Origin of the sequence: Fibrobacter sp. (assembly GCF_045601785.1) — a bacterium.
In the GTDB taxonomy this organism is placed as follows: Bacteria; Fibrobacterota; Fibrobacteria; order Fibrobacterales; family Fibrobacteraceae; genus Fibrobacter.
The window spans coordinates 115343-226525 of the sequence record NZ_JAZSAF010000086.1 but is presented as its reverse complement, the minus strand read 5'-3'; the positions used below and the strand labels follow the sequence as shown (position 1 = coordinate 226525).

General features: G+C 50.6%; 95 protein-coding genes and 1 other RNA gene (1 of these 96 running past the window's edge). 35 read left to right on the top strand and 61 right to left on the bottom strand.

The annotated features are described in order from the left end of the window. Positions 1 to 337, top strand: a transfer-messenger RNA (tmRNA) gene (gene ssrA, locus ACKI61_RS14955); the annotation flags it as partial. Positions 338 to 376: 39 nt separating this feature from the next. Here ssrA and ACKI61_RS14950 read toward each other — a convergent pair. Next, positions 377 to 2029: a hypothetical protein gene (locus tag ACKI61_RS14950; protein WP_407458456.1), complete on the bottom strand. Its 1653-nt coding sequence runs from the start codon at positions 2027 to 2029 to the stop codon at positions 377 to 379. 176 nt (positions 2030 to 2205) lie between these two features. Between ACKI61_RS14950 and lexA the strand changes: the two genes are divergently transcribed. Beyond that, complete coding sequence (lexA, locus tag ACKI61_RS14945; RefSeq protein WP_407458455.1) at positions 2206 to 2889, top strand: transcriptional repressor LexA; 684 nt, start codon at positions 2206 to 2208, stop codon at positions 2887 to 2889. Between the two features lie 95 nt (positions 2890 to 2984). Here lexA and ACKI61_RS14940 read toward each other — a convergent pair whose 3' ends face one another. The 6 genes from ACKI61_RS14940 to ACKI61_RS14915 all read right to left on the bottom strand — a co-directional run bounded on the left by ACKI61_RS14940 (position 2985) and on the right by ACKI61_RS14915 (position 11797). Next, a complete protein-coding gene (locus ACKI61_RS14940; RefSeq protein WP_407458454.1) occupies positions 2985 to 3671 on the bottom strand; it encodes a hypothetical protein in 687 nt (228 codons plus the stop codon). Between the two features lie 36 nt (positions 3672 to 3707). Next, the gene (locus tag ACKI61_RS14935; RefSeq protein WP_407458453.1) at positions 3708 to 4811 is read right to left on the bottom strand and encodes a glycosyltransferase; all 1104 of its coding nucleotides are present in this window, start codon (positions 4809 to 4811) and stop codon (positions 3708 to 3710) included. Continuing rightward, on the bottom strand, positions 4808 to 7297 hold the full coding sequence (locus ACKI61_RS14930) for an NPCBM/NEW2 domain-containing protein (protein ID WP_407458452.1): 2490 nt from the start codon (positions 7295 to 7297) through the stop codon (positions 4808 to 4810). Before ACKI61_RS14930 ends, ACKI61_RS14935 begins: the two co-directional genes overlap by 4 nt. Positions 7298 to 7328: 31 nt before the next feature. Next, positions 7329 to 8987: an EAL domain-containing protein gene (locus ACKI61_RS14925; RefSeq protein WP_407458451.1), complete on the bottom strand. Its 1659-nt coding sequence runs from the start codon at positions 8985 to 8987 to the stop codon at positions 7329 to 7331. Between the two features lie 11 nt (positions 8988 to 8998). Continuing rightward, a complete protein-coding gene (locus ACKI61_RS14920) occupies positions 8999 to 10852 on the bottom strand; it encodes a diguanylate cyclase (RefSeq protein WP_407458450.1) in 1854 nt (617 codons plus the stop codon). A gap of 117 nt (positions 10853 to 10969) precedes the next feature. Beyond that, positions 10970 to 11797 (bottom strand): HAD family hydrolase, encoded by an 828-nt coding sequence (locus ACKI61_RS14915; RefSeq protein WP_407458449.1) that lies wholly within the window; start codon positions 11795 to 11797, stop codon positions 10970 to 10972. A gap of 37 nt (positions 11798 to 11834) precedes the next feature. Between ACKI61_RS14915 and ACKI61_RS14910 the strand changes: the two genes are divergently transcribed. Continuing rightward, a complete protein-coding gene (locus ACKI61_RS14910; RefSeq protein WP_407458448.1) occupies positions 11835 to 12794 on the top strand; it encodes a DHH family phosphoesterase in 960 nt (319 codons plus the stop codon). Here ACKI61_RS14910 and ACKI61_RS14905 read toward each other — a convergent pair. Both ACKI61_RS14905 and ACKI61_RS14900 read right to left on the bottom strand, forming a co-directional pair. After that, complete coding sequence (locus ACKI61_RS14905) at positions 12791 to 13453, bottom strand: LysE family translocator (protein ID WP_407458447.1); 663 nt, start codon at positions 13451 to 13453, stop codon at positions 12791 to 12793. The genes ACKI61_RS14910 and ACKI61_RS14905 overlap by 4 nt on opposite strands. Before the next feature lie 55 nt (positions 13454 to 13508). Beyond that, complete coding sequence (locus ACKI61_RS14900) at positions 13509 to 13997, bottom strand: hypothetical protein (protein WP_407458446.1); 489 nt, start codon at positions 13995 to 13997, stop codon at positions 13509 to 13511. Between the two features lie 67 nt (positions 13998 to 14064). Here ACKI61_RS14900 and ACKI61_RS14895 point away from each other — a divergent pair, with 67 nt between their 5' ends. Next, complete coding sequence (locus ACKI61_RS14895) at positions 14065 to 15213, top strand: phospho-N-acetylmuramoyl-pentapeptide-transferase (RefSeq protein ID WP_407458445.1); 1149 nt, start codon at positions 14065 to 14067, stop codon at positions 15211 to 15213. Between the two features lie 8 nt (positions 15214 to 15221). Here the strand turns inward: ACKI61_RS14895 and ACKI61_RS14890 are convergent, their stop codons facing one another. Continuing rightward, positions 15222 to 15734, bottom strand: coding sequence for a hypothetical protein (locus ACKI61_RS14890; protein ID WP_407458444.1), 513 nt, complete (start codon positions 15732 to 15734; stop codon positions 15222 to 15224). Positions 15735 to 15796: 62 nt separating this feature from the next. Between ACKI61_RS14890 and ACKI61_RS14885 the strand changes: the two genes are divergently transcribed. Then, complete coding sequence (locus ACKI61_RS14885) at positions 15797 to 16150, top strand: hypothetical protein (protein ID WP_407458443.1); 354 nt, start codon at positions 15797 to 15799, stop codon at positions 16148 to 16150. Here ACKI61_RS14885 and ACKI61_RS14880 read toward each other — a convergent pair. Further along, positions 16147 to 16917, bottom strand: a complete 771-nt coding sequence (locus ACKI61_RS14880) for a thioredoxin-like domain-containing protein (RefSeq protein ID WP_407458442.1) — start codon at positions 16915 to 16917, stop codon at positions 16147 to 16149. The two genes, ACKI61_RS14885 and ACKI61_RS14880, sit on opposite strands and share 4 nt — an antisense overlap. Positions 16918 to 16962: 45 nt before the next feature. Beyond that, complete coding sequence (locus tag ACKI61_RS14875; RefSeq protein WP_407458441.1) at positions 16963 to 18150, bottom strand: dihydroorotate oxidase; 1188 nt, start codon at positions 18148 to 18150, stop codon at positions 16963 to 16965. Between the two features lie 113 nt (positions 18151 to 18263). On the opposite strand from ACKI61_RS14875, the gene ACKI61_RS14870 reads away from it, so the two are divergent. Both ACKI61_RS14870 and ACKI61_RS14865 read left to right on the top strand, forming a co-directional pair. Continuing rightward, positions 18264 to 19649 (top strand): M20/M25/M40 family metallo-hydrolase, encoded by a 1386-nt coding sequence (locus ACKI61_RS14870; RefSeq protein ID WP_407458440.1) that lies wholly within the window; start codon positions 18264 to 18266, stop codon positions 19647 to 19649. Further along, positions 19649 to 20350, top strand: coding sequence for an SIR2 family NAD-dependent protein deacylase (locus ACKI61_RS14865; protein WP_407458439.1), 702 nt, complete (start codon positions 19649 to 19651; stop codon positions 20348 to 20350). The genes ACKI61_RS14870 and ACKI61_RS14865 overlap by 1 nt, the downstream gene beginning before the upstream one ends. 108 nt (positions 20351 to 20458) lie before the next feature. Here ACKI61_RS14865 and ACKI61_RS14860 read toward each other — a convergent pair whose 3' ends face one another. The 4 genes from ACKI61_RS14860 to ACKI61_RS14845 all read right to left on the bottom strand — a co-directional run bounded on the left by ACKI61_RS14860 (position 20459) and on the right by ACKI61_RS14845 (position 26170). Beyond that, positions 20459 to 21472, bottom strand: coding sequence for an ABC transporter ATP-binding protein (locus ACKI61_RS14860; RefSeq protein ID WP_407458438.1), 1014 nt, complete (start codon positions 21470 to 21472; stop codon positions 20459 to 20461). Then, on the bottom strand, positions 21469 to 22371 hold the full coding sequence (locus tag ACKI61_RS14855) for a patatin family protein (RefSeq protein ID WP_407458437.1): 903 nt from the start codon (positions 22369 to 22371) through the stop codon (positions 21469 to 21471). The genes ACKI61_RS14860 and ACKI61_RS14855 overlap by 4 nt, the downstream gene beginning before the upstream one ends. 143 nt (positions 22372 to 22514) lie before the next feature. Beyond that, positions 22515 to 23594, bottom strand: a complete 1080-nt coding sequence (locus tag ACKI61_RS14850; protein ID WP_407458436.1) for an ABC transporter permease — start codon at positions 23592 to 23594, stop codon at positions 22515 to 22517. Continuing rightward, complete coding sequence (locus tag ACKI61_RS14845) at positions 23591 to 26170, bottom strand: ATP-binding protein (protein WP_407458435.1); 2580 nt, start codon at positions 26168 to 26170, stop codon at positions 23591 to 23593. Before ACKI61_RS14845 ends, ACKI61_RS14850 begins: the two co-directional genes overlap by 4 nt. 53 nt (positions 26171 to 26223) lie before the next feature. Between ACKI61_RS14845 and hflX the strand changes: the two genes are divergently transcribed. Then, a complete protein-coding gene (gene hflX / locus ACKI61_RS14840) occupies positions 26224 to 27393 on the top strand; it encodes a GTPase HflX (protein WP_407458434.1) in 1170 nt (389 codons plus the stop codon). A 67-nt stretch (positions 27394 to 27460) separates the two neighbouring features. Here the strand turns inward: hflX and ACKI61_RS14835 are convergent, their stop codons facing one another. Together ACKI61_RS14835 and ACKI61_RS14830 are read right to left on the bottom strand one after the other, a co-directional pair. Beyond that, complete coding sequence (locus ACKI61_RS14835) at positions 27461 to 28102, bottom strand: hypothetical protein (RefSeq protein WP_407458433.1); 642 nt, start codon at positions 28100 to 28102, stop codon at positions 27461 to 27463. A gap of 2 nt (positions 28103 to 28104) precedes the next feature. Continuing rightward, the gene (locus tag ACKI61_RS14830; protein WP_321134051.1) at positions 28105 to 28260 is read right to left on the bottom strand and encodes a hypothetical protein; all 156 of its coding nucleotides are present in this window, start codon (positions 28258 to 28260) and stop codon (positions 28105 to 28107) included. 489 nt (positions 28261 to 28749) lie between these two features. On the opposite strand from ACKI61_RS14830, the gene ACKI61_RS14825 reads away from it, so the two are divergent. The 3 genes from ACKI61_RS14825 (at position 28750) to ACKI61_RS14815 (ending at position 32391) form a co-directional block, all read left to right on the top strand. Continuing rightward, positions 28750 to 31953: an MBG domain-containing protein gene (locus ACKI61_RS14825; RefSeq protein ID WP_407458432.1), complete on the top strand. Its 3204-nt coding sequence runs from the start codon at positions 28750 to 28752 to the stop codon at positions 31951 to 31953. A gap of 119 nt (positions 31954 to 32072) precedes the next feature. Continuing rightward, positions 32073 to 32216, top strand: a complete 144-nt coding sequence (locus tag ACKI61_RS14820) for a hypothetical protein (protein WP_407458431.1) — start codon at positions 32073 to 32075, stop codon at positions 32214 to 32216. Positions 32217 to 32247: 31 nt separating this feature from the next. Continuing rightward, entirely contained in the window at positions 32248 to 32391 is a 144-nt protein-coding gene (locus tag ACKI61_RS14815) for a hypothetical protein (RefSeq protein ID WP_298770059.1), read from the top strand. Positions 32392 to 32394: 3 nt separating this feature from the next. Here ACKI61_RS14815 and ACKI61_RS14810 read toward each other — a convergent pair whose 3' ends face one another. Further along, the gene (locus ACKI61_RS14810; RefSeq protein ID WP_407458430.1) at positions 32395 to 34716 is read right to left on the bottom strand and encodes an ATP-dependent helicase; all 2322 of its coding nucleotides are present in this window, start codon (positions 34714 to 34716) and stop codon (positions 32395 to 32397) included. A gap of 78 nt (positions 34717 to 34794) precedes the next feature. Here ACKI61_RS14810 and ACKI61_RS14805 point away from each other — a divergent pair, with 78 nt between their 5' ends. The 8 genes from ACKI61_RS14805 to ACKI61_RS14770 all read left to right on the top strand — a co-directional run bounded on the left by ACKI61_RS14805 (position 34795) and on the right by ACKI61_RS14770 (position 45012). Then, positions 34795 to 35859: an ABC transporter permease gene (locus ACKI61_RS14805; protein ID WP_407458429.1), complete on the top strand. Its 1065-nt coding sequence runs from the start codon at positions 34795 to 34797 to the stop codon at positions 35857 to 35859. A gap of 7 nt (positions 35860 to 35866) precedes the next feature. Then, positions 35867 to 36652, top strand: a complete 786-nt coding sequence (locus ACKI61_RS14800; RefSeq protein ID WP_407458428.1) for an ABC transporter ATP-binding protein — start codon at positions 35867 to 35869, stop codon at positions 36650 to 36652. 12 nt (positions 36653 to 36664) lie between these two features. After that, positions 36665 to 37591 carry an MlaD family protein gene (locus tag ACKI61_RS14795; RefSeq protein ID WP_407458427.1) on the top strand — a complete coding sequence of 309 codons (927 nt, stop codon included), beginning with the start codon at positions 36665 to 36667 and terminating at the stop codon, positions 37589 to 37591. 49 nt (positions 37592 to 37640) lie between these two features. After that, complete coding sequence (locus ACKI61_RS14790) at positions 37641 to 38234, top strand: ABC-type transport auxiliary lipoprotein family protein (protein ID WP_407458426.1); 594 nt, start codon at positions 37641 to 37643, stop codon at positions 38232 to 38234. A 194-nt stretch (positions 38235 to 38428) separates the two neighbouring features. Further along, complete coding sequence (locus tag ACKI61_RS14785; RefSeq protein WP_407458425.1) at positions 38429 to 40000, top strand: hypothetical protein; 1572 nt, start codon at positions 38429 to 38431, stop codon at positions 39998 to 40000. 97 nt (positions 40001 to 40097) lie between these two features. Then, positions 40098 to 41513, top strand: a complete 1416-nt coding sequence (locus ACKI61_RS14780; RefSeq protein WP_407458424.1) for a hypothetical protein — start codon at positions 40098 to 40100, stop codon at positions 41511 to 41513. Between the two features lie 154 nt (positions 41514 to 41667). Next, positions 41668 to 44214 (top strand): DNA gyrase/topoisomerase IV subunit A, encoded by a 2547-nt coding sequence (locus ACKI61_RS14775; protein ID WP_407458423.1) that lies wholly within the window; start codon positions 41668 to 41670, stop codon positions 44212 to 44214. 261 nt (positions 44215 to 44475) lie between these two features. After that, a complete protein-coding gene (locus ACKI61_RS14770; protein WP_407458422.1) occupies positions 44476 to 45012 on the top strand; it encodes a hypothetical protein in 537 nt (178 codons plus the stop codon). A 51-nt stretch (positions 45013 to 45063) separates the two neighbouring features. Here ACKI61_RS14770 and ACKI61_RS14765 read toward each other — a convergent pair whose 3' ends face one another. From ACKI61_RS14765 to dapF, 4 genes are read right to left on the bottom strand one after another with little or no spacing between them, the layout of a single operon-like run. Beyond that, positions 45064 to 47046 (bottom strand): NAD(+) synthase, encoded by a 1983-nt coding sequence (locus ACKI61_RS14765; RefSeq protein ID WP_407458421.1) that lies wholly within the window; start codon positions 47044 to 47046, stop codon positions 45064 to 45066. 29 nt (positions 47047 to 47075) lie between these two features. Next, positions 47076 to 48596 (bottom strand): sigma 54-interacting transcriptional regulator, encoded by a 1521-nt coding sequence (locus tag ACKI61_RS14760; RefSeq protein WP_407458420.1) that lies wholly within the window; start codon positions 48594 to 48596, stop codon positions 47076 to 47078. Positions 48597 to 48625: 29 nt separating this feature from the next. Next, positions 48626 to 49834, bottom strand: a complete 1209-nt coding sequence (locus ACKI61_RS14755) for an LL-diaminopimelate aminotransferase (RefSeq protein ID WP_407458419.1) — start codon at positions 49832 to 49834, stop codon at positions 48626 to 48628. Further along, positions 49834 to 50706: a diaminopimelate epimerase gene (gene dapF / locus ACKI61_RS14750; protein ID WP_407458418.1), complete on the bottom strand. Its 873-nt coding sequence runs from the start codon at positions 50704 to 50706 to the stop codon at positions 49834 to 49836. Before dapF ends, ACKI61_RS14755 begins: the two co-directional genes overlap by 1 nt. A 303-nt stretch (positions 50707 to 51009) precedes the next feature. Between dapF and ACKI61_RS14745 the strand changes: the two genes are divergently transcribed. From ACKI61_RS14745 to ACKI61_RS14725, 5 genes are all read left to right on the top strand, one after another. Further along, a complete protein-coding gene (locus tag ACKI61_RS14745; protein WP_407458417.1) occupies positions 51010 to 51258 on the top strand; it encodes a DUF4160 domain-containing protein in 249 nt (82 codons plus the stop codon). Beyond that, complete coding sequence (locus tag ACKI61_RS14740) at positions 51259 to 51660, top strand: DUF2442 domain-containing protein (protein WP_407458416.1); 402 nt, start codon at positions 51259 to 51261, stop codon at positions 51658 to 51660. An 83-nt stretch (positions 51661 to 51743) separates the two neighbouring features. Then, positions 51744 to 53528, top strand: a complete 1785-nt coding sequence (aspS, locus tag ACKI61_RS14735) for an aspartate--tRNA ligase (RefSeq protein WP_407458415.1) — start codon at positions 51744 to 51746, stop codon at positions 53526 to 53528. Between the two features lie 288 nt (positions 53529 to 53816). Then, entirely contained in the window at positions 53817 to 54548 is a 732-nt protein-coding gene (gene aqpZ / locus ACKI61_RS14730; protein WP_407458414.1) for an aquaporin Z, read from the top strand. A 330-nt stretch (positions 54549 to 54878) separates the two neighbouring features. Then, positions 54879 to 57086, top strand: coding sequence for a CotH kinase family protein (locus ACKI61_RS14725; RefSeq protein ID WP_407458413.1), 2208 nt, complete (start codon positions 54879 to 54881; stop codon positions 57084 to 57086). Here the strand turns inward: ACKI61_RS14725 and ACKI61_RS14720 are convergent. From ACKI61_RS14720 to ACKI61_RS14655, 14 genes are all read right to left on the bottom strand, one after another. Then, the gene (locus ACKI61_RS14720; RefSeq protein ID WP_407458457.1) at positions 57067 to 58134 is read right to left on the bottom strand and encodes a nucleotidyltransferase family protein; all 1068 of its coding nucleotides are present in this window, start codon (positions 58132 to 58134) and stop codon (positions 57067 to 57069) included. The two genes, ACKI61_RS14725 and ACKI61_RS14720, sit on opposite strands and share 20 nt — an antisense overlap. Positions 58135 to 58201: 67 nt before the next feature. Further along, positions 58202 to 58369 (bottom strand): hypothetical protein, encoded by a 168-nt coding sequence (locus ACKI61_RS14715; RefSeq protein ID WP_407458412.1) that lies wholly within the window; start codon positions 58367 to 58369, stop codon positions 58202 to 58204. An 8-nt stretch (positions 58370 to 58377) separates the two neighbouring features. Further along, positions 58378 to 59370 (bottom strand): hypothetical protein, encoded by a 993-nt coding sequence (locus ACKI61_RS14710; protein ID WP_407458411.1) that lies wholly within the window; start codon positions 59368 to 59370, stop codon positions 58378 to 58380. A gap of 137 nt (positions 59371 to 59507) precedes the next feature. Then, complete coding sequence (locus ACKI61_RS14705; RefSeq protein WP_407458410.1) at positions 59508 to 60095, bottom strand: hypothetical protein; 588 nt, start codon at positions 60093 to 60095, stop codon at positions 59508 to 59510. Between the two features lie 152 nt (positions 60096 to 60247). Then, positions 60248 to 62377 carry a polysaccharide biosynthesis tyrosine autokinase gene (locus tag ACKI61_RS14700; RefSeq protein ID WP_407458409.1) on the bottom strand — a complete coding sequence of 710 codons (2130 nt, stop codon included), beginning with the start codon at positions 62375 to 62377 and terminating at the stop codon, positions 60248 to 60250. Between the two features lie 63 nt (positions 62378 to 62440). Beyond that, complete coding sequence (locus tag ACKI61_RS14695) at positions 62441 to 63610, bottom strand: Coenzyme F420 hydrogenase/dehydrogenase, beta subunit C-terminal domain (protein WP_407458408.1); 1170 nt, start codon at positions 63608 to 63610, stop codon at positions 62441 to 62443. Further along, complete coding sequence (locus ACKI61_RS14690) at positions 63611 to 65128, bottom strand: oligosaccharide flippase family protein (RefSeq protein WP_407458407.1); 1518 nt, start codon at positions 65126 to 65128, stop codon at positions 63611 to 63613. Beyond that, complete coding sequence (locus ACKI61_RS14685) at positions 65129 to 66139, bottom strand: polysaccharide pyruvyl transferase family protein (protein WP_407458406.1); 1011 nt, start codon at positions 66137 to 66139, stop codon at positions 65129 to 65131. Further along, on the bottom strand, positions 66139 to 67092 hold the full coding sequence (locus ACKI61_RS14680; RefSeq protein WP_407458405.1) for a glycosyltransferase family 2 protein: 954 nt from the start codon (positions 67090 to 67092) through the stop codon (positions 66139 to 66141). The genes ACKI61_RS14685 and ACKI61_RS14680 overlap by 1 nt, the downstream gene beginning before the upstream one ends. A 4-nt stretch (positions 67093 to 67096) precedes the next feature. Next, positions 67097 to 68053: a glycosyltransferase family 2 protein gene (locus tag ACKI61_RS14675; RefSeq protein ID WP_407458404.1), complete on the bottom strand. Its 957-nt coding sequence runs from the start codon at positions 68051 to 68053 to the stop codon at positions 67097 to 67099. Positions 68054 to 68071: 18 nt separating this feature from the next. Continuing rightward, positions 68072 to 69214 (bottom strand): hypothetical protein, encoded by a 1143-nt coding sequence (locus ACKI61_RS14670; RefSeq protein ID WP_407458403.1) that lies wholly within the window; start codon positions 69212 to 69214, stop codon positions 68072 to 68074. A gap of 86 nt (positions 69215 to 69300) precedes the next feature. Next, positions 69301 to 70104, bottom strand: coding sequence for a glycosyltransferase (locus tag ACKI61_RS14665; RefSeq protein WP_407458402.1), 804 nt, complete (start codon positions 70102 to 70104; stop codon positions 69301 to 69303). A gap of 39 nt (positions 70105 to 70143) precedes the next feature. Then, positions 70144 to 71325 carry a glycosyltransferase family 4 protein gene (locus tag ACKI61_RS14660; protein WP_407458401.1) on the bottom strand — a complete coding sequence of 394 codons (1182 nt, stop codon included), beginning with the start codon at positions 71323 to 71325 and terminating at the stop codon, positions 70144 to 70146. Between the two features lie 10 nt (positions 71326 to 71335). Further along, on the bottom strand, positions 71336 to 71932 hold the full coding sequence (locus ACKI61_RS14655; protein WP_407458400.1) for a GNAT family N-acetyltransferase: 597 nt from the start codon (positions 71930 to 71932) through the stop codon (positions 71336 to 71338). 134 nt (positions 71933 to 72066) lie between these two features. Between ACKI61_RS14655 and ACKI61_RS14650 the strand changes: the two genes are divergently transcribed. Then, on the top strand, positions 72067 to 72894 hold the full coding sequence (locus ACKI61_RS14650; RefSeq protein ID WP_407458399.1) for an Rpn family recombination-promoting nuclease/putative transposase: 828 nt from the start codon (positions 72067 to 72069) through the stop codon (positions 72892 to 72894). Between the two features lie 52 nt (positions 72895 to 72946). On the opposite strand, the gene ACKI61_RS14645 is transcribed toward ACKI61_RS14650, so the two are convergent. The 4 genes from ACKI61_RS14645 to ACKI61_RS14630 all read right to left on the bottom strand — a co-directional run bounded on the left by ACKI61_RS14645 (position 72947) and on the right by ACKI61_RS14630 (position 78850). Further along, the gene (locus tag ACKI61_RS14645; protein ID WP_407458398.1) at positions 72947 to 73618 is read right to left on the bottom strand and encodes a sugar transferase; all 672 of its coding nucleotides are present in this window, start codon (positions 73616 to 73618) and stop codon (positions 72947 to 72949) included. A 115-nt stretch (positions 73619 to 73733) separates the two neighbouring features. Further along, positions 73734 to 74915 (bottom strand): DegT/DnrJ/EryC1/StrS family aminotransferase, encoded by a 1182-nt coding sequence (locus ACKI61_RS14640; RefSeq protein ID WP_407458397.1) that lies wholly within the window; start codon positions 74913 to 74915, stop codon positions 73734 to 73736. 27 nt (positions 74916 to 74942) lie between these two features. After that, positions 74943 to 76874: an OmpA family protein gene (locus tag ACKI61_RS14635; protein ID WP_407458396.1), complete on the bottom strand. Its 1932-nt coding sequence runs from the start codon at positions 76872 to 76874 to the stop codon at positions 74943 to 74945. Between the two features lie 26 nt (positions 76875 to 76900). Further along, complete coding sequence (locus ACKI61_RS14630; protein WP_407458395.1) at positions 76901 to 78850, bottom strand: polysaccharide biosynthesis protein; 1950 nt, start codon at positions 78848 to 78850, stop codon at positions 76901 to 76903. A 186-nt stretch (positions 78851 to 79036) separates the two neighbouring features. Between ACKI61_RS14630 and ACKI61_RS14625 the strand changes: the two genes are divergently transcribed. After that, positions 79037 to 80701: a diphosphate--fructose-6-phosphate 1-phosphotransferase gene (locus tag ACKI61_RS14625; protein WP_407458394.1), complete on the top strand. Its 1665-nt coding sequence runs from the start codon at positions 79037 to 79039 to the stop codon at positions 80699 to 80701. 126 nt (positions 80702 to 80827) lie between these two features. Beyond that, on the top strand, positions 80828 to 80998 hold the full coding sequence (locus ACKI61_RS14620; RefSeq protein ID WP_407458393.1) for a hypothetical protein: 171 nt from the start codon (positions 80828 to 80830) through the stop codon (positions 80996 to 80998). Between the two features lie 56 nt (positions 80999 to 81054). Here the strand turns inward: ACKI61_RS14620 and prfB are convergent. The 3 genes from prfB to ACKI61_RS14605 form a co-directional block, all read right to left on the bottom strand. Continuing rightward, positions 81055 to 82162 (bottom strand): peptide chain release factor 2 gene (gene prfB, locus ACKI61_RS14615; protein WP_407458392.1). Its coding sequence is split into 2 segments (ribosomal slippage): positions 81055 to 82089 and positions 82091 to 82162, totalling 1107 coding nucleotides; the frame shifts between segments, so codons are not numbered across the junction. Further along, positions 82162 to 83169, bottom strand: coding sequence for a peptidylprolyl isomerase (locus ACKI61_RS14610; protein ID WP_407458391.1), 1008 nt, complete (start codon positions 83167 to 83169; stop codon positions 82162 to 82164). The genes prfB and ACKI61_RS14610 overlap by 1 nt, the downstream gene beginning before the upstream one ends. A 156-nt stretch (positions 83170 to 83325) precedes the next feature. Beyond that, positions 83326 to 83703, bottom strand: a complete 378-nt coding sequence (locus ACKI61_RS14605) for a hypothetical protein (protein WP_407458390.1) — start codon at positions 83701 to 83703, stop codon at positions 83326 to 83328. A gap of 283 nt (positions 83704 to 83986) precedes the next feature. Here ACKI61_RS14605 and ACKI61_RS14600 point away from each other — a divergent pair, with 283 nt between their 5' ends. Next, on the top strand, positions 83987 to 84256 hold the full coding sequence (locus tag ACKI61_RS14600; protein ID WP_349291490.1) for a CopG family antitoxin: 270 nt from the start codon (positions 83987 to 83989) through the stop codon (positions 84254 to 84256). Between the two features lie 353 nt (positions 84257 to 84609). After that, positions 84610 to 84900, top strand: coding sequence for a hypothetical protein (locus ACKI61_RS14595; RefSeq protein ID WP_407458389.1), 291 nt, complete (start codon positions 84610 to 84612; stop codon positions 84898 to 84900). 37 nt (positions 84901 to 84937) lie between these two features. On the opposite strand, the gene ACKI61_RS14590 is transcribed toward ACKI61_RS14595, so the two are convergent. After that, positions 84938 to 85459, bottom strand: coding sequence for a nitroreductase family protein (locus tag ACKI61_RS14590; RefSeq protein ID WP_407458388.1), 522 nt, complete (start codon positions 85457 to 85459; stop codon positions 84938 to 84940). A 102-nt stretch (positions 85460 to 85561) separates the two neighbouring features. Between ACKI61_RS14590 and ACKI61_RS14585 the strand changes: the two genes are divergently transcribed. Further along, complete coding sequence (locus ACKI61_RS14585; protein WP_407458387.1) at positions 85562 to 87925, top strand: sodium-translocating pyrophosphatase; 2364 nt, start codon at positions 85562 to 85564, stop codon at positions 87923 to 87925. Positions 87926 to 87942: 17 nt separating this feature from the next. On the opposite strand, the gene ACKI61_RS14580 is transcribed toward ACKI61_RS14585, so the two are convergent. From ACKI61_RS14580 to ACKI61_RS14560, 5 genes are read right to left on the bottom strand one after another with little or no spacing between them, the layout of a single operon-like run. Further along, positions 87943 to 88209, bottom strand: coding sequence for a hypothetical protein (locus ACKI61_RS14580; RefSeq protein ID WP_407458386.1), 267 nt, complete (start codon positions 88207 to 88209; stop codon positions 87943 to 87945). 15 nt (positions 88210 to 88224) lie between these two features. Further along, positions 88225 to 88365, bottom strand: a complete 141-nt coding sequence (locus tag ACKI61_RS14575; protein ID WP_158212913.1) for a hypothetical protein — start codon at positions 88363 to 88365, stop codon at positions 88225 to 88227. Between the two features lie 3 nt (positions 88366 to 88368). Next, positions 88369 to 89283, bottom strand: coding sequence for a dTDP-4-dehydrorhamnose reductase (gene rfbD, locus ACKI61_RS14570; RefSeq protein WP_407458385.1), 915 nt, complete (start codon positions 89281 to 89283; stop codon positions 88369 to 88371). 46 nt (positions 89284 to 89329) lie between these two features. Then, positions 89330 to 90118 (bottom strand): hypothetical protein, encoded by a 789-nt coding sequence (locus ACKI61_RS14565; protein ID WP_407458384.1) that lies wholly within the window; start codon positions 90116 to 90118, stop codon positions 89330 to 89332. Beyond that, the gene (locus ACKI61_RS14560; RefSeq protein ID WP_407458383.1) at positions 90115 to 90918 is read right to left on the bottom strand and encodes a YkgJ family cysteine cluster protein; all 804 of its coding nucleotides are present in this window, start codon (positions 90916 to 90918) and stop codon (positions 90115 to 90117) included. The genes ACKI61_RS14565 and ACKI61_RS14560 overlap by 4 nt, the downstream gene beginning before the upstream one ends. A gap of 152 nt (positions 90919 to 91070) precedes the next feature. On the opposite strand from ACKI61_RS14560, the gene ACKI61_RS14555 reads away from it, so the two are divergent. The 4 genes from ACKI61_RS14555 to ACKI61_RS14540 all read left to right on the top strand — a co-directional run bounded on the left by ACKI61_RS14555 (position 91071) and on the right by ACKI61_RS14540 (position 97265). After that, complete coding sequence (locus ACKI61_RS14555; protein ID WP_407458382.1) at positions 91071 to 92456, top strand: tetratricopeptide repeat protein; 1386 nt, start codon at positions 91071 to 91073, stop codon at positions 92454 to 92456. 3 nt (positions 92457 to 92459) lie between these two features. Continuing rightward, positions 92460 to 93716, top strand: a complete 1257-nt coding sequence (locus tag ACKI61_RS14550; protein WP_407458381.1) for a hypothetical protein — start codon at positions 92460 to 92462, stop codon at positions 93714 to 93716. An 81-nt stretch (positions 93717 to 93797) separates the two neighbouring features. Beyond that, the gene (gene ligA, locus ACKI61_RS14545; protein WP_407458380.1) at positions 93798 to 95960 is read left to right on the top strand and encodes an NAD-dependent DNA ligase LigA; all 2163 of its coding nucleotides are present in this window, start codon (positions 93798 to 93800) and stop codon (positions 95958 to 95960) included. Positions 95961 to 95975: 15 nt separating this feature from the next. Beyond that, positions 95976 to 97265: a class I SAM-dependent RNA methyltransferase gene (locus ACKI61_RS14540; protein ID WP_407458379.1), complete on the top strand. Its 1290-nt coding sequence runs from the start codon at positions 95976 to 95978 to the stop codon at positions 97263 to 97265. A 44-nt stretch (positions 97266 to 97309) separates the two neighbouring features. Here ACKI61_RS14540 and ACKI61_RS14535 read toward each other — a convergent pair whose 3' ends face one another. From ACKI61_RS14535 to ACKI61_RS14500, 8 genes are all read right to left on the bottom strand, one after another. Continuing rightward, a complete protein-coding gene (locus ACKI61_RS14535; protein ID WP_407458378.1) occupies positions 97310 to 97852 on the bottom strand; it encodes a DUF5662 family protein in 543 nt (180 codons plus the stop codon). Further along, positions 97849 to 99498: an ABC transporter ATP-binding protein gene (locus ACKI61_RS14530; protein WP_407458377.1), complete on the bottom strand. Its 1650-nt coding sequence runs from the start codon at positions 99496 to 99498 to the stop codon at positions 97849 to 97851. The genes ACKI61_RS14535 and ACKI61_RS14530 overlap by 4 nt, the downstream gene beginning before the upstream one ends. Continuing rightward, complete coding sequence (locus ACKI61_RS14525; protein ID WP_407458376.1) at positions 99495 to 99764, bottom strand: PqqD family protein; 270 nt, start codon at positions 99762 to 99764, stop codon at positions 99495 to 99497. The genes ACKI61_RS14530 and ACKI61_RS14525 overlap by 4 nt, the downstream gene beginning before the upstream one ends. Next, on the bottom strand, positions 99761 to 100198 hold the full coding sequence (locus tag ACKI61_RS14520; RefSeq protein ID WP_407458375.1) for a S24/S26 family peptidase: 438 nt from the start codon (positions 100196 to 100198) through the stop codon (positions 99761 to 99763). The genes ACKI61_RS14525 and ACKI61_RS14520 overlap by 4 nt, the downstream gene beginning before the upstream one ends. Before the next feature lies 1 nt (position 100199). Next, positions 100200 to 101090 (bottom strand): hypothetical protein, encoded by an 891-nt coding sequence (locus ACKI61_RS14515; RefSeq protein WP_407458374.1) that lies wholly within the window; start codon positions 101088 to 101090, stop codon positions 100200 to 100202. After that, positions 101091 to 102218 carry a nucleotidyltransferase family protein gene (locus ACKI61_RS14510; protein ID WP_407458373.1) on the bottom strand — a complete coding sequence of 376 codons (1128 nt, stop codon included), beginning with the start codon at positions 102216 to 102218 and terminating at the stop codon, positions 101091 to 101093. Positions 102219 to 102257: 39 nt separating this feature from the next. Beyond that, on the bottom strand, positions 102258 to 102398 hold the full coding sequence (locus ACKI61_RS14505) for a hypothetical protein (RefSeq protein ID WP_407458372.1): 141 nt from the start codon (positions 102396 to 102398) through the stop codon (positions 102258 to 102260). A gap of 136 nt (positions 102399 to 102534) precedes the next feature. Next, a complete protein-coding gene (locus ACKI61_RS14500; protein ID WP_407458371.1) occupies positions 102535 to 106131 on the bottom strand; it encodes an InlB B-repeat-containing protein in 3597 nt (1198 codons plus the stop codon). A gap of 263 nt (positions 106132 to 106394) precedes the next feature. Here ACKI61_RS14500 and ilvD point away from each other — a divergent pair, with 263 nt between their 5' ends. Next, positions 106395 to 108254, top strand: a complete 1860-nt coding sequence (gene ilvD / locus ACKI61_RS14495; protein WP_407458370.1) for a dihydroxy-acid dehydratase — start codon at positions 106395 to 106397, stop codon at positions 108252 to 108254. A 126-nt stretch (positions 108255 to 108380) separates the two neighbouring features. Here ilvD and ACKI61_RS14490 read toward each other — a convergent pair whose 3' ends face one another. The 3 genes in view from ACKI61_RS14490 to ACKI61_RS14480 are tightly spaced (at most 39 nt apart) and all read right to left on the bottom strand, a layout consistent with a single transcriptional unit that may run on beyond the window. Beyond that, positions 108381 to 108836, bottom strand: coding sequence for a V-type ATP synthase subunit K (locus ACKI61_RS14490; protein ID WP_072799628.1), 456 nt, complete (start codon positions 108834 to 108836; stop codon positions 108381 to 108383). An 18-nt stretch (positions 108837 to 108854) separates the two neighbouring features. After that, complete coding sequence (locus ACKI61_RS14485) at positions 108855 to 109310, bottom strand: V-type ATP synthase subunit K (protein WP_083532182.1); 456 nt, start codon at positions 109308 to 109310, stop codon at positions 108855 to 108857. A gap of 39 nt (positions 109311 to 109349) precedes the next feature. After that, positions 109350 to 111183: the 3' portion of a V-type ATP synthase subunit I gene (locus tag ACKI61_RS14480; protein ID WP_407458369.1), read on the bottom strand. Its footprint extends 95 nt past the window's final position; 1834 of the gene's 1929 nt are visible here — the last part of the coding sequence; its start codon lies beyond the right edge, outside the window; its stop codon occupies positions 109350 to 109352.

Genomic DNA, 111183 nt, shown 5'->3' with positions numbered 1-111183 from the left:
GTTACCGAAGTGTTAGTTGCAAGCCGAGGTCTCAGACGAGGGCACTCGTAAAAAAGTCTGAAAAAAAATAAGTGCTGACGAAAACTACGCACTCGCTGCCTAATTAGCGGCAACGCCGGGCCTCATTCCGCTCCCATCGGGGTGAAAGTTCGGACGCAATATGGGATAGGATTCTCGCATGCCTGGGGCTAGAGTCCGAGATTCACTAGGCTGGTCAAAGTCCGCGCCGACCTTCTTGGGCGTAGATCAGACGAGACCTTAAATACGAAGGGAAAGCTTGTAGGAACGTGCATGGACGTGATTTTGGACAGGGGTTCGACTCCCCTCACCTCCATTGACCCGTAGGGGTCCGCTCGGCGGGCCCCTACTTGCTTTTTTAAAGTGCGCTCCAGTTGAATATCCAGCTTGTCATTTCGACTGTTCCCTTGAATTCACTCGGGAAAGTTTCTCCATCCTTCGTGGCAATCCAGGTCATCTGCTTATCGCCGGTCACGCCGTAACCGGCGTCAAAATCACTGGCGATGGTCCTACCGTCAGTAGAGACGTTCATTTCGCCTTCTGCATTGGATGTCGTCAACAAGGCCCCGTTCGGAAATGAAATCGTAAACCCGGCACCCCCCAAGGAAGGACTCGAGGGATTTGCCTCCCCAGAGGGAAGAATCGCAGCAGAAGCTTCTTGCGGCGTACAGCCCATTGTGCACCCGAAGAACGGGTCGTTCGACTGGGCCCAGACAATTTTCAATGTTGTCATGCCCAACATGTCTGCGACACACTCCATGGCTATATTCACCGTAAAGCTGTTTGCGGTCCAGTTTTCGGAGTCTTCGGGCTTGGTCCTGTATTCAAAGCGACCCATATACGACCCCGCATACGGAGTCGTCTTGTACGAACCCGTTTCGGTCATACAACTGTTCGAAACTTTCGGCGGCGATACGGAAGATTCCTGCTCCTTTTCTTTCGATACCGATTCAAATTCCTGAAGATCGAGGTAAAAGATGGCGTTACTTTTTTCAAGCCAGAAAAAATGTCCTTCCATCGCGACCAGGCTCCCAGACTGGGAAAGCAACGAAGCCATGGCCGTACCGCTATATTTCGTCAACTGCGTCTGGCGACCATCATCCAACGAATAGCGGTAGAAATATCCGTCGGGCGACTGGAAAAACAGTTGATTGCCATAAGAAGCCAGCCTGTAGTTGTTCAGGGCAAACAAAGACGACGACTGGATCACCTTTTTCTCTCCCGTTCTCTTGGATACGCAAGAAATGCTTGTACCGTTGATGCACACGTAATCATCGGTCGCCTGAAGGTCGGTCGGAGACCCCAGTCCGTCGGCAAAAGTTCTCAATTCCGGACGTTCTCCATGCTTCCAGTCAATGCCGTTTAGGTCTACACTCACGACGGTGCCATTGGGAGAGTCCCAGGCAACGGATGCATAAAGCACGTTATCGGATACAATAAGGTCCGAAAAAGCAGAATAGGCGTTATCCTGGTTATAGACCCTGTCGACAAGCTCTATCGGGGCTGCAGACATGTCGACATAACCCTTTTCCAAGGGGAACACCTTAATGGAACTACCGTCCTTATAGTAAACACCATCGGCATTCACGGCAACTGCAGATCGCCCGCCCAAAGAACTGATCCATTGGACAAGCGTATCTACCTTAATGAGCGGATTTTCTTCACTATCCTTGTTCCAAAGATTGGCGACCATCAACTTATCACCCACAATAAAGGCTACAACGCCTCCGTCATAGGCTGCGATAGCCGTCAGCGTATCGTTCGTTGCAAGGCTGAACGAATTTTTCTCAAAATCATAGGTACCAAACCAGCCTATCGTAACATTATCTTCGCCTTGAATCGTATAGACAACATCCCCTCCCATGGGAACTGCATATACCAAGTCCCCGTCAGAGATTATCTGCCTGGTTCCTTCTGGAGAAACGCTCGATGCGCTATTCGCATCGTCAGAACAAGCAGCAAGCCCCAGAAGGGCGACCGAGCAAGCCAAAACACCGATTATCTTATGCATATCATGCTCCTATCGATACCTTCTGAAATCTATACTAAAAATTTAAACAATTCCCCCAAAAAGGCCCTTTTTTCGTTTTAATGTAAAATAATGAAATTTTGTGCAGTGAACCTATTGACAATTGCCCAATTGTGCATTATATTTGTATATGTAAATTGCAAAAAGCGAGGCTACACATGGACAATCTCAAAAAATTCGACGGATTTGACGGCGCTGACAACTCCAAGCGCAAGGAACTGACCAGCCGCCAAGAAGAAATCCTGGAATACATCAAGAAATATTCCAAAGAAAACCGCATGCCGCCCACGGTGCGCGAAATCGGCAACCATTTCGAGATTACATCGACAAACGGCGTTCGTTCCATCCTCGCCGCTCTCATCAAGAAGGGCTACATCATCCGCTCCCCCAGGCTCAGCCGCGGTATCGAGGTGATCGACAGCAATAACGAAAATGCCGCCGAAGCCCCGAGCAATACCATCGAAATTCCCATTGTCGGCCGCGTGGCCGCCGGCACGCCGATTCTTGCCGTGCAGAACCTCGAAGGCACCGTTACGATCGACCGCGACTTCCTCGCCTGCCGCTCCGACGTCTTCGCGCTCCGCGTCAAGGGCGATTCCATGATCAACGCCGGCATCCTCGACGGAGACCTGATCTTCGCCCGTCAGCAGAAAACCGCCGACCGCGGCGAAATCATCGTGGCACAGGTCGACAACGAAGCGACGGTCAAGTACTATCACCCCGCCGCAGACCACATCGAGCTGCGACCGGCAAACCCGCGCTACCGCCCCATCATCGTCAAGAAAGACAAGAACTTCTCGATTGCCGGTAAGCTCATCGGCGTGATGCGCAAAGTAAACTAGCCTCTAGCAGGGCTTATTATTCCATTTCAACGCAAAACCGCTGCGGTTTTCTAATGAAGGACCGCAATCGATTTTATGCTCGAAAACCTTGCTTTTTATTTCTTAACAAGGCGCATAACGCCTTGTTTATTGTATTCAGGGGCATCCTTCGGGAATGGGCTCTTGGCTTCTTGGCGCAGCACGTATCGCTCGCCTTCTCCACAATTGATCTCGGAGCCTGACTTCGCAGGAACTCCGTCGCCAAACAAGCTATCCGCAGAAAGCAGCAATGCCTGCTGCGGGTTTTCGACAGTCGTCGCAACGCACAGGTCCGGCAGCATGAATGTAGCAAGGCCAAGCGTGTAGAGCGTCTCGCCCGCTTCTACAAAGTTGATCCACGGGTCCATCGGATACTCTCCGTCGTCGAGTTCTTCGCGGAAACCGTCGGCAGTCCAGGCGGCACCGCTCTGCTGCATGTAAACGCCAAGCGCCCCTGCGCAGAACAGCTTGAGGATCGCCATGTTCACCTGCGAGACTTCGTCGATATTCTTGACTTCGCCAACCAAGAACAGCAACGACTTGTGCGCATCGATGGCAGCCGCCAATTCCGCAGGGATATCCTGATGTTCCTTGAAGATTTCGGCAAGTCCGTCCACATGTTCCTTGCGGACAACCTTGAAAGAGACGCTACAGCCAGGGACAATGACCGACGCGGCATCCGCGGCAAGCGTGACGGTCTCGGAGATGGCGATAGGTTCGCCGACTTCCTTATTCAACGGGAACGCAAGAATGAATTGTGGCATATGGATTATGGGTAATGGATGGTGGATGATGGATAATTAAGAATCAGAGAGCAAGTGACTTACAGCGTTTTTTAGAAGCTCATTGTCTTTCGGTTTCGGCAAAGCAACATTCCCCCTTTCGCTAATCGTAGCAAGCAGGGTTTCTGTCGTAAATTTAGATTCATCAATCGTCGCTGCATAACCTTCGAAGGCAAGATCGCGTCCCAGAATCACCTGTTCGTACTGTCCCGGCGTCGGCACAAAGATGCACTTCGCCCCGAGCACCGCCATGTCCATCACGGAGCTGTAGCCGCCACGGGACACGACCCACTGGGCACTCTTCACGACTGCAGCAAAGCGCGCGTCGTCGAGATGCGTATAAAAGTCGATGTTTTTCTCGGTCCATGACTTGATGCCCTGCAAGGGCTTTCCCAGAATAACCGCATGGTGTCCAGGAATCTTTTCAAGGGTAGAGCGCAACAGCGCTTCAAAGCGGCTACGGGCTGGTTCCACCCCAGAAATCACCGCCACGAAACGATACGGTCCGCAGTCATCTGCAGCGGTACCAGACAGTGGCCGCACGGATTCTACTTCGAATCGCGACAGGGCTCCGACAAACCGGAGTGGCACAGGCGACTTATTGACATGAGAAAGCGAGCCCGCATATCCGGGAGACTCGGGCATGTCCGGCACCCAGACCTCGTCGAAGTGCTTCATCACCGAGGCGTGCCACAGCATTCCTAGCGGTTCAAAAGCTGACAATAGCGGCGGGAACGCGATGCGGCGCTGGTGGGTCATGTAGGCAGACTTCGCCTTGCGGCTATAGAAACCGAAGCGGTTGTCCGACACCAGTACATCGTAATGGAAGCGCGAGACCATTTCCTCGGCGAAACGATGCTCGAACTTGATGACGCGATTCAGGTGCGCCCCGTTTTTCAAGAGCCACAGCCCCATGTTGTAGCCGTGCTTGGGGTAGACGATGTTGTAGGACGGCGCCAGGTGCTGCCGAAGTTCCGGGAAAAATCCACGCAGAAGCCCCGCATTCGAGCGCACCACGGCTAGTTCCACTTCGGCCCCCTGATTCAGGAACTCGCGGATGACGGGCACGCAACGAGTTGCATGCCCTAGTCCCCAGTCAAGTGGTGCGACCAGGACTTTCAACGAGAAGCCTCCAGCCAGGCGTTCGCCCAGTCGCCATGGTCACAGTCCTTGTCCTTCTTGTCGCCTTCGTCGAGTCGAAGTTCAAGTTCTCTTACTCCAGAGACATCTATGTCAAGCAATTGTTTTTCGGTCGGGTACATCCGCTTACTGCGGAAAAGTTCGCGGCCATCGCCTTTCACGATGAACGCAGCGCCATCGCCGCAGGCACTTTCGTCGTCAAGACCAATGGTCACGTGCAGTTTCGCAAAATTGCGCGGAAGGTTGTAGCGCACAAACGACGGGGCATGGGATCCTATTCCGTACCGGAACACTTCCTTGTCCAAGGTGAGCTTGCGGTGTTCCACAGTTTCGTCCTTCTGTGGGTTTCCCCACGCCTGATCGAAGGCCACCATTTCCATCTTAGATAGCAACTGAACTTCGGGTGTTTCCACAAAGAAATCCTTCACCAAGCGAAGCGTGTCGGCATCGGGCATCAGGCATTCAAACGCAGCTCGGTTCATACCCGCAAGGATTTTTGACGAATCCAGCGACAGCGTATCGGATTCCTGCGAAAGCATCAGTTCTTCCTGCAATTCGCCATTCAGCATGTAATTACAAGTGATCGTTTCCGGGAAACGCTTGTTCACCACAATGGAGCTGTCGGCCACGTCGCCCACAAAGAAATTCTGCAGGTAGGTCGACACCCCCTTCTTCGCCGTAATCTTGTAGATAGCAAGGGGGTAACCGAACAGCTTGGGCTCTATCAGCACGCGCTCGCTCTTGTAGTCCTTCAGAATTTCGTCAACCTGATCTGTCGTCTTGAAGCCCACCACGCGGGACTTGCGGTTCAGTTCTCCGTAGCCGTCCTGGCCGCGGACCATGTAAATGTTGCCACCGGAGAGGTGCTGCCACTTGGCAAAGGTCTCATTGTCCCAGCCCATAAAGGTGCGCTCGCTAAAGGAGCTGTGCCTCGACGCAAGCATCTGCCAAGGTCTTGCGTAGATGAAAATGGAATTCTCGGGATAATTTTCGAGAGCCTTGTCCAGGTAGTCCTCTTCGCCAAGCAGCTTGTTCCTGTAATAAAGCATGTTGTGCCGATAGCTGTCGCCATGGTAGACCATGAGTCCCACTGACAGTGCCGCAGACAAGGCAAGAACGATCATCCCCGCCGCTTCGTACTTCATCTTGGTCGCAAATGTAAGCGCATCGGTTAGCCCTAGCGCCATGATCAAAGCAAACAGCGGGAGCGCCACCAACACATAGCGCTGGTTGATATCGATGGTGAATGTTCCCGACACATTCAACAGAATCACAAAAATCTGCACGCAGAAGGTGATACCCAGAAGGGCTCCACGCCAGTAGCGTCTAGAATAAATCAGGCGGAACAGGAGCCAAGCCGTAGAAACCAGAAGGATAACGGTGAACGTCGTATAGAACGGGTTCTGCATGATGCCGCCGAAGGACGAATCGCCCTCCAGATTCAACATAATCTCGATGTTGGTTTTCAGGTTGAACCAGAGATTTTCGAGCGAATGAGCCGCATGCTCGCCGCCCTGGAAATCGTAGCCGCGGTAGGCGGCCATCGTGTTCACCGACGGCCAACTCACGGCGATGACCGAGGCCACGAACAACGGAAGCCTATGCGGCTTTTCCAGGAAATACTTGTAGTAGTAAAGCGCGAACGGAATGAACGCAAAGACGGTCTCCTGACGCGTCTGGGCAAAGAAGCCGAGCAAAGGCACAGTCAAGAGGAAATGTTTCCAGTTCACCTTGCTTGCCGGCACAAACGCATACCACGCCATGAGTACAGAGAGCAAGAAGACATAAAGGACTTCAGTCGATGCCGACCGCGCCTGCATCAGGTAGATGGGCATCCCCCCCAGGAACGCCGTCGCCGCAAGCGCCGCCCATTCATTCTTGAACCACTTGGAAAGGGCAAAGAAGAAGAACAGCAGGCTAAGCAGGTAGAACGGGTAGTTGACCAAGAGCGCCGTGTCGCGCCCCGGTTCCATAAAGTTGAACACAAGTGAATAGACGAACCCGAGCGCTTTGCCCTTGAAGTTGTTCACTTCGGTCTTGCAATCGAGCACCCCGTCCTTCCAGATGCCTTCGTTGCAGATGCCGCCCGTATGTTCGTAATACATCTGGAGTCCCATGGACTCCCAGCTGGTCTCGTCACTCAGGACGCGGTGCGTATTGCTGATATTTCCGAACATGAAAATCGAAAACACAAGCGCAATCCCCGCAAAAGCGCAAATGCTTTTGCCCGAAGGCCTGAAATCCTTCATATTCCGCAAAATCACCGGCAGGTTTACTGCGAAACCGACAATCAAAAGAACAAACGTTGAAAGGATGGCGTAGTAGCCCCAGTCAATATCCCACCGCCTGGCGTACGAGACCGTCAGATTGTTGAAAATTAGGAAGGCACCCACCAGAACGGCAAGCGTAATACCCAAAACAGTCAAAAGCCTGCGCCAATCGCCCAGGCGTTCAAGAACCTTCTTCATGCCGTCAAATGTAGTTAATCGCTACGAATCGCTAGAGGATGTCGATATATTTTTCCACGAATTCATCGAAGGGAAGCGGCTTGGAGTAATAAAATCCCTGCAGATTCTTCACCTTGAAACGCAGCAGGAATTCGCGCATTTCGGGAGTTTCGATACCTTCTGCCGTCACCGACGAAGAGAACGAATCCGCAAGTTCCGAGATAAACCGCACCGTCTTCTGGTCGGAACTGTTCTGTTCGATGTTCATCACAAAGCTGCGGTCGATTTTCACCGTCGTCACCGGAAGTTCGCGAAGGACTCCAATCGAGCTGAAACCCGTGCCGAAATCATCCAGTGCGATTTTGATGCCATGACTGCGGAGTTTCGTAAAAATTTCCTTAAGGAGATCCATGTCCAAAAGGCGGCAGCGTTCCGTGATTTCCAGACACAGGTTCTGCGGCGGATAGTTGACTTCGTCAAGAATCGAAAGGACATCGTGTACAAAGTCGCTTTTCTCGAGCTGCGTATAGGACAAATTAACATTCACGACAAAGCCAGGATAACGCTGCAAGAACTTCTTGCTATCCAAGAGAGCCTTTCGGAGGATCCACTTGCCAAGTTCTGGGAACAGGTTGTCCTGCTCCAGCACATCCACAAACTGTACCGGAGATACAACACCATATTCATCGTTCTTCCAGCGGATAAGCGCCTCTGCGCCGATAACATATTCGCTATTAGCGTCGACAATCGGCTGGTAGCACAAGAAGAACCCTTCGCAGTCCTTCACGATACTGTTGCGAATGACATTCACCCTTTCAATGGCAAAGCGTTTGTCGTCGCTCACATTGTTCTTGAGTACAAACAGTTCGCCCAAGTGGCTGTTCTTGGACTCGTAGTAGGCAAAGCGCAGGCATGAGTACACCGTTTCTGCCGGGACATCGAGCCGATCCAAGTTGATGGCTCCTGCCACAAACGAAAGCACAACACGGTGGCCCTCAACCACAAAGTCATGAATAGCATTGTACTGGATGCGCTTGTAAAGATTCTTGAAATCGCCCATGGTTGCCTTGTTACATACAATGGCAAACTTGGTGCCGTCCATACGATACCAGGTTCCCATGCCATAGGCTTCCGTCTTGATCATGGCTGCAAATTCCTGCAACACGCGGTTTCCAAAAGTATAGCCGTAGATTTCGTTCAGGTGCGAAAAATCGTTGATTCCCAGAAGCATAATCTGGATGCTTTCGCCTTTCCACCGCGCAGAGCGCAGGTCTTCCAAGAAACCGTACAGACTTCTCAAGTTAGAAACATCATCAAAGTAGCTCAAGGAATCGTTGTTCTTTACGGTGCCGCCAAAATAGTCGGGATTTCCGTTTTCATCGCGAACGAGAACGCCGCGGCAAGTGCACACGATATAGGAGCCGTCCTTCGTTTTCATACGATACTGCAGGTTGTGTTCAGCTTTCTTGCCACTAAAAACATCCGTGATATCAGCCAAATAGGCGGCGCGGTCATCCGGATGGACGCGTTCCATCCAGTGATCCTTTGTATTTTCCAGGTACTCCGATGGAAGCCCAAAATATTCAACAGCCTCTTTGGACCATCGAGTCACATCGGACTTAGCATCGGTCACATAGGTATAGGCCCCATTCGACAAAATGGAAAACGCATCGAATAAAGAATCCAATTTCTGTTTATTAAACTGTTCCATAGACACGCCTCTTATAGAACAACCACACGGTTTTTGCCTTCATCCTTGGCCCTATACAAGGCCTGGTCAACCCTTACGCAGGCTTCATCAGAAGATTCTCCCGCCCTGATCTCGGTAACACCGACACTCATCGAACGGTTGCCAGCCTTTTCAAAGGACAGTTCGTTAAAAGCCCTGCAGACTTTGTTGGCAAAATCAATGGCCGACTCAATTGGCACTCCCTGCAGAAGCACCATAAATTCCTCGCCACCCCAACGGCCAACCGGCGTTTTCACGTTAAGAAGGTCCTGAGTCAAATTGGCATCGACCCCACAGGAAGACAGGGTTTCACTTGTTTCGAACACTTCAGAAGCTCTTACATCGCTCACGGATATGCCAGAAAGTCCAGTTTCATCGAGAACCTTGCGTATCACATAAGAAACGCCCTTGATGACATTGTCGCCTTCCTTATGCCCATAGTTGTCGTTAATTTGTTTAAAATTGTCGATGTCAATCATCGCAAGGCAACCAGGAATCTTTTCCGCAACGCTCTTGTTGATTCTACGCTGAATCTCACCGCGGTTGAACAAGCTGGACAGCGGATCGGTAATGGCCATCAGTGCGAGCTTTTCATTCGCCTCGGCAAGTTCCTGGGTCGCAGCATCAATGAAAGTCGCGAGTCGGTTGATCATCGAGACCTTGCCCGAAAAAGACTCCTGCGCCATTTCAAGTTCAAAGGAGTCCCCTCCCCGGCCTTCGCGCATCGAGGCTATCACCAGCGTCACATTGTGCTGGTTCACAAATCCACCCGTTCTCAAGAACTCGCTCGATGTGTAAAAGCCCGAAGTAGACGCAAGGCTCTGTAGCGGGAGCGTCTCGTTGCTGATTTCGTCCTTGCCCCAGAAGGTTCTTCTCGCAGCACAGGAGAACACCTTGATGATTTCGGGATTGAATTCACCGATCTTTCGGCCTACCTGACGCACACTCGCAAGGATTGTCCACGGATCGCCATAGGCAAGGCGCGCCTTCACGTTCTCGTCGATGTCGGACGTCATCACCAGGGAGCCGTCATCATTGCAAGAAATGGGTGCACGCAAGATATTGATGCCGTTATGCTTGTAGAAGAACGGGAACTCCAGTGTGTTGTAGAAGAAGTCTTCGTCCTTCATGATGTTCAGATAGCGGAAGTAGGCATCGTAAGCGGGCTTTCCGTCCAGCTCATAGAGCAGCGCCCCTTTAGCACGAGTCACCAGGAACTCGCGGCCCAGCGGCTTCCAGCCGGCGACATGCGTGGTATAGATGTTAAAGTCTTCGCCGCCAATCAGAAGGAAGATGACGCCCTGTTCCGAATAGCCCTTGACATTGGAAAACACACAGGCGTCGTTGCGCATCAGATCGGGATTGAACGCTCCCCCGCCAAAGATGGCAATCGACGGGTCGACATCCGTAAACGCCTCGCAGAACGGAGTCATCGACATTCCACGAATCGTAAGCTGTATTTCGACTGCCTTGACCCACGGATTTGCCTTGACTTCCTTTTTCACTTCTTCGACGACATCCAATGCCGTCTCGGAATTCAGGGTGTACTGCAACAATTTGATTTTTGTGGTCGGGTACTCAAATATCGTGCAGACAATTGAAATGGACGCACTGGACAGGCGTCCTTCGATGATGTTTCCATTCGTAGAGCAGCCCATGCAAATGGCATCCGGAAAGCTCTGAGACACGACATCACAGACTAGGTCGATTTGCCCACGATCCAGGGAATCAGAATAAATCTGGAACACCACATGCGAAATAACCTTGGAGCGACACCAAAGATTGATCTTGTCGAGATCCCTTTTCAGCGACGTAATACTGTGATAATCGAACTGGAACTGTTTCATTGCTATGGCATCTCTACATTTAACACTATATAGTCAAGATACCATAAAGTTCCCCCTATTGTATAAAAAAAATGACGCAGGATATTCCAACTTGGAATATTGGCGCACAAAACGCAGTTAAATCACGAATTTTTGGATAATTTCGGCAATTCCGCCGTGGTTGTTGTCCGCTTTTGTGACATAGTCGGCCACCGATTTAGCCACATCGGAAGCGTTCGCCATGGCAATTCCTACACCTGCGGCCTCGATCATGGGGCAGTCGTTTTCTTCGTCGCCCACGGCGATGGTATCCGAAAGCGGGACCTTGTAAAAATCGGCCATAAAGCGCACCGCGTCTCCCTTGTTGGACTGCATGTGCGAAAATTCGAGCATTTCGGGCTTGCTGAACACGTCAAAGAGCTTGCCCGCGGTGGTCTTGCGCATCTCGGCGCGGAAATTGAGCAGGCTATCGTGATTAAACGGCGTAATGATATTCACCTTGATGGGAGGCTTTACCACCACATTGATGAAATCACCGTAGTAGTCGCGAATATCCTTGACAACCACGTAGTCCATCTTCATCAGCCGGCAATATGTCTTGAGCTGTTCGGTTTCGTATTCCGAGACAACGAGGTCGCCCGAGTACGTGTGCGCGTGCATGCCCGCCTTGTGGGCCGCATCCATAATGAATTTGACCGATTCTACCGGAATGTAGCGAGTCAAAATGGACTGTTCGGTGGCGTAATCGTAAATAAGCCCGCCGTTGAAACTCACCAGGAAAAAGCCCGGCTTGTCGAAGCCGTACTTTTGCGCCAATTGCTTTGCGCTCGTAAGCGGACGCCCAGTGCAGAGCACCAGCTTGTGCCCGCGTGCAAGCAGCCCCTCGATAGCCTTCATGTCTACATCGAGGATGGTCTTGTCGTCGGTCAGGAGCGTGCCGTCAAGGTCTGTGAAAAGGAGTTTCATAGCTTGAAATATAGAAATGTTTGCTATATTCCCAACTATGAGAATTGATGAATTTTTGAGCGAAGCAAAGACAGTGGCCATTTTCGGACACGTGCGCCCGGACGGCGACTGTGTGGGGTCTACCACAGGCATTTACAATTACATCAAGGACAACTACCCCGCCATTCAGGCAGAATTGTTCCTTGAAAACTTCCCCGACAGCTACAAGATTCTGCGTGGGGCAAGCGATGCCCGCCCCGCCTGGACTGCCGAATGCAATGGTGGCAAGCCCTACGACCTGGCATTCCTCATGGACACGCCGAGCTTTGAACGCGTAGGTGCAAATGGCGCCGAATGCATCAAGGCCGCCAAGAAAACCATCAACATCGATCACCACATTAGCAACCCGCTGAATCTTTGCACCCTGAACCTGGTGGAGCCCGAAGCGAGCTCCGCAAGCGAAGTGCTTTACGTAAACCTCGACAAGGCTAAAATCAGCCGCGATACAGCCAGTTCCCTTTACCTCGGCATTGTACACGATACAGGAGCCTTCAAGTACAGCTGCACCGGCAAGCGCACCATGCAGGTGGTGGGCGACCTGATTGAAGCTGGCGTCGACTTCGCAAAAATCGTGAATGAGACTTACTACACCCGCACCTACAAGCAGACGCTCATTACGGGCTATGCCATGCAGCAGAGCAAGCTTGGTTTAGGCGGCAAGGTCGTCTACAGCTACGTCACGCCCGAAGACATGGAACGATTCGGAGTCACGCCCGTGGAACTTTCCACCACCATCGACACCATCCGCGAAGTCGGCGGCACCGAAGTGGCTATTTTCCTCTACCCCGTGAACGGCAAGTACAAGATTAGCCTGCGCAGCAACTATGTAGTCGATGTAAACGCCATCGCTCGTGAATTCGGCGGAGGCGGCCACACCCGTGCCGCCGGCGGCGCCACCAGCCTCGCACCCGATGAGACCATCGAGAAAATCCTGAAGCTAATCGAAAAGCAGCTTTAAACCAAGAACAGCGCCACAGCCAAGAGCACGAATACGCAGCCGCTGAACCAGTTGAGGTTGCGGTTCGCCTTCGGGCTATTCAGCAAGAACTTTTTGACGGCACCCGCAAGTAACGCGACGGAGCCGAACACAATGAAGGTCGCTACGATGAATTCAGCACCGAGCAAGGCAATTTGCAGGCTCGGGTGAATCGGGCGCTCCAGGCGAACTGCCGGCGGAATAAACGAAAGCAAAAAGAGAATCACCTTCGGGTTCGAAATGTTCATGAGGATTCCGCGCAGGTAAAGCTTACGACCGGGAAGATGCTCCTGTCCTAGATTCTTCGACTCCGTCACTTCGTGACTCCGCTCAGGACGACACTCGGAAGCCTCGCCAGCAGCAACCGTGCCGGCACGGACCTGAAAGCTCTTGTAGGCCAAATACAGCAAGTACGCCGCCCCCAGGCACTGCATTACAAAGAAAGCCATTGGGCTTGCGGCAATAAGCGCAGACACTCCAGCCACGAGCAAACTTACCTGAATCACAATACCCGTGCAAAGTCCAAGAATCACGCAAAAACCGGCACGGGCACCATGGGTCGCACTTTGCGCCAGGACAAATAAGTTATCTGGACCAGGAGCAATTCCTACCACCAAGGCAGCAATAAAGAATTCTAGCATAGACAGTAGGAAGTAGACAGTAGACGGTAGGAAGTTGGCTGTAGACGGTTGAATTCTACAGCTTATCCAAGAAACTATCGACATCGAGTTCATCGAGGTCTTTCTGCAAAGTCGCAAGGGCGTCGTCGGAAAGAGGCGTCGCTTCGGCTTTTTCAGAAGCTTCCTGCACAGAAGCCGCATCGGCAAATTCCGATGGGGCTGATCCTTCGCGCGGATGCGGCAGGGACTGCGAATGTTCACCCGTCCGTTCGTCGTTTCCGCGTTCATCGGCAAGAGCGTTCGAAGCATCCACCATCTTCTTGAGGGCGGCCGCAACCTGCGCCATGGTACCGTCGTTGGCTGCAACCGCATCAATGGCGCGGCTGAGCTTTTGACGGAGCCCGGCAAATTCGTCGCGGTCGAGCTCAGCCACCTCTCCATGGAAGTACATCAAGGGCGTCTTGCAGCGCACGCAGCAAAACACCATCATGTTGGCACCTTCACCCTGAATCTGGGCATCGAAGGAGGTTCCGCAGTGGGGGCATCCGATATGAATTACACTCATGCCCTATAATGTAGAAAAAATTGAGTATCCGATGCCAAGGAGGACACAATATTTTTATTTTTGCAACATGCTTTGTCAATGGCTCTATCATATTACCAGTATTGATCTTTTTGACGGACGCCTTTTCCGCGCGGGCGTTGCCGCCATGCTCTCCATCGTATTCGTCCTGTTCTTCATGCCCAAGTACATCAGGCTTTTACAGGGTCTCGACGCCACTTCGGACTTCGACAAGGACGGCAAGAGCAAATCTCCCCCGATCATGGGCGGACTTCTCCTGGTAATTGTTGTTGAAATTGTATCACTGCTTGTCTGCAAGATGAACGGATACACCATCTCGACGCTCGTCATCCTTGCGCTATTCTCCGCCGTGGGCGCCATCGACGACATTGCAAAGGTCCGCGCCAAACGGCTCATCAAGCTCGGCAAGCTCAAGGCCGCCGACTACATGGACAAGGCGGACGGCATTTCGAGCAGCCTTAGACTGTTCCTCTACTTCTTATTCAGCCTTGTCGTCGCCATTTTCTGCTACAAGTTCATTCCCGAGCTCAAAGGCGACCTCACCATCCCCTTCTGCCCCATCGATGTGTTCCAGATTCATCTGCCCAACTGGATCTTTGTCGCCTTCATGACGTTTGTGATCGCCGCGGCCGCCAACGGCACCAACTTCACCGACGGTCTCGACAGCCTGGTGTCGGTTCCAATCCTCACCAGCATGGTGTTCGTGGGCCTTGTCGCCTACGTGAGCGGCAACTTCATCTTTAGCCAGTACCTGAGCGTACCTTACCTGCCGGGTTGCGACGAACTGTTTCCGCTCGCCACGTCAATTGCAGGTGCACTGCTTGCCTACCTGTGGTTCAACAGTCCCCCCGCCGAAATCTACATGGGCGACGCCGGCTCCGTGGGCTTTGGCGCTGCCATCGGCATCATGTTTATCCTGGTACAGGCTGGGCTCTTCCTTCCAATCGTCTGCGTGATCATCATTGCCGAAGCATGCTCCGTACTGCTCCAGATTCTCTGGTTCAAGTTTACCAAGAAGACCACCGGTACGGGTAAGCGAATTTTCCTCTGCGCCCCGCTCCACCACCACTACCAGAAGAAGTGGGACGGACGATTCCCGAGCAAACCGCTCATGAACTCGAAGATTGTGTGGCGCATGCACCTGGTGAGCATCTTTGCGCTCATCGTGAGCATGGTGATTTTCTTCGGCGTAAGATAGTTCTAGAATTATTCCTGCACATCGACCAGTTCGACATGCAGGTGCTCCGTTTCGCCCTTTTCCCAGAGCACTCGGAATCGATTTCCCAGCTTTTCCTGGGCCTTTTCAACGATTTCGCGGCGTTTTTCCACGGGGATATACTTTATCCTAAAGTCGATCGCAGCATTCTTGTAATGTTTCGAATTCGGCTTGTGGTACGGGTAGTCGTTTCCACTCGTAATGACAGGCACATAGTCATCGCCCATCACCTGATGAAAGCAATGCACAATCTCTATACCCGCCGTATCCATCGCAGGCAACAGGCTCTCAAGATAAACCCCTTCTTTTTGCCTGGTGCGCTTGAGTAGCAACCGATGGACTTCGCGCTGGTTGAAGGGCTTTACGTTCAAATGACGCATGTACTCTTCGGCAGACCAGGTGTCTTCAACCTGCTTCGGTTCGTAGTGCGGAATAGGCCTTTCGTTCGACTTGATCAGGATATACACGCCGATCAAGACGGCAACGGCAATGACTGGCGCCATTAAATACAAATGTTTAACAAAAAATTGCATTTTTACACGTTCAAAAATACTATTTTAGGGACATGAAGAAAGCAATCCTTATTTCTGCAACTCTCGTTTCTACCATGTTCCTTTTCGGCTGTGGCGAACAGACCAACTACACCGGCTGCTGGAAGGGTGAAGCCAACATGATTTTTGAAGTCCTGAGCGACAACAACCAGGATTTCACTATTCGCAACGTGAACGGCGACCTGCAAGCCACCATCCAAGATGGCAAGCTCTGCGGCAAGAATTCGCTCGACATGCCCTACTGCATGAGTGTCAAGGGCGACTCCGCCTACTATGAATTCGGCGGAATCACGACCGGGTATTCCCGCATCAGCAAGGAAGAATACGAAGACATCTTTGCGACACAGAAAAAGGCTTCTGCAGACTAAAGTAAATCCTTTAAAATCTGCTCAATCATGTATTCGGTGGGAGCGCCGCTCCAGACGCGCTTGATATATCCATCTTTATCAAGCAGCATCAAAGTCGGCACAGCGTGGATTCCATAGCGGATCCACATTTCTTTTTTGGCATCGCGGTACAGCGGATACGGTGAGGCATGCTGATGCGCGTAGAAGTCGTTCAGCACGTCCACGGACTCGTCGGCGATACCTATAACTTCGAGCCCCTTGGAGCTGTACTTGTTGTAGATGTTTGCAAGCACCGGAAGCGTCTTGCGGCAAGGGCCGCACCAGGTCGCCCAGAAGTCGAGAAGCGTCGCCTTGGGAGATTCCTTGCGTTTTTCGCCATTCTTGTAAAAGTTCTCGCCAAACTTTGCAATTTTGCTGCCAATGGCAGAACCGGTAAGGCTGCTGATGTCGTCGGGGCGTTCCGTCAAAGCCACCGTAAGCGTCTTGGACTTGCCCTCGCGTGAAATTTCGATCTTGATCTTCTGCCCAGCCTTGTGGCCAGAAACCGCCGACTGGATCTGCGACATATCCGTGAGCGGACTCCCCTGCACGCCGACGATCAAATCGCCTGCGACCATGCCCGCCGAAAAGCAGCCCGACTCCGGATGGACGCCAATCACATTCAAGGCCAGGTGGTTCTGGTAAGTCGACTTTTTGAAGGTAACGCCGAGCCACGGCACGGCAAAGGAGAATCCGCTAGCAAGCAGAAGCACTAATGCAACAGAACGAAACAGAGCGCAAATATTCATATCAGAACCTGTCCCTAGAACCGTGTCCGAAACGACAAGTTAAGGTTATACGGCCTTGGTCTGCTTCGGATTGTGGTCGTCGTAATCCGAAAGCGTCTTATAGCCCGATTCAAGGAGAGCCGCTTCAAGCTCCTTACGCATGGCGTGTGCCGCCATCCAGCGGAAGGCGACCACCGAGTAGCATTCCACCGCATCGACACCGAGCTTAATCAGGTCAAAAATCTTGAAGCCGTGGTCGATACCGCCGCAGGCAATGACGCTGATTTCAGGGTAATGCGTGCGGATGTAGGTCACGTTCCACATCATATTTTCGTAGAGCGGCCTGCCCGACATGCCGCCGCAGTCGCCATCGGCACGGAGCGGAGTCAGGTTTTCAAACTTGGTGTCAACCGGAAGTTCGCTGATCTTTTTGGAAGGATAAGTGTTGCCGACCACGACACCGTTTACCCCTGTGCGCACGAGCATGTCCATGATGTTCACCAGATGGCGTTCCGAAAGGTCGGGGCTGATCTTTGCATAGACAGCCTTGCGGAGGGCCTGGGCGTTCCTGTACTTCATGATTTCACCGAAAATGCGTTCGGTGAGCGAAAGGTCCATGTCGACGCGGGCTTCGCCGGTATTGGGGCAGCTCACATTGATTTCAATATAATCGCCCGCCTTGTAGGCGATGGCGAAGCTTTCAAGCAAGTCCTTGAGTTTTTCTTCGTTGTCTGTAAGCCCCGGAGTCTCTGCCACAGAAACACCCACGCAAAGGCCCGCCTTGTGAGCCTTGGTCAACTGCTCGTCGGTGCGGCGTGCAATGACTTCGACCCCTTCGTTGTTCAGCCCCATGCTGTTGTGGATGGCGCGGTCGTTTTCGAGAAAACCGATTCGCGGGCGGTGGGTGTTGCCTTCGCGGAAATGGCGGGTCGCCGTCCCGACGGTGATACCGCCAAAGCCCATGTTCGCGTAATCGCAGATTCGCTTTGCGGTCTTGTTTGCACCTGCAGCCAAGATGATGGGGCATCCGAAATACAAGGAGTTGCTGTGGTCCGGGAACGTAATAACGCGCTTGAGCGTCTTGCTCAAATCGGGGCGGCCACCCATAAAGGGAATATAGGGGGCAAGCCTAGCAACATGCTTCAGGGAATCATGACGGAATTCGGGATTGTTGTGAAAAATGCGGCGAATGAGCGCCAAAACGCGGTCGCCGAAGTTCAGGTAATACTCGTGGTTCACGCAGTTAAAAGACATGGAGATTCCTCTAGCCAAAACTTTTCACCCCAAAAAATAGAAAATATCGTCCCCCGACGACCAATTTTGAAATCGTTTTCTATTTTGTTTAACGAAAAACATTGTAATTGACCATGGAACAGAAAAAGATTGATTCTATTGTCGCGGCCATACGCGAAAAGATGCCAGCCTACATTGACACGCTCAGTGACTTGGTGCGCATTCCTTCTATCAGTTTTGACAACTTTGACCAGAAACACGTACTCGAGTCCGCCGAAAAAGTCAAGGAGCTATTCCTACAGGCAGGGCTCACCAACGTGCAGTTTCTGCTTCCGCCCAGCGGACGGCCTTCCGTCTATGGAGAAAGCCTGACGAGCCCAGACAAGCCGACGGTGCTTTTGTACGCCCACCACGATGTGCAGCCACCCATGCGCGAAGCACTCTGGAACACCAAGCCCTTCGAAGCAAGTCTCCAAGGAGACCGTCTTTATGGTCGTGGAACTGCCGACGACAAGGCGGGCATCATCACGCACCTTGCAGCCTTGGAGCAGGTCCGCGCCTGGAAAGGAAGCGAGGGGCCGAATCTCAAGTTCCTGATCGAAGGCGAAGAAGAATCCGGCAGCGCAGGCTTCGAGGCCATACTCAAGAAGAACGCAGACCTTTTGAAATGCGACGCTGTGATTGTCGCAGACCTTGGAAACTTCGCCAAGGGGACGCCCTCTATCACGACAACGCTCCGTGGAATGAGCGCAGTCAACGTGGAAATAAGGGCCGTGAAGGCTCCCCTCCATTCCGGCAGCTGGTCGGGCCCGATTCCCGACCCGGGTCAGGTGCTTTGCCGCATGATTTCCTGCATGACCGACGGCAAGGGAAACATCTTGATTCCTCATTTCGAGGACACGCTGGTGCCGCCGACCGAAGCCGAACTGGAATCTTATAAGAGCCTTGGCATGACCGAGAAGATTTTCCGCAACGACGGCGGAATTTTGGACCGAGTCCAGCTGAAGGTTCCTGAAAACGAAATTCTTCTTTCGCTGTGGCGCAGGCCTTCGATCGTGGTGACCGCCATGGAAGTTGGCAGCCGACTGAACGCCGGAAACGTGTTGCAGGACACCGCCTACGCCCGCATCGGAATCCGCCTTGCCCCGGGAATGGACGCAAACATCGCCACTCAACAGGTGGTCGAGTTCCTGCAGGAAAAGGTGCCCTACGGCCTAGAATGCAACATCACCACCGAAGACGGCGCAAACCCCTTTGTCACGGACACCACGCATCCTTTCTTCAAGAAGATGAGCGAATCAATGTCCATCGCCTACAACGCGGAAACCAAGTTCATCGGCTGTGGGGCAAGTATCCCCGGTGCAGAGCTGTTCCGCAACACCTTTGGCAACATTCCCATTCTCTTGACAGGCCTCGAGGACCCGGAATGTAACGCCCATGGCGAAAACGAAAGCCTTTACCTACCAGACTTTGAACACGGCATCGTCGCCGAAACCCTGTTCTTTGGAGGAATCTGCTAATGAGCACGACCAAGTATCCAAGACTCGTCGTCCTGACCGGGGCTGGAATCAGCGCCGAATCGGGACTTCGCACTTTCCGCGGCAACGATGGCATGTGGGAACACGAAAACATTGATGACGTGTGCACTCCCGAAGGCTACTACCGCGACAAGAAGCGCGTCAAGGACTTCTACAACTTCTTGCGCAAGGGGCTCAAGGAACACGAACCCAACGCAGCCCATATCGCCCTGGCTGAACTTGAAAAGCGCCTTGGCGATGACTTTTTGCTCGTCACGCAGAACGTGGACAACCTGCATGAACGCGCCGGTTCGAAGCGCGTGCTGCACATGCACGGCGACCTGATGCGGCTCACCTGCGAGCACAACCCGAAACACGAATTCATGTTCGATGGCGAAGAAACCCTCGACACCCGCTGTCCCTTCTGCGGTGCGATGAGCCGCCCAGACATCGTCTTCTTTGGAGAGCAGCCGCTTTACATGGAAGAAATCCAGGATGCGCTCAGGCACTGCAAGGAATTTGTCTACATTGGCACAAGCAGCGTGGTCTACCCTGCCGCAGGCTTCAAGAGCTTTGCAAAAAGCTTTGGCGCCAAGGTCACCTGCCTGAACCTCGAAGTGCCCGCCAGCGACCCCTACACCGACGTGTTCATGGAAGGCAAGGCGACAGACATTGTGCCCAAGTGGTGCAAGGAATTTAAGTAATAGCAGGCTACAAGAGGAGACGCCGGGTCAAGCCCGGCATTGACATGTGAAACGTGCGGTAATCACGTCATTGCGAGCCCCGTGGGGCGAAGCAATCCACCAAGAAACTTATATTTCCATAAAACAATTCGCTTCGTGGTTCGTTGAGCCCGGAGCTTTTTGTTTGGGCGGCAGTTCATCGCTGCGGCATTGTTCGGTGCATCTTTCGCAGCGCGCCGCAAAACGGCACCCCTTTGCAAAGTCGCGCGGATGCGGCACGGACCCCGGAATTGACTTCATGGTGCGCATGTCGCTGTGGTTCTCGGGAATGGCTGCCAGGAGCCCCTGCGTATAAGGATGCATCGGATTGTCGATGACATCGCGGACATCACCCGTTTCCACGATGCGGCCTGCATACATGACCGCCACGCGGTCCGCATACTGCGAGACGATTCCCATGTTGTGCGTAATCAGGAGTACAGCCGTTCCCGTGCGGTTCGCCATATCCTTGAGAACGGCGAGCACCTGCGCCTGCACCGTCACATCCAAGGCCGTCGTCGGTTCGTCGGCGATAATCAGCCTAGGCTTGGATAAGAGCGCCATCACAATACACACGCGTTGGAGCATTCCGCCCGAAAGCTCATGCGGATAGGAGTTCAAGACGCGGTCGATGTCCTTGAAGCCTGCAAGAGTCAGCTGTTCGCGGATGACCGTCATAAAGTCGCTCTTGGAACGATTGCAGAATTTGAACACTTCGAGCAGCTGTTTCTTGATGGTGACTACCGGATTCAGGGCCTGCATCGGTTCCTGGAAGATGCAAGCGATTTCGGAACCGCGAATTTTCTGCAAGTCGGCAAGCGGAAGCTTTGCAAGGTCAATCGGCGAAGCATCTTCACCGGCACAATACAGCACGGAGCCTTCCACAATTTTTGCACTCGGCCAAGGCAAAAGCCTTAAAATGCTCATTGCGGTCACGCTCTTGCCGCAGCCGGATTCGCCAACCAGCGCAAAGAACTCGCCCGCAGCGATTTCGAAGCTCACCTTGTCGGTCACCTGCAACGGAGTCTTTCCATCGCGGGGCGTCCCGTTTTTGTCAAAACCGAACGCCACCGAAAGGTTTTCTACTTGCAGAACCGATTTCATTTACCTGGCTCCGTTTCACTGCGTTCAGGCTGGTTCCCACCCAAAAAATTCCGAATTTCTTCGAGGCGAGCGTTCGCAATACGCTTTCCCATGTCATAGACGCGCTGCAATTCGTTCACGTTCTTTTCGATGCGGCTGATACCGAGGGGCGCCTCGGGGCAGAGTACCAATACATTTCCCATCTTTTCCTGTTCGAAGACGTAGCGGGTCTCGGCGTTGTACATCTCGTGGCGGTGCGCTACCGCTTCGATAAATTTCGGATACTTGCGGTAAACCATCCGAATGATAGGCATCAGCTTGTTCGGCGTTTTCACATAGTTTCTGGGCTGCGTCAAGATGACCACGTTGCGGTCGTAGCCCTTCGACTGCAAGAACTGCAGCGGAATCGAATCGGCAATGCCACCATCCATATACTTGCCACCGTCAATTTCGACAATTTTTGCGGCCAAGGGCATCGATGCCGAGGCGCGCATCCACTCCAGTTCGGTTTCGTTGCCTTCGGTAAACTTCGGGAACACAGCCTTTCCCGTCTCGATATCGGTGACGCCCATGTAGAATTCCATCGGATTTTCACGAAGCGTCTTGTAGTCAAACGGATCAAGCTCTTCGGGAATGGTCCTGTAGCAGAATTCGGCGTTGTAGATGTCGCCGGTCTTGATGAGCGAACGGATGCTGCAATAGCGCTTGTCGTTTGCGAAGCGAAGGTTGTAGCGCAAGGCTCGGCCAGGCTGTCTGGACTTGAGGTTGCAACCGAAGCAGGCACCCGCAGAGATTCCTACGGCTCCATCAAACTCGATGCCATTTTCCATGAAGGTGTCAAGAATCCCGCAGGTAAAAAGCCCGCGCATGGCACCACCTTCAAGAACCAAACCTTTCTTTGACTTTGCAATATCAGACATATCGATCTCCCGACTTCGGATCTTCACACGACTCCGCAATCGATCTTTGTCGACTTAAAAAGCTACATTCGATTGCTCCGCGCTCCCACGACTCGTTAATACGAGTCGTTCTCGCTTGGCATGGATCCTTCAGTCGAAAGTTACTAAACATAGCGATCTCCCGACTTCGGATCCATTGCATCCCGCACGCCCTCGCCCACGAAGGTGGTCAAGAGGAGCGTGATAAACAGTGCGGCGACCGTACTCACCGAAATCCACGGGGCATACAAGTTGTTAAGTCCCTGACTCATGAGTTCACCCCAGCTGGGGGTAGGCGGCTGCAAGCCGAACCCCAGAAAGTCAAGAGATGTCAGGCTTCCGATGCCGCCAATCAGCGTAAACGGGAACAATGTCACCACCGGCGTCATCGCGTTCGGCAGGATTTCCTTAAAAAAGATGTGGCGGTGTCCAAGTCCCAACACCTTCGCCGACTGCACATAGGTCATACCGCGCAATTTGAGAAATTCCGCGCGCATGTAGTAGCTGAGCGAAATCCAGTTGAATGCCGCCATGATCAGAATCAGTAGCCAGAAGCTACGACCGTAGATGCTCCCGATCAGAATCACCACGTAAAGCATCGGGAGCGACGACCAAATTTCAATGAATCGCTGCATTCCCGTATCCCAGAACTTGCCGAGATAACCCTGAATGCCGCCAATCACAATTCCTAGGAAGGTTCCTAGAACCGTGAGAAGCAGGCTAAAGCTGATGCAGATGCGAAATCCATGAATCAAGCGTGCAAGCACATCGCGGCCGTTGCTGTCGGTACCGAGCCAATGCCTTGCACTCGGCGCAAACGGCGGCGTTCCCTCTTCGGTCAAATCGGCCTTCAAGGGATCATGGGCTATCGGAGGCATCACCGCCCAAATTTCGGGACAGCCCCCCGCGCGGGTAAAGCCTTCGGCGGCATCTTCTTCGCATTCGCGCACCACGGCAAACAGCTTGCCGTAATCGGCTTCCGTCTGGTAATTTCCGCCAAAGTCCTGTTCACTGTAGCGAACAAAAGCCGGAAAATAGGATTTGCCATTGTACTTCAAGTACAGCGGCTCATCGTTCACCGTCCATGGACTGGTAAGCGATAAAAGATAAGCCGCCACAAGCACAACAAGCGACCAAAAAGCCCGTTTGTTCTTGCGGAAGCGCTTAAGCCTGTTCAAGGATTCTTGTGTTATTTGAAACATCATACAAACGACCGCGAAAGCGTATCGATCAACTCCGCAAAATTAATCGGCTTTGCAATATGTCCATTCATTCCGATATCGAGTGCGGCCTGTTTTTCTTCATCGAAGGCACTTGCCGACAAGCCAAGAATCAAGATGCTTGCCTTGCGGTCATCATCCATCTTGCGAATGCGCGCCGTCGTTTCAAAACCGTTGCCTCTAGGCATCTTCAAATCCATCAGGACAGCGTCAAACGACCCTGCAGGCGACATGTCGATTTTTCGATAACATTCGTTGCCGCTTCCAACACAAACTATTTCTGCGCCAACCGACTTGATCATGTCCGTAACGATTTCGCAGGTCACCGGATCATCGTCAGCCAAAAGAATTCTCTTACCGACAAACTTGTCTCTCGACGAAAGAGGGCTGTCCTTCACCATTGGAACATTTTCATTGACAATCCGGTGCGGAGTCACCACGACCACCCTGGTCCCTTCGCCGACGCGGCTAGTAATGTTGATGGTTCCATGCATCAGGTCTACCAGCTTCTTCACGATGCTGAGGCCAAGGCCCGTACCGCCAATACCGCGGGTCAGCGGAGTCTGTTCGCGTTCAAAGTCATTAAACACGTTTGGCAAGAAATCTTCGGAAATGCCGACACCAGTATCCTCGACCACCATCTCAATATAGCACATGCCGGGCGTTTCATGGGGCAAGTCCCTTAGCGAAATTCGAACCAGGCCCTGCGCCCTAGTATACTTGATGGCGTTCCCTACAATATTCAGAAGGATTTTCTGGATCTTCACCTTATCGCAGTAAATATACCTTGGCCGAATGTTCCTGGAGACCTGCAGCATAATACTCTTCTGCTGAGCCGCAAGCTCAAAGGTCGATACCAGGTTTCCGCTCAGTTCCGCAGTCAAGATCGGCGTCTCTTCGATTTTTTCGTAACCAGATTCAATTCGCGCAAGGTTCAGCACCGAGTTGATCATGTCCAAAAGGAAACTACCTGCCGTCTGAATTCCATCAAAATAATGGTTAAGCACCGAGATTTCGGCATCGGATAAATTTAAGCGGAGCAAGTACTTTTTCGCCAAGGCTTCGTAGCCGAGCACGGCATTCATCGGAGTTCGAATGTCGTGACTAAGGTTGAACATGAAGTTGGACTTCGCCTTATCAGCCTTGCGGGCTCGCTCCAGAGCCTTCGCAAGGGCTGTCCGCTGGTCGTTCAGTTCCTTGCGTTTCTCCAGCTCGGCGTTCATGGATTCATCGACCATCTTGAAACCGATGACAATTTCGTTACGATCCTTGGACGGCTTTACAAAGTGAGCCTGGATGTAGTGGTATTCGTTGCCCCTAAAAACGCGGTAGATGAACTCGAAACGGTTGTGCTTTAAGAATTCATGGCCAAGCCTTTCCAGGGACAGCACCTTATCGAACTGCGGACGGTCTTCCGGAATCACCATCTGGTTCACGTACAAGGGCATCAGCTGGTCGTAGTGGCTGTTCTTGTCAAGTGCATCTTGCATGTGACGGAGCAAAGTGCTATCGATGGCGTAGCTTTCACCGTAGCCCGTATTCATGTCAATGACAAAGGCCGACCCATACGACTCCGTCAAGGCGTTGATGACGTTCAGGTGTTTACCTTCCATTTCATCACGCAAGCGCCGGTTGACTTGGTAAAGGGAACGCATATAAATCAGGAAGAACAAAAGCACCACGAAAATGGCAATGATGGCCTGAATCACCAGCGCACGGGTAACACCTCCCAGCACATGGTAAGGAACCATCAACACGACAAAGCCGTCAATTCCCCCAGCACGGAAAATGCAGGCAACCGATGTACCGTAAGGCGACGAAATCCTGAAGGGAGTCGGTTCATCCAGCACGGCATTCTTCTTGAATTTTTCGTAAATCTCCGGCGGAAAGAAATCTTGGGCACGCATTTCAAAGGACTTGCCGTAATCGTCAGAAATGATGTTTGACGCAATGATATTCATGTGCTTGTCGCACACCAGGCCCACGATGGACTCCCCATAAATCTTGTAGTAGTTCATCAAGGCAGCAATATCGGTATTGCCCCCCAGAATCCCAGAAACAACACCCACAATGGAATCCCTGTAATAGAGCGGCGTGTAGACATTCACCTGCGCTTCAGACGATATCTTTGGATTGTAGTTAACCCATATTCCAGTTTCACCCAACATTCCCCGTTGGAAGGATTCATTATCGGAAGCATCGTAGGGGTCTTCGTCCTGGGAATAATTCACGCCATTTCCATTGGTAAATTCAACCTTCGAAAAAGGCGTCCCGTCAATCTTGGACATCAGGGTCGCATAGGGATTCTTCAGTTCCGTTCCATCCATTTTACCGGATACCGAATTGGCAAGCAGTTTTACGCTGCTTTTTGCATAGAGGATTTTGCTCTCCAATTCCGCCGACACATTCCTTGTGTCCTGAACAATATTCTGTTCCACCTGCTTAAAGAAGTACTCGCGAGCAAAAAAAGCGGACAGGGAAACAAAAACCACAACAGCGACGGCAACCACGACCACAGCCGGGTTGAACGTCATCCATCTTTTCAGCTTAATCTTTTTCATGGGGTCAATAGTTCTAACAATTATAACAAAATTTTTTCTAATATATAGGGCGTATGAAGGATTTGACCATCGAACACAAGGCCGAAAAGGAACGTTGCATTCTCGTAGGGATCTCTACCCCGAAGGTTCGCCCCTGGCTTGCCTCCGAACAACTCGCTGAATTGGGCAGGCTCGCCGAGACCGCAGGCGCCGAGGTGGTGCAGAGTTTTTTGCAGCGGGTACAGAACTTTAGCCCGGCAACGCTCATTGGCGAAGGCAAGGTGAACGAGGTCAAGCGCGCTCTAGAAGAACTGAACGCTAAGATGGTCGTTTTTGACGACGATTTGTCTGGTTCGCAGGTCAGGAACCTGGAACAGAGGCTCCCCGGAATTAAGGTACTTGACCGTACGGGTCTTATCCTGGACATTTTCGCGAAACACGCCGTCACGGCAGAAAGCCGCCTGATGGTCGAAGTGGCACAGCTCCAGTACATGATGCCCCGCCTGACCGGTGCATGGACACACCTTTGCCGCCAACACAACGGAGGCATCGGTACCAAGGGTCCCGGCGAAACTCAGCTCGAAACCGACCGCCGCATGATCCGCAAGCGCATTCAGGAACTTAAAAAGAAGCTTGAAAAAATCGAGGACGCCCGCGAAAGCCAGGCCGAAAACCGTAACGATATTTTCCACATCGGAATCGTGGGCTACACGAACGCGGGCAAGTCTACGCTGACCAACCGCCTGACCGGCGCCGACGTGTATGTCGAAGACAAGTTGTTCGCCACGCTGGACAGCACCACCCGCAAGCTCTACCTCGACGGTGAAAACATCATTCTGTCAGACACCGTGGGCTTTATCCGCAAGCTTCCGCACAACTTAATCGAGACCTTCAAGAGTACGCTGGGTGTGGCCGCTCATGCGGACTGTATTTTGGAAGTCGTGGACGGCTCCGCCCCCGACTACCGGGAGCATCTGGAAGTCACCCACAAGACGCTGGAAGGCATCATCAGTTCCGAGACGCCACGTATCCGCGTATTCAACAAGGCCGAAATCTGCGACGAGGCCCGCCGCACAGAACTCCGCGAAAATTACCCCGAAGCAATCCAGGTGAGCGCCCGCGAAAACATCGGCATGGAACGCCTCCGCGAAACCTTCAAGGAGCAGCTCGCCGTTTGGCACAAAAAGCGCGAAGCCTACGAACAGAAAGAGAAAGAACGCAGCGAAGCCCCGTGGCGGGAGTAGTTCCGCTTTATCTCCCCCTTCCGATTTGTAAAAAGCCAATCCCTATGAACCGACTTTTAAGGGCTTGTCAGTTTATTTGCGAGCCATCCCCCATTTTGTCATCAAGATCTATCAAATCATAATACATCAGACGAGTACGCAAAGGATTTTTCCAAAGCATCTTAACATTTATACCTAGCGCCCTTGCTTCATTTTCATCAGAGCCATACAAAAACTTAAAATTATTTTTTCGATAGTAGTGTATAACATCGGGATTATTGACCGCATCCACAATTATAAATCGGCATCCGGTCTTATTTTCATCACTACGGAACCAAGTCTTGATAAAAGTCATCACGGCAGAGCCAAAACCCTGCTTTGCAAATTCTGAGTTTATCCCCAATCGACCAACCAACACGCCCGGATAACGACGCAAATTTTTCTCCCCATTTTCCGTAATATATTCTATTTTAGCCTTGTCCTCAGGAACAAGCTGTTTAATCCGCACGGAATCATTAGACAGCGTAAAGGCCGCTACAATTTTATCGGGGATTTCTTTCAATCGAAAAACATAGGTCTTACCCAAAAGTTTTTTCCCATACAGGAAAGAGTCCTTGACGAAGAAGTCATCAAGATCCTTATTTCCACATTTAAATGGTTTACAATTTTTTAGAAGTTCCGGAATAAGCCTTGAAAATGAACAACTCGACAAAAATTCAGCAACATTCATTCCTAGAAACCCTGTTCACGTAGAAACTTCTTCACGAGCAGGACTGTTTCGCTAATATCCTGTTTATGCTCATTTTTTTCAGCAATATCGGCAGCTTTGAGAAAACGCTCCGCGTCTTCCCCATAAAGCGTCGGTATTGATCTTATTTCTACAGCCATAGGTTTATCCTCACATTAAAATAGGTTTTAAGTTTTCTATTGTCAATACAGGGATCCTTTCTGATTCCCTATTACTATACACGTATTTTTGAAGCACTCACCCCCCATTTCCCCGAAAAATTTATTTCTTTTTACAAAAAAGTCGATCCCGACGCGGCTTTTCTTTTTGGGGTTCCACTTGAATTCGAACGCCTTGATTTTTGAGCCGCAGACTTCGAGGTAATCGACTTCCATCTGGTCGGTTGTCCGCCAAAAATAAGGGAGCCCATCTGCGCGGTCGGATTACGACTTTGATGTCATTCCTGCCCAAAAATTCAATATTTTGCATTTACAAATGCATAAAAACTAGATATTTTGCATTTACAAGTGCCAAAACACGAAATATTGTCAAAAACATCGATGCAGTTTTTAACATTTGTAAAAAAAAACAGTCACATTAACAGTCACATTTTATCTATTTTTGCGATATCATTTTTCGTTGGAGAGAATATGAATAGTTTCAAATTTCTTGCGATGTTACTCTTTACCGCTCTTGTATCAAGTGCATGGGCAACAGAAATAACCATTGAAGCCAATGGTCAAACAATCTCTGATGCTACAACATGGGAGAATTGTACTGTCAACATTACGGGTGATAGCACGGTAACCTTCGATTCTCGTATCTATATCAATGGTGATGTTGCACTGAACCTCGGTGCAGGTGCAACGCTTATTGCCAACGGGGGTATTGGTGTACATGAAGGCAATAGTCTGACGATTGACGGAGAAGGAAATCTAACAGCTAATAGCAACACTTTTTCTGAAGCTGCTATCGGTGGCAGTTATGGTAGTCCTAATGCGGGTACGATTACTATTTCTGGCGGAACTATTAATGCAAGTAATAATAGCAAAGGTGTCTCTGCCGCGATAGGAGGCGGATATAGTAATTATGGTGGCAATGGCACTATTATCATCAATGGTGGTACGATTACAACAAATATCATACAGGGAGGCGCGGCCTCAATAGGTGGTAGCAAAGGTGCTAATGGCGGTCACATTACTATTGCAGGTGGATCTATAACAGCAAATCGAAGTGGTGCTGTTACTGGTGCTGGTATAGGCGGTGGCGAAAAAGGCAATGCCGGTATAATTATTATTTCCGGGGGTACAGTAACGGTACCAGCCAGTAGTAGCGCCAGGGGAGCTAGAATTGGAAGCGGAGAAAAATCTGACGGAGAAGGCAGTATCACTATCAATGATGGTAATATTACAGCCGTTGGGGGAGCAATTGGCGGTAGTGCTGGCATTGGAGGCGGTTCGAACAGCTCTGCAGGCACAATCACCATCACTGGCGGCGTTGTAAATGCTACAGGTGGATATGAAAGTGCCGGAATCGGTGGAGCTCGTGGCGTAAATGGTAGTGGCGGAACTATCGCTATTAGCGGAGGTCAGGTTACCGCCCGTGGCTCTGATGGCGCCTACGGAATAGGACCGAGTAAAGACGGTGCAGAAGGTACAATCTCCATGTCGTGGACTGACAACACGGACTTCATCGATGCGAGTTATGCCGGTACAATCACTATTCTCAAAGGCAAGCGTTTCTTCTATGACGAAACGGAGATGTTTGCCAAAGCAGAAGGGTTGTATAAACAGGAGAAAAAAATAATTCCCGCTGTTCTTGATAACAGTTTGCTATCAAGTGGTGAGATTCTGATGCAGAGGAATTTTGTCACCACAGAAGGAACAGCAGTCGATATCAGTTATGATGTTTACGACTACAACGGCGACAAGCTGACAGATGGCACTGACTACACTGCAGTCATTAAGAACAGCAACGACCAAATAGTTACAACCTTTGATCAACTGGGCGACTATACGCTGACGGTGACGGGTATGGGCAATTACAGTGGCTCGAACGCATATACGTTCAGCCTTGTGGAATGGGATATGGCTTTGATGCAGGATGGTAGCGAGCATTATGCAAATCTGCCTGAGAATGGAACAAAGACGGTCTATCTCAATGTCGGACAGAGCATCAAGGTCTATGACAGCGAAGGCAAGGATGGAAAATTAGTAGTTTCCGACGGACGCCTATTACTTCACGTTCCTACAGGATACGCTTTGGTGGTTTCAGGCAAAACCGATGCAATGAAATGGAACGAAGCGCAGCACGACACTACAAATTTCCTGTCTGCATACGAAAACGAGAATTTGACTGATGAGATAACCTCGCTGTTTGGCAATAGTAATAACATTTCATTTGCTAGCGCCGGCAATTCAATGCTGATACGCTTGAATGCTCAAAAGATTTACCGATATGATGACCAATACGGACTTGAACTAACGATTTCCGTACAAAAGTCTCTTTCGCATTCTGATATCACCATCGACACCATCCCCGACCAGACTTACTCTGGTTCTGAGATTTGTCCCGAAATTTCCGTGAAAGACGGCGAAACAACGCTCATCCTTGGTACCGATTATACGGTCGAATGCGCGAACAATGTGTCGGCCGGAACCGCCAACATGACCATCACCGGCATGGGCGACTACCCTGGCTCCATTTCGAAGACTTTTGAAATTACCAGGGCTCCCTTGACAATCACCGCCAAGGACAAAACCATTGTCTACGGTGATGAGCCTGCGAATGACGGTGTTGAATACAACGGCTTCTTGGGCTCGGATGATGCATCTGTTTTGGGCGGAACACTGACTTATGGATACAACTACGAAATTTGGAATGATACAGGTGAATACACCATTACGCCAAACGGCTTGACTGCAGACAACTACAACATCACTTTCGTGAACGGAACGCTGACTGTCGAACCCAAGAGAAGAAAATTTGCCGCAGTCACGATTGAAGAAGACCAAGACGGTAGAACGGCTGTTCTCGATTGTTCGTATGACCGAGATGATGAAATTAACCTCCCCGAGTACGAAGATGGAATCGAAGTCAATGCAATCAAAGTTAAAAGGACGTTTGGTATAAACACTCCTGCAACAATCGTCCTCCCTTTCAAACTACCAACTGAAACAAGAACTAACGCAGATTTTTATGATTTGTATTCTGTTGAGCAGGTAGGGAATACATGGAAAGCAAGAATGGAGAAAATACCAGATGGACATATTCAACCGCTTCACCCCTATGCAATCATCGTCTACGAAGAAGAATTGACATTCGATTTGCAAGGAAAGCATGTCACTGTATATATGGACGAAAATGAAATTGACACCGTCAAAAGCCAGGATAAATTATGGTACTTTGTGGGCGTTTATCAGTACAAAACTTGGGGTGGTGATAATGACAAAGAGCTCGGGCTCGCCTACGCCTTCGCAGGCCGCAACGAACATAACATAGCCAAGGGGCAGTTCGGAAAGATTGCTGCAGGGGGATATGCTTACCCATTGCGCGCCTACCTGAGAAAAAAGGACGCCAGCGTGCAGCTAAAGCCCGTACAGAACCGTCCGCTAGCATCGGGCGAACAGCGTGCGGCAAGTATCGCAAATCTTTTCAACGAAGACAACACTCCTGAAACGATTGAGGTCGAATTCTTCGAAAAGGACCAGAACGGCGAAGAACATACAACCTTCATCGGGAGAATGGATACCCGTACGGGAGAATTCAGCAGCATACGTCCAAGCCGAACCTTCGACCTGAAGGGTCGCCATGTCGGAAAGCCGAAAGCTAAAGGGGCTTATTTCAAGAAGTGAGCGGAAAAGGGGATGCCCACCTTCTCCACAAAGAGGATAACTCTACTATGGCAACAAGTTGCCTAGTATCGTATAGCGGGCATGACACGTAGCAATCATCAACTATAAACTATTGACTTATGGAAAAGACTCAAGCAAACCGATCCGAACAGAAAAAAGAATATATCGCCCCAACCGTAAAAATCGTCGAATTTAGGCAGCAGTCCACCCTGCTGCAATGCAGCACCTGCAACGATGACACTATTGAAGTTGAATTCAATTAGCAACAGTACGCTTTTAGTTAGGATAGCCAGAATGAAAAAGGTCTACGAAAAGCCTTGCATCAAGGTCATTACGCTAACGCCACAGTCGACTCTATTGCAATGCAGCACTTGCGAATCGACTCCATCCGTCTATGAAGTCGGAATGGCCGATGTTGACAAGCCGGACAAAATGTAAAAGTCAGGACAATTCTTCCATCACCCGCTTGAGCGGAAAATCGAATTGAATCGCCCGCGGAGTCTCAATTTTATCGAATTTAATCTGGTAGCAGAGGGCCTGTTCATCGACCTTGGCGACTGTCCCAAAGCCCATGATGCGGTGGAAAACACGGTCGCCCACGGCAAATTCCGCAGCAGGGGCCTTTTTCACGAGGCCCAAAGTTTCGTCGCTGAAAAGTTCTCGGTTGCGGTCGGATTCGGCGATGTAGGCGCGAGCCTCCTGCAGCAGTTTTTCTGAAACACCGCGAACCACGTGGAGATCGGCCATATCCATTTCGAGCAGGAACCGCGACGGGTAGCGACTTGATTCTTCGCCGACGCCGTCTTCGGCATCGCTCAGGAACAGCACATTTTCGGCACGGGTAAGCGCCACGTACGCAAGCCGCCGCTCTTCTTCCAGCTGCATCTTGTTCTCGATGCGCTTGACCGGGAAAAAGCCCTCGTTCATTCCACATACGAACACGTAGGGGAATTCCAACCCCTTGGAATTGTGGATGGTCATCAGCTGAACACGGTCACGGTCGCCGTCGTTCTCGTCGGAGTTCGTAAACAGCACAATGTTCTGCAAAAACTCGTCGAGCGTCGCATCTTCTTCGAGAACGTTTTCAAATTCGAGCAGGCCCTGCTTGAGTTCCGCAAGATTGTCGAGGCGGTTTTCGTCGCCATCGAGGCGCAGCATTTCTTCGTAGCGGGATTCGCGCATGAGCCGCGTAAACACCTCGGTAATGGGCATATCGCGGTACTTGAAACGGAACTTTTCAATGAGCGCCACGTACTCCCCCACCTTGCTTTTTGCGAGGAACGCCTTGCACTGTTCCGCACTCAACGGGAAAGGTTTCGCAACCGCGGCATCCTTCGCCTGGGCAAGCGGCAAAGCTCCCGCCACAGAACATATCTGCAGCAAGGTTTCGTACAGCGACATTCCCTGTTCATCGGCAAGAGCCGCAAGTGCCGCCACCTTTTTCGGGCCGAACTGCCGCTTGGGCGTATTCACAGTGCGCAAGAAAGCCATGTCGTCGCCGTACACCAGCATTCGCAAGTAGCAAATGGCATCCTTGATTTCTGCCCGCTGGTAAAAGCCCACGCCGCTATAGACCTTGTACGGGATATCGGCGGTCATCAGCGCCTCTTCGACGGAGCGCGACTGCGCGTGCATGCGGTAAAGCACCGCGATATCCTTTTTCGCCACCCCATTCGCAATCGCCTCCTGGATGTTTTCGACAATCCAGGTCGCCTCGTCGCGGGTATTTTTCGCGTGGCAAAACACGGGCGTCTTGCCGCCGCTACGCATGGGACGCAGCACTTTCTCGATACGGAACTCGTTGTTCCTGATAACCGCATCGGGGAGTTTCAAGATGCTCGGCGTACTGCGGTAATTGTTCTGCAAAAGAATCGTTTTCGCATCCTTGTGCACCTTGTCGAATTCCAAGATGCGATTCACATCGGCGCCACGCCAGCCGTAAATCGTCTGGTCCGGGTCGCCGACCACAAACAAATTATGATGATAGCTCGAAAGGAGTTCGGCGAGCTGGTACTGCTGCAGGTCTATGTCCTGAAACTCATCGACCATCACGTACATCATGCGCTCGCTCCATTTCTTGAGCTTTTCGGGGAAACGTTGCAATATGTACAGGGTCACCAATATCAAGTCATCAAAGTCAAGCGCAAAGTTCTTTTTCTGTTCATAAAGATAGCGGTAATAGACCTTATGCCACTTGTCAGGGGCATTTTCCACCATCTTGAGCAGAGCGTCGTTTGCCGAAACCAAGTCATGCCCTGCAAACCACTGCACATACGAAATGTCGTTCGCCTTGCGTCCGCCGATAAAGTCGATGGCACTGCTGATGCGCAAGTCCTTGAGAGAATAGCCGAGTTCCGTGTAGGCCTTTTTCACGAGCGACTTCTGGTCCTCTTCGTCGAGAACAAGGAACTCCTTTGGGAACTGGAGCACGTGGATATCTTCGCGCAAGAGCCGCACGCAAAAGCTGTGGAAAGTCGAAATATAGCCCGAATCGTCACCTTTCAGCATGGTGCGGATTCGTTTTTTCATCTCGAAGGCAGCCTTGTTCGAAAAAGTCGCACACAAGATGTTCGACGGCGAAATACCCAATTCCTTAGCCAGGTACAGGTAACGGTGTGTGAGCGTCCGGGTCTTGCCAGACCCCGCCCCCGCAATCACGCGGATATAGCCTTCGGTCGTCTCTACAGCGAGCCTCTGCTCGTTATCGAGCCCGTCCGTGATTGCCGAAACCGGTCCGTTTGTCAAGTCAAAATTACCCATCATAACCTATATATCGCCGTTTATCCCAAAATTATAAAATCTATTATGTAAATTTTTCTTCTTTTGCTAAATTTGTGCACAATGGAAGGAAGGACCATTACTCTACCCGCAGCCCTTACCGCCGCAAACAGCAAAGAATTGTTGCGGGAGTGTCGGCGCACGCTCTACAAGGAGCCGCTCAACCTCGACGGTTCTTCCCTCACGCGCATGGACTACAGCGGCGACGCCTTCTTTGCGCTCCTCGCCGACTTAAGCGAAAAGACCGGCAACAAGCTCACGCTCGCCCACTTTAGCGAAGAAATCAAGGCGCAGCTCAGGGCACTCAAGAAAGAGAAAATTCCCGAAAAAGTCAAGACGGGCTACAGCAACTTCCTCGAAGCTCTCGGCGCAAAGACCATCGTCATCGCCAAGGAAGTTGCCGAGGTGTTCATCCTCTTGAACATGAGCATCTACTGGATGATCTGCGGTCCCTTCGACAAGGGGCGCAGCAAGTTCGGCGGCACCGCCAAGCAGGTCTTTATGCTCGGTACCGAAGCCACGGGCATCTGCTTTCTGATGGTCGCCCTCATCTGCTTCACCATGGCGCTCCAGAGTTCGTTCATGCTCAAGGCCGTGGGCGGCGGTTCCTACCTCGCCTCGGGGCTTGGCTACCTGATTTTTGCCGAAATCAGCCCACTTCTTACGACCATTATCTTGGCGGGGCGTTCCGGCAGCTCCATCGCGGCAGAAATTGCAAACATGTCCGTCTGCGAAGAAATCAAGGCTATTAAGACCATGGCGATTTCGCCGGTGCAGTACCTGGTGGTCCCCCGCTTTATCGCGATGACCATCTGCACGCCGATTCTTGCCTTTTGCGCAGGTATCGCGGGCTGCCTCGCCGGCTTCCTAATAGGTTACTTCTTCTTCGACATTTCATTTGCGAACTACTTCCAGTCTATTCGCGACGGGATTCCGCCGATTCTTTTCTTGAAGAGTACAATCAAATCCATCGTGTTCGGTTGGCTGGTTACGCTGATTTCTTGTAACAAGGGCTTAAATGCCGAAGGCGGTGCCGAAGCGGTGGGCCTCGCAACAACCTCCAGCGTCGTGGTTTCGATTTCTGCCATCATCGTCGCAGACTGCGCGTTCAGCTTTATATTCTACTAGGGGCAACATGGAAGACATTACACTCAAAGTAGATCACCTGAAGGCCGGTTACGACGGAAAGACCGTTTTGAACGACATTTCATTCGACGTCAAGAAGGGCGAAATCCGCATGATTCTCGGGAGTTCCGGTTGCGGAAAATCGACGCTCATGAACAACATCCTCAAGCTCTACAAGTCCGAAAACGGAACCATCACCTATTTCGGCAAGACGTTCGGAGCCAAGGAAGGCCTCGACTTTGAGACCCGCCTGCGTACGGGCGTGTTGTTCCAGAACGGAGCGCTCCTTTCGGACTTGACCGTGGCCGAAAACGCCATGCTTCCGCTCATCCGCAGCATGCCCTACATGCCCAAAAAACAGATGGAAGCGATTGTGGCCGACCGTCTCGAAAAAGTCCACCTGTTGCACGCCTTCCACAAGTATCCTTCCGAACTTTCGGGCGGCATGAAACGCCGCGCGGCCCTTGCCCGCGCCATCGCGCTAAAGCCAGAGCTGCTCTTTTGCGACGAACCCTCGACCGGACTCGACCCGGTAACCGCCCGTTCCCTCGATGAACTGCTGCTGGAGCTCCGCGACACGCTCGGGGTCTCGATGGTTATTGTAAGCCACGAACTCGAGAGCATCAAGATCGTCTGCGACCGCTTTATTTACCTGAAAGACGGCTACGTGCTCATGGACGGCACCTTGCAGCAAGGGCTTGACAGCGACGACCCCATCCTGCGGCATTTCTTCAACAGGCAATGTCCCAAGGAAGAAGACCACAATGAATATTACCATTTTAACTTTATCGACTGATTTGGAGTAACCATGGAAACCACACGTGCCGAAAGAATCAAGATTGGCGCCTTCATGCTCCTCTGCGGAATCATGATATGCGTGTTCTTGGGCTATGTGCTCTCGCGTTTCTTGAACAAGGAATTCGACAACTATTATACCATATTCAACGAATCTGTCATCGGCCTTTACAAGGATGCGCAGGTCAAGCTGAACGGTATCGATGTCGGTAACGTGACCGAAATTGCGATCGATTCCTCGAACCTGAACCAGGTGGTCGTCCGTTTCCGCGTGAACAAGGGAACACCCATCAAGCTAGGCACCCGCGCGGGCATGACGCACGGCATCTCGCTCACCGGTGAAAAGCAGATCGTGCTTTCGGGAGGCCGCTTCGACGAACCCGACGTCGCCGAAGGTGGTTATGTCCCTGCCGAAAAGACGGCATTCGATGCGATTGCCAACAAGACGACCGATATCATCGCTCATGTCGACTCGCTGATGACCAACATCAACAGCCTTTTCTCCGAAGAAAATACACAAAGCATCAGCAATTCGCTCAAGAATTTCGAAAATGCTACGCAAAACCTGAACCGGCTGACGCAGAACCTGAACGCGCCCATCAACAACATCTCGAATGCGGCGAACTCGATGAAGAACGTCCTTACTGAAATCGAAGATGCTAAAATCGCGGCAAAGACCAGCGAAAACATGGACGTCCTTAAGGAAAAGCTCGAAGCCATCGATACCAAGGCGATGAACGAGAACCTGACGCAAGCGATGGAATCTATCAGGCAGCTCACGCAGCGGCTTGACCAGGTGGTGTACAAGAACCAGGACCAGGTGGGTGACGCCGTCGTGGAACTCAACGCCGTCCTCGAGAACCTCGAAGAATTTACGCAGAAAATCAAGAACAACCCCTCGGCGCTGATTCATGCCGAAAACAAGAGCCGGAGGAAATAGCCATTGAATTGTCATGCCGGACTTGTTCCGGCATCAAAAAGGGACATTTATGATTCACAAAATCACATTAATTCTTTTCACCTTAGCGCTTGCGTTCTCGCTCACCGCCTGTCTGGGCGGCGGTTCCAGCGAACCAACCAAGTACTACACCATCGCCGTCGAAAAAATCAGCGCCCCCGCAACCGACTCCTACAAGGACAAGCGCCTGCAAGTGCGCAAGTTCACCATCGAGCCTGCCTACCAGCGAGCAAACATCGTCTACCGCGAATCCGCTTACGACTTCATGTTCTACGACCTGGACCTGTGGGCCAGCCGCCCCGAACACATGATGGCGCAAGTCGCAAGCGAATATCTGAACCAGAGCGGCCTTTTCAAGAGCGTCGAGACCAAGGCCAGTGGCAAGCCCGACTACGAGCTCCTCGGAAACATCGTCGCCATCGAAGAAGTGGACGAAGGCTCCTCGCAGTACGCACGCCTCGCCATCCAGCTCACCTTCAAGAAGACGGACAGCGACGAAGTCGTCTGGGAACAGACCTTCGACGAGAAAAGCAGCATGGGCGACCGCGAACCGAGAACCACCGCCGAGACGATTTCCAAGCTGTACGGCCAATACATCGAACAATTCCTGAAATCGCTACAATAATTGTAACAATTTCCATTTTTTGCTATAAAAAAGCGAAATTTTAGGCTAAAAAGAGCCTCAGGCGAGCCTTTTTACTTGGCACGCCTTTTGCAATTGTTAAAATAAACAAAGGTTTAAAGAAACTTTTTAGCCAAATTCAAGGCTGAAAAACTATATTTGTAATGTAAGCTTATCACACTCTAAAGGAGCAAACAATGAAATCGATGAAGCTCTCTGCAATCGTGCTCGGCCTCGCCGCCGCTAGCGCCTTTGCCCAGGCAGCCCCTGCCGCAGCACCTGCTGCAGCACAGCCCGCTCAACCTGCAGCTGAAGCCCCCAAGGCCCAGCCGGCTGCACAGCCTGCCGCCCAGCCCGCCGCTGATTCCGCTGCCGTAGCAGCCGAAGAAGCCAAGAAGGCCGAAGAGGCTAAGGCTGCCGAAGAAGCCAAGAAGGCTGAAGAAGCTAAGGCTGCTGAAGAAGCAAAGAAGGCCGAAGAGGCTAAGGCTGCTGAAGAAGCAAAGAAGGCCGAAGAAGCCAAGAAGGCTGAAGAAGCTAAGAAGGCCGAAGAAGCCAAGAAGGCTGAAGAGGCTAAGGCTGCTGAAGAAGCAAAGAAGGCCGAAGAAGCTAAGGCCGCTGAAAACGGCGAAGGCCCCAAAGAAGGCGAAGTCTCCGCTGCAGCTGGCAACGCTCTCGACATGCTCAAGGCCAGCATGAACGAAGGCACTTCTGCTGCCCAGATGGAAGTCAAGTTCTCTGGCGAAGTGGAATTCGACGCCTACACCGGCGACATCCTGAACGATGACGATGTGAACCATAACTACTGGACCACCTTCGACCTGAATGTGGACGTCAAGTTCAACGAAAAATGGTCTGGACATGTGGGCATCGAAGCCGACGGTCCGATTGACAACCCGGGTCTTGCCTACAATGGCGCCTATATCCAGTACAAGCCGGCAGACTTCTTTGCCGTGAAGCTCGGTGACCTGACCTACTCGGAAGGTGCATTCAAGGCTTACTACGGTTACGACGATCCTGCCTACAATGCCGCCGGCATGAAGGAACACGACATCCGCGGTATCGAAATCGACCTCGCCGGTCTTGAACTCGGACTCGGTTTTGGCCGTGGCGAAAACGATCGCTGCAACTGGGGCGATCCTGCCGAAGATGACGGCTGCAAGGTCTACGATGCTCACGTTGCCTACGAATTCGACTACGCCGGTCAGCACCTGCGTCCGTATTTCGACTACAAGAGCTACCAGCAGACCCAGCACAACGAAATGCATGCCGGTGTCGATGCTGGTGTCTCCATCGGCGGCTTCGCATTCCGCGCCGTGTATGGCTTCCATGCTGACTACCTGATGGACGACGAAGACGTGGTCAACGACCAGGATTGGACCACTGTCGCACACACCATCTTGGCTGAACCGACCTTCAACGTTTCGATGTTCGAAATCAAGACTACCTTCTTCTATGCATTCATTGACGAAGGCGACACTCCGACTTCCGACATCTTCAGCGGTGAAATTCCTGAATACATGTTCGCTTACGGCGAACCGGCATTCAAGTTTGCCGAATTCATCAAGGTCGGTATCCCGGTTGAATACCACACCAACACTCTCGATGACGACGACGACACCCAGGCATCCATCGATGTTGGCGCTCGCATCTACATTTCCCCGGTCGAACACCTCGACATCACTGCTCTCGGCATGGTCGACATTCCGGTGCAGGACAACGAAGGCGATACCAGCCTCGGCTTCGGTGTTGAAACCGTGTTCAGCTTCTAGTCGGACCATTTAGCCCCCTTAAAGCGATTCCCCGAGTCTATCGGGGAATTTTTTTATTTAAATTACAGGCGTTATAACACAAATTAAGGAGTAACCCATGAAATCGATGAAGCTCTCTGCAATCGTGCTCGGCCTCGCCGCCGCAGGCGCCTTTGCCCAGGCAGCCCCTGCCGCAGCTCCTGCTGCAGCACAGCCCGCTCAACCCGCAGCCGAAGCCCCGAAGGCCGCCCCCGCTGCACAGCCTGCCGCTCAGCCTGCTGCACAGCCGGCCGCTGATTCCGCTGCCGTAGCCGCCGAAGAGGCTAAGAAGGCCGAAGAAGCAAAGGCCGCTGAAGAGGCTAAGAAGGCTGAAGAAGCCAAGGCCGCCGAAAACAGCTCCGAATCCGGTGCATCCTTCATTGACCGCCTGAACATCACCAAGGCAGACGAAGCCCCCGAAGCCAAGAAGGCCATGGAATTCAAGGTTTCCGGTGCCGCCGAATTTGACGCTTATGCCAACATGAAAACTGGCGACGACAAGAGACTCTACCATGACTACTGGTCTACCGTTGATGTGGACTTCCAGGTCAAGTTCAACGAACAGTGGTCCGCACAGGTCGAACTCGAAGCCGACGGCCCTAGCGTAGACCCGGCTTCGCTCTACAATGGTGCATTCGTCCAGTACACCAAGAACGAAAACTTCATCGTCAAGTTTGGCGACCTGACCTTCTCGGAAGGCGCATTCAACTACTACGGCTACGATGATCCGTCCATTAACGCTGCTGGCATGGTCGAACACGACATCCGCGGTATGGAACTCGACCTTTACGGTCTGCAGCTCGGTCTCGGCTTCAGCCGTGGCGGAAACGACGTTCAATACTGCCCCGATGGCGACTGCCGTGGTTTCACCTCTTATGACGGTCACGTTGCCTACCAGCTCGACTTCGCTGGTCAGGCTCTGCGTCCGTTCGCCCACTACAAGAGCTGGCAGACCGCCAAGCAGAACGAACTCCACGCCGGTTTGGAAGCCGCTCTCGAATTTGGCCCGTTCGCCATCCACGCCGTCTATGGCCTGCATGCCGACAACCTCTCCGAAGACGAACCGAAGGCCACGCACGCCATCTTGGCTGAACCCTCCTTCAAGGTGTCTAACGTGAACGTGAAGGCAGGCTTCTTCTACGCCATCTTTGAAGACAACCTGGCAGAAGCTACGGTCCATGGCACGGAAATTCCTGAATACATGTTCGCCTATGGTGAAGCAGACATCAAGCTGAGCGACCCGATCACCGTCGGTCTTGTCGGCGAACTGCACACCAACTCCCTGGATGACGACACCGACCTCGGAAGCCTGAACTTCGGTGCACGCCTCTACTTCACCCCGGTCGACGGCCTCGAAGTCACTGGCTTTGCCATGGCAGTCCTCCCCATGGGTGACGACTGGGAAAAGGCAGGCCACGAACAGGCAGTCTCTACCGAAGACTACGGCGAAGACATGAACCTGAAGTTCGGTGTTGAATCCATCTTCAGCTTCTAACAGCCAATCTTTGCCCCTTTGTGCAGTAGTGTCAATTTTTTGACACTACTTTTTTTTATATTGTGTGCGTAAGTTGAAATTTAAACCTTAAACGTCATTGCGAGGAGCCTTAGGCGACGAAGCAATCCATAGAGTTTTAATTAAAGTTTAAAATATGAGCGAAGAAATTAAAGATTCGACCCTTGGACTTTCGAACGTTCACCACCTAGAAAAACTCTACGACGGGTGGTTCCTGGACTACGCGAGCTACGTGATTTTGGACCGCGCCGTTCCTTACTACGAGGACGGACTTAAGCCGGTGCAACGCCGCATTTTGCATTCCCTTTTCGAAAACCACGACGGACGCTACCAGAAGGTGGCCACCATCGTCGGTCGAACCATGGCCTACCACCCCCACGGCGACGCCTCCATTGGCGATGCTCTCGTGGGCCTCGGCCAGAAGAATTTGCTGATTGACACCCAGGGTAACTGGGGTAACCCCTTCACGGGCGACCGCGCCGCAGCACCGCGTTATATCGAAGGCCGCCTCACGCCGTTCGCTGTCGATGTCGTATTCAACCCCGAAACCACCGAATGGATTCCGAGCTACGACGGCCGCAGCCAGGAACCGGTCACACTCCCGGTCAAGTTCCCGCTGCTCTTGGCACAAGGTGTGGACGGCATTGCCGTGGGTCTTTCCACCTCGATCCTCCCCCACAACTTCCGCGAACTCTGCGAAGCTAGCATCGCGATTTTGAAGGGCAAAAAGTTTACGCTGTACCCGGATTTCTTCACGGGCGGCATCATCGATGTGAGCGACTACAACGACGGCCAGCGCGGCGGCAAGGTCCGCGTGCGCGCGAAGATAGAAAAGGTCGACAACAAGACGCTCGCCATCCGCGAAATCCCCTACGGCACCACCACAGTAAGCCTTATCGAAAGCATCGTGAAGGCTAACGACAAGGGTAAAATCAAGATCAAGCACGTCGACGACAACACGAGTAAAGAAGTCGAAATCCTCGTGCACCTGCAGCCGGGCACCGACCCGCAGGTCGCCATCGACGCCCTCTACACCTTTACCGACTGCGAAAAGTCCATTTCTCCGTGCACCTGCGTCATCGTGGACAAGCACCCGAAATTCCTCGGCGTCTCCGATATTCTCCGCATGAACACGGAGCACACGGTCAAGCTCCTGGAATGGGAACTCGCCAACGAGCTCAAGCACCTCGAAGACAAGTGGCACATGACCACCCTCGAAAAGATCTTCATCGAAAAGGAAGTCTACGAGGTCATCAAGAAGGCAAAAGACCGCGAACAGATTATCAACTTCGTGCGCGAAGGCCTTATGCCCTACGTCAAGCGTCTGCACCGCAAGGAAATCACGGACGAAGAAATCGGCAAGCTCATCGAAATTCCGATCCGCCGCATCAGCCATTACGACCGCGAAAAGGCCGACCAGCTTTTGCGCGAACTCGAAGAAAGCATCGCCACCTGCAAGTACAACCAGGAACACATTACCGAATACACCATCGAGCACTTCAAGAACATCTTGAAGAAGTACGGCGAAGGCAAGGAACGCCGCACGCAGATTGCGGAATTCGGCAAGGTGGAAGCCGTGCACGTGGCTCTCGCAAACCAGAAACTCTACGTGAACCGCAAGGAAGGCTTCCTCGGCACCGGCATGAAGAAGGAAGAATACCTCTTCGACGTGTCCGAATACGACGACTTGATCGTGTTCAAGGCCGACGGCAGCTTCAAGGTCGTCAAGGTCAGCGACAAGGACTTCGTGGGCAAGAACATCTTGCTCGTCGAAAAGTTCAAGAAGGACGACGACCGCCACATTTATAACGTGATTCACCAGGACGGCAAGGACGGCGCTTACTACATCAAGCGATTCAACGTGGGTGGCGTTACCCGCGACAAGGATTACTTTATGGGTAAGGGCAAGCCGGGCAGCAAGATTCTGTACATGTCCAGCAACCTGAACGGCGAAGCCGAAGTCGTGGAAGTCACGCTGAAGCCGCGTCCGCGCACCAAGCTCAACTTCGAGGTGGATTTCAGCACCATCGACGTGAAGGGCCGTGGCGCCATGGGTAACATTGTGACCAAGTACCCGGTCAAGAGCATCAAGCGCGTCCGCAAGGGTGTTAGCACCTTGGGCGCCCGCGTTCTCTACTTTGACGCCCTCGCCGGCATCATCAGCACCCAGAAGAAGGGCGACCGCATCGGCGAATTCGGCGAAAAGGACAAGATTCTCATCGTCAAGGAAAACGGTACCGCCCGCGTGCACGACATGGCCGACCCGATTCTCGTGGGTACGGGTATCAAGTACATCCACAAGTTCGATCCGGAACAGGTCTTCACGATCCTCTACTTCGAAGGTGGCAACTTCAACTACATGGTGAAGCGTTTCAACCTGGAAGGCTGCCCCATGACGACCGAATTCAGCCTCGTGTCCGACCACAAGGACACGCAGATGATTGAATTCTTCGCCACCGATGACGCACGCGAACTCATGGAATACCAGGTAGGCCGCGAAGTCCAGAAGGAAGAACTGGACCTCACCGAAGTCGCCGAAGTCAAGGGCTACAAGGCTCTGGGTAGCAAGTTCACCGCCAAGAAGGTGAAGCGCGCTACCCGAATCACTCCGCCCGACAGTTTCGACGACGGAAGCAGCGAAGACGAAAGCTCCGACGAATCCGACCCAGAACTATTTGACTAGGTAAAAAGGGGGAAGAATCCCCCTCGCTCCTGCCGCCTGCGGCATCCGCTACCCTCTCGCCTAGGGGTAACCCCTAAAACCCCTTGATAATGCGGGAGGGGCCCCAGCTCGGAGTTGACGCCTACGGCGTCCGTGGCTGCGTTCGGTCATATAGGCAAGTAAACTAGCCTATGCGACACTCACTTGCACACTTTTGCGAAGGCATCCTTGGCCGACGCTTGAGCATTGAACTGCACCTGAAAAAAACATATATTTGAGAGTATGCAATCAATTCTTTCTAAAATATATCGTGCATTATTCCCTGTTTTGATACTAACAGTTGCAGGATTACTTTTTGGTTGCGCTCCCCAAACACAATTGTCATCACTACAATCATATAATGGTCCACTTTCCACTCATGGAACAAACCAATGCTTTGTAGCAAAAACAGCTTTAAATACAAAGTTTGCAGAGACTATAAACGAATATAAAGATTTTATTCAGGGAGATAGTCATATAGAAACAAGCGGTAACTATGAAATCCAAGAAGCCGCTTTTGATTGTATGTATGTTGGAGCAAAATCCGTTTTGATTTTAGATCGTGGAGTTTCATCAACAATTAGCGGTTCAACGGCTATTACATATCATTATCCTTCAACAAACACATCAATAACACATACTAATTCATCCGCAATTTCGGCATATACTATTGTTTTTTTCAACAAGAAAATTCCTGAATTCGGACAAATGATCACAATGAACGATTACGAATCCTGGAAGAAATCTAATCGTATAAAAAATTGTGTGGGGTGCAAATAGAAAAAGCCAATCTAATGGATTGACTTTTTACATAGCTTTTTTTTCAAAAAATTACATCCAGTCGCTGAAGCTTGAATCGCTGGGCATACGCCAGTCAGCTCGCGGCGACAACGAGATTGTACCGACTTTCGGGCCGTCAGGAATGCAGCTGCGCTTGAACTGTTGCGTAAAGAATCGGCGCACGAATACGGCTAAGGCCTTTTCCAATTCTTCGTCGCTGAACTTGCCCTCAAAGGCGTACTTCGCGAGGAACAGGAGCTTTTGCGGAGCAGCGCCGTACTTTGCGAAGTGATACAGATAGAAATCGTGGATTTCGTAGGCGCCCAAGATGCTTTCGGTCTTCTGCGCAATCTGGCCGTTAGAATCGGCGGGCAAAAGTTCCGGCGACACCGGCGTGTCCAAGATATCACGGAGCACATCGGCAAGTTCTTTTGCCGTCTTCTTGTCGGCGGTAAAGCTTTCGGCATGGTCCGCATACCAGCCCACCACATGGCGCACGAGCGTTTTCGGAATGTCGCAGTTCACCGCATACATGGACATATGGTCAGCGTTATAAGTGCTCCAGCCGAGCGCGATTTCAGAAAGGTCGCCTGTTCCGATAACGATTCCGCCTACACTGTTGGCAATGTCCATCAGAATCTGCGTGCGTTCGCGGGCCTGAACATTCTCGTAAGTCACACTCAGATTCTTGGGATCATGACCGATGTCGGCAAAATGCTGCAGGCAAGCCTTCTGGATATCGACCGTGCGCAGTTCCGTGCCCAAAAGTTCTGCAAGCGTCACCGCATTGCTCTTGGTGCGCTTGGTCGTGCCGAATCCGGGCATCGTGAGCACCAGGATTTCAGAAGCAGGGCGCTTCAATAGCTTGAAGGTTTCTGCGACTACGAGCAAGGCAAGCGTCGAATCAAGCCCGCCGCTAAGGCCAATCACCGCGCGCGCAGAATGCGACGCTTCGAGTCGCTTCGCAAGTCCTGCGCATTGAATATTGAAAATCTCGGTGCAGGACTTGTCGCGAGTTTCGATGTTCCCCGGCACAAACGGCATCGGCGCCACAAAGCGATACTTCAACGAATCAATCGGGCGCAGTCCATCGAAACTCGCCGCGCGCGCATAGAAGCTGCGGCTGTCGAAATCCTGGAACGAACCTTCGCTCAAGCGCTGCATGTTCAGGCGTTCCACATCCACGTCTGCGTAAATAATTTCAGATTCGCGGCTGAACGGCTTGCTTTCGGCAATCATGCTACCGTTTTCGGCAATCATCAAGTGCCCGCTAAAGACCATATCCGTCGTCGATTCATGCACGCCCGCCGACGAATAAACGTAGGCCGCCATGCAGCGAGCGGACTGGTTCATCACCAAGTTACGGCGGTAATCTCGCTTACCCACCAAAGCATCGCTTGCCGACAGGTTCACAATCACGTTCGCACCGGCCAATGCAAGTTCGCCACTCGGCGGCACTGCGGTCCACAAGTCTTCGCAAAGTTCCACGCCCACGCGGACCTCGGAGCCTTCGCCATTCACCGTAAAGAAGTTCGTCACCGACACATCGCCAAAGCCTTCGACACAGCACTTGACAGCGCCCGCAGCATTCCCCGCAGATTCCCCGGCGCAAGCCAAGGTCCCACGCAGCAAATCGCGACCGCTCGAGAAATGGCGTTTTTCATAAAATTCGCGCTGGTTCGGCAAATGAATCTTGGGCGTCACCGCCACCAGCTTACCCTTCTGCAAAAATGCGGCGCAGTTGTACAGGCAACCAAACATTCTAAGCGGAAGCCCCACCGCAATCACCGTATCGCTATCTGCAAAAGCCCTTGCAATCTTCGAAAGCGATTCTACGCTCTTCTTGAGCAACAGCTCCTGATGGAACAAATCGCTGCAGGTATACCCTGTTATGCAAAGCTCCGGGAACACGACGAAGGCGGCTCCCCCGTCAATAGCCTCGGAGGCACAGCGGATAATTTCTTCCGTGTTGTAGGCGGTATCGGCGACTTTCAGCGTCGGGCAAACAGATGCGAATCGGTAAAATCCAAACATAACCTAAATATAGATTAGTTTGGCCCCTGTCAACGGCCGGACTTGATTCCAAGCTTGTTCATGCGGTAATTCATCATGCGCGGAGACACGCCCAAGTCGCGGCCCGCGGCAGAAAGGTTGCCGTTATTGCGCTTGATTGCCTCGGTAATGATTTCGCGTTCGTAATTGTTCATCATCACTTCGAGCGGAGCGGTCTTGGCCGTCACGGCACCTGTAGGCCCTACGCTAAGGCTCGTCTGCAGCGAAGGCGGCAAGTTGTAGCTGTGTATGCAGTCGTCGCTTGCGGTAAGCACCGCACGTTCCATGCAGTTTTCCAGTTCACGCACGTTGCCCGGCCAGTGATAACTCATGAGCAAGTTGATCGCCGTCGTCGAAAGGCGCTGCACCTTCTTGTTGTAGCGCAGGTTCATCTTTTCGATGAAATGTTCCGCCAGCAAGATGATGTCGGACTTGCGCTTTGCCAAGTCGGGCATGGTAATCGGGAAAATGTTCAGGCGGTAGAACAAGTCTTCACGGAACTTGCCCTGAGAAATCAGCTCTTCCAAGTTACGGCTGGTTGCCGCCAGGAATCGCACATCGGAATGGAGTTCCTCGTTGCTGCCCACACGGCTAAATGTACGTTCCTGCAAGAATCGCAACAGTTTCACCTGAGTTTGCATCGTCAGGTCGCCAATTTCATCGAGGAAAAGCGTTCCCCCGTCGGCGGCTTCGGCACGGCCGATACGGCGGTTCACCGCCCCCGTAAAGGCGCCCTTCTCGTGACCGAACAGTTCGCTTTCTACAAGGTTCTCGGGGAGGGCTGCACAGTTCAGCGTAATGAAAGGCTTGTCCTTTCTTGCAGACAAATTCACAATCGCACGGGCGATCATTTCCTTACCCGTACCGCTACCGCCGCGAATCAGAACCGTCGCATCGCTCGGGGCCACCTGACGCACCTGTTCGTATATCTGCTGCATTTCGCGGCAGTTACCCACCAGTTCGCCGGGGTTGTTCGAAAGCATGTCACGAAGCTTGCGGTTTTCTTCGAGCATGGCTTCGTGTTCGTTGTGCAGTTCAATGCATTCATTAGCGGCATCACCCGTGATGTTCGCAATGATTTCAAGCAAAGCCACATCGCGGTCTAAATCAGTAGCGCCGTCCACCGGGCGGTCAATCGAGAGCGTTCCGATGACCTGGCCATCGTGAATCAAAGGCACGCAAATAAACGCCACCTGGGAATCATAATGGCGGCTACCCGTGCGGTTCAAGAAGCGGGAATCCTTGCGCAGGTCCGGAATCACATGACTGATGCCGCGTTCTGCGACATGGCCCGTAATGCCTTCACCCATGCGGTACAAGCCGCGCTGCTTTTCGGATTCATCCAGTCCGCGAGACGCCTCGATTTTAAGCGTATCGCCAAAGAGCAACGCGAACGTTCCGCGCAACATGCCAAGTTCGGATTCCAGAATGCCAAGGACGTTTTCCAGCAACTTTTCCACATTGCGTTCGTGGATAATCGCGACGCTGATCTTCTGGATGACAGAAATTTCGGATCCTATTGGGGACGGCATGGACATAAGATAGTAAAAGAGGTTTGAGGTTAGAGCTTTTCCCTGATTCTCCTAAGGGCTTCGACGGTGCGTTCGTAGTCACCGAAGGCAGTCAAGCGGAAATATCCTTCGCCGCAGGGGCCAAAGCCGCTACCCGGAGTACCCACGACTTCGCAGGTGGCAAGCAGGCGGTCAAAGAAATCGAAGGATTTTTCGCCGTCTGCGATTTTCCACCAAATATAGGGGGCATGTTCGCCGCCGAACACCGTGTAACCTGCAGTGGTCAGTTCCTTGCGGATTACGCCTGCGGTACGCATGTAGCCCGCAATGACTTCTTTTGTCTGTAACCAGCCCACTGGCGAATAGATTGCCTCGGCGGCACGCTGCGTCACATAGCTCACGCCGTTGAACTTGGTGCACTGTCTGCGGTTCCACATGGCGCGGAGTTTCGAAAGTTCGTGCGGAATTACCGTATAGGCGCAGCGCACGCCCGTAAAGCCGGCCGTCTTGCTGAAACTGCGGAATTCAATGGCGCACGTGCGCGCACCCGGAATTTCAAAAATGGAATGCGGCAAGGTTTCGTCCTGGATGTAGCAGTTGTAAGCGCCGTCGAACAGAATCAATGCCCCGTTTTCGTTCGCATAGTTCACGAACTTCTGCAGGGTTTCGCGGCTAAGGACTGTACCGGTCGGGTTGTTCGGGCTGCAAAGGTAAATCAGCTGCACCGGATCCTTGGGCAAATCCGGCTGGAAATTGTTTTCGGCGGTCGAAGCAAGGTAGGTTACCTTAGAAAAATGTCCGTCACTTTGCAACACGCCAGCACGGCCAGCCATCACGTTGGAGTCCAGATAGACCGGATAAACCGGATCCGGAATGGCAATCTTTACATTTTCTGTAAAAAGTTCCTGGATGTTCGCCACATCGCACTTGGAACCGTCGCTCACGAAGATATCGTTCGGGTCCATTTCGATGCCGCGGGCGGTGTATTCGCCACGCACGATTGCCTCGCGAACAAAATCGTAACCCTGCTCGGGGCCATAACCGCGGAAAGTTCCCTTTTCGGCCATTTCGTCCACAGCCTTGTGCATGGCCTTGATGACTTCCGGGATCAAGGGCGTGGTCACGTCGCCAATACCCAGTCGAATGATGTCTGCATCGGGCTTTTTCGCCTGATATTCCTTGATTTTCTGGGCGATAGTCGAGAAAAGGTAGCTGCCAGGCAGCAGGTCATAGTTCGCATTTACAATTGATTCGTTCATTAGATCGTTCCTTTAAATACTTCTTCTGCGGGGCCGGTCATCAGGACGGGGCCACCTTCTTCGTGCTTGATGTGGAGAACGCCGCCATCCAAGATGATGTCGGCTTCGACGCCCACGCGGCCCGTGCGCTGGGCCGCAACGAGGGTTGCGCAACTGCCTGTGCCGCAGGCCATGGTTACGCCGCAACCCCGTTCCCAAACCCGCATGCGGATTTGGGTGGGCGTTACCACCTGGGCAAATTCAATGTTGCAACGGTCGGGGAACTGTTTGTCCACTTCTAGAATGCTCCCCCACTTTTCCAGCTGAATCTTTTCGATATCATCCACGAAAATCACCGCATGCGGATTTCCCATCGAGACCGTCTCGGCGGTAAAGTCGAAGCTGTCGGCAGTGAGCTTGATCGAGCCCAAGAAGTTTCTCGGAAGACCCATGTCCACGCACACGCGACCGTCATCTAAAAGCGCGGGCTTCACCAGGCCGCTCTTGGTATGCAGATTAAAAACCTTCGTGCTATCGTTTTTGGCAAGACCGCGGCTGCGGATGTACTTCGCCACACAGCGAGTGGCGTTGCCGCACATGGCCGCTTCGCTCCCATCGGCATTAAAGATGCGCATTTCAAAATCGACACCATTCGGCACGGATTTCGCAGCAGGCCCCACGCTAGCTCCGACGCCCGTATCGCCGAGCACCAGGCAACCGTCCTTATCCATTGGCGTTACAATCACCACACCATCGGCACCGATACCGAAGCGACGGTCGCAAAGCTTAATTACCCTTTCTGTAAAAGCGGCGCCATATTCCGGCGTCTGCCCCGGTTCATAAAGCACGAAATCGTTGCCCAACCCGGTCCATTTTGAAAAATTAATTGGCATAATTCACTTCTCTTTATAATTTTCCACGCCTCATCCGCAAAAAATATGCCAACTTTACAAAAATTGTTAAATCGCACTAAAAACGCCAATTTTACTCAATTTTCAAGAAAAACAAAATTTTGAAATATTACAGATTATGTAAAACAAACAACATTCTTTTACATTTTATGTAAAATATAACAGCAAAAATAAAAGTCTCAAAAAATCACATTTATCGGCATTCTGGCGTATACAGAATAGATACACCCTCAACAAATCAATTGACGGATATAATTTTATATCCTAAATTGTAAAGGAGCCCAAATGCCCAACCTACTCACAATCTTCGGTCTCAGATTCTTCTTTTACTCTCGAGAACACGAACCGGTACATGTTCATGTCGAAAGCAAGGAAGGACTTGCGAAATTCGAGATACAAGGCGGAATCGTTAAACTTGTAGAATCAAAAGGAATGAAACACAACGATTTAAAACTCGCAGAATCTATCGTAGAAGAAAACAAGGAACACTTTGAAAAGGAATGGGTACGATTTTTCAAAAACATGGAGCTGTAAATGCAACGTGACGAAATAGAAAAAATAGAACCTATAAGCAACGGGTTAAAGCTTACCGCGAAAAACGGCAGGCTCGCAACATTGCACTATAAAGATTTCGAACGCTTAAAAAACGCCACCCCAAAACAGCGCCTTGATTACAGAATTTCATTCGAAGGTCTCCGCTGGGACGACCTCGACGAAGACATTTCATTCGAATCCATTTTCAATCCAGAGCAGTTCCCACTAAAGCTTTCTTCGAAGCTAAAGCCCATAAACATGTCCGAGGTTGCTCGCAGGCTTGGCGTACAGCAATCTCTAATGGCCGCTTACATGAACGGATCAAAGCGCCCTTCCGAAAAACGTAAAAAAGCAATCCTTGATGAAATTCACAAAATCGCAAACGAGCTTTTGTCAATTTAAGATAAAAAGTCATTTTGGAGATGACAGACTAGTTCGGATTTTTCTACATTTTCGCCCGAAAAATATTTTTCAAGGATACTAACATGAAACGTACTCATAACTGCGGCCAGCTGCGCAAGGCAGATGTTGGCCAGACCGTAACACTCGCCGGTTGGGTGGATCGCCGCCGCGACCATGGTGGTGTGATTTTTGTGGACCTCCGCGACAAGTATGGCAAGACCCAGATCGTCTTCAACCCGGACTACAATGCCGACGTGATGAAGACCGCCGAACAGCTCCGCAACGAATACGTGATTACGGTGACCGGCAAGGTCTACGCCCGCGAAGAAGGCAACGCCAACGAGAAGCTCGCCACGGGCGAAATCGAAGTCAAGATTGACTCCATCGAAATCCTGAACGCGGCCCTCACCTCCCCCTTGGCCATCAACGACCCGAACGAAGAGTGCAAGGAAAACGACGACCTGCGCCTGCAGTACCGTTACCTGGACCTCCGCCGTCCGTGGATCCAGAAGAAGCTGTTGCTCAAGAGCCGCTTCCTCAAGGCCGTGTACGACTTCTTCTACGCCAACGGTTTCGAGAACATCGAGACTCCGGTGCTCTGCAAGTCCACTCCGGAAGGCGCCCGCGACTACCTAGTGCCGAGCCGTGTGAACCCGGGCAAGTTCTACGCCCTCCCGCAGTCTCCGCAGCAGTACAAGCAGCTCCTGATGATTGCCGGCATGGACCGCTACTTCCAGATTGCCAAGTGCTTCCGCGACGAAGACCTCCGCGCCGACCGTCAGCCGGAATTCACGCAGATCGACGTCGAGATGTCCTTCGTGGACCAGGACGACGTGATGGCGATGTTCGACAAGTTCGTGACCGAAGTTCTCGGCAAGGTCTGGAACTTCGAACCGCCCAAGAAGATCCGCCGCATGAAGTGGCACGAAGCCATGCTCAAGTACGGGAGCGACAAGCCGGACCTCCGCTTCGACCTCGAAATCCACGACGTGTCCGAAATCGGCGCCAAGTCCGAATTCGGCGTGTTCAAGAACTGCGTTGCCGCCGGTGGCAAGATCCGCGGTATCGCTGCCAAGGGTTGCGTTGACTTTACTCGTAAGCAGATCGATGAACTCACCGCCTACGTGGGCAAGTACGGTTCCAAGGGCCTCGTGTGGATGCGCGTCAAGGAAAACGATGAAGTGGAAACCCAGGTCGGCAAGTTCTTTACAACTGAACAGTTGAACGAACTGCGCGACGCTGTTGGCGCTAAGTGCGGCGACATGATGTTCTTCATCGCAGGCCCCGAAAAGGTTGCTGCAACCGCCATGGGTCAGCTCCGCCTGGAAGTCGCCCGCATCAAGGGTCTCCGCGATCCGAAGAAGCGTGAATTTGTTTGGATTACCGAATTCCCGATGTTCGAATACAGCGACACCGAAGGCCGCTACATGGCCATGCACCACCCGTTCACCAACCCGCTTCCGGAACACCTGGACATGATGCTCGGTGGCAACCTCAAGGATTGCAACGCCGAAGCCTACGACCTTGTTCTTAACGGTGTTGAAATCGGTGGCGGTTCTATCCGTATTCACAACCCGGAAGTCCAGGAAAAGGTGTTCCGCCTGCTGGGCCTTTCCGAAGAACAGGTGAAGGAAAAGTTCGGCTTCTTCGTCGATGCCTTCAAGTACGGCGCTCCTCCTCACGGCGGTCTCGCCTTCGGCTTGGACCGCGTTGTCGCTACCATGGAAGGTGAAGAATCTATTCGTGACTTCATCGCGTTCCCGAAGAACACCAGCGCTTCGAGCCCGATGGACCAGTGCCCGAGCGAAGTGGACCTCCAGCAGCTGCAGGACATCCACATCTCCGTGCAGATGCCTAAAACCAAGTAAGGCGAGTGCCGCGCCAGGCTGCTTGCAGACTGGCATGGTTGAGCCGCTTGACTTGCGCTCGTAGAGCGCAATGGTGCCGACAAGAAGTAAGGCTGTTGTCATGCCCGCGTAGGCGGGCATCGCCATTTCTACTTAAGAAAATGAAAGAATCCTGCAAATCATCATGCAGGATTTTTTTGATGTGAGTATACTCACGAAAACATTTTTTCACATTCATTTCGGGCATTCGCCCGCTTCGCTTTGCTAAATTAGGGCACGACTCTTAACCCCAATATGGAGAAAAATCAAATGAAACTTACTACTCGTGCTATTGCCGAAGCTATCGGCACCTTCTGGCTTGTGTTTGGCGGCTGCGGTGCAGCTGTGCTCGCATGCGGCGTTCCGACCACCGGTATCGGTTACGTGGGCGTGTCGCTCGCGTTTGGCCTTACTGTGCTCACCATGGCATACGCCATCGGCCACATTTCGGGCTGCCACCTGAACCCGGCTGTCACGCTCGGTCAGGTTGCCGGCGGCCGCTTCCCCGCTAAGGAAGCTCCGGCCTACATCGTGGCCCAGGTGATTGGCGGCATCATTGCAGCAGCGCTCCTCTACGTGATCGCCTGCCCCGACCTCACCAACGCGGGCATCGGCGCATTCGCCACCAACGGTTGGTCCGACACGCTCACCAACGGCCTGAACGCCTTTGGCGGCAAGACCTCCGGCATGCTCTCTGCATTCCTCATTGAAACCGTGCTCACGGCCATCTTCCTGTTCGTGATCATGGGCGCTACCGACGGCCGCGCACCGGCAGGCTTTGCCCCGATTGCCATCGGCCTCTGCCTCACGCTCATCCACCTCATCTCTATCCCGGTGACTAACACGTCTGTGAACCCGGCCCGCTCTACCGCTATGGCCGTGTTCGTTGGCGGCGCTGCCATCAAGCAGCTCTGGCTCTTCTGGGTCGCCCCGATTCTCGGTGGCGTGATCGGTGGCCTGTGCTACAAGTGCATCGCCGAATGCAAGTGCTGCAAGAAGTAATTCTTGCGCAAGCAAAGTCTGCTCAAGGGGCAACTTCGTTGCGATAATAGAGCTCATTTATGGCGGGTTTCGGCCCGCCTTTTTTCATGTGTTCGCCCCCGCGTTTAGGCATTTATTTTTACACAAGAAGCTTCAAAATATTTACAAAAATGCAAAAACGGGATATTTTACCACATAAAATTTTTAAACAGATGTGATATAAATCATATCTGAGGCAAAATAACTCAAATCCCTGTAAACAATGCCTTAACAAAACCCTATTTCCCGAAAAACTTTTTAATTTAAGGAATGGTGTATGGGAACAACGGCTATCAAAAGCCAAGGGTTGTTATGCAAAAAAAAGCTCTACTCTTACCGATTGCTCTCGCAGGAGCAATGATCATCGGCTGCTCCGACGACTCTAACGATTCAAACCCCCTCGCAGACCTCGCTACGACCGAACTGGATCCTTCGCTCATTCCGGATCCGAACTCTCAGGACCCCAACGCACAGCCCGGCGACGGCTACACCGACCCCGCACAACAGCAGGGGCAAAACGGCTCGACCGACCCGAACAATCCGGGGACTGACCCCAATGGCAATCCCCAGACAAACCCGAGCGACCCCAACAATCCTAATGCCAACGCAACGCTTTCCAGTTCCTCGGTAGCTTCGAGCGACGGATCATCTTCTAGCGGGCTCAAGGACTACGATGACAACCACAAGGCAAAGGAGACGTTCCTGCCCAAGGCGGGCTTCTATTCGAGCCTGACTATCGACCCGCCCACCCCACGAAAGGGTGGCGAAATCCGCTGCACCTTCGACGGGTCGTTCCCCACGCAGGGTTCCGAACAAATTACGCAGGCAAAGACGATCACCCAGAACACCGTGATCCGCTGCTCCGAATTCGTAAACGGCCAGCCTGCCGACACCACCACGCAGACCTACTTCATTAACGAAACCGTCTCTATGCCGGTCATCGCGCTCACCGTGAATCACCACGACATGTTCGACTCCACCGACGGTCTGTACGCCACCGGCCCCCTGACCAACAACCAGGGCGGAATGATGACGTGGAACGACCCGAACGCCGCCGACAAGAACAACCCCAAGTGTTCCGAGCCCTGCAAGCAGGCCAACTTCTGGCGCGAAGACGAGCTGCCCGTCCATGTGGAGTTCTTCGAAAACGGAAGCTCCACCACCGAAAAGAACTGGGAAATCGACGCTGGCATTTCGATCATGGGAAACTACAGCCGCTACAAGCCCAAGAAGAGCGTCGCCATCAAGATGGACAACGACGACTACGGCGACAAGGTGCTGAAATATTCCCTGTTCAAGACACGCCCCGAGGCTAAGAAAATCAAGGCGTTCAACCTGCGCAACAACGGGAACCGCTACTGGACCGACTACATTGCCGACGCCATGATGACAAGCCTGCTCGAAGGCACCGATGTGGACTACCAGCGTAGCCGCCAGGTGGTGGTGTTCTACAACGGCGAATACTTCGGCATCCACGACATGCGCGAACGCCTGAACAGAAGCTTTGTCGAGACCAACTACGGAATCGACTCCAAGTCGATCAACATGGTCAAGAACTGCAACGGCGACAACAACTGCATAGACGGCTGGGCGGCAAGCGGCACGAACGGCTCTTCGCCGCAGGAATTCGCAAGCGTCGTGAACTCGATCACCAACGGCAACTTTGCCGGCGAAAACAACCAGCAGTACGAACAGCTTAAAGAAAAAATCAACCTGAGCAGCTTCGCCCAGTACATGCTCGCCGAGATGTACTTCCACAACGGCGACTGGCCCAACAACAACATCCGCGCCTGGGGCGGCAACGGCAACCCCTTCAAGTTCGTGGCATTCGACACGGACCACGGATTCGGCCTGACGCCGGGCATCAGCGGCTTTGACACGCAGGGCGAGAACATGTTCAACTGGGTTCTTGGCGCAGACCAAGGCGCAAACCAGGGTGGCCAGCAGCCCGGATTCGGAATGGGCATGGGCTGGAGCATGAACGGCAACACTGCCATCGGCAACATGCTGAAGAAGCTTCTCGAGAACCCGAGCTTCAAGCGGCTATTCATCAACCAGGCCTGCATTCTCTTGAACGACTACCTGACCTACGAAAAGGTGCAGAGCACCATCCAGTCGATGATGGCGACCATTCCGAGCTCCGAACAGAGCCGCGACGAGCGGCGCTGGCCCAGGGGCGACGGGCAGAGCAGCTTTACTTGGGACCCCAGCGGAAGCGCGCTGCTTGAATTTGCAAGGAACCGCAGCCAGACCCTGAAGCAGGAAATGGCTCAGCGCTTCGGACTCCAGAACGAGACCAGCGTCACCATCTCCACGAGCGGAAGCGGCTTCGTCAAAGTCGACGGTATGAAGCTTCCGAGCACCAATTACCAGGGCAAGTTCTTCGCAGGGACCAGCATGGAGCTCACCGCCGTTCCGGCCGCAGGCCGCGTGTTCTCGCGCTGGCTCGACGGATCCACCGAGAACCCGAGAGTCGTGCAGCTCAACGGTGGCGACAGCTTTACCGCCGTCTTCGAATAATTCGGGTATCTCTTGGCGCTCCCTTGCGGGTGTGCCGCAGGGCGCCCAACCTTTCGGGCATGAGTCCAAGGAAAGACGCCCAGTATTTCAACAGGTGCCAGGACACTTCGGCAAAGTCAAACCGCAAAAGACCAAACACCCTGAGGCGGTTGCGCAGCCACCACAGGTAAACGGAACCGCGCTTGCGTTCCGAGAACTTTCCGAAGTTGCCATCGGCAAACACCTCGCGAAGCAGCACACGGCCTCGGTAGGCATCTGGCGCGCAAAGCAGGCAGTCCGATTGCAGCCCAAGCTTTTCGGACAAAATCCACATCACCGCCGCGGCAAAATGAGCAAGCCCGAGCGGTTTAAGCAGCGCAGAGACTTCGGCACGTTCCGCCGCCGACGCCGAGCGTAGCAAGACAAAGTAATCCACCAGCTGCCGCATACCGACGCCAAGTCCAATGAAATGCTTGCGGATATGCGAGAGCTGCATCAGCAGCGCAAACTTGCTCGTAGGCACATAGAAACCTTCGGGCACAAGCTCATTCTTCTGGAGCTCCTCGGCAAGAACGCGTTTGAGCCGCCTGTTCGCGAAGGGGTTTCGGCAGTCGTAAATGCAGTCGAAATGCACCTCGACATCGATACCGAAAGCAGACGTCGGGAGCGTCACCTCGTGCTTTGAGAACTGCACGTTTTCGAGCAGCCCCATGCGGGAAAGCAGGTCCACAACACGCTCCCGCCCGCCCTCGACCCACAGGTCGACATCGCCCGTCTGGCGGACAAACTTGTCTGGGTAAAGCCTAGAGTTCGCCTGGCCCTTTAAAATGGCAGTGCGGGCGCCCTGTTCGCTGAACTTTTCGGTAAGTTCACAAGAAAGCTCGTAGTTTTTCTGGTTCAGCGCGCGGATAGTTTCCGCCTGGTAGAACCATTTCAGACAAAGTTCCTTGGGCAGGCCCTGCACCGCTGGTTCGACAACGACCGGGTACGCAAGGCCCAATACGGACTGCCGCCCCATTTCGCGGTAGAGCGCCGCCCATTCCTCGGCAGAGACATCATCAAAAGAAATCCGCGACCGCCAAAGGGCAGCGCGGAGAATCTCGAACAGGCGGTCTACAAGCCGCTCAGAATTTGCACTAGACGTGACGGTCAGTCCCCTGATTCAGCTTGAAACCGAATTCGTCGTCCCACTCGTCGGCATCCGGGCCCTCGCCAGAGCCTGCGAGCAGGAACATGTCACCACGCATGTCGATAAAGGACATCTTCGGGGCAAGGTACTCTTTCTTTTCAAACTTGATATTCATATTAGCCCCTACTTGATAGTCACCTTGTTACCGTTATAGAAGTAGTTACCCTTAATGGTCGGCCTCTTGTCGAGCTTGCGGCCCTTCATGTCGTACCAGCCAGTCTTGTTGGCAGTAAACTCACCGGTCCTTGGGTCGAGAGAATGAATCGCGGTCGTGCCACCTTCTTCGTCATGGAAAATCACATCAATCGTCTTCGGAAGGTCTTCACTTGTCAACGAAGCTGTCATAGACGCACCAGCCGCAGTAGTCTTTGCAAACGGCTTGGACTTGGGCGTTTCGGCTGTGGAATTGACATTGTAAATCAGGTAGGCACGGAACGGACGAATATAAGCCCCCGCCTTACCCTTAACGAACTGGCCTTCTTGAATGGTCTTACCATCAACAACCTTTTCCTTCGCGGCAAAACCGTAAAGGTATCCGATATCCGGATCACCTTCCGCCCATTCTTTGTAAGAATACATACCGATGAATTCCCACTTGTCAAGAGCCTGAATTCTATTGTCAGCACCGTTAGAAGTGTTCATCACTGCAGGATGAGAAGGAGACAAGCAATCAGAATTGTATGTCAGACGATTTGCACTCGGACGAACAAAATACGGTTTGTTCGCGAGAAATTCGTTATTACTTCCATTTTCGTAGACATCTATCTGCCAGGATTGAGTTCCGTTGATGCGGATATCCTTCATCACATAAATCTGCATTGAAGACGCAAAGCACCAGCCCGCCTTCATGGTCACAGGCAGCATGAGCGTGCCCGGTTTACCCCATTGACCGGAGAAATCTCTGTCATAGTAAAGAGAGTCAATTACTACATCTTCGGGAATATCGACAGTTTCCTTGGATTCGCTACTGATAAGAGCCGTGCGTTTACCATTAAGCATCTTAACGGTAATGGCGCCGTATTCGCCAAGGACTTCACCCTCTTCTTGCGCGAACGAGAAACCGGCCAACAAGGCCAGCGAAATCACTCCAACCGCCAATTTCGATGAAATAGTCATACGATTCCCCATATTTTTAGTAAATATAGATTTTCATAAGCTTTTTGTAAAGTGTTGAAAATCACTTTTGAGGTCAAAAACGCCCCAAAAAGCGACTTTTACGTCGGTACACAACCTTGTGAACCTGCAAAAAAAACTCACAGCAGCACCTCAAGATATGTTTTCAGTATCTTGAGGCAAGACAGTTTTTCGGCATAGCGACACAGTTTGTTGATGTTCCTGTCTGGACGAGCAAGATAATTAATAAGAATCTCCTTGGTTTCCTCAATGCCAATTTTGTTGCGATTTGAGATAATGTCGACAACCGTTTTTTCGACATCATATATTTTGAAAGAATTCTTCTGCTCCTTTACGACACAAACTCCCAGTGAAAATCGGACTTTCGAAAAATAATGCAGAGAAAAGCTAATCGTTGAAGGAAATGACGAGAGCTTCTTTTTTGGAGGGACGGCCACATCAATCGACTCAGGGCGAAATGTCGTAAGATTATAGTAAACCGCGGCGCTCATAAGACAAACAACACCCTCCGACACAAATGCGGGGACATAGTAAAAATCATTCATTTCTCCCGAAAAATCAACATTTTCATAATGCGATTTATTCAAGCGGACAAGCTTGTTTTGTTCCACCAGATTCGAAATCTGATAATAGGAGAATCCCATGTTTTGGAGTTCCGTACTCGAATAGACGAGCTGCTGCACCGATAGTGATTGTTCTCTAGCCATGGCATAAATATACATTATCCATCTCCATTTTTCCAATAAAATACGGATTATTTACAATAATTCCGTATTTTGTCAAAATTTCAATCTTCGTTTGGAGACGCAAATCTACCAATTAGATTTGAAAAGTGTGCAAACAACTGTTTGCAAAAATATTACTTACCGTAGTAGCCCTTGCCATAATAACCGTAACCATAGCGGCCCGGCTCGTGTTCGCAGTGGTTCATCACGATGGCTGCAGGCTTGTCGGAATAGCGCTTGACGCGCTCGACGGTTTCCTTGATTTCTTCCATGCTGTGGCGGCCATAATGGAGCACAAAAAGCGAAAAGTCCACCAACGGGCAAATGAGTTCGGCATCGGTCACTAGGTTAAGCGGCGGCGTATCCACGATTACCATGTCAAACTTTTCGCGAGCCTCCTTGAGGAGCCTATCCATGGCGTCGCTGCGGAGGAGTTCGCAAGCGGCAAGCTTTGTCTTGCCCGCGTTCATTACAAATAAATTATCATCATACTTTTGCGAAATAGCTGTATCAAGAGTCGCAATCCCCGCCAGCACATCGGCAAGTCCAAATTTTGATCGTCCGTGAATCACACCACGACGCATGTCAGCATCAATCAACAGCACCTTCTTACCACTTGCGGCAACCACTGCGGCAAGGTTCATCGACACAAAGCTCTTGCCTACACCAGGGATTAGCCCCATTACAAGCACAACGCTATGTTCCGGATTCGGCATCAAGAAAGACAAAGCTGTCTGCAGAGACCTGAACGCCTCGCTAACCTTATCCTCCGTATTCTCCAGCACAAACGGCGTATGATGGTGCACCGACTTACGCTTGCGCAAGAACTTGCTCGAAGACTGCGGAATTTTGGCAAACACGCTCAAGCCAGTCTCGCGTTCAATTTCAGAAGCACTGCGAACGCCGTTTTTGAGCAAAAGCTCCAAGACAACAAATAATATTCCCAATATCAACCCTACCAAGATAGAGGCTAGTAAAATACGCGATTTATTTGGCTTACTTTGGCTTTGTTCAACTTGAGCATAATCAACAATACGCACATTGCCAACCTCGCCAGCACGCACCACACGCAACTGCTGTATATTGTTGAGCATATTCGTGTAGACTTCGTTATTTACCGCAACTTCTTCTTGAAGCCGTTTAACTTCTTGCTGGGTGAGCGGCATTTTTTCCGCATTCTTCTTGAGCTGTGCCAATTCTGCACGCAACTTGCTCTGTTGCTTAACAATCGTCTGTACATTCGGGTGTTCCACCTTGAAAAGACGCATCGCAGCCTGGCGTTCCTGTTCCAATTGCATAATTTGGCGCTGCAGTTGCCCTTCCTTGTCCAAATGAGCCTTAGTTTCTCCCGTCATATCAACAGAACCTATCTTATAGCGATAATCCGCAAGAACCTTCTCGGCACTGTCCAACTTAGCCTTGACTCCAGGCAACTGCGCTTCGAGGAATTCCAATGTCTTTTCTGCTTCAGCGCTGCGCATTTCCACATTTTGGCGCAAATATGTCTTTGCAATCGTATTCAAAATAGATGCAGCACGATCTGGATAACGATGACTGTAGCGTATAGCAATAATACCCGTTTGCTTTCCTCTTTCCCTGACATACAATCCAGCCGCCAAAGCACGTTCAGCTTTTAACGGAGAACCTTGTATAAGAATAAATTTTTGACCAACTCGAGCATCCATATATTTCACACGTATCGCTAGTGTATCTCCGGCAAATTCAGTAAAAGCAATATCACCAACCTTGCCATCAAGAACAGTTTTCCCATCTGGAGAAATAACAGAATATGTATCGCTACTTTTAGCAATTGCCAACCACTTTTGTGAACGTCTTTTCTTGGGAATTTCAAGAGAATCTAAATCCAATCGACCTTCTCTATGCAACAATCTATCCCATGACCCCACCGGTATCGTCCACAAATATAAATGTTCCGCTTCAACAACATAACTGAGCACCATCCGGCTCTTAATAAGTTCGATTTCAGCATCAGCCGGACTAGCCAAATCCAAAACAGCCCCCATTTCTCCCAATGCCTTGGTTGACTTACTACTGTGTCCCTTTGTATTCACCTGTAAAAGAGCATCACTAGTAAACTGAGGTCGAACCCACATGGCGTAAGTAGCCCCAAGCAAGGACATGATAAGAATAAAGAACGCTATTACGAACTTTTTCTTCCATAGCAGTCGAGAAAAATCTATTACTGATAACGAATTATCCGTCGATTGAACGTTTTTTAAACCTTCTGTCATCTTTATACCCATTTTCATATAAATATACAATAAAAATACGTCAGTAAGAAAGTTTACACTCTCAAGGGAGACCTATCAAAAAAATTTAAAAAAAGAATTACGTATTTTCAGCAGTACGATCAGATATAATGGCAAACGAGCACAATACTTTTCGACCAATTTACCCATTGAGAACCGGTCCAAATCAGCAAAAAATTCCTGACGCCTAAAATTTTCCCAACTAGAACCAGTTATGCAAGGATTTCCTGCAATTGCATTTTCTAAAGATGTTTCGCAAAATTTTATTTGTCTCAAGACTCCTGCGATGAGTTTATGACCATGATTTGTATTCAGTAAAACAACTGATGTACCCTTGTCATGGTCCATGTCGGGATGAATATCTGCAATATTCCAATAATCACCCAAGGTAATATCCGCTATACGAGGAAGCTTTCCATAATGACAATCTGCACAACTTTTATTCAGACAAATGTTTCGCAAGAAAATTTGCAGAAAAAAATCTTCTTTTACATTTTTAGAATAAACAATTTCCTTATCAGAATCAGATTTAAGCAGCGTTTTCAAAGAAAATTTTCTCCACCCTTCATGTTTATCTCTAAAATTAGAAGATAAAACAAATGCAGATGTATTGTATTCTAATTCGCGAATGTATTTCTCAAAGACTTTAACACTAGGCGTTCCATGACATACAACATCAATAGTCCATAAATTGTCAAACTTTTTCTGTCCCAATACAGAATACAACCCTGCAACTTGGCAAGGGGTTCCTGAAAAGAGAACTTTGCGTCCATTTTTCAGCAACCCTCGGACCTTCCTGTATATGCACCCGACATCCGCAATCACATACTTAGAACCGCGCAATTTTGCAAGGTCTTTCTTATTATCAATAGCAATATGACCAAAGCGAGTTGAACTTAGTTGTGCAACACCTGTAACAACACCTCCGTCATCCAATATTTTCTCAGCCAAGACCGTAAAGATGCCCCCACTAGAAGACTGCAGACGAATTTCTTCGTCCCAGGCGTAGGCTGCAAGGGTTTTCGGGTCTTTGGAGCTCCCGTTAGGGTTAAATACTTCATTTTCCCAGGGGCAAACCTTTTCACACAGGCCGCATTTAACGCACTTTGATGTATCAACTACCGGCCTGTAGAAGCCTTCTTTGTCCAACTGCATAGTAATGGCTCCATGCGCGCATACATTGGCACATGCTCCACAGGACGAGCAATTTTTTACAGGAATATTCATCTAGGCCCTCTTCAGCAGTCTTTTTACCAGTTGCAAGATTAAATCACGTTCATAGGCATTCATTGAAAAGGCGAAGAAAAGAGGCAAATATACAAGCAGGTAAATGAAAATGCCCAAACTTAACTTCTGTATAGAATCAAGGGCGAATTGTCGCAATACGTAATAAGTCGCTACGGTCAGGATTGCAGGAACTATCGACATCTTGAGAATTTCAAGCCAAAAACGGACAATATTAATTCTTTGCCTGACCTGGTAATACACATTCATAATAATGATCTGTCCTAAAGTCAAGGCTCCGGCAACGGCAATCGCACAGCCAATTCCACCATAATACTTCGAAAGAGGAATTTGTGCGCCAAGGCTCGCCAATGATATGAACAAATATAGCAGGCTGCGGAATTTCATCTGGTTGCGAGCTTGCAAAATTGTGATTCCCAAATTCTGACACAAAGGAATGGTCAAGGGGACAAAGAAAATCATCGCGATGGTATAGGCATCATCATAGCCTTCTCCTGCCCAAAGTCTTATAAATTGACGACCAAAAAGGAGAAATCCTGTTAGCACCAACACCATTATGCAATATTGTACCCGTCCTGTCTTTATAAACAAATCCGAAATAGCCTTACCATCAGTTTCTTTTACCGTCATGGCAGTCACCTTGGGCAAGAATACACCGCTTATTGCTGTCGAAAAACTCATATACATATGCTGCAACTGAATTGCAACTGCAAAAACAGCAACAGCAGCGGTCCCAGCAAACGCTCCTAGCACAAATTGTCCCGTACTCCAGTAAATTCGATCCATAATCACATTCATGAATATCCACAAGGAATAGAAAGACACTTCCTTTAAGAAGACCCATTCAAATTTACGGAATTTTAATTGGATTTTCAAGCAGCGTTTACAATACCAGAAATTGCTCCCTAAAGTCAAAATATTAAAGATTGTAGTCACAACAACCATTGCAATCGCCTTGTATCCGATACTTAACAAAACGATCATTGTCGCCGTATTCAATATAATACGGATTATTGACACAACTTTCTGAAAAATAAACTGCTCATATGCTGTAATGATCGAACCAAAGAGGCTAAACGGGAAAGTTATCGCCAAATTGAGAACCATTAAAATCAGAATAATCTTCGTTCGATACAATTCATTTGGTGTCATTGTAGAATCAAAGAAATATTCAACATTCAAATACAAGGCTCCTCCAGCAAGGAGTGCTAGGAGACCAATACAACAATAAAGCAAGAAGAACATTCCGAACATTTCATACTGTTCTTCCTGTTTTCCCTCGGCTCTAAACTTCGCCGTATAACGGACTATCGCATTACCGAACCCTAAATCAAGAATCGTTAAATAAGCGACAATCGATGCGGCAAGAGAATATAAGCCATATTCGGACTTACCCATCATGCGCAGCATGAACGGGGTATACACAAGCCCGACCAGATTCTGGAGGGCTAGCGCCACATAAGATAGCAGAGCACCTATTTTAAGCTGGGACGTGGGCATTTACGATTCCAGGGCATTCTTCAGCCAATTCAGAGAGAATCGGCGCATTTCATCAAGTTTACCCGAATTATACAAATTCAACAGGGATTCAAAACGGGCTGTACCGCGAACTTTATTATATACGCATCTAAATCTTTTTTCAAAGATAATTGAAAAAATTGTTCCATGAAAAGAATCTGTTACTACATAAGCAGCATCACGAAACATAGCTAACCATTCTGGAATAGAAAGTGCTGCACGAGAATCGGCAAAAAAGACCTTTAAATCTAATTTCTCTTCGGCTGCAATTTGTTTAAAAGTCGACCGAATAGAATCATCAGGATTTAAAACATATGCCATTAAATAACGATTTGTAGATGGCAAAACACTCTCACACAATTTTAAGTAATCTTCCTTTTGTAGCAATAATGTTGGATCAAGAACTAAGGATGCATTTACATTAAGATAGTCTTTGCACAACTTTACGCCAGATTCTTCACGAACACTGATTGCATCAAACTTTTTAATCAATGAAGAACTCATACGAGTTTGTGATGGAGTATATTCCCAATTATTAACACCAAATGATGCAGCGTAAGCGATTCTCTTTACATGTTCTTTTTTTATAAAACTTAAAAAAGATACTTTTACACTTGGAGAATACTTTGGACGCCAAATTTGATCACTCCCAACAACATAGCAGTCATATTTTCCTTTGCAAAAGAATTGCACTTTTAAAGGATTCAAGCTCGCAGTCTTTTTTATATTATTTGAAACAAAATCTTCAAAGAAAATAGATCTTTTTTCTTTTTTTAATATTCTCGCAAAGGAACATTTTTTCCCAGGAATAAAAATGAAAAAAAAGGATTTGATCCAAGATCGCAAATAGCGCCACCATGAAATTGTCTTACATTCAAAGTCTAATGTTTCAACACAGAACCCCATTTTTTTCAGCACAATCTGTAATGCGTAATTTTGGAGAACCCCACCATAGTTATTTAAAAGAGGTAAAGTAACAATTGCAATCCTCATTATTTGCCTCTATATTTAAATTTAATTTTCCATAATCTCAAAAATAGTCTTGATAAAAGCCAAGATTTCTTTAATGCGAATCGTATTAATTCATCAATTTTTCTATATCCTTCAAACCCTTCTACAAACAAATGATTGATTTCAGAAAAAACACCTATAAATTCGGATTTTTTCATATCAGAAATTAAAAATGCACACCGTTTTGCTTCTATTTTTTTCTTTTCTAATAATGATTTATCAAAATCTTTATTCTGTTCATTAAAATACTGAATAAATGTAAGCATTGATCCTAGCTTCCGTCTAGAAACTGCATTTACCAAACTATTCTCATTGTTCGTGCGATTATAGTGATAAAATGCTTTCGGCAGATATGCAATTTGAATCGGATTCATAACCAGATTCAAGCACAAATACAAGTCTTCCCAAACAATCATACCAGGAATAAAATGAATATTATAAGACAAAAAGCATTCCCTACGGATTAGTTTATTCCAACAATATCCTTCCAATTCGCCAAAAAACTCGTCAATAATTTCTTTGTTATTCAAAGAATTAGGTTTCTGACTCACATATGTACTTGAATTCTTATAATGCTTAATAAAATCACAAATGACCATATCTGCAGCTTCTTTTTCCGCAAATTCATACATTTCCCCTAGCATTTCAGGTTCAACCCAATCATCCGGATCAACATGAATAATATATTTTCCTGTAGCCAACTCTAGCCCATGTTCTCTTGCCGAAGCCACACCACCATTTTTTTTATGTTCAACTCTTATTCTCGAATCTTTCTTTGCATATTCATCACAGATAAATCCGGATTGATCTGTTGAACCATCATCAACTAAAATTACTTCATAATCCTTAAATTGTTGCGCAAGAATACAATCAAGACAATGTCTTATATATTTTTCTGCGGAATAAACTGCAACAATGACGGAAATTTCAGGCATAATATCACCTCAACCAAGCTACAATTTTTACAGCAAACCTTACACTAATAAAAGACAATAAAGAAAAAAACTTGCCAAGAACAGCACTTCGTGTGGTTATATAATACCAAGTATATTTCCGATATATTAATTGAATCTGTTCTAAAAGGGGCGTATCTGTCACTTTAGAACGACCCATACTAAGAACAACTTGGTTACAGGCATAGATAACCGCTCTATATGCATATTTTTTTAATTCCGGATATTCTTTTTCGATAAAAGTCATTCTTTTGAGGCAGCCTTCAACCCCATGCATTTTTTTTGGGGAAAAGCTCTCGTTCATTATACTTTTTTTATTATACCTGTATACATATCCCTTATAATTAGAAATAACCACTTTATTAGCGAGATGAATTGCTAAATAAGTAGTAAATTCGTCCTCATTATATTTTCCAACAGGAAAGCGCAAAGTATCAAACAGTGATTTACGATATAATTTAGCCCAAGCAGATGTTCTTACCCTTTGCGTTGTTAGGAATACTTTCATTCTTTCATCTGAAAATACATCAAAATTTTCTATTCGAGGTGGAATCCTTACAGAATCAATGGTATCATTAGATAAGCATCGAATGAAGCTACAAACAGAGAGATCCGCTTGATATTCTTTGCACCCCTTGACTAGAACTTCCAAATAACATGATTGAACAAAATCATCACTATCAATAAAAGTAAGATACTCCCCTTTTGCGTTTTCTATTCCTGTATTCCTTGCAGCAGACAATCCAGCGTTATTTTGATGTACAACTTTAATTCTTGAATCAATTTTGGCATAGGATTCACAAATTGAATAAGAAGAGTCTAGAGATCCATCATCAACTAAAATCAATTCAAAATCAGAATATGTCTGACTTAAAATGCTTCGAATACAATTGGGCAAATATTCTTCAACATTATATATCGGAACAATAACACTTACAAACATATTTTCACCCAAACCATTCTAACAGTTTTCATCAAGAGAGCCAGCATCTCTTATTTCCTGCGGATAAGCCTTTGCCAAAAAATACCCTAAGCCAACTGCAAAAAAACCAGACGATATAATCATTTCTGCAGTAACAGGCAAATAATACATTGAGAACAATGACTTACCCAAACCAATAATAAGCAACATTCCTAGTGCCATAAAAGATTCGTTTGTGCATTTTGATTTTAACCACGATGTAATAAAGCCGCACCAATATAATAAGTAAAGAAGAAAACCGACTATTCCCTGTTCTAATAGAATTCCCAACCAGTCATTATGAGCAAATGAATTATTTGCAACAAGTGTCCGATTTGCACCTATCCCAATTAAGAACTCCATCGTTGATGTAGAATGAGCAAAATAATCAAGAATGTTCATTCCATATACATCTCGATCACTCGTGTCTCCATCCAATGTTTGTTCCACTCTTAACGCAAAATAACGACTTGTTTCTATTTGATATAAAATGAATTCATATACACCATATGCAATGCCTAGAAAAACAAACAAAATAATAATTTTCTTCTTTGCAGACACTTGTCCAAGCGTATTCCACACAAAAAAAAGTGTGCACAATATGCATAAAAGCACTGGTCCACGTTTGACGCCTAAAATACAAAAAGTTAGTACAACACATATTATTATGAATTGCAAAGATAATTTATTTCTAAACAACATAATACAAGGCAAAATACTCAAAAAAGAATAAACACATGTCACTGTAAATTCATCTTCTTCAAGATCTAACATAGCCACTTCAAGCATTTTCTCTTGAGAAAAAACATAAAAAGCATAAATACAAGAAATAAGCATTACAAAAAAGAATAACTTCATTTCTTTTTCTTGAATCATCCCCTTACAAGTAAATACATAAATAGGGACCGGAGACAATAATGATGTTAAAAGCCATAAAATATAGTCATATTTTTTCACCACAACAGCAGAACTTTGCCAATACAAATCATCACCCAGAATAGCAGCATAACCGCCATAAATTGCGAGGATAAATACAAAAACAAATAAAAATTTGACAAAAACAGGCAGTTTATAATTCAAAATAGCATACAGTGAGCATACAACAGACGTAACAGAAAACACACACAGAAGAGCCGTATACATCTTTGTTGAAAAATAAATATACGGGAAGAAAGCCATTAAAGCCCATAAAAATAGATAGATGTATGCAGGCATCTTAAAAAGCATAATTATTTTTCATCAATTCGATTATTCATCTGTGCAAATTCATCAAACGAAATCAACTGACCAAAATGCGAATATCCTGCATAAAGCATCTTCATTTTTTTTGCAAAAGACAAATCACTTCTCTTTTTTGTACGCAAAGCCATATAAAACATATATGGATAAGAAAACAAGCCAAACATACTTCTCGCTAGAGCTCCAGCATCATAAAAATATTTTTCAGAAAAACCGCGAAACCACGATGATTGACTTGAATCCGTACACCCAATAACATATGAATTCGTGTACACACGAAGTTTTCTATTAAAGCAATTAATTATAAAATTAGAATCTTCGCCATGAGAGTAAATACACCCACCACCAAACAACTGCGAAAAAGAAAGATTCTCTCTAAGTAAAACATTCCTTCTAATCGCCAAATTTACTGCCCCATATTTGAAGGACTTGTAAAAAGGAATTCGCTCATTCTTGTTGACAACCCTTTTGACTTCCTTCCCCTCTTTGTTATACCTCATTCCAAAAAGAATCACATCAGCCATTGGATTTTTCTCAAATGCAGCTACAACATTTTCTTCCAGGTCATCTTCAAAAATAGTATCATCATCAGCAAACAATAAAATATCTTTTGTCGCCCGAGACAAAGCAATATTCCTATTTAAACCAACTCCTCTCGTTGTTGTAGAAATCATCTTTACGGAGAAATCTTCAACAGATTCTTCCAAATATGCATTTTGATCTGTTTGATTTGCCAAAATCAAATTAGAATGGACATTCATCGTCTTCAATAACGATAAATCCTTCTGATGCATTGTAACGCACAAAATTTCAAACGAAAGACTCATACAACATCACTCGGCAAGAATAAGATTAACTAATTCACAATAAGTTTGTTTTCTATCAAACAGTTTTTCAGCACACAAACGAGAATTGGAACCCATATTTCTTCTTAATTCGTCATTTTCCACTAGTATTTTAATCTTTTCTGCCATATCACCGGCATTTTCATTCTCGCAATTAAAGCCCATATTATATGTTTTTATCATTTCTCGATATTCAACACATTCCTGAGTATTAATTACAGGAATACCAGCTGCCGCATAGTCTGCATGCTTGTTAATTATGCTTTGCGCAGCCTTTGATCTAATTGGGTTAACAGAGATATCACATGAGCATAAAATTCCGCACATCTGATCATAAGGGAGTCTACCTAAAAATTCAACTTTTAGCCCCTGAGCAGAATTCATAAACTCCTTTTTTCTCGGGCCATCTCCCATAACAACAAACCGAATATTAGATATACCCATGTTCTCAAGAATTCTCATCGAATCAAACACGCTGGTCAAATCATAACTACTTCCCAAAGTTCCACAATAAACCAGTTTTATTTCAGAAGAATCAAATTCCTTTTTATTCTTCGCTGAAAAATCGTCAAAAACATCCAAATTCGTACCAAGAAAAACTGTATGTGCTTCCTTAATAGTCTTGTTTACTTCAAGGGCTCTGGAAACATAAGTTTTAGACACTGCCACTATTTCGTCTGCATTCTTATATATCTTATTAGCCAAATAGGTAAAAGGGAAAAAAAGAATTTTGCTCACAACCGGCACATTGAGAACCATCATAAAGGCTTCCGGCCACAAATCTTGGACATCAATAATGAAACGAATATTTTCTTTTTTACAATAATCAGACACTAGTGCAGGAGCTGTTAGAGACGGCACAGCACAATAAATGACATCAGGCTTTTTTCTCTTCTTTAAGTAAGAAATAACATTCCTGCCCCAAACATAGTGGCTCCAGAAGCGTTTAAGACAAATATTCTTTGAATAGCCCGGTTCGTCAAGAAGAGATACTTTAAAAGGGTAATCAGCAATCGATTCTCTTTTTTTCTTTTCACCATGATTAAAATTTGACGCAACAAGTTCAACTTTACATTTCTTAGAAAGAAGCGTCGCTAAATACGAAAACCTGTTATTATCGCGCCCTTGAAGACCCGCTACAAAATTCGCTATAATAACAACATCTTTCATCAAAAAATTCTCAGTTTGGCGATTTCGGCAAATATTCAATATAATAGTAACCGTTATCCAGTGTCTTTACAATCACCACTTCATTAACAGCCTTTGAAGACGCGAGCGAGGCATAATTATCCGGCGATATCGTGCCGAACATGCGTATTCCAAGCGTTGTCGAAACCCTTGTCATTGCCTCGCCCTCTAGTTTGGCGATACCCTTGCCACGATAGCGATAATCCACTATTTTCCCTCTAAAACTCTTTCCATTCACAAAACAACGCAAGAAGAAGTAGCCTACTATCGCATCTTTATCAAGCACCAGGAAGGTCAGAAAGGCCTTATTACGGATTATTTTCAACAACGATTTTTCATCAAAGGCGTGCGGCTTAAAGAATTCAAACGATTCTTGCGGCTGTTCCGCAAAGAACTTCGCCAGCGCAGGGGCATCCGCAGATTCAGCTAGCCGCAACGTATACGTTTCTGAGCATTCCTGCAAAACGGCGGGAATCTTTTTCAATGCGGACTTATGGGTCAATGCGAACACCAAGGCGTTCATCCACTCAACCAAGTTCCATAGGAACCCGAAGCGATCGCGAAGAATGTGTGCTATTTTATAAAGCATTACGCCGCCTCCCTATAGTTCATACAGGGCGTTCCCGCTAAAAACTTTTTACGATTTTTTGCAAACAACTGTTTGCAAACTTGCCAATTTTCGTTTGTAGATTTGTTCGTCAAACTGATTATAGGAACAAATTTATGAACATCAAATCTTTCGACGACCTCGACATTACGGATCCGATTATGTTCGGGCTTGTCTTTAGCAACAAGCACATCGCGCAGCCTTTCATAGAGCACTTGCTCGGTATCAAAATCGAGCACCTGGAAAGCCCTAACCCTGAGGCAGTTTTGAGCTACGACGCCGAACACAAGGGAGTCCGTTACGATGTTTATGCACGGGAGACGAATGAACACGGAGAAACCGTCCGTTCCTTCGATCTCGAGATGCAAATGGTCGACACCAAGGAACTTCCGCAACGAGCGCGCTACTACCAAAGCATTTGCGATGGTGTGGCGCTTTCCAAGGGAGATTTTTACACAAGTCTCAGGGAACAGTATATCATATTCCTTTGCCCCATGGATATTTTCGGCCATGGATTTCCCGTTTACCACTTCGAAAACAGGGCGAGGGAAGACGCAAACATCACTTTGAACGACCTTACATTTAAAAACTTTTATATATTTAGGAAGTATGAGGAATTTGACGATCCTGTCGTGAAAGCATACATGAAGTATTTCGCGACCAAAGATGCGGATTCCCGCGAAACCGAAACCATCAACGACCAGGTGTCCTATTACAAAGCCGACACTCTCATAAGGAACAAGTACATGACTTACGAATTTGACCTTCATGAAAGCAAGGAAGAAGGAAGGGCCGAGGGAAGAGCTGAAGGAATAGCTGAAGAAGCGGCCAAAGCCCTGAAAGAGAAAAAGGCCATGGCAAAGGGGTTCCGCGACGCCAAGGTTCCTTTGGAAATAATCTCCGCGCAGACAGGCTTTACCACCGACGAGATCAAGGCTCTGTAAACCGACCATTCCCATATTCAAGGGACATTTTTTCGCCATACGCCTATACATTTTACCCAGCCTCCGCTATAAGCCTTTTCGCTTCTTCTTGCCCGCGGTCGTATTCCTCGCGGGTGATGCGGCCGCTTGCCAGCAGGTAGTCGCCGAGGTCGGTGGCGGTATCGCAGTTTTCTTCGGTAATGTCAGAACGCTTGATAAACGCCTTGTTCAGCGTGGTAAGTATTATCTTCACGTCGCCCATGAAGGTTATTTTCTTGATGTATTCAAGGTCGTAGGCAATCTTGGTTTCCCAGGTGACGGCGTTGCGGCCGTTAATCTGTGCAAGTCCACTCAGGCCCTGCCGTACGGTGTGGCGTTTGCGCTGTTCGGGGGTCATAAAGACCATATCGCGCACGAGCTGCGGGCGCGGACCGATCACTGCCATGTCGCCCTTTAAAATGTTGAAGAGTTCGGGGAGTTCGTCGAGGCTTGTGCTGCGCAGGAACTTGCCATACGCGGTAAGGCGCACGTCGTCGGGGAGCAGCTTGCCGTTTGCGTCCTTCTCGTTGGTCATGGTGCGGAACTTGACGAGCCTAAAGATTTTTTCGTCTTTACCGGGGCGAGGCTGCGTAAAGAACGGATTCCCCTTCATTTTGTAGGCGCCCACCACCGTCAAGAACACGAGCAAAGGGCTCAGGCAGCAGATTGCCGCTAGAGCACAAAAAAAGTCTAAAATTCTTTTCAAACCGTGGGAATACATCAGAAAATTAATATAATAAAGTTCTCTAGAGATTGCTTCGCTTCGCTCGCAATGACGTACTATGTTCCCTTTCGCAATGACGTATTTTGAGCTTGATAAATCATGTAAAGCAATCACGAATAGCCGCGATGATAACATCCTGCTGGTCGGGGGTCATCTTGTTATCGCTAGGCAGGCAGAGCCCGCGGGCGAAAATATCGGCACCTACGTCCGTTCCGGCGGCGGTTACGAAGGCGTGGTTCCTGTACATGGGTTGCATGTGCATGGGCTTCCAAATGGGGCGGCCCTCGGCGTTCATGTCGGCAAGGCGTTCCAGAATCTTTGCGGGCGTACTTTGGGCACGCCCATCGCCCACCGCACATTCATCGATAATCATGCAGCTGAGCCAGAAGTTCGGTACAGAATTCACTGCATCGTAGGGGTTCATCTGCACCGGGAGTCCCTTGAAGCCTTCCTTGTAGCGTTCGTAAATGGCCCGTTTCTGGGCAATGTGTTCTTCAAGGTATGGCAGCTGCCCGCGCACCACGCCCGCAATCACGTTGCTCATGCGGTAGTTGTAGCCAATTTCTTCGTGCTGGTACCACGGTGCGGGTTCACGGCTTTGCGTGCTCCACTTGCGTACCCTATCGGCATCTTCCTTCTTGTCGGTAAGGTACATGCCGCCGCTACTGCCGGTAATAATCTTGTTCCCGTTAAAGCTGATGGCGTTAAATTCGCCAAAGCTCCCGGTCTGCACGCCCTTGTAGCTTGCGCCAAAACTTTCGGCGGCATCTTCGACCAGGAGGGCGCCGTGTTTTTTGCAAATGCCGCGGATTTCATCCACCTTGGCGGGCGTTCCATACAAATGAACAAGCACCACAAGGCGCACATCGGGGTATTTTTCAAAGGCCTTCTCGAGGGCGACCGGGTCCATGTTCCAGGTATCGCGCTCGCTGTCGATAAACACGGCCTCGCCGTTCTCGTAAGCGACCGAGTTGAGCGTCGCGGCAAAGGTCATGTCGCTGCAAAAGACCTTTCGCCCCTGCAGCACGCCCTTACCCACCTGGGGCATTCCATACAAAGTCACGCCCGCAAGGCGCGTACACAAGTGCAGCGCAGCTGTTCCCGCAGAAAGTGCCACAGCGTACTTCACGCCGACCTTCTCGGCAACCAGGCGTTCCAGTTCGTTGATGTTTGCACCAACGGTACTCATCCAGTTCGTCTCGTACGCCTCGGTGACATACTTGATTTCGTCACCGTGCATCGTGGGGCTCGAAAGCCAAACTTTCTGTTCAAAGCGCATAAACACCCCGTTATATAAAACTACGCGTTATTCGTCCTGATAGAACGGAACCAGTTCTACGCGGCGGTTCTTGGCACGACCCTTCTTGGTCTTGTTGTCGGCAATCGGCTTGTGCGGACCGTGTCCCACGGCGCGGAGCCTGTCAACCGTAATACCCTTCTTGATCATGTAGTCCACCACGGACTGGGCTCGTCCCTGCGAAAGATTCTCGTTGTATTCGTCCTTGCCCACGTTGTCGGTATGGCCCTGAATTTCAAGGCTTACATCGGCAAACTTCTGCATCAGGTAGACAATGTCGTTGAGCGTCTTGTAGCTCGCCTTGGTCAGAATCGTAGAACCGCTCTTGAAGTTGATCCCCTTCTTGAGCTTGTCCAGGTCTTCCTTCTTGTTGACCGGGCAGCCGACCTTGTCCACCTTAACGCCACGGAGCGAATTGGGGCACTTGTCCTGGTAATCCGGCACAGAGTCCTTGTCGCTGTCCATGGGGCAGCCCGTGGTATCGACCGGGGCACCTGCCGGAGTCAGCGGGCACTGGTCGCGGTTGTCGGACACGCCATCCTTGTCTTCGTCCATGTCGCAGCCGAGCGTGTCCACACCGGTTCCCGGGCGAGTGTTGGGGCACATGTCCTGATAATCCGGAACGCCATCGCCGTCAAAGTCGAGCGGGCAACCATCGCGGCCAACCGCAACATCGGCTGGCGTATTCGGGCACTTGTCCATCAAATCGACCACGCCGTCACGGTCGAAGTCCCTAGCGCAACCCACGGAATCCACTTCTACACCCGCCTGGGTGCCCGGGCACATGTCGAGCGAATCGATGACGCCATCGGCATCGGCGTCCTTGACCGTATCGGACACCACAACCGTATCTACCCTGAACAGCGTATCCACCTTCACCAGCGTATCCGGTGCAGGCGGGAGACCTGCCGGGCAAACCCTTTCCGGCGCCTTCTCGGCACCACCGAAGGTCCATGTCAAAAGTCCGGTAAACGCATAGGTGACCGTAGGGGTATAGCCATACTTCTTGTGATATCCCTTTTCGTCGGTGTAGCCCACGGTAAAGTCGTCTACGTCCTCGAATTCCTTTTCGCGGTTATAGCCGACGCGCATCATGCGGGTCGAAAGGTCTAGGCCACCGGCAAGGTCTATGTTGTAGGGCAAGTGCAGGCGAAGGCCCGGGGTAAGCAACATGGGGTCTTCCCAAAAGTCAATGGGCATTCCATTGTCCTCGACACGGAATTCACCGCTAAATTCAACAAACGGGGTCGCCCAGGAGAACACGTCCCAGTCGAGACCCGTTCCATACACCAAGGTGTTCGAACCGAGATTGGCATACATGAAACCCACATTGGTATTCCAACGCAGGGGAACATTGTGCTTCGAGAAATCCAAGGTCATAATCGCCGTCGCACCGACAACGACTTCGTTGGCGGTATAGGGCTGCGTCTCTCCCCTGCCGCGAATATACCAGGCATGGCGGGGTCGGATACCAATTTTTTTGGAACCGATCGGCATATAGAGGTCGAGTTGGGCCGCCAGACTAAACACGCTGGAATCGCTGATGAACGGCGCGCGGGCCTTAACCCAGACATCCAGATCGCCGGGCTTGATATTGCTCGTGGCGTCTAGGTATCCGTCTGCGTAGGACCTGTCATAGTTAATATTAAAGGCCACACCGGTATTAACGTATTCGGAAAGGCCGACCGCCAGGAAGAAGTTACCCGTCGCCGAGAGTTTTAGATGCTGGAGCTTTTGGCGTTCGCCGTCGTCGTAAAAAATGCCGCCACGGGAAAGGGCCCACGGGTCCACGGTGACGTTACCGCCTGTACCGCCCACAAAGCGCCAGGTTCCCAGCGTTTTGGTATTTATCTGGTGGATACCGTCGCTACCACCCATCAAACCCGTCTGGGCAAAAGATGCTATCGCAAGCCCCAGTACTAGAACAGAAAAAAAACGCATTTTCATAATATTCCACCTAAAAAAACCTAGCCAAATTTAGAAATATTGGCTCCGTTGTATTGTTCAGGCGTAGTGAAAGTGGGTACAATTTCGTGCAGGGCCTGCACAGCCAAGGCTTCGTCATTCTTCTGGGCACTCGTTTTAAGCTTCCAGAGCTGCTTGATAAAGCGGTCGCTGTCGATTTCGAGCTGCTTTCCAATGAAAATCAGCTTATTGCGGGTCTTTTCGAGCCCTTCTTCGTTCATCAGGAGCTCTTCGCGAATTTTCTCGCCGGGCCGAAGTCCGGTAAACTTAATTTCGACATCGGTATAGGGCACCTTTCCGTACATACGGATCAGGTTTTCGGCCAAGGTCACAATCTTCACCGGCTGACCCATATCGAGAACAAAGATTTCGCCACCCTTCGCGATGCTTGCCGCTTCCATCACCAGGCTCACCGCTTCGGGGATGGTCATAAAGTAGCGGATAATGTCGGGATGCGTCACCGTCACGGGCTTGCCCTGCTCAATCTGCTTTTTGAACAAAGGAATAACGCTCCCGTTGCTGCCGAGCACGTTCCCAAAGCGGGTACAGACAAATTCTGTGGTGCTCGCCTTCTGTTGCGCCAGATACTGCACAATCATTTCGCAGCAGCGCTTGGAGGCGCCCATCACGTTCGTCGGGTTCACCGCCTTGTCGGTAGAGATCATCACGAACTTTTTCACCTTGTTGAACAGCGAAAGGAACGCGACATTGAAGGTGCCCGCCACATTGTTCTTGATAGCCTCCATGGGACTGCCTTCCATCAGGGGCACATGCTTATGGGCCGCCGCATGGAACACCACGTCGGGCTTGTATTTTTTGAAGATAGCGTTCATGCGCTGGTAGTCGCGCACGCTTGCGATGAGCGTCACCAGGTTCAGCGAATTGCCGTATTCCATCACCATTTCTTGCTGGATTTCGTAGGCATTGTTTTCGTAGATGTCGACTATGATCAGCTGCTTGGGGTCGTACTTTGCAATCTGGCGCACCAGTTCCGAGCCAATAGAGCCGCCGCCACCTGTCACCAGGCAAACCTTCCCTTCGATGAACCCGCGGATGTCCTTGTTGTCGAACGTGACAGGTTCTCGCCCCAGAAGGTCTTCGACCTTGATGTCGCGAATGATGCTCGCATAGCTCACCCCCTGCTCGGCGTAAAGGGAATCGCCCAGGGCAGAACCGATGAACGGCAGAACCTTCACGGGGAGTCCCGTCTTGTTGCAGATGTTCAGAATGACGCTACGGTCCTTGGGCGGGCAGCTCGGAATGGCAAATATGATCTGCTCCACGGCCTCGGCCTTTGCAATCTTTTCGATTTCGCTGGTGCCACCCGCCACCAGGACACCGCAGAACATGCGGCCAATCTTGCTGTGGTCATCGTCTATCACGCAGACGGGCAGAATCTTGGTGCGCGACGGGGACTCTTCGCCCTCTTTGTCGGAACCCAGCCCGCGGTTCGCGATTTCGGTCAGGAGCAGCTTGCTTGCACGGCCCGCCCCGATGATCATGGTGCGCTTGAACGCGGCATCTTTGCGGCCCGTATCGACAAGAACCACGAAGGCGTCCTTGATCAGGTATCTAAAGGCACATATACCGCCAACGGTCAAGGCGCAGGTCAGCGCCGAAAAGCGGCAATACACGGTATGGGTAAAAATATAGTACAGGATATCTGCCAAGACATAGCCCACGACCACGCCCTTGATGCAGCCCAGATAGTCTTTGCGGTCAAAGTAGCGCCAAAGCCTGTTGTAGGCCCCAAAGAACAGAAGGCTCGCAAAGCAGCAGACTACACATGTAGACAAAAAGGCGAACAGGTCGGGGCGACCTATGCGCGTCGCATACGCCGGTATCGGGAAGTTTGCCAGCAGTCCCGCGACAACAACGATGAAGGCATCCGAAAGCGCAAGCAGACGCTTGCGAAGCCTAAAATTTGTGAATAAGCTCCGAATTTTTTCCATACAACCATACCAACCACTTTTCCCAATATAACATTTTTTTTACAAAGCGGCAGTTTCTTTTCTCTTATTTTGGCTACTTTTGCGTGCATTTGCGGCCATTTTCGGCGAAAAAGTGTCTAATTTACTATATTTGAACCGTATTTTTAACCCGGCCCGATACTTTGGGCAATTCAAAAGGAAAAAACAATGGCTGACAATCTGTCCGTCCTCGGCAAGGCCCGCAAGGCCTACCAGCCGAAACTCCCCGCCGCTCTCCGTGACGGCGCTCTCAAGGTCTCCCTCAACAAGGGTAAGGCAACCGAATCCGTGCGCGACCAGGCCAAGATCAAGGCTCTGTTCCCGAACACCTACGGTGCACCGTACATTTCCATGAAGAAGGCTACCAAGGCAGCTGCCGGTAAGGCTTTGAACGTGGGCGTGGTGCTCTCCGGTGGCCAGGCTCCTGGTGGACACAACGTGATTGCAGGTATCTTCGACGGTATCAAGAGCATCAGCAAGAATTCCAAGCTCCTCGGCTTCCTCGGCGGTCCGTCCGGCCTCGAAAACGGCAAGTTCATCGTGATCAACGAAAAGATCATGGACTCCTACCGCAACACCGGTGGATTCGACATCATCCAGTCCGGCCGTACCAAGCTCGAAACTGAAGAACAGTTCAAGAAGTGCATGGCCGTTGCCAAGGCCCAGAAGCTCGACGCTATCGTGATCATCGGTGGTGACGACTCCAACACCAACGCTGCCGTTCTCGGTGAATACTTCCAGGCCAACGGCGCAAGCTGCGTGGTTTGCGGCTGCCCCAAAACCATCGACGGCGACCTCAAGAACGAATACATCGAAACCTCCTTCGGTTTCGACACTGCCGTCAAGACCTACTCCGAACTCATCGGCAACATCATGCGCGATGCCAACTCCGCTCAGAAGTACTGGCACTTCATCAAGCTCATGGGCCGCAGCGCTTCTCACATTGCTCTTGAAGCCGCTCTCCAGACCCACCCGAACATCTGCTTGATTTCTGAAGAAGTCAAGGCCAAGAAGATGAAGCTCAAGCAGGTCATCAAGTACGTTGCAGACATCGTCGCTGCCCGTGCCGCTGACGGCAAGAACTTCGGCGTCTGCCTGATTCCGGAAGGCCTCCTCGAATTCATCCCGGATGTTGGCGTGCTCATCTCCGAACTCTCTGAAGCCCTCGCTCACCACGAAAAGGAAGTCGAAGGCCTCGACACCGCCGCTAAGGTTGAAAAGCTCTGCAACTGGATTTCCAAGGCTTCTGCCGAAGTTCTCAAGAGCCTCCCCTCCACCACTCAGGGCCAGCTGATGCTCGACCGCGACAGCCACGGCAACGTGCAGGTTTCCCTCATCGAAACCGAAAAGCTCGTCATCGAAATGGTCAAGAAGGAACTCAAGAGCCGGAAGTCCTTCAAGGGCAAGTTCTCCGCCCTCAACCACTTCTTCGGTTACGAAGGCCGCTGCGCCGCTCCGTCGAACTTCGACGCCGACTACTGCTACAGCCTCGGTTACACCGCTTCTGTGCTCGCCTTCAACAAGATGAACGGCTACATGAGCTCTGTGCGTGACCTTACGAAGGGCATCGAAAAGTGGACTGCCGGTGGCATTCCTATCACCATGATGATGAACATCGAACGTCGTCACGGTGCCGACAAGCCGGTTATCCAGAAGGCTCTCGTGGAACTCGACGGTGCTCCGTTCAAGTTCTTCGCCAAGAACCGCGAAGTTTGGGCCAAGACTGAATCCTACACCTATCCGGGTCCGATCCAGTACTGGGGTCCCAGCGAAGTCTGCGATGTCACGAACTTCACGATCAAGCTGGAACGCGGCGCATTGAAGGTTAAGTAATTATCCGCATTGTCATCCCGGCCTTGACAAGAATGTCATCCCGGCCTTGAGCCGGGATCACCTTTTACAAGATCCCTCGCATTTTCGCGAGGGATTTTTTTATGTTTATAAAAAAGGAGCTACACTATGGCCTGTGCAAATTGTAAAATCCGTGCCCAATACGACAAGAACCCCAAGTCCCTCATCGGGCGTTTTTGGCGGTTCCACATCAACTTCTGCCCCGGTTGGCGCTCTTACTTGAAGAGCCTTTCCGAAGAGGAACGCATCGCAATCAAGGAAAAGTACAACTTGAGGTAAAAGAAAAATGGCGGACTTTTGCCCGCCACTTCTAACTTTCTACAGCCAACTGCAAACTACTTCTGCCCTTCGCTTGTACTCAAGAGATACGCGTTGATGAACGGCTTGATTTTGCCGTCGAGAACGCCCGCGGTATCCGAAGTTTCCACACCGGTGCGCAAGTCCTTGACCAGCTGGTAAGGCTGCAGCACGTAGCTACGGATCTGGCTACCCCATTCGACCTTTTTCTTTTCGGCCATGCGGGCATCGCGCTTGGCTTCTTCTTCCAGGCGGTAGTGCTCGGCGACCATGGTCTTGAGCATCTTGTAGCAGGTTTCGCGGTTCTGGATCTGGCTGCGTTCGGTCTGGCAGCTCGCCATAATGCCCGTGGGCAAGTGCGTCATACGCACGGCGGAGTCCGTCTTGTTGATGTACTGGCCACCGGCACCGCTACTGCGGTAAGTATCCACACGCACATCGGCCATATCCAAATCGAATTCGATGTCTTCGTGTTCGGGGTACAAGTACACGGCGGTAAAGCTCGTGTGACGGCGGGCGTTCGCATCGAACGGACTGATGCGCACCAGGCGGTGCACGCCGATTTCGGAACGGAGGAGCCCATAAGCGTTTTCGCAAGTGACTTCGATGGTCGCACTCTTGAGGCCCGCGTCTTCCGCTTCCTGGAAGTCCACCACCTTGAAGTCCATGTTTTCGCGTTCAAAGAAATGCGTGTACATGCGGAAGAGCATCAGCGCCCAGTCCTGCGACTCGGTGCCACCTGCGCCCGGATGAATTGACAGCAAGCAACTGCAAGCGTCATCGGGGCCGTTCAGCATCTTCTTGAATTCCATCGCCTCGATTTTCGATTTGAGTTCAGCGATGTCGGAATCGATCGATGCCGTCAGGTCGGCGGATTCTTCCGCCTTGCTCATTTCATAAAGTTCGGCGAGGTCATCGCAACTCTGCGAGACTTCTTTCCACGAGTCCAACAGGGCGCGCAGATTACCGATCTTTTTCATCATGGACTGCGCCTTGTCCTGGTCATTCCACAGGTTTGGGTCGGCGGAGTCCTTTTCCAAAACGTAAAGTTCTTCGGTCTTGGCTTCTAAGTCAAAGATACCCCCAGAGCTTGTCGATGCGCGCACGCAAGTCGATCAGCCCGGTGTGAGTCGTCTGAAAAGCCATTACTTGCCGCCGATTGCCTGAGGAGGAGTGTACTTCGGATCGAGATACTGCACCTTGTAGACCTTTCCGAGGCCGTCGAGGTAAGCCTTGAGCTGGGCCTGGCGGTCCTGTTCGGCCTGCACACGCAGAATGTAGTCGATCTGGTGCTTGTAGCTTTCGTACTTGCCGTCGTTCTTTTCGGTCAGCATGAAGATGGCGATGCCGTCCTTATCGGTGTAAGGTTCGGTAATCTCGCCCACCTTGATCTTGTTCACGGCCTTCACGAAGGCATCACCCTTGGTTTTGGCCACGAACTTCGTCATGACGCCACCCGTCTTCTTGGCGGTCTGGTCGTCGCTGTACAAGGCAGCGAGCTGGGCAAAGGTCGCCTTCTTGGAGCGCACCTGGGCGGCAAGGCCCTGAAGCATCACCTTGGCGTCTTCGATTTCCTGCTTGGACTTGCCCTTGGTGTTGATCACGATGCGGGCACCGCTGATGGAATCGTTGATCTGGGCCTTACCCTTGTTGAGTTCCCAGAAAGCTTCCTTCTGCTTTTCGGTCGGGTCCTTCGGGTAAGGAACCTTCTGTTCGAGAATGGCTTCGCTCTTCAGCTGGTCCTCGATCTTTTCACGGAACTGGGCCATGGTGGTATTGGACTTCTTGAGTTCCTTCTGGAAGGCGTCTTCGCTCGGGAACTGGGACTTGAAGAGTGCGGTCAGGCTGTCGACCTTGCCCTTGGAGACCTTGATGCCCATTTTCTTGGCTTCGAGCTTGATGAGTTCCTGGCCAACCAGGTTGTCGATCACGGCATAACGCAGCTGGGTCATGGTCTTGTCGTCAATCTTCTTGCCACGGAGCTGCTGTTCGCCGAGCATCTTGGCAAGGCTATCAATCTTGCCAGCAGAAATGCCCGTCTTTTCGACGCGGATCACGTCCAGGCTCTTGGAGTTCAACAACTGAGCAGAAGCGATACCAGCGGCCAGAGCGACCGTCAGAATACCGCGAGAAACAAATTTAAAAGAACGCATTTTTATTCCTTTTTAAAATTTTCCGGAGTAAATATAGAAAAAATGACAGTTTTAAGTCTTATGGGGAAAGAATTCACGCACGCCAAAGGTTTAAAAACTAAAAAAAGAGATGCATTGGAAATAAAATGAGGCGACCTTCCGGCCGCCCGTTCTTATTTAAAGCCTATCCACACACTTTTCTACATAAAACGTATCATCAACCGATATGCATCTGTAGTAGAGATCGAAATATTCACAATGATTGTAAAAAGGGTTATCCCCTTCTTCAATTTTTCTAATCAACCATTCATCTGCAATATACGGACTCGAAGCATTTATATTCTCAGCAGAAAAAGGCATATTATTAAAGGTACGTACAGACAAGGCATCTTCTATCTTATCATCTGCATTATAAGTTTCATAAACTTGATAATTTATATAACGTTCCTTAAAACATTGCATGCCCTCTGTAGAAGAACCATCCTTGCTACAACTAACAAGAATAAGCAGATTTAAAGCAACCTGCAATGCAACAAGCTTATTCCAAACATTCATACTTTGAACTCGTCGAATTTTTTTGCGAAATATAACAAAGATAACAAAGCAAATATCTTTTTACGCCGGGAAATGCCCACAAAAGCCCCAATTCTGCGTGTATATATAAGGATAGGGACAGTTTCTATTCGCCCAACGGAGGTTCATCCGTTAAAACCGCTATATACACACGAATCAATTGGAAAAATAAAAAAAAGTCCTTAAACAACTCAATATTGTTCAAAAGGAAATATTTGCTATTGACAAGGAATTCGCTTGTATATATATTATATATACCACATATATGATTTTCGAATGGGACGAAAACAAAGAAGATGCCATGAAGAAGAACTACGATTTCAGCAATGCAGTCAAAAACCCGTATGCAAAAAAATTGAAGAAGACAATTTGTATAAACATCAGTGAATCGGTTCTCGCTTATTTCAAGGAACTGGCGGAAAAAACAAACATTCCATACCAGACATTAATCAATATGTTCCTTGAACAAGCAAAGGCTGATAAAATGGAACCTAAATTTGTTTCGAAGCCCACTCGTAAAAAACAAGTGGCTTAATAATTTTAAATGCGGTCAATTTTGACCGCATTTTTTGGAATGACTGCTACGACGTCCGTTTCTTCGTCGCCGTTTGGAACTCATTCAGCAAACATCTTTTTACACCAAAATTTGCCCACAAACGCCCCAAATTAGCGTGTATATATATGAATAGGGACACTCTCTATTCGCCCGCGAAAGGCTTTTTCGCAAAAAAATTATGCATATATCGCAATTGATGTTATTGACTTTAGAATGATATATATGTATATTATAGATACAAATGTACGGTTTGACGAGGAAAAGGCTCTAAGAGTTTCGCAAAACAATCTTTCTTAAAACGGCTTTTCCAAGCAGAGTTTATCAGCGGAGGTATGAAAATGGAAATCTCAGATTCAAAGTATGAACCGATAGACGACGAAGAACGTTCGCTGATGGAAGCTATTGAGCGCGGCGACACAAAGCCAGTCCCGAAAGAAGAACTGGAAGCAATCAAAGCCTCGATCAAGGGAACTGCGCACAACATCACGATTCGTATGAACGACGACGACATCGAGGGCATGAAGGCAAAAGCTTCTCGCCTTGGAATAAACTATCAAACTTTAATAAAAACGCTTGTACACCGCTACCTGACAGGCGGAATTACAATCAACGAAACATTCTAATTCATACAAAAGGCGGTCATTGACCGCCTTTGCTTTTTTACAGTTCTGTTGCGAATTCGCTCATGGGCTTGCGCACGGGGTGTCTCGGCGAAGGGCCGCCTTCGGCGGGGTCGGCATAGCCCACATCCAAGAAGCAAGCGAGCTTGAGGTTTGCCGGGAAGTCGAAGGCGCGTTCGATTTCAGAGGCGTTGAAGCCACGGGCCCACAAGGTCGCAAGGCCCAAATCGGTGGCCTGCATCATCATCGAGGTCGTCACGATGCTTGAATCCATGTCGCCACTTACAAAATCGTCGTGGTAGGTCACGGGAGAATAGCACTTGTCCTTGTCGTAGCAGACCATGAGCACCACGGGGGCGTTGTAGGCCATGCGGGTAATACCGCGGAGCTTGGCAAGGGCAGCCTCCGACTTGAGCACCTTCACGGTTACCGGCTGGCCATTCACGGCTGTCGGAGAAAGGCGGCCCGCTTCGAGCACGAGGGAGATTTTTTCGGGTTCCACAGCCTTGTCGCTGAATTTGCGGCAGCTGTAACGATTTTGAGCGAGTTTAATGAATTCCATAGCATAATTTTAGCATTTTATCCGATTTTTTTTCTATTTCCTCATTTTCAGTGTAGATTAATAACGATATCCGCCCCAAAAGCGGCTCCAAAGGAGTCTTTTATGGAAACGTACAGCATTCCCGGATTCTGGTACGCTGTTCCGGCAGCGTCAATCCTTGCCCTTGTAGCGGCATTCCTGTTTTTCAAATCCATGATGAAAATGGACGAAGGGACTCCGCGCATGATAGAGATTGCGGGTTATGTCCGCGAAGGGGCTCTCGCCTACCTCAAGCGCCAATACAGAACCGTTTCGGTCGTATTCGCCATTTTGTTCCTCATTTTCGTGGTTCTCGCATTCCTCGGAATCCAGAACCCCTTCGTTCCGGTCGCATTCCTCACCGGCGGTTTCTTTAGCGGACTCTGCGGATTTTTAGGCATGAAAACGGCAACGCAGGCAAGTTCCAGAACGGCCGCCGGCGCAAGCAAGAGCCTGAACCAGGGGCTTGTCACGGCATTCCGTTCCGGCGCGGTCATGGGCCTCATTGTCGTCGGTTTCGGCCTGCTTGACATTTCCATTTGGTTCTACCTTCTGAACTTCATCTACGACCATAATATTTTCGGCATGGGAGCCACCCTGGCAAGCAAGATTTCGATGGAATTTTCGGACAGCCTGATTACGAATTCCGCCTTCGGGCACGCCAAGATGGCCGAGGTGACAACCACCATGCTGACCTTTGGCATGGGCGCCTCGCTGCAGGCGCTCTTTGCCCGCGTTGGCGGGGGTATCTACACGAAGGCGGCCGACGTCGGTGCAGACTTGGTCGGTAAAGTCGAAGCGGGAATTCCCGAAGACGATCCGCGTAACCCCGCCACCATCGCCGACAACGTCGGCGATAACGTCGGAGACGTTGCGGGCATGGGCGCAGACCTCTACGAATCCTACTGCGGTTCCATCTTGGCGACAGCGGCCCTCGGCGCGGCCCTTCCCGGCATGAGTATGCACCATGTCATCGCCCCGATGCTTGTCGCAGCCATAGGTATCGTTCTATCGATTGTCGGCATTTTCATGGTGCGTACCAAAGATGACGCCAATACCAAGTCCCTCTTGCACTCCCTTCTCGTCGGAACGCTCGGATCTTCGATTCTCATTCTCCTCGCGCTCCTCGTCTTTGTCAAGTTGGGACTCATTTCGTGGGGCATTTTCGGATCTGTCGTCGCAGGCCTTGCCGCTGGCGTCATCATAGGACAGTTTACCGAGTTCTATACCTCCGACGCCTACAAGCCCACCCGCGCTATCGCTTCGCGCACGCAGATGGGCCCCGCCACGACCATCATCGAAGGCATCTCGGTCGGCATGTACTCCACCGCCCTCCCGGTAATCACTATCGTTCTCGGCATTCTCGCCTCCTTCGGTTTTGCGGGCGGTTTCGAAAACATTTCGCAAGGGCTTTACGGAGTCGGTTTCGCGGCCGTCGGGATGCTTTCGACCCTCGGCATCACGCTTTCGACAGACGCCTTCGGGCCCATTGCCGACAATGCGGGCGGTAACGCCGAAATGGCAGAACTCCCCAAGAAAGTCCGCGAACGTACCGACGAACTCGACATGCTCGGCAACACAACCGCCGCGACTGGCAAGGGTTTCGCCATCGGTTCTGCCGCGTTAACCGCCATGGCACTCCTCGCCTCGTATGTCGAAGAAATCAAGCTCTGGCTCGGCAAATTCGCCCACGACGGCGCATTCGAATTCGGCAACGTCACCTTCTTCAGCAGTTCTACCGCGCTCACCTCTGGAGCAGCGGCCAGCAACACGCACTGGCAAATTCTAGAAGGCGGCATCAAGGCCATCGCAAACGACGGTTCGCTCGCAGCGCTTTCTATCGCAGACGCTTCGTTCAGCGATTTCATGAACGCATTCAACCTGAACCTGATGAACCCCATGCTTCTTGGCGGCCTCTTTATCGGCTGCATGATGGCCTTCGTCTTCTGCGCCATGACCATCAAGGCGGTCGGCCGCGCAGCCTCTTCCATGGTCAAGGAAGTCCGCCGCCAGTTCAAGGAAATTCCAGGAATCATGGAAGGCACAGGCAAGCCAGACTACGCCAAATGCGTTGAAATTTCGACTCACGGAGCGCAGCGCGAAATGCTCCTGCCCTCGCTCCTCGCTGTCATTGTTCCGGTTGTCGTAGGCCTATTCATGGGTATCGCAGGCGTCTTCGGCCTGCTCGCCGGTGGGCTCGCTTGCGGATTCTCGCTCGCCTGCATGCTCAACAACGCAGGCGGCGCCTGGGATAACGCCAAGAAATATATCGAAAAAGGCAACTTCGGCGGAAAAGGTTCCGATTGTCACAAGGCAGGTGTCGTCGGCGATACTGTAGGCGATCCATTCAAGGATACCGCAGGCCCCTCGCTGAACATCTTGATTAAATTGATGACGATGGTGAGTCTCGTTTTCGCAGGCGTCATCGTCGCGGTCGGCGGACTCTAGCCAAACGAATTCAAGCTTTATAGCACATAAAGCGCAAGTACGACAATTATTCCGGCAAAAAGCAAGAAAACGGGCAACAGCAGCAAAAGGCAAAGCAGACCAATTTTCAGGTCATAAAAGAACATGCACCAGCGACCGCGCTTGGTTTTGCATGTTTCTGCGCGGCAATCCGGACAGATATTTCCGACCTTGTTGCGGACGCGGATAGCAAGGTTGCTTTCTAGCGGGGACATCCCCACCTTGTCGTTAAATTCCTTGCTGCAAACGGAGCACTTACACTGCATAGCTGAACCGGCCTGTTATTCCTTGATGTGTCCGCACTTGTCGCAGGTGAGCTTGTAGCTGTTATCGGGATCAACGACCATCACACCGTCGCATTCCGGCACTTCGCACGGGAGCTCCCCCGGCATGACTTCGCGGTAAGTTTCTTTTTCCGCCATCGCTTATTCTCCGATTTCCTTGAGGTAACGGGACAAGGCATCTTGCCAGGTCGGGAGCGGTTTGAATCCGTTTGCAACGAGCTTGCTCTTGTCTAGGCGACTATTGAACGGACGAGCCGCCTTGCTTAAGCCATACTCGGCGGTGGTCACCGGAACCACCTTGGTCGCAAGCCCCGCCTGCTTGTAGATTTCGCATGTAAAATCGTACCAGCTGATGTATCCGCCTTCATTCGTGGCATGATAGTAGCCGTACTTTTCCGTTTCGTTCATGTCGATGAGCAGGCGCGAAAGGTCGAGCGTGTAAGTCGGCGTGCCAATCTGGTCGTTCACCACGCGCACCGTGTCGTGGGTCTTGCCCACATTGAGCATGGTCTTGATAAAGTTCTTGCCGTTCAGGCCGAATACCCAGGCGATTCGCACAATAAAATATTTCTCAAGCGTATTAGCGACAGCGAGTTCGCCTTCGAGTTTGGTCTGACCGTAAACATTCAGAGGCTTGTAATCCTTGCAGTCAGGTTTCCACGGTTCCGTCCCCTGGCCATCGAACACGTAATCCGTGCTGATGTAGGTCATCTTACAGCCCAGGTGATGGCAGGCATCGGCGATATTCTGCGTGCCGCCCGCATTCACCATGCGGACCTTCGCCACATTCGCATCGTCTTCGGCCATGTCGACCGCAGTCCATGCAGCGCAGTGAATCACGGCGTCGGGCCTGATTTCAGAAAGCACCTTGTCGACTGCGGCGCTATCGGTAATGTCGAGCTGCACATAGGGCATCGTCGTCACGGCAGAACCATCGGCTACCCCGCTGTAGGCAGGCGCCATGTCGGAACCCACGCCCGTATGCCCGCGCTTTGCAAGTTCATTCATTACATCGTGGCCCAGCTGGCCACCTACACCTGTCACAAAGAATTTCATATCACGAACCTCAATATAAATATAGCATTAATGAAAAATTGCCAAGCTACAGTTCCCCGTGGCGGCGCATCTTGCGGATATTGAGCGGAAGCACCTGGTTATGCCACTTGATCCATTCGTCGTAATAAATATACTGCCGTTCGCGCACCCGGAAATTACGACCATGAACGATGCGGCGTCCGTTACGCACTTCCACAGGAATGGCAATATGCAGGCATTCGTGGTACACCACGCCCGCTACAGCGTATTCGGGACAATTAGCGGCATCGTAACCCTTGCTGATACTTATCAGATGGAATTCTTCGCCGGTTACCGGATCCTTCCGCAAGGAATGAAAACTTAAGCCCCCGACGCGGTTGCTCCATGTAATTCTACAAGTTAATTTGTCTTCAAAATAGGTATTGTTGATTGCGGCAAGGACATCGTTTAGGTTGTGGTACTTGCCCTGCGGACGGATTGGCGGAAGACGCCCCTTGCTTGAAAGGGATTCTTCTCCTCGGTCTGCAAGAATCTGCTCTACAAGGGTCCAAAAGCGACTCACCAGGTCCTTGATAATGGCCTTGTTCTTTGCGGTCTTTCTGCGAATCGCATGTTCCGCCCATTCGGCAGCGAGTTCACGCGCTTCGGCAAACTCGGCATCCTTCATATAGGCCGGCAAAATCACCTCGGGGTGCCCAAAGAGCACGCCTCCCTTGCAGCGGATGCTCTTCTTGAGTTGCGTATTGTATTTGAAATGCACCAGGCCATTCCGAGATACGCTACTTGGAACCTTGGGCTTAGCCGGTTCCTCGGGAGCATTACCAAAAAGGTCTAGCTGCAAACCAAACAGATTCATACCGCAACGCCACCCATCAGGCCTTCGAAACGGTTCACCGCCAAAAGGCCGCCAAAATAGCTTTCGGGGAGTTCCAAAAGCGAATAATGCTCCGAAATTCCATACACGGCATCTTCTATGGCATCGGGCAGGTAAACGATGTAGGAATCGTTTTCGGGAGTCTGCAAATACTCCGGTGAACAGAATTTCGGATCGGTCTCACTAAAATACATACGGCAAGACACTGGGCGCAGCGGATACACCGTGCAATCCCCCTTCGGGTCAGAAAATGGGCAAGGGTTCCATGCGCTAAAGTAGTCGTGAAGGGCCTTGTCCTCCGCTTCGTCGTCGACATCCATTTTGCTCGATGAATCGCCATCTTCCAGTTTCGCCTCGGCCTCTACCCTGCGGCTTTCGAAAAGCTTGCTAAAGAGCGACGAACGCACCTGGCAGGCTTCCATAATATGGAGCAAGTCATTCCGCCCCCTTAGGTCGCCATATAATGTCAGGAGTTCAAAAGGTTCCACCGACATCGGATAATGGTGGCAGCAATTGCCGCAAGCGGGCCTACACTGGATTGGCCTGGGCTGCTGAGGCAAAACGGCTTCTAGGTACTCCGAGAAAAGGCGATGGTACTCCCTTGTAAAATCACGAATCAAGGGCAGCTGCTCAACCAGGTTGTCGGGCCCTATCGCACATTCGCGGCCTAAGCTTTCAGCAACGGCATCCAGCCTATCGCGTTCCTTGCCCAAAAGCGAAGAAAGCCGCATCTCGGCCACCCGAAATGCCTTTGTCGGAAAATATTCACGATAGGCGGTCATGCTATAAAGATAGATATTTTTGACAAAATACGAAAAAAAGGGAGAAAAAGCTAAAAAAAACGATAAATATCACAAAATCCGCAAAAAAAACAGAATGAAAATCATTTTTTGTAAGAATAAAGTTATCTTTTTAAACAAATGGGAATAGTGTAATGAAAAACGTACTTAAATCCAAATTTTTGTGGGTGGCAGCCTTGGCAATCAGCCTTGGTATCGCCGGTTGTAACATTTTCAACCCCACCGAGAGCGTCAACATCAAAAATGACGATGCCGACGCCCTTACCTACGAAGGCTACATCAAGTTCCGCAACAACGAGTATACCGAAGCGGCCTACTATTTCAGAAAAGCAATCGAAGCCGACGAATCCCACTCCGAGGCTTGGCTTGGGCTTATCAAGGCTAAATTGAACGAAGAAAAGCTGAACGCGTTCAACCTGCTTAAATACGCCAACGCAAAGCGCGACGGCGCTCTGCCACTGCTGGATATGCCCGAAGACGAAGCAAACGAGCTGAAGAACGCGATCGACTCCGTTTTCTATTACGCAAACGCATTCAAGACCCTGGACGAACAACAGAAACTCGATGGCGTCGTTTCGATGAAAACCAAGAGCGTCTTGGACGGATACATGGTGCTCCAGTTGCTCAACACCATGCTTGTCATGCGCAAGACTTCGATGGGCATGGAAGGCTGCCAGGGAAGCGCCGAATATGTCAAGGAACACTGCGACATCGGAGCCATTCTCAACGGAGCCAAGAACAATTCAAAGGAAGTTGTGGAATCCTTCAACGAAATCTTTGTCACCTGTCAAGAAAACCCGGCCAGCATGAGCGAATGGGCCGGCATGCTGGTAAAGGAGTGGGGTGAAGTGGACAATGTCTTAACCGACAACGCCCAGTCAGACGCATTCAAGTACATGTGCCAATCCCTTGCCGAAGAAACCAAGGATACCGACGATCCCGCCAAGCTTTCCAAGACGATGAATGTTCTTTCGAGCCAGATGAGCTTTAGTGACATGATCGACGATGACGGCGATGGATGCATCGATGAAGAAATCTATGATGGCGAAGACAACGATGGCGACGGCGAAGTCGACGAAGACTTGCGCGACAAGACAAATGAAATCACCTACGACAATGTTCGCATTTCGCAGAACGTCATGAATAAGAAAACAGCCATTAAAGACCTGAGAGTCATTGCAGAAGCAAGGCCCAATGGCAAATACACGAAGCTCGACATCGACATGAACGGAAAAACCTACGACGACGAAGACTACACGATCGAATGGGATTTCATCTACAACAAATATGACGACCGCGTAAAACATAGCGACCACCGCTTCAAGTTCGCAAAGGACCTGGTCTTTAACCCGCAAGGTTACGAGCTGGATTATTACATCAACCTGAAGCGCCTCGTCGCAGAGGACTCCAATAAAGACGCCCCTGCATACAACCTTGACTTCCGTAAGGAGCATATTGGCGGATGCTGGGTCAACTACAGCGAAAAAGATTTTGAAAAGTGGTTCGAGGGGAGACATTAGACCATGCAGTGCAGAATTCTTACTTATTTGATTCTTCTAACAGCTGTCGTTTCAGCCTTTGCAGCCAAAGCTCCGACACACCGTTCCCTAAGAGCCGAAGCCATGGGTAACGCCCACATCGCTGTGGTCGATGACAAAGAAGCCATTTACTTCAACTACGCAGGCTTAAACCAGATTAACCGTTTGGGCAACTACAACCTGCGTCCCGAGCAAGGCTACTATCCGCGCAACTTTATCGGCGATATGCGTCTGAACCTTGGTGGTGCAGGTCCGTTCGAGACCTATTTTTCGACCTACAATGTTGCCAAAGACCTACAAAAGCTTTACAACAACGCCCATGATGTTGCAAACGAAACGGGACTCCCCATGAACACTGTGTTGATGGATACCCTTGCAAGCCATCACGAGCTCATCCACAAAGTCAACAGCTACGACCACAAGTACCTTACTATGAAAATCAAGGCCGACGCCGAAATGGCTTTCCACAATTTTGGTGCAGCCATCTGGGTAGATGGAAATGTGGCTCCCTACCTCGACGCAGGCATCATTATTCCGTTCATGGTTGTAGATACCTTCTATGTCGATGCCGTGGCACAGGCTGGTGGCGCTTATGGCATTACCGACCGTCTGGCCGTCGGTGCAGGCCTTAAGCTTGCCAAGCGTCAAAAGGTTGACATAATTACGGTAGACATCATGAACTACGACGCATCGCAGGATACCCTGGAAGACCGCTATCACGATGCCACCGACAACGTTTTTGATTTCAAGTCCGTATCCGTTGGTATGGATCTCGGCGTCCTCTACCAGCTGACCCGTGAACTCAGAGCAGGCATGTCTGTCCGCGACATCTACTTCAAGGATCTCGACGGCGATAAGATTACTCCCAACGTGTCTGCCGGTATCAACTACAGCCCGCGTTTCTTTAACAAGAACACCGGCTACGCCCGCAAGTTCAACATGGCTCTCGACTACGTTGACGCCATCAACGGTCAGAACAACTATAAATTTCCTTCGCACATCAACTTTGGTATAGAAGTCGAACAGAACCTGCTCGCATGGCCCGGCTACAGCAACGAAATTCGCGCTTTGGCACTGCGACTTTCCGGCGGTTTCAAGGGTGGCTACCCTGCTGCCGGTTTCGGTCTCGAAGTTCTCAGGTTCTTCACGATCGAATTTGCCACATGGGCAGAAGAGCTTGGCTACTATACCGGACAAGACGAAGAACGTATTTACATGGGTCAGCTGAGTATCGGATTCTAACGATCCGGTCCCGTGACGACAAACAATTTGAGATAAGCAATAGAACCGTGCGACAAGCACGGTTTTTAAGGTTAAGCGAGAATGGACCAGAAAGAAATTGACCGCACACGCTATTTTGAGCTGAAAAAACAACTGGAAGAAGCTAGCCGCCTGTATTACAAAGACGGTATTTCCCCCATGAGCGACCAGGATTTCGACTTCGGGCTCAAGGAGATGGATGCGCTCGAGGCGAAGTATCCGGAGCTGCGCGGCAAGGATTCCCTGACGCAACGGGTCGGAAGCGACCTCACCAACGACTTTGCAAAGGTGGCACATGCCGTGCCCATGCTCAGCATCGCGAACGTGTACAGCGCCGAAGAAATGGCAGAGTTCGTACGGGCCGCTGACGACGGAATTGCAGCCCTTGAACCCCAGACCTCAAACCCCAAAGCGACCGAAGGTCGCGACCCCAAACCTCATACCTGGATCTGCGAGAGGAAAATCGACGGCGTTTCGCTTTCCATCGTGTACGAGAACGGACGCCTGAAACAAGCGGCTACCCGCGGCGACGGTGCCCAGGGCGACGATGTAACCCTGAACGCACTCACGATTGCGGACATTCCCGAATACTTTGACGCGAAGAAACTGAAGATTGACCCGAGCGAAATCCCGCAGGGCACTTTCGAGGTGCGCGGCGAAGTCTACATGGAGCGGGTCGCCTTCGAGCGCCTGAACGAGCAGTTCATATTGGAAGGCAAGAAGATTTTCCAAAACCCGCGCAATACCGTCTCGGGTTCGCTCAAGCTCAAGAGCGTTGCCGAATGCAAGACGCGCCCGATGCGATTCTTCGCCTACCACATTCCGCAGAGCAACAACAAGACCCACGAAGAAAACCTGCTGCAGCTAACGCGCCTCGGGTTCCACACGAACGACTACTGGACTGCCGACACCACCGAAGAAATTATGAAGATTTCGGAGCAAATTGGCGCGAGCCGCGACAGCCTCCCCTTCGAAATCGACGGCATGGTCGTAAAACTAAACGACCTTGCCATGCAACGCGCGCTGGGTACCACGAGCAAGAGCCCGCGTTGGGCCATCGCCTATAAGTTCAAGGCCGAGCGTGCCTACACGCCGCTTCTTTCTGTTGAATTCCAAGTGGGCCGTACCGGGGCCGTGACGCCGGTCGCAAACCTCGCCCCCGTGCGCCTCGCGGGCACCACCGTCAAGCGCGCCACCCTCCACAACTTCGACGAGGTTTCGCGCCTGGACCTGCATTACGGCGACACCGTCGGCGTCGAGAAGGGCGGCGAAATCATCCCGAAAATCACCGACGTCAAAAAAGAACTCCGCCCGGCGGGGGCCGTCCCCGTGACCGCCCCCGAAAAATGCCCGGTTTGCGGAGAACCGCTCACCCACATCGACGACGAAGTGATTTTGCGCTGCGAAAACATGCACTGCCCGGCGCAGGTGCAATGCCTGTTCGAACATTTCGTGAGCCGCGAGGCCATGAACATCGAAAACCTCGGCCCCGCCCTTATCGCAAGCCTGATTGCCACGGGCAAGATCAAGCGCATTCCGGACCTGTACCGCCTTACCCTCGAGGATTTGGAATCGCAGGAGCGCATGGCCAAGAAGAGCGCCAAAAACGTCTTCGACGCCATCGCCGCTTCGAAGGAGCGTAGCCTCGAAAACCTGCTACACGGTCTCGGCATTCGCTTTGTGGGCCGCACCAGTGCAAGGAACCTCGCCAAGCACTTCCGCACGCTCGAAGCCATCCGTACCGCCACCGTCGAAGACTTGCAGAACGTGACCGACGTCGGCGAACGCATCGGGAAATCCGTCTACGACTTCTTCCACACGCCGCTCTACACGAACGAAATCGACGAACTCGTGGCCCTCGGCTGCCCCACCGAATTCAAGGGCGTCGTGAAGACGCTATTCCAGGGACAGACCGCCGTCATCACCGGAACGCTCCCGAGCATGGACCGAGACGAAGCTCGCAAACTTATCGAAGAGAACGGCGGCAAGGTATCGGGCTCCGTAAGCAAGAAGACGAGCTGGGTTTTGGCAGGCGAAGCCGCCGGTAGCAAGCTCACGAAGGCGAACGAGCTCGGCATTCCCGTGCATGACGAAGCCTGGCTCCTCGCGCAAATCGCCTATGCCGAAAACACTAGCGAAGCTACCGCTGACGATACCGCAGACGCCGAAAAGAAACCCGCAGAAATAACACAGAACGACAACGGCAAACAGCTCAGTTTGTTCTAAAGTGAACTCCTGCAAATGAATCCGGCTCTAGAAAAGCGAATCAAAAGGCAAATCATCGGAAAGCCGCACCGTTTCTTGGCGGTGGTTCCGCTTGGTTTCGAAGATACCCTCGTCCAGGAACTTCACGCCATCGGCATCGAAACCGTTGATGAAATCGCGGTGACCTCCGACGGAAAAGTCGAATGGACCTCCAAGATTACCGAAGCGTGGAAAGCCATAGCCTACTCACGCATCGCAAACCGCATCTTGATGCACATCGCTGATTTCAAGGCAGAAAATTTCCGCGAGCTCGAAAAGAAGGCTAGCGAAGTTCCCTGGGAACTTTATCTTGCCGAAGCTCCGATGCAGCACGCATCCATTCACGTCAGCTGTAAACATTCGCGACTGTACCACAGCGACGCTGTCGCAGAACGGCTGCAAAAAATTATAGAAGGGGGATGCCTCCCCCTCGCACCTAACGCCACAAACCTCTTCGTTACCCTCATCGACGACCGCTGCACCATTTGGCTAGACCTTGCCGGAGAAGAGCTCTACAAGCGCGGCCACGAACGGTTCGTCAACGAAGCTCCGCTCAAAGAAACCATCGCCGCCGCGATGCTCTTCGAGGCCCTCAAGATTGCGGATTCACCACAAGTTACCCTGTTCGACCCCATGGCGGGCAGCGGCACCTTCAGCCTAGAAGCCGCCTACGCAGCAAATAGGCTCATCCCCGGCACCTGCCGCGACTTCGCGCTAAAGCACCAGCCCGCCTTCAAGGATGCCACCTGGAAATTCATCGTCAGCGGTAAAGACAAGGCAGACGGCAAAAGCGGATTACAGCACGCCATCTCAAAAATCATCACGAGCGACATCTCGGAACGCGCCGTCGAAATCATCAAACACAATGTGGAATGTTGTCCGCTTGCAGGCATCGTTCCAAACGGCAGCAAGCTCGCAATTCAGCCGCAGCTCCGAGACTTTTTCAGCTACACCGCCCAAGATATCGCAGATGCATGCCAAGGCGACACCGCCCCCGTCATCGTCCTGAACCCGCCCTACGGAAAACGTCTCGACTTCGACGCGCCCAAACTTTATACGCAAAGCGGCAAAAAACTTACCGAACTTTCCTGCGAATTAAAGCAATTCAACAAAGCGCTCACGGTCGCCATTCTCGCCCCCAAAGACGGCCCTGGCGCACAATACACCTGTACTGCAAACCTGCTGCAACAGTGTCCCGCTCTCGCACCTAAAAACAACCCCGCCGCAAAGCTCATCGTCACAAGCCACGGCGGATTTACGCTCAACACATTTATCGCAAAAATTTAACGGGCTGCGGCAGTATTCAGCAGCAGTCCTCAAACAACGGCAGTTTATTCCGCTTCGGGCAGCACCTTGGTGCGGCGCATAAACGCAAGCGTTTCCTTTTCATCTTTCTCGGCAAGCATTTTCAAAAGGTAAAGCAACTTGCGGTAAGTCTTCTCGGTCATTTTTTCGCGGGCCGTGCTTTTCGTCAAGTACAATAGCGGAGATTCCTGCGTGTAGCCCGCCCTGTTGTAAGTCTTCGATGCCGCCACACGGTCGCAGAACATTTCCTTGATGTAGCGGTCGGGCATATCGATGGGCACAAGCTTCTTGGTCGCCATTTCGTAATCGTACCAGAATTCAAAGTGGTGTTTGTTTCTGCCCTTGTGATGCATCCACGCCAGGCTGTAGCCCTTGTCGTTGCGTTCGCCGTTATTGGGCGACTGGTCGCCCGTGTAATACCGTGCACCAGGAATAAATTCTGTCGGGCTGTACTTGGACAAATCGTGGAACAGTCCCTGGAACCCGATGCCCGCCTTAAAACACAGGCGAACCACCTCGTTGCGGTGTTTCGTGATGGTAATAAAATGCTTTATCGGATGAAACTTCATAGTCGCACCACATCGTCACAGGTTTCCGCGACCGCCGAACGGTGCGTCACTAGGATTATCGTCTTATCTTCCAGATTTTCAAACAGCCTAGCAAAGAGTTTACGCTCCGTTTCCTCGTCCAATGCCGAGCTGATTTCATCAAAGAGCAAAATGTTTCCGGGGCGCAAGAGCCCGCGGGCTATGGCAATGCGTTGCGCCTGGCCTTCGCTCAGTCCGTGGCCGCGTTCGCCAAGTTCTGTATCAAGTCCCTGCGGCAAATCAAATACAAATTCGGCACAAGCCAGTTCAAGCACGCGGTGAAGTTCTGCATCATTTGCCGTAGGGCAAGCCAGTTGCAAATTGTGCCGAATCGAGCCGCTCATGAGCGTGTTCCCCTGCGGAACATATACAAAATTTGTTCGCAATTTTTCAGACAAAATTTCAACCGTTCCCGAAGCGACCCCTTCGGAATCTTTGCTTTCCGAATAGAGCAGCATCCGGCCCGCATCGGGGCGAACAAGTCCTAGCAACAGGCGAAGCAGCGTCGTCTTCCCGGCACCCGTCTCGCCCATAATCGCAACCTTGCTCCCAGGCTTAAAATCGTAACTGAAGCGATCTATAATTTCGCGAGACTGTCCCGCATAACCAAAGCGGATACCTTCAAGTCGAACCCCCAGCATGCCCGGAATTCGATTCGAAGAAGTTTCCGAAAGCGAATCCTGTTCTGCCCTCAGTTCCTGCAAGCGGTCTACACCGGCCATCGCATGAATTAGCTTCGGTCCCATGTTGAGCAGCGAAAAAATCGGGCTCTGAATCTGGCTCACCAGCTGCAAGAAAGAGGTCATGACACCAAACGAAATGGCACCACTGCGCAAGCCAAGACCGCCCCACACAAAAGCCACCATGTAGCCAAGCCCAAGCGTGCAGCCAAACAGAATCCGCGTGACCATCGTAAACTGGGCGCGACGGGCAACATTGCGTTGCAGGTTGCTCTGCTGACCGTTCAAGAGCCCAGTCACCCAGCTTTCGCTTTCAAGCGAACGGAGAACGGCATTGTATTCCATGCCTTCCTGCACCTGGGTCTGTATGCGGCTTTCGCTTTCACGAATGGCAAGAGTCATGTTCTTCAGCTTGTGCGAAATCAGCTTTCCAAAGATGACCGCCACCGGCGTCAAAAGCAGCAACAACCAAGCAAGGCGCGGGTCGAACCAGCGCAACAGCAGAAATGCTCCGACAAGCTGCAGCGTAGTCACCAGCATCTGCGGAATCGTCTCCATCGAAACTTCGCTGATTGTCTCGATGTCCTTGGAAAAACGCGAGGTGATGTCGCCGGAATGGAGCTCCCTGACATCGTAGAGCTTTCGGCGGAACAGCCGATTGAACATTTCAAGGCGCAAACAGCAAGCGGCACGAACGGTCGCCGTAGTCGTCATATAGACATTGAGCTGGCGCAACAAAACCGCCCCGACCATCGTAAGCAGCAACAAGGCAGCCATACGCATTACATCGTCATCGCTACCGGTACGGATCGTCTCGTCAATAAACTGCTTAGAAAGCCACACGATAGCAAGGCCAAGGAACACCCGGGCAAAGCCAATCGCCACGCGAAAGGCCGCATTTAGGCGAAATCCATTCGAGTTGTCCCACAGCCAGGCGAGGTATTTCATTCGACCACGTTTACCTTTTGCCACTCGGCAACGATAGACGCCACATCCGCCTTTGCACGGTCCGGCGTCACATCATATTCTTCACACAGGGCTAACGCCAGGGCATCTACCGTAAAGTCGCCCATTTCCGAAGCCTTTGACCAGAGCCAGGCAGCAGTCTCGTTCAGGCACAGCAACCGTCCAAAATCCAGCGCACCGATGCCTTCGCCCATAATCACCTTTTCGCCACACACGTCGCGCAGCACAAAGCCAGACTTCAACTTCATAAAAAGACTCTCCTATAAATAGCGAGCAACCAACGCCTAAAAGGTAGAAGTTCAAACCAAATTTTTGCGAACAGACGGCTCCTAAAACCGTCCAACGAGCTTTTTTTCCCGCTGGCAGACACCACATAAGCCACCTTCGCCTTGATTTGCTCCACGCGACAGTGCTCGCGGCCCGCCAAATTTCCATCACCCATCAGCGACACGCGCTCACTTTCAATCTTTACAATGCGGTGGACCACATGGCGACCGCCTTCGACTTCCGCGAGCACAACATCGCCCACCTTCGGGGACTGAGTTGGCTTTTCAAGAATGACGCTGTCGCTCCCTCCCACGATAAACGGGAGCATGCTGCGACCATTCACCGGGAATGTCACTGCAACTCCTTCGTTGACCAGACGAACCGCTTCCGACAAGATGACTTCGTCGCTCACCATGCTAGGCTCCGGTTACCGCCTCGCGGCAAATCTTTGCGGCCTCCTCGTCAGGGAGGCATTCCAGGTACCACACCGGAACATGAGACGCCAAAGCATTTTCTCCTTGATGCAAACCGTCGGCAATATTTCTGTCCCAGCGCTTGCCCGAAATGCTCGATATAATCGCTGCGTATGCCTGCACCCCGCGCAACCTGGAAATCTTGTTGAACGGTGCCTGCGACAATAACACAATTCCGCCCACCGGCGCTTCGCGGTTCTTGTAGCACGGGGTCTTGCCACTCCAAGGCGAACCATAGACGACTGCTCCCCTGTCGCTATAGAAACGCACCACGGGATTGTCATCGTTCAGCAGTTCCGAACCCTCGTTGTACTTAAGCCACAGCCGTGCATGCGTGCTCTTGCCCGTGCCGCTCTTGCCCAGGAACAGGTAGCCCTTGCCACCGTACTCCACAACAGCCGCATGGAACAGGAGAGAGGCTGTATTCGCCGTCGCAAGCGCATAGAGAACCATCAGGGCGTTGTTCACGGCAAACTTAAGGAGCGAAGCCGAAAGGCCCTGCGGAACAAGCAGTCGTGCCGACTTGTAATCGAGAGAACAAACCAGCATACCAACAGCCACATGGTGCAGGTAAAAGTCAAACACCGGCTCGCCCGAGTCCGTATGCCCACAGTAAATCTGCTGGTCTTCTTCATCCTGCCGCACCTCTTCGACATAGGAGAGAGGAGCAGACACCTGCGCCGTCATCGTGAACACACAGGGGGCATCCGATGCGGAAATCTCGAACGGCTCGTAGTTGGCCATCAGCGAAAAAAAATCGACCGGCCAAGAAGAATCTTCTGCAACTGTAACAGCAAACCGGTTCTCTGCAACGCAATAAGACTTACAAGCCATCTAGCTGAATTCCTTTAACGAAAATTTTCTCACCCGAATGCGCATCGGTATTGTCGATGCAAAAAACTCCACATGCTTAAGCACGCCCCACAACGACTCCGCCGGATCAAAGGTAAAATGCCTGAGCGGATGGAACCAATTGTGCATAAAGCGCCTAACAAAACTCGTCGAGACCTTCGGAATGTAATGGCCAAAGGCGCCACCCCTGAATATTTCAGTAAGCAACAGTTCCGCACGCCTTTTATCGGGGGCACAAAGCAGACATTCGCGGTTCAAGCCCAGAAGATTCTCAAAAATCCACATCAATGCTGCCGCCGTCCGGTGCAAGCCAAAGCGTTTCAAGTTCGCCGATACAAAAGAGCGGTCTTCTGCAGTTGAGCGTAGCAAAAGGACCGCATAGTCCACCACCTGCTTCAGGCCAATTCCCGACGCAACAAAATGACGCTGGATATGCGACAATTGCATCACCAGCGCAAAACGGATCGACGGCACATTGAAGCCTTCTGCAACTCGTTCAGTCTTACCAATTTCTTTTTCAAGAAACTTTTGCATGCGGCCATTCGAAAACGGATTCAGGTTCCCTGACGACGGACGGAAATGGACCTCCACGGAAACACCGTCCATCTTTTCTTGCAAATGCACATGGTGCGGCGACATCTGCGAGAACTTTTTCTTTTCTTCGGCAATCACAGCTTCGCGGGACATCCCCTTCTGCTTTTTTTCAGGTTCAAGGAGTCCCAACTGGAGCAGCAAGCCGACAACCTTTTCTCGCCCGCCCTCTACCCAGATGTCGATATCGCCACACTGCCTGGCAAATGCATCTGGGTAAAGCCTTGCATTGGCAGGCCCCTTCAGAATAGCACACTTGCGGTTCATCGAGTCAAGCTGCTCCGTCAGGCGAGCGGCAATCCTGTTCAGCAGGGCGTTCTGCCCGCGAATCGTTTCGGCTTCGCTCGCCCACTGAAAGACAAGCGAAATCGGCGGACGCTGCTCGCTCGAAAGCTTGCAAATGGCATTATAGAAAAGCCCCAAAAGCAACTGCCTTGAGGCCTGTTCATACAGGGAAACCCATTCTTGTTTTGAGAGTGTAAACGAGACACTTTGCGAAGTGCCTAAGGCAAGTCGCAAGAGCCCAAAAAGCTTATTGTCCTTATTAGAAGGCAACGCTTACGCGATCGGATCCTGTTCGTGAGGGAAAACGAAACCAGCTTCGCAATTAGAACCAGAACAAGCAAGAAGACTTGCATTGTGTTTCAGTTCAACCGATTCCATTTTAGGAGCAACATATTCTTTCTTTTCTGTGTTCATTTTTTTCTCTTTGATTAGATTTTTATAACGTCAATTTCATCTTGACATGGAAGACTGTCGCACAAAAGATTAGGCTTTGGAGTCAATTCAACAATCTTCAGCTTAGGCGTTTTATATTTCTTTTTCTCTTGCTGCTTCATTTTACAACGACTCTTTTACCGTTATTGTAATAGGTTCCCTTTGTTGTCGGCTTACCATTCAGCTTGCGACCCTTCATGTCATACCAACCTTCCATCATCCGGACATCCCCAGTTCGAGTATTCAGTCTAGCTATAGGAGTTGTTTGTTCAACATCGTCACCAATAATAACAACATCTATCCATTCCGGCACATCATGTTCCTCAATAGAAGCCGTAAATGGCATCGGTTTAAAGGACCTTGCATTAGGAGCATTATCTGGTTCCGGATCAGACGAAGGAAGCTGTTCATAAATCAGATAGGCACGCATAGGACGAATCCAAGCATCCTTACCAAACTTCGTAAATTTGCCAATCTTTATATCATCAGAAACATCGTGTGCAGAGAACGCATAGACCTTTCCCAATTCAGGGTCACCTTCACCCCATACATGCTTTGTATACGTTCCCTTGAAAGTCCACGCACAACCATCCTCTTCGTATACGGTAGTAGAATCATGCATTTCACTTGTATTAAATGTTACAGGACCATAAAATGTGAGATTCTGTTCTTTAGCAAAAAGGAGATAAGGAGTATTGGCAACTAATTGCGTTGTCTTGACCTGGCTGGCACCAGCAACCCATTTGCCAGCTTGCTTCATCATAACGACGCTATAAAATTCTGCGCCATTAACCTTGTTTGTATCTATAGAGAACGGCAACACAACTGTCGAATACTTAACCAGCGGAAAACTGCGGTTAAATGTAACACTATTCACGGTCACATTTTCAGGGATGGAGATGGGGGTCATAGCTTCATCATCAATCAGAGCGGAAGTTGTTCCATTTTCATTCTCGTAAATGCTCACGCCACCATAGGTTGCAACAAGTATCGGGTATTCCGCCCACTGAGCCGTAAGCGTTATATTCCCTGTAGAATTAGACGGAATGCTTTCTACAAGTTCTTCACTTTCATTGAACCAGCCAAGGAACTTAGAGCCCGACTTTACCGGCGAGGGAAGGCTTGCCAACCCAGCTATCGTGTAGGTTTTAGGATATTCACCAGCAAACGAGCCTTCATTTAACACATAGGTAATCGTGTACGTCTTCAGAGCCCAACGCGGATAGAAGGTAGCATCAGCATCAGCAGTGTACTTCGCTCCAAGATCAATTTCTTCGTCCGTGGCCGAATTAATCCAGCCATTTTGTTCGTAATCACCTTCGCGGAAGAATGTCTCGCCAGGCATATCAAAATCGTAGCCTTCTGCCTTGATGTCATTGGCGCGTTCGCCGGTGATGCCTTCGCCATCACCAGGCAAATAGGAAATCGTGTAAGCAACAACCCAATGCGGATAGAGAACCAAGTTCTTGTTTTCACTATAAGATGCGCCAACCTTATACGTAAGTTCGCCGCCATCTTCAACACTCCACCCATCTTGAACAAAACCTTCGCGGTAGAACTCGTCAACAACACCCTTAAGAGTGATTGTTTCGTCCCAATCCTTCTTATCTGCGACAGAAGTTCCACTTACAGAGGTACCCGACATGTAGACAATGGAATAGGTATTTATCTCCCATTTTGCATAAATAGTTATGTCTTCAGCCGTTCCCTGCGTTATCTGTGTCGCTCGCATGGTGAAACCTTTATCATAGAACCAGCCTTCAAAAGAATATCCTTCTCTAGTAGGCTTCTTGAAGACTATCGTCGGGGTTGTTACGTCATATGAACTCGGGTTATCGTCATCATTTGTACCTTTATCCAAGTCATACGTAATCGAGTAAGACTCAAGTTCCCAACCTGCATATAGAGTTTCATTTTTTGTGATAGATGTACCAAATCCGAAAGTATTGTTACATTCAGGTTCTGTATACCAAGCAACAAATTTATAGCCAGGATTAGCAACAGGATTCTCAGGGGATGTTACACTTTGCCCTTCCTCAACCTGGACATAATCTACCCAGGTTCGTCCATGACCATTTGCATCGTAGGTAACAGTATAAGTCGGTACTGCAGTCCAAACGGAGTAAATTGTTACATCACCAGTAACTTTGATATCCTCAACATGTATGGTATCACTGTAACTTACACCTTTACCTATAATATAGGATTCTTCCGGATTATCCAATACCTTTTGAGTCCAGCCTGTAAAATAGAGCATTGTCGTCTTTAAGCATGTTCCATTTCCATCCGTTTCGTCACAATGTTCATATGGATCAGGAAAAACAATATCATTGATATTCACATTATCATTTTTTGCAATCTTTTTTACAATAGTCGTGCCATTCAAAACACCACTCGTAGAAGCGAATGTGACATCATAGTAGGGATACCACACAGCATAAACAGTATCCGGTCCATCAACCGTTCCTAAATTTTCATCAGGATCTACAGCATCCTTATTCAAAGACCAACCGGCAAAGCTCAAGCTCTCATGTGTCGGAATGCCGATTTCATCTGCAATAATAGTCTTTCCCAAAAGAAGCGTCTTGGATGTTTTCGCCCCAACAGGGAATGTTCCTCCATTGGCATTAAAGGTAATTTTGAAACCATCAGAGCCATTCAACGAGACTCCAGAAATGCCAACGGCCCAAACGGAACTCGTATCACCAGAACAGGTCCCCGCATTCCAAGTACCACCATTCAGTTTGCAGACAACTTCCTCGGAATTTAGATCAGAAACTGGTGTAATTGTTCCTGAAGAATTGCCTCCATTCGCCTTATCAACAAGACCTATACCATTCCCAAACTGGTCAGAGTCATAGAAAACATTGGCGGTACTCGCTTTTGCGGAACCTTTATACACTTTTCCAACAATAGCCCCTGTGTAGCCACCTTCTCCCGTGTTGAGCAAGGTTTCACCCGCATAGACACATGATGTAATTTGAACCGTTTTATTCTTGACAAGGCCAACAATTCCACCAATAAAAGCTTCATTTCCACTGGAATAAATATTGACAGAACTGACACAATTTTGAATTGTACTGCTATGAGCATTACCGACAATGCCTCCGACCCCCTGCTTATCACCACTAACATTAATGGCGCCAGAGGTCATAATACCATCAACAAGCCCACCATTGTTAGTTTTATAGCCAATAAGAGATCCTACAGAGATTTCATCTCCACCCCCGAAGGCTGAAGTCTTGTTATTTGTTGCATAGATGTTAACATTTTCAAGGGCCAGGTTTTTAATTGTGCCACTTGTGAAAACCGCAATGAAACCTATGTTTTGTGCATAAGAAGAATCGTTATAAGCTGTAATTATATCGGCACCCCTAATATAGAGGTTCCTGATAGAATGGCCATTACCATCAAAAGTACCAGCCCATCCAGTACTATGGTTTCCCGCACAAATCGGCAACCAAAGTTTCCCCGCCAGATCAATGTCATTCATCAATTTGACATTATAGGATGACCCACCACCCTTGGTTTTCAAGGAAATCCAAGCCAATTCATTAGCTGTATAGATCATTCGGTAGTCTTTTCCACCAATAGTTTCAACTTGAGGTTCCACAGCGACATCAGTCCACTTTTGGATAGTCTCTGCAGCAAACCCCTGCCCGAAAGCGAGCAGGATAAAAAAGGCAAATATTAGACTGAACTTGGTATTTTTCATAAGATGGACCTTCCTTTCCATATTTAAATACCCTTTCCCCATATAAAAATTTAGAAACATTTATGTTTAATAGGAAAATATATCATTAAAATAATCTTACATAAAACTTACACCACATAAAAGAGAGTTTTTTCCACTCCATTTATCGTCTTTTTTCTCAAAAATTGCACAGTTTTCTAAATTTCAAGAAGATTTTTCAGCAGACACCCGTAATTATTTACGAGTAATGCCGCAGATTTTAAAGACACAAAAAGAGGATTATTATGCCGAAACTTCGTTCGCTCAAGACTATGGAAGGCCGTGAAATGGCCGGTGCACGCGCCCTGTGGCACGCAACAGGAACCAAGGTGGAAGACTTTGGTAAGCCCGTGATTTGCGTGGTGAACAGCTATACCCAGTTTGTTCCGGGCCACGTTCACCTGAAGGACTTGGGCCAGGTGGTCGCCCGCGCGATTGAAGCCGCCGGCGGTGTCGCGAAGGAAATGAACACCATCGCCGTGGATGACGGTATCGCCATGGGCCACGACGGCATGCTTTACAGTTTGCCCAGCCGCGACTTGATTGCGGACTCCACCGAATACATGGCTAACGCCCACCGCGCCGACGCCCTCGTGTGCATCTCCAACTGCGACAAGGTGACTCCGGGTATGCTCATGGCCGCCATGCGCCTCAACATTCCGGCAATTTTCGTGAGCGGCGGCCCGATGGAAGCTGGCCACGTGACCACGAAGGACGGCAAGGACCGCGCACTCGACCTGATTGACGCCATGATCGATTCCGCCGACAACACCATCAGCGACGAAGAAGTAGCCGCCATCGAAGCGAACTCCTGCCCCACTTGCGGTTCCTGCTCCGGCATGTTCACCGCAAACTCCATGAACTCCCTGACCGAAGCCCTGGGCCTTAGCCTCCCCGGCAACGGCACCATCGTCGCGACCCACGCCGAACGCAAGAAGCTGTTCGAAGCCGCCGGTAAGCGCATCGTGGAACTCTGCCACCAGTATTACGACTTGAACGACGACAGCATCCTCCCGCGCAGCATCGCCACGAAGGACGCCTTCGAAAACGCCATGCGCCTCGACATCGCCATGGGCGGCTCCTCCAACACCGTGCTCCACTTGCTCGCCGTGGCCCAGGAAGCAGGCGTGGACTTCACCATGAAGGACATCGACCGCCTTTCCCGCAACACGCCGTGCATCTGCAAGGTGGCCCCCACCGTTCACAACATCCACATCGAAAACGTGAACCGCGCCGGTGGCATCATGGGCATTCTCGGTGAACTGGACCGCATGGGACTCCTCCACAAGGACGCGAAGACCGTCCACGCGAAGACCATGGGCGAAGCTCTCGAAGTGAACGACCTCAAACGCAACCCCAGCGAAGAAGCCAAGCAGCGCTACCTCGCAGGACCGGGCCGCAAGTACAACCTGGTCGCCTTCTCCCAGAATTTCATGTACCCGGACCACGACCTCGACCGCGCCACGGGCGCTATCCGCGATGGCGAACACGCCTACACCAAGGACGGCGGCCTCGCTGTTCTGTACGGTAACCTCGCAATCGACGGCTGCATCGTGAAGACCGCCGGCGTCGATGAATCCATCTTCAAGTTCACCGGCCCCGCCGTGGTGTTCGAAAGCCAGGAAGATGCCGTGAAGGGCATCCTCGACCCGAACGTGGTGAAGGCTGGCGACGTGGTCGTCATCCGCTACGAAGGCCCGAAGGGTGGCCCCGGCATGCAGGAAATGCTCTACCCGACCAGCTACCTCAAGAGCCGTCACCTGGGCAAGTCCTGCGCGCTGCTCACCGACGGACGCTTCTCCGGCGGTACCAGCGGCCTTTCCATCGGTCACGCTTCTCCGGAAGCCGCCAACAAGGGTAACATCGGCCTCGTGCACACGGGCGACGTCATCGAAATCGACATTCCGAACCGCAGCATCAACGTGCAGCTCACCGACGAAGAGCTGGCCGAACGCCGCAAGGAAATGGAAGCCCGCGGCGCCAAGGCGTGGCAGCCGGAACACCGCGACCGCAAGGTGTCCAAGGCTCTGCAGGCATACGCCGCGATGGCATCTAGTGCTGACAAGGGTGCAGTCCGCGATTTGAGCCTCATTGGTGTGAAGTAACTTTCAGCTTAAGCCTATATACAGCAAAAAAACACTCTGCGTTGCAGAGTGTTTTTTTCGATGAAGAGGAAATTCCGGCTCAAAGGCCGGAATGACATTCCTGTCTACTGCCTACTCGTAATTCCGCTACGACACGAGCATCATCGAGAACACCATGACGAACAGTGCGACGGTTTCGCCGACGCCCAAGACCATCAGGTAGTTCACGAGGCCCTTGCCGGTTTCGCCGAGGGCGTTGCAGGCGTCCGCAGCGGACTTGCCCACGTACCAGGCAGAAGCCATCATGCCGATGCCACCGAAGATGCCGACACCCAGGTATGCAGCCCAGTTGGCCGGGGCCGCCTGGGACTTGTTCAGGATGTACATCATCAGCAACATGCCGTAGATTGTCTGCGCAATCGGCGCGCCCACAAAGATGAGCAGCGTAAACAGCGCGTTCTTACCCTTGAGATACGCCTTCTTCCAGGCCCCGATGGCCGCCATGCCGGCAGTCCCGCAGCCCAGCGCAGAACCCACCGCGGCAAGGCCCAGGGCCGCCACCGCGCCAAGTTTCGCGAGCGTTAAAAGTTGAGCTTGATCCATACGTGTTACCTCGCTGGATTAGAGCACCATCATGGAGAACACGAGAACGAACAGGGCCACGGTTTCCACGATACCGAGCACCATCAGGTAGTTCACCATGCCCTTGCCGGTTTCACCGAGGGCGTCGCAAGCCACAGCAGCGGACTTGCCCTGGTACCAGGCAGAAGCCATCATGCCGAGACCGCCGAAGATACCGGCGCCGAGGCAGCCGCCCCAGTTGGTAAAGCCGGATTCAGCAGCCTTGCTCAGGATGAAGTTCATGAGCAACATGCCGTAAATCGTCTGGGAAATCGGGGCACCCACGAACACCAGCAAGGTGAAGAGGGCCGACTTGCCCTGGGCATAAGCCTTCTTCCACATGGTGATGGCGGACATACCAGCCGTTCCGCAACCAAGGGCGGAGCCCATTGCCGCAATGCCGAGAGCGGCTGCAGCACCCATTTTAGCGAGAGTAACCATTGTATTCGGTTCCATTGTTTTTTCCTCATTAAGTAGCGGGAATCATCCCTTGGTTTAATTTTTCTGCTTGGCGAAGGGCGCGAAGGCGAATCCGCTCCATTCCTGGCCAAGTCCATTTGAAAATTCGAGTGTGTTAAGACGTACGGCGTGGACGGCGACGCCCATGACCGCAAGCGCGATGTTCAGGCCATGCACAAAGAGCAGCAGGAAGGCCGCACCAGCGATACCGACAGCAGAGCCGAACAGCGGCGAGAGCATGTCGTTGAACGCTTCGGCAATGGCCGCACCGGACATGCCCACGGCAAACAGACGGATGTAACTGATCACGTCAGTAAAGCTGTTCACCACGTCGAGCACGAGCATCGGGATGCTGATGAAGTCCTGCTTGAGCCTCTTGGGCGGCACCGTAAAGAGCACCAGGAGAACGGCTTCCACGATGAACATCGGGATGACGAACTTCGGCATGTCGATACCGAGCACCATCTGGCAGGCCAGGAAGAACATCACCCAGCAGCCGATGAGCCAGCCAACCTGCGCCATGAACGTGGAATCCTTGCGCTTGATGCGCACGCACACGTTCCAGATGTGAGCGATACTCAGGTGGACCACGGCGATGCAGAAACAGAACAGCTGGATATGCTGCATCTGGGAGGCACCCGCCGCCTTCGGCACGAAGCTTTCGGGCAACAGCGTGATCGACTGGGCGAAGGCCTTGTAGGCTTCGAACTTCGCAGGGTCAGTCGGGGCGCTAGTGCGGATCCAGAGCATCGCGTTCTTCAGCGGTTCAGGCAACCAGCCGTAGTTGGTGATGTCCAGGTAATACGTCCACCCCGCAAGCGAGGGGCTGAGCCCGAGGAAGCTTGCGTTAATCACACCCCACACGATGGTGGCGATGCTCATGAGGTAGATAAAGTGGAAACCTGCAGGGTTCGCCTTCGGCATCTTTTTGCGGGCAAAGAGTGCGAGACCGAGGAACAACAGGCCGTAAGCCGAGTCGCCCACAATCATCGCAAAGAAGATGCTGAAGAAGCAAAGGAATACGGCCGACACGTCCACTTCCTTGTACCCCGGCGAAATGCCGATGATGTCGTACAGGAACTGCATGGGGCGGCTGAGCTTGCTGTAGGTCAACAGCGTCGGGATGTCGTCGCCGTCGGCTGGGTCGTCCACCAGGAGGCCCCAGCCGTGCTCGCGGGCGGCCTTCTCGAGTTCGCCCACGCGAGGTGCAGGGCAGAAGCCCTGCACGGCGGCGACGTTCTTGTCGCCCACCATCGAGGCTTCGGCTTCGACCATGCGGTAGTCGTCGCCCACTTCGAGGAGCTTGTCTTCGATAGATTCCCTGACGCCCGAAAGTTCACCCAGGCGACGCTCGACGCGGGCAAGCGTTTCCTTGGCTTTCGCTTCCATTTCGCGGTATTCGGCAAGGGATTTGGGCGGCATCGTGAGTTCGGTGAAGTTACCCTTCACCGCAACAGGGGCTTCTCCCCTGCTCACGACAGCCACATACTTGCCGTTTTCATCCTGGCCGAATTCCTCGATAGAACCTTCGCCATCGAGTTCGAACGGGACTTTACCGTCATGGAGCTGGTACAATTTGACATAGATACCCTTCGCCTGCAGGGCAGCAGCCGTTGCGGGGTCCAGGTTCTTGAACATGGAAAGTTTGGTGAGTTCCTCTTCGGCCTGTTCCTTGTCAATTTCCGCCTGCTTGCTTTCGGCAACCAGTTGCTGGATTTCATCGATAAGGCTTGCGGCAGGAGCGGCATCCTTCACGGGAGTCACACCCTTCGGGGCCTTCTCGGGCACCACTTCCAAGGCCTTCTGCACGCGGTTTACTTCGCCGCGGGCATGGTTCAGCTTGGCGCCTGCTGCCGCCTGCAAGGGCGTG

What these genes read in the sequence shown, in the direction of transcription:
- ACKI61_RS14630 (WP_407458395.1), bottom strand. Translation starts at nt 78,850, where the DNA reads ATGGAAAAAATTCGGAGCTTATTCACAAATTTTAGGCTTCGCAAGCGT.
- ACKI61_RS14580 (WP_407458386.1), bottom strand. Translation starts at nt 88,209, where the DNA reads ATGCAGTGTAAGTGCTCCGTTTGCAGCAAGGAATTTAACGACAAGGTG.
- ACKI61_RS14505 (WP_407458372.1), bottom strand. Translation starts at nt 102,398, where the DNA reads ATGAACACAGAAAAGAAAGAATATGTTGCTCCTAAAATGGAATCGGTT.
- ACKI61_RS14820 (WP_407458431.1), top strand. Translation starts at nt 32,073, where the DNA reads ATGGAAAAGACTCAAGCAAACCGATCCGAACAGAAAAAAGAATATATC.
- ACKI61_RS14680 (WP_407458405.1), bottom strand. Translation starts at nt 67,092, where the DNA reads ATGCCTGAAATTTCCGTCATTGTTGCAGTTTATTCCGCAGAAAAATAT.
- ACKI61_RS14925 (WP_407458451.1), bottom strand. Translation starts at nt 8,987, where the DNA reads ATGGAACAGTTTAATAAACAGAAATTGGATTCTTTATTCGATGCGTTT.
- dapF (WP_407458418.1), bottom strand. Translation starts at nt 50,706, where the DNA reads ATGCCAATTAATTTTTCAAAATGGACCGGGTTGGGCAACGATTTCGTG.
- ACKI61_RS14845 (WP_407458435.1), bottom strand. Translation starts at nt 26,170, where the DNA reads ATGAAAAAGATTAAGCTGAAAAGATGGATGACGTTCAACCCGGCTGTG.
- ACKI61_RS14700 (WP_407458409.1), bottom strand. Translation starts at nt 62,377, where the DNA reads ATGGGTATAAAGATGACAGAAGGTTTAAAAAACGTTCAATCGACGGAT.
- hflX (WP_407458434.1), top strand. Translation starts at nt 26,224, where the DNA reads ATGAAGGATTTGACCATCGAACACAAGGCCGAAAAGGAACGTTGCATT.
- ACKI61_RS14560 (WP_407458383.1), bottom strand. Translation starts at nt 90,918, where the DNA reads ATGACCGCCTATCGTGAATATTTTCCGACAAAGGCATTTCGGGTGGCC.
- ACKI61_RS14670 (WP_407458403.1), bottom strand. Translation starts at nt 69,214, where the DNA reads ATGTATACGGCTCTTCTGTGTGTGTTTTCTGTTACGTCTGTTGTATGC.
- ACKI61_RS14760 (WP_407458420.1), bottom strand. Translation starts at nt 48,596, where the DNA reads ATGCCGTCCCCAATAGGATCCGAAATTTCTGTCATCCAGAAGATCAGC.
- ACKI61_RS14940 (WP_407458454.1), bottom strand. Translation starts at nt 3,671, where the DNA reads ATGCCACAATTCATTCTTGCGTTCCCGTTGAATAAGGAAGTCGGCGAA.
- ACKI61_RS14550 (WP_407458381.1), top strand. Translation starts at nt 92,460, where the DNA reads ATGCAGTGCAGAATTCTTACTTATTTGATTCTTCTAACAGCTGTCGTT.
- ACKI61_RS14905 (WP_407458447.1), bottom strand. Translation starts at nt 13,453, where the DNA reads ATGCTAGAATTCTTTATTGCTGCCTTGGTGGTAGGAATTGCTCCTGGT.
- ACKI61_RS14685 (WP_407458406.1), bottom strand. Translation starts at nt 66,139, where the DNA reads ATGAGGATTGCAATTGTTACTTTACCTCTTTTAAATAACTATGGTGGG.
- ACKI61_RS14815 (WP_298770059.1), top strand. Translation starts at nt 32,248, where the DNA reads ATGAAAAAGGTCTACGAAAAGCCTTGCATCAAGGTCATTACGCTAACG.
- ACKI61_RS14695 (WP_407458408.1), bottom strand. Translation starts at nt 63,610, where the DNA reads ATGAATATTCCTGTAAAAAATTGCTCGTCCTGTGGAGCATGTGCCAAT.
- aqpZ (WP_407458414.1), top strand. Translation starts at nt 53,817, where the DNA reads ATGAAACTTACTACTCGTGCTATTGCCGAAGCTATCGGCACCTTCTGG.
- ACKI61_RS14660 (WP_407458401.1), bottom strand. Translation starts at nt 71,325, where the DNA reads ATGAAAGATGTTGTTATTATAGCGAATTTTGTAGCGGGTCTTCAAGGG.
- ACKI61_RS14650 (WP_407458399.1), top strand. Translation starts at nt 72,067, where the DNA reads ATGAACATCAAATCTTTCGACGACCTCGACATTACGGATCCGATTATG.
- ACKI61_RS14665 (WP_407458402.1), bottom strand. Translation starts at nt 70,104, where the DNA reads ATGCATCAGAAGGATTTATCGTTATTGAAGACGATGAATGTCCATTCT.
- ACKI61_RS14915 (WP_407458449.1), bottom strand. Translation starts at nt 11,797, where the DNA reads ATGAAACTCCTTTTCACAGACCTTGACGGCACGCTCCTGACCGACGAC.
- ACKI61_RS14795 (WP_407458427.1), top strand. Translation starts at nt 36,665, where the DNA reads ATGGAAACCACACGTGCCGAAAGAATCAAGATTGGCGCCTTCATGCTC.
- ACKI61_RS14590 (WP_407458388.1), bottom strand. Translation starts at nt 85,459, where the DNA reads ATGGAATTCATTAAACTCGCTCAAAATCGTTACAGCTGCCGCAAATTC.
- ACKI61_RS14885 (WP_407458443.1), top strand. Translation starts at nt 15,797, where the DNA reads ATGAAGAAAGCAATCCTTATTTCTGCAACTCTCGTTTCTACCATGTTC.
- ilvD (WP_407458370.1), top strand. Translation starts at nt 106,395, where the DNA reads ATGCCGAAACTTCGTTCGCTCAAGACTATGGAAGGCCGTGAAATGGCC.
- ACKI61_RS14895 (WP_407458445.1), top strand. Translation starts at nt 14,065, where the DNA reads ATGCTTTGTCAATGGCTCTATCATATTACCAGTATTGATCTTTTTGAC.
- ACKI61_RS14860 (WP_407458438.1), bottom strand. Translation starts at nt 21,472, where the DNA reads ATGAAATCGGTTCTGCAAGTAGAAAACCTTTCGGTGGCGTTCGGTTTT.
- ACKI61_RS14930 (WP_407458452.1), bottom strand. Translation starts at nt 7,297, where the DNA reads ATGAAGAAGGTTCTTGAACGCCTGGGCGATTGGCGCAGGCTTTTGACT.
- ACKI61_RS14620 (WP_407458393.1), top strand. Translation starts at nt 80,828, where the DNA reads ATGGCCTGTGCAAATTGTAAAATCCGTGCCCAATACGACAAGAACCCC.
- ACKI61_RS14780 (WP_407458424.1), top strand. Translation starts at nt 40,098, where the DNA reads ATGAAATCGATGAAGCTCTCTGCAATCGTGCTCGGCCTCGCCGCCGCA.
- ACKI61_RS14635 (WP_407458396.1), bottom strand. Translation starts at nt 76,874, where the DNA reads ATGCGTTTTTTTTCTGTTCTAGTACTGGGGCTTGCGATAGCATCTTTT.
- ACKI61_RS14610 (WP_407458391.1), bottom strand. Translation starts at nt 83,169, where the DNA reads ATGCGTTCTTTTAAATTTGTTTCTCGCGGTATTCTGACGGTCGCTCTG.
- ACKI61_RS14765 (WP_407458421.1), bottom strand. Translation starts at nt 47,046, where the DNA reads ATGTTTGGATTTTACCGATTCGCATCTGTTTGCCCGACGCTGAAAGTC.
- ACKI61_RS14855 (WP_407458437.1), bottom strand. Translation starts at nt 22,371, where the DNA reads ATGTCTGATATTGCAAAGTCAAAGAAAGGTTTGGTTCTTGAAGGTGGT.
- ACKI61_RS14790 (WP_407458426.1), top strand. Translation starts at nt 37,641, where the DNA reads ATGATTCACAAAATCACATTAATTCTTTTCACCTTAGCGCTTGCGTTC.
- ACKI61_RS14705 (WP_407458410.1), bottom strand. Translation starts at nt 60,095, where the DNA reads ATGGCTAGAGAACAATCACTATCGGTGCAGCAGCTCGTCTATTCGAGT.
- ACKI61_RS14865 (WP_407458439.1), top strand. Translation starts at nt 19,649, where the DNA reads ATGAGCACGACCAAGTATCCAAGACTCGTCGTCCTGACCGGGGCTGGA.
- ACKI61_RS14835 (WP_407458433.1), bottom strand. Translation starts at nt 28,102, where the DNA reads ATGAATGTTGCTGAATTTTTGTCGAGTTGTTCATTTTCAAGGCTTATT.
- ACKI61_RS14515 (WP_407458374.1), bottom strand. Translation starts at nt 101,090, where the DNA reads ATGGCTTGTAAGTCTTATTGCGTTGCAGAGAACCGGTTTGCTGTTACA.
- lexA (WP_407458455.1), top strand. Translation starts at nt 2,206, where the DNA reads ATGGACAATCTCAAAAAATTCGACGGATTTGACGGCGCTGACAACTCC.
- ACKI61_RS14675 (WP_407458404.1), bottom strand. Translation starts at nt 68,053, where the DNA reads ATGTTTGTAAGTGTTATTGTTCCGATATATAATGTTGAAGAATATTTG.
- ACKI61_RS14850 (WP_407458436.1), bottom strand. Translation starts at nt 23,594, where the DNA reads ATGATGTTTCAAATAACACAAGAATCCTTGAACAGGCTTAAGCGCTTC.
- ACKI61_RS14805 (WP_407458429.1), top strand. Translation starts at nt 34,795, where the DNA reads ATGGAAGGAAGGACCATTACTCTACCCGCAGCCCTTACCGCCGCAAAC.
- ACKI61_RS14880 (WP_407458442.1), bottom strand. Translation starts at nt 16,917, where the DNA reads ATGAATATTTGCGCTCTGTTTCGTTCTGTTGCATTAGTGCTTCTGCTT.
- ACKI61_RS14555 (WP_407458382.1), top strand. Translation starts at nt 91,071, where the DNA reads ATGAAAAACGTACTTAAATCCAAATTTTTGTGGGTGGCAGCCTTGGCA.
- ligA (WP_407458380.1), top strand. Translation starts at nt 93,798, where the DNA reads ATGGACCAGAAAGAAATTGACCGCACACGCTATTTTGAGCTGAAAAAA.
- ACKI61_RS14890 (WP_407458444.1), bottom strand. Translation starts at nt 15,734, where the DNA reads ATGGCGCCAGTCATTGCCGTTGCCGTCTTGATCGGCGTGTATATCCTG.
- ACKI61_RS14910 (WP_407458448.1), top strand. Translation starts at nt 11,835, where the DNA reads ATGAGAATTGATGAATTTTTGAGCGAAGCAAAGACAGTGGCCATTTTC.
- ACKI61_RS14640 (WP_407458397.1), bottom strand. Translation starts at nt 74,915, where the DNA reads ATGCGCTTTGAACAGAAAGTTTGGCTTTCGAGCCCCACGATGCACGGT.
- ACKI61_RS14625 (WP_407458394.1), top strand. Translation starts at nt 79,037, where the DNA reads ATGGCTGACAATCTGTCCGTCCTCGGCAAGGCCCGCAAGGCCTACCAG.
- ACKI61_RS14690 (WP_407458407.1), bottom strand. Translation starts at nt 65,128, where the DNA reads ATGCCCACGTCCCAGCTTAAAATAGGTGCTCTGCTATCTTATGTGGCG.
- ACKI61_RS14485 (WP_083532182.1), bottom strand. Translation starts at nt 109,310, where the DNA reads ATGGAACCGAATACAATGGTTACTCTCGCTAAAATGGGTGCTGCAGCC.
- ACKI61_RS14950 (WP_407458456.1), bottom strand. Translation starts at nt 2,029, where the DNA reads ATGCATAAGATAATCGGTGTTTTGGCTTGCTCGGTCGCCCTTCTGGGG.
- ACKI61_RS14500 (WP_407458371.1), bottom strand. Translation starts at nt 106,131, where the DNA reads ATGAAAAATACCAAGTTCAGTCTAATATTTGCCTTTTTTATCCTGCTC.
- rfbD (WP_407458385.1), bottom strand. Translation starts at nt 89,283, where the DNA reads ATGAAATTCTTTGTGACAGGTGTAGGTGGCCAGCTGGGCCACGATGTA.
- ACKI61_RS14900 (WP_407458446.1), bottom strand. Translation starts at nt 13,997, where the DNA reads ATGAGTGTAATTCATATCGGATGCCCCCACTGCGGAACCTCCTTCGAT.
- ACKI61_RS14770 (WP_407458422.1), top strand. Translation starts at nt 44,476, where the DNA reads ATGCAATCAATTCTTTCTAAAATATATCGTGCATTATTCCCTGTTTTG.
- ACKI61_RS14575 (WP_158212913.1), bottom strand. Translation starts at nt 88,365, where the DNA reads ATGGCGGAAAAAGAAACTTACCGCGAAGTCATGCCGGGGGAGCTCCCG.
- ACKI61_RS14585 (WP_407458387.1), top strand. Translation starts at nt 85,562, where the DNA reads ATGGAAACGTACAGCATTCCCGGATTCTGGTACGCTGTTCCGGCAGCG.
- ACKI61_RS14745 (WP_407458417.1), top strand. Translation starts at nt 51,010, where the DNA reads ATGCCCAACCTACTCACAATCTTCGGTCTCAGATTCTTCTTTTACTCT.
- ACKI61_RS14520 (WP_407458375.1), bottom strand. Translation starts at nt 100,198, where the DNA reads ATGGTGAGCGACGAAGTCATCTTGTCGGAAGCGGTTCGTCTGGTCAAC.
- ACKI61_RS14785 (WP_407458425.1), top strand. Translation starts at nt 38,429, where the DNA reads ATGAAATCGATGAAGCTCTCTGCAATCGTGCTCGGCCTCGCCGCCGCT.
- ACKI61_RS14525 (WP_407458376.1), bottom strand. Translation starts at nt 99,764, where the DNA reads ATGAAGTTGAAGTCTGGCTTTGTGCTGCGCGACGTGTGTGGCGAAAAG.
- ACKI61_RS14535 (WP_407458378.1), bottom strand. Translation starts at nt 97,852, where the DNA reads ATGAAGTTTCATCCGATAAAGCATTTTATTACCATCACGAAACACCGC.
- ACKI61_RS14810 (WP_407458430.1), bottom strand. Translation starts at nt 34,716, where the DNA reads ATGATGGGTAATTTTGACTTGACAAACGGACCGGTTTCGGCAATCACG.
- ACKI61_RS14875 (WP_407458441.1), bottom strand. Translation starts at nt 18,150, where the DNA reads ATGTCTTTTAACTGCGTGAACCACGAGTATTACCTGAACTTCGGCGAC.
- ACKI61_RS14825 (WP_407458432.1), top strand. Translation starts at nt 28,750, where the DNA reads ATGAATAGTTTCAAATTTCTTGCGATGTTACTCTTTACCGCTCTTGTA.
- ACKI61_RS14655 (WP_407458400.1), bottom strand. Translation starts at nt 71,932, where the DNA reads ATGCTTTATAAAATAGCACACATTCTTCGCGATCGCTTCGGGTTCCTA.
- ACKI61_RS14715 (WP_407458412.1), bottom strand. Translation starts at nt 58,369, where the DNA reads ATGAATATCAAGTTTGAAAAGAAAGAGTACCTTGCCCCGAAGATGTCC.
- aspS (WP_407458415.1), top strand. Translation starts at nt 51,744, where the DNA reads ATGAAACGTACTCATAACTGCGGCCAGCTGCGCAAGGCAGATGTTGGC.
- ACKI61_RS14800 (WP_407458428.1), top strand. Translation starts at nt 35,867, where the DNA reads ATGGAAGACATTACACTCAAAGTAGATCACCTGAAGGCCGGTTACGAC.
- ACKI61_RS14595 (WP_407458389.1), top strand. Translation starts at nt 84,610, where the DNA reads ATGAAAATGGAAATCTCAGATTCAAAGTATGAACCGATAGACGACGAA.
- ACKI61_RS14605 (WP_407458390.1), bottom strand. Translation starts at nt 83,703, where the DNA reads ATGAATGTTTGGAATAAGCTTGTTGCATTGCAGGTTGCTTTAAATCTG.
- ACKI61_RS14830 (WP_321134051.1), bottom strand. Translation starts at nt 28,260, where the DNA reads ATGGCTGTAGAAATAAGATCAATACCGACGCTTTATGGGGAAGACGCG.
- ACKI61_RS14600 (WP_349291490.1), top strand. Translation starts at nt 83,987, where the DNA reads ATGATTTTCGAATGGGACGAAAACAAAGAAGATGCCATGAAGAAGAAC.
- ACKI61_RS14530 (WP_407458377.1), bottom strand. Translation starts at nt 99,498, where the DNA reads ATGAAATACCTCGCCTGGCTGTGGGACAACTCGAATGGATTTCGCCTA.
- ACKI61_RS14540 (WP_407458379.1), top strand. Translation starts at nt 95,976, where the DNA reads ATGAATCCGGCTCTAGAAAAGCGAATCAAAAGGCAAATCATCGGAAAG.
- ACKI61_RS14565 (WP_407458384.1), bottom strand. Translation starts at nt 90,118, where the DNA reads ATGAATCTGTTTGGTTTGCAGCTAGACCTTTTTGGTAATGCTCCCGAG.
- ACKI61_RS14710 (WP_407458411.1), bottom strand. Translation starts at nt 59,370, where the DNA reads ATGACTATTTCATCGAAATTGGCGGTTGGAGTGATTTCGCTGGCCTTG.
- ACKI61_RS14755 (WP_407458419.1), bottom strand. Translation starts at nt 49,834, where the DNA reads ATGAACGAATCAATTGTAAATGCGAACTATGACCTGCTGCCTGGCAGC.
- ACKI61_RS14740 (WP_407458416.1), top strand. Translation starts at nt 51,259, where the DNA reads ATGCAACGTGACGAAATAGAAAAAATAGAACCTATAAGCAACGGGTTA.
- ACKI61_RS14870 (WP_407458440.1), top strand. Translation starts at nt 18,264, where the DNA reads ATGGAACAGAAAAAGATTGATTCTATTGTCGCGGCCATACGCGAAAAG.
- ACKI61_RS14725 (WP_407458413.1), top strand. Translation starts at nt 54,879, where the DNA reads ATGCAAAAAAAAGCTCTACTCTTACCGATTGCTCTCGCAGGAGCAATG.
- ACKI61_RS14775 (WP_407458423.1), top strand. Translation starts at nt 41,668, where the DNA reads ATGAGCGAAGAAATTAAAGATTCGACCCTTGGACTTTCGAACGTTCAC.
- ACKI61_RS14490 (WP_072799628.1), bottom strand. Translation starts at nt 108,836, where the DNA reads ATGGATCAAGCTCAACTTTTAACGCTCGCGAAACTTGGCGCGGTGGCG.
- ACKI61_RS14920 (WP_407458450.1), bottom strand. Translation starts at nt 10,852, where the DNA reads ATGAAACAGTTCCAGTTCGATTATCACAGTATTACGTCGCTGAAAAGG.